This is a genomic window from Actinoplanes sp. 13, from assembly GCF_056134165.1.
Genome location: NZ_JBVYOQ010000017.1, coordinates 56,631 through 170,539 on the forward strand (window position 1 = coordinate 56,631; position 113,909 = coordinate 170,539).

The following is a 113,909-nucleotide window of genomic DNA, read 5'->3' on the forward strand; positions in this document are numbered from 1 at the left end:
ATCGCCGACCTGGTCGCCGCCTGCGTCAGGTCGAACCTCTCCAGCAGCTCGTCCGCCCGCCTGCGTGCCGCCCGCGCGCTCAGGTGGTGCAGGCGCCCGAACAGCACCAGGTTCTGCCGTCCACTGAGGATCTCGTCGACCGCGGCGTACTGCCCGGTCATCGCGATCCGGCTCCGCACCCCCGCCGGGTCACGGGCCACGTCCGCGCCGGCCACCTCCGCCCGGCCGGCGTCGAAACCGATCAGCGTGGCGAGCACCCGGACCGCGGTGGTCTTGCCCGCCCCGTTGGGCCCGAGCAGCCCGTAGACGACGCCGGCCGGCACCCGCAGCTGGAACTCGTCCAGGGCGGTGGTGCCGCCCCGGCCTGGATATCGCTTGTGCAGCCCTTCGGCCACGACCGCATAGGTAGTCATGACGGACACGCTCGCCGACCCCGCTGACCACCCACGCACCATCCGCTGACGAGCCCTGCACCACCCGGTTCTCTCCGGCGTCGGCAGTGCAGTGTGTGAAGTTGAGGTCCGGTTCGCACCCCAACTTCACACACAAGAACCAGCGCTGAGGGCTGGCCGGCCTCCCGCGGCCGGCGCTGAGTGCTGTGCCGAGGCGACCGCCGCGGGGAGGCCGGCCGGGTGGGGTTCGGCTGGGTGGGGTTCGGCCGGGTGGGGTTCGGCCGGGCGGGGTTGGGCTGGGTGGGGTCAGGACTGGAGGTAGGTGTAGGCCTCGCCGGCGCTGAGGGCGGCGCCCCGCGCGACCGCCGCCTCGTAGGCGTCCGGGCCGAGGCGGGCCCGGGCGGTGACCGCCACCTGGGCGGCCGGCTGGGAGCCGGTGGGGGAGGGCCGCAGCCGGAGGGCGGTCACGGTGCCGAGGAGGGTCGCGGCCCGGGCCGGGTCGTCGCCGGCCACGGCCAGCTCGGCGAGACGGTCGATCGCCTCGGCCATCACCTGGAAGCCGAGCATGCCGGAGCGCACCGTGAACACCTGGCGGTACCACCGGGCCGCCGCCACCGGATCACCCTGGGCGGAGGCGATCCGGCCGAGCGTGACCAGGATGGCCATCCGGGTGCCGTCCGCGCCGTACCACCCGGCCGGGCAGGCGTCCAACGCGGCCGTGCATTGCCGGGCGGCCGACTCCAGCTCGTCCCGGCGGAAGGCCACCGTGCCGAGGCCGAGCAGGGCGGCCGCCACCAGCTCGGGTGCGCCGCACGAACGCGCCACCTCGGCGGCCCGGATGAAGTCGTCGGTGGCGCCGTCCAGGTCCCCGCTGCTCATCCGGCCCTCACCGCGCCCGCGGAGCAGGTCGGCCACGTCGACGGCGGAGTTCAGCTCGGCGGCGAGCCGCAACGCCTCGTCGGCGGGCGCGATGGCAGCTGTCGGCTCGCCGCGCCAGATCGCCATCTCGGCGAGGCCGGAGAGGGCCAGCATGGCACCCCAGCGGTCACCGATCGCGCGGAACCCGGTCAGCGCCGAGACGAAGTCGGCCTCCGCCTCCTGCGGGGTGGCGCCGGCGAACAGCAGCATCCAGCCGGCGCCGACGCCGCCGAGCGCGTCGCTCCACGGGTCGCTGCCGAGACGGGCGCGCAACTGCCGGTTGAGGTCGACCACGTCGGCGGGTGGGGCGTCCGGCGGCCCGACCGCCATCGCCGAGAGGTAGAGCAGGAACGGCTGGGCGGGCGGGTCCCGGAGGGTGAGCATGTAGCGGGACCAGTGCTCCTCGGGGGACTTGCCGCCGCCCAGGGTCGTGTTGAGGACGCAGAGCGCGTACTCCTCGCGGTGGCCGGGCGGCGGTTCCGGCCCGGTCTCGCGCAGCACCTGCTGGGCGAGGGCGGTGGCCTCGGAGCGGACGCCCCGCAGCCACCAGTAGAAGGACAGCGCCGACACCAGCCGCAGCGCGGTGCCGGCATCACCGGCGGCCGAGGAGCGGCGCAGGGCGGCGTGCAGGTTGTCCCGGTCCGCGTCCAGCCGGTCCAGCCAGGTGAGTTGATCGGCGGTGCGCAGCAGCGGGTCGGCGCGGCGCGCCAGGTCCAGGAAGTACGCGGCGTGCGCGGCCCGGACCCGGTCCTGCTCGCCGGCCTCGGCCAGGCGGTCGGCGCAGAACGCCCGGATGGTCGCCAGCATCCGGTACCGGTCGCCGTCCCGCTCGATGAGCGACTTGCCGACCAGCCCGGCCACGATCTCCACGGTGTCGGGCGTCTCGGCGGCCGGAAATTCTCCGGCGGCTGAAGGGGGGCCGGCGGTCGGGACGGGTGCGGCGGCCGGGAGGGGTGTGGCGTTTCGGAGGGGTGCGGCCGGCGGGAGGAGTGCGGCGGGCGGGAGCGGCCCGGCGTTCGCGACCGCCTCGACGGCGTCGAGCGTGGCGCCGCCGGCGAAGACGGTGAAGCGGCGGGCCAGCACGCGTTCCGGTTCGGTGAGCAGGTCCCAGCTCCACGCGACCACCGCGTGCAGCGTGCGGTGCCGGGACTCGGCAGTGCGGCTGCCGCGGGACAGCAGCCGGAACCTGTCGTCCAGCCGGGCCGCCACCTCCTCGACGGTGAGCGCATGCAGGCGGGCGGCGGCCAGTTCCACGGCCAGCGGCAGACCGTCGAGCATCCGGCACACCCGGTGGACGGCCGCGGCGTTCGCCGGGTTCAGCCGGAAGCCGGGGGAGACGTCGGCGGCCCGCTCGGCGAAGAGCCGGACCGCGGCGAACGCCTCGAGGTCCTGGTGGGCCGCGGACGGCGGCGGCACCGGCAGGCCGGAGACCGGGCAGAGCGTCTCGCCGGTGATGCCGAGCGGCTCCCGGCTGGTGGCCAGGATCCGCAGCTGCGGCGCGGCGGCGAGCAGCCGCCCGGCCAGCGTGGCGGCCTGGTCGACGACGTGCTCGCAGTTGTCCAGGACGAGCAGGAGACGCCGGCCGGTCAGCGCGGCGACCAGCCGGTCGGTCACCGCGGGCGGCGGGGAGGCGGAGTGGCGGTCGGTGAGACCGGTATCGCGCAGGCCGAGTGCCGCCAGGACAGCCCGCGGCACGTCGTCGGCCCCGGACGAGACGGCGTCGGGGGATGAGGCCGCGTCGGGGAATGAGACGGCGTCGGGGGATGAGGTGGCGTCGGGGGATGAGACGGCGTCGGGGGATGAGGTGGCGTCGGACCCGGGAGAGGCGGGCGCGGAGACGCCCGGGGAGGCCGGCACCGAACCGGCCGTGGCCAGCGAGACGAAGCAGACGTCACCGTCGTGGCGGCCGCTGACCTCCGCCGCCAGCCGCGTCTTGCCCGCCCCGCCCGGCCCGTGCAGCGTGACCAGCCGGGCCGACCGCAGCGCCCGGTCCACCCGGGACAGCTCCTCGTCGCGCCCGACGAAACTGCTCAACGAGGTCGGCACCCCGATCCGGGACAGCTCCCGCGGCGCGGCGACCGAACCCCGCAGCACCGCGGTGTGCACCTCGGACAGGGCCGGTGAGGGGTCCGCCCCCAACTCTTCGGCGAAGGTCCGGCGCGCGTCCTCGTACGCCGACAAAGCCTCCGCGGCCCGGCCCGCCCCGGCCAGAGCGCGCATCAGCAGGGCTCGCGGCCGCTCCCGCAGCGGATGCGCGGCGACCAGCTCACGCAGCTCGGCGATCGCGTCGCCGGGCTGCCCGGCCAGCCGGGCCTCACCGAGGTCCTCCAGGGCCTCCAGCCGCAACGCGTCGAGGCGGGTCGCCTGGGCCGCCGCGAACGGCGCGTCCCGCACGTCGGCGAGCGGCTCGCCGCGCCACAGACCGGCCGCCTCCTCGAGGAGTCGCACGGCCCGGGCCGGGTCACCGGCCGCCAGGGCCCGGCGCCCGTCGGCGGCGAGCGCGGCGAACCGGTGGGCGTCCACGTCGTCCGGCGGGACCGCCAGCCGGTAGCCGGCCGGGCCCAGCTCCACCGGCAGCGCCTGGCGCAGCCGCGACACCTGGGACTGCAGCGCGTTCCCGGCGCCGGCCGGCGGCTGAGAGCCGTAGAGGCCGTCGATCAGCCGCTCGGCGCCGATCGGGCGGCCCGCGTCGAGCAGCAGCATCGCCAGCAGCGCGCGCAGCCGTGGACCGCCGACCGGGATCGGCCGTCCGTCGGGGTGCTCCGCCCGGAGCGGACCCAGGATGCCGAACCGCATGGCGACGATTGTGACGGTTGCCGTGCCACCCGGACACCCCGGGTCAGGCAGCGGCGGTGGACTCCGCCGGGATCTCCTCGGCGGACGCGACCTGGTTGCGGCCGGCGTTCTTCGCGGCGTAGAGCGCGCGGTCGGCGGCGAGCACCAGTTCGTCGGTGGAGCCGGCCGACGGCATGCCGGCGATGCCGACCGAGATGGTGACCCGGGACATCCTGGAGTCGGCGACCGCGATCGGGGCGGCGCTGATCCCGCGCCGGACCCGCTCGGCGACCTCCCGGGCCTGGACCGGACCGGTGCTCGGCAGCAGCACGGCGAACTCCTCGCCGCCGTAACGGGCCACCACGTCACCGGGCCGGATCAGCTCGCGCAGCCGGTGCGTCACCTCGACCAGGACCCGGTCGCCGCCGTTGTGCCCGTACGTGTCGTTGATGACCTTGAAGTGGTCGATGTCCAGCAGCAGCATGCTCAGCGGCTGGTGGTGCCGGCTGACCCGGGCGCCCTCGTTGCTGAGCGCCTCCTCGAAGTAGCGGCGGCTGCGCAGCCCGGTCAGCCCGTCGGTGATCGCGGCCAGGCGCTGGGCCCGGACCAGCCCGGTCATCCGGACCATGACCAGCAGGAAGAGGACGTTGCAGACGGCTGCGGCGGCGGTCGCGTGGGGCTCGCCGTCGCGGGCGTCGAGAATGATCAGCGCGGTGGGCGCGGTCATCGCGGCCAGCGCCAGCACGAGCAGCCGGCCGGTGGTGGCGTCCGGGGTGGCGGCGCTCGACGGGCTCGCCATCTGCGCCACACCGGGGTGCAGGACCGCCGCGGCCATCACGAAGCCGGAGATCATCCAGAACATGTCGAGGTAGTTCGCGGCCTGGTAGGTGCCGTTGAGCGACTGGATGCTGTAGATCGTGTCGGCGTAGAGCGTCAGCGTCAGGTAGAGGCCGATCATCCGCAGCGAGGTGGTGCGCGGTCCCGCGCCCAGCATCAGCCGCGCCCCGACCACGATCAGCATCAGGTCGCCGAGCGGGTAGGCGACCGACACGAATCGGGTCAGGCTGTCGCCGTCGACGCTCCAGGTGGGTGCGATGACGAACTCGTACACCAGGTAGCCCACACCGACCGCGACGATCGCCGCGTCGATGGCGCTCGCACCGTCCCAGCCGGGCGTCCGCCGCCGGATGATCAGCAGCAGGCCGAGGGCCATCAGCGGATAGGCCGCGAGGTAGAACAGGTCGGGCACCCCCGGATAGGGCACCTCGCCGTTGATCAGCGCTCCGAAGAAGAACAGCACGTCGCCGGCCACACCGGCGGCGGCGGAGCCGGCCAGCAGCAGCATGATCTTGCGGAGCGCCGGGGTGCGGCGTGCGACGATCAGCGCGCACACCGCGAACGCCGTGTTGGCGCTGCTGTAGAGGGCCACCTGCAACCCGGGGGAGACGCCGAGGCGGGCCAGCGCGTAGTACAGCCCGATCATGACCGGCGCGGCAGCGAGACTGATCTGCCAGGCCGCCGGTCGGCGGGCGGGCACGGTACTGGTGGCACTGCTCATGCCCGCAACACTGACGGCGCCGGGGTGCGGGACGGCTGCCGAACGGGTGCCGGACGGGTGCGTTCTGCCTTCAGTCGAGCTCGGTCAGCAGCTTGCGGAGGAAGTCCTGGGTGCGGCCCGGCGGCTCGGCCTCGATGAAGAGCCGGCCGATCGCCGCCGCGTAGTGGTCGACCTCCTCGCGGCGTTCCAGGTAGAGGCCGCTGGTGAGGTGCTCGATGTAGACCACGTCGGGCAGCTTGGCGTGCGGGAACCGCAGGATGCTGAAGGCGCCGCCGGCCGCCGCGTGGCCGCCCGAGTCGAACGGCATGACCTGGAGCCGGACGTGCGGGGACTCGCAGGCGACGAGCAGGGCCTCGATCTGTTCGCGCAGCACCTTGCGGCCGCCGATCGGGCGGCGCAGCACCGCCTCGTCGAGGACCGCCCAGAGGCGGGGCGCGTCCGGGCGCTGCAGCACCTGTTTGCGGGCCATCCGCAGGTCCGCCCGCCGGTCGATCTCGCCGGGCTTCGCGTTGTCATGGCCGAGCTTGATGACGGCTCGCGCGTACGCGTCGGTCTGCAGCAGGCCCGGCACGAACTGGATCTCGTAGGTGCGGATCAGCTCGGCGGCCTGTTCCAGGTCCAGGTAGTTCTGGAACCAGGTGTCGAGGACGTCACCGTACGCGTGCCACCAGCTGGGCTCGTTCGCCTCGCGGGCCATGGTGAGCACCCGGCGGTGCTCGGCGGGGTCCTCCACCCCGTACAGCTTCAGCAGGTCGGCGACGTCGCGCTCCTTGAAGCTGACCCGGCCGAGCTCCATCCGGCTGATCTTCGACTCGGACGCACGAATGGTGTAACCGGCCTGGTCACGGGTGAAGCCGGCGGCCCGGCGCAGGGCTCGCAGGTGCGCGCCGAGCTGCAGACGGCGGACTGTCGCCCCGCCGCTCTCGCTCTCCTGGGTCACCGGACCTCCCCGGTCGGGGATCGTGTCAGTCGCCGCGACCCGCTCGACAGAGGTCCTCTGTGGATCGACCGGGCGGGGTCGCCGTCAGCATACCCAGGGGTGAACCGGAACAGTCACCTACCCGAGCGATCTCGGTACGTTCAGTTGATCTGTTGAGTCGGGATCTCTTAGGGAACCCTTACGGTCGTCGCCGTTGTCTCTTAGGCATGCCAGGCAGCTTTGCGCCCATGACGACGACCGCTGTGCACCCCGACGCCGGGAAAGATCGACACCGTCGCCCCCGCGCGGCGCCGCGCTGGTGGGGCGGCGCCGGCGCTCTGGCGGCCGGGCTGAGCCTGGTGATCGTCACCGCGCTGTGGGTGGGCAACGGCGGGCCGCGGGACGTCGCCGCCGGCGGTTCCGAGGCGATCACCGCGATCGGCCGGCTCACCGGCCTGTACGCCTCCGACCTGCTGCTGCTCCAGGTGCTGCTGATGGCCCGGATCCCGCTGGTCGAGCGGGCGTTCGGGCAGGACCGGCTGGCGCGCTGGCACCGGTGGACCGGCTTCAGCTCGTTCTGGCTGATGGCCGGGCACGTCGTGACGATCACGGTGGGATACGCGGCGGGTACGACCGGCGTCCTCACCCGGTTCGCCGAGCTGGTCCTGACCTACCCGGGCATGCTGCTCGCCGCGGCCGGCGCGTCGTTGCTGCTGCTGGTCGTGGTGACCTCGGTCCGGGTGGCCCGGCGCAGGCTGCGGTACGAGTCCTGGCACCTGCTGCACCTGTACGCGTACCTCGGCGTCGGGCTGGCGCTGCCGCACCAGATCTGGACCGGCGAGGACTTCGCGGGCAGCGCGGCCGCCCGCGCCTACTGGTGGACGCTGTACGCGGCCGCGGCGGGTGCCGTCGTCGCGTACCGCCTGGGTCTGCCGATCCTGCGCAACCGGAGGCACCGCCTGGTGGTCGAGCGGGTGGTCCCGGAGGGGCCGGGTCTGACCTCGGTGCATCTGAGCGGGCGGCGGCTCGGCGAGCTGCGGGCCCGCGCCGGCCAGTTCTTCCTGTGGCGGTTCCTGGACGGCGCCGGCTGGACCCGCGCCCACCCGTTCTCGCTCTCCGCCGCCCCGGGCGACGACCTGCTGCGGATCACCGTGAAGAGCCGGGGCGACGGCAGCGCCCGCGTCGCCTCGGTGCGGCCGGGCACCCGGGTGCTGTTCGAGGGGCCGTTCGGCCGGCTCACGGGCGAGCACTATCGGGGCGGGCCGGTGGTGTTGCTGGCCTGCGGCATCGGCATCACCCCGCTGCTGTCCCTGCTGGGGGAACTCCCTTACGGCGACGGCGAGGCGACGCTGATCTACCGGGTGCGCCGCGAGGAGGACCTGGCGTTCCGCCCGGAGCTGGAACAGTTCGTGGCACGGCGAGGAGTCACCGTGGTGCCGGTGATCGGGCCCCGGCCGGACCGGCCGTCCTGGCTGAACCGGGAACTCGCCGCCGACAGCGACGCGGTGGTGCTGCGGCAGGTGGCGCCGCGCATCGCGGAAGCCCGGGTCTACATCTGCGGGCCGGCGGAATGGGCGGCGGCCGCACGGCGGGCCGCGGTTTCTGCGGGGGTACGGCCTGCGCACGTCCACACCGAACTCTTCGCCTGGTAGAAGGGGTTTCTCTGATGCGACGGATCACTCTGTGGATGGTCTCCACCGTGGCGGCGCTCGTGCTGCTGTTCAGTTACCGCACCAGCACCGGCCTCACCGCCGGCGCCCCGGCGACGACAGCCGCCGCCTCCCCGGCCGGTTCCGACACGTTCGCCGGCCGGACCGTGTCGACGCGCGAGGGCGACGTCCAGGTCGTCATCACGGTCGTGGACGGAAAGGTCACCGCCGTCTCGGTGCCGGTCCGGCCCGGTGGGAGCCCGCGGCACGAGGAGATCAGCGCCCGGGCCGTCCCGCAGTTGGTGCAGGCGACCCTGGAGGCGCAGAGCGCCGGCATCGACGCGGTGTCCGGCGCCACGTACACCAGCGACGGGTACCGGGAGTCCCTGCAATCAGCGCTCGACGCCGCCCAGCTGTCCTGACCGCCGGCCCCGCTGGCACCCTTGGTGGCATGCGGATCCTGGTGGTGGAGGACGACGCGGCGGTCCGTGACTCGCTTGCGCGCACCCTGCGGTTCGAGGGATATCAGGTCGACACTGCCGGTGACGGCCTGCAGGCCCTGGACGTGGTGCGCGCGGGCGAGCCGGACGCGCTGATCCTCGACGTCAGCATGCCGCGGCTGGACGGGCTGGAGACCTGCCGGCAGCTGCGGGCCGGCGGCCTGGTGCTGCCGGTGCTGATGTTGACCGCCCGCGACACCGTCGGTGACCGGGTCGCCGGGCTCGACGCGGGCGCCGACGACTATCTGGTCAAGCCGTTCGCCCTGCAGGAGTTGCTGGCCCGGGTGCGGGCACTGCTGCGGCGGTCGGCGCTGACCTTCGGCGGGGCCGACCCGCAGCCGGCGGGTGAGTGGCTGGTCTTCGCCGACGTCCGGATGAACCCGGCCACCCGGGAGGTGTGGCGGGGGGACCGGCCGCTGCGGCTGACCCGCACCGAGTTCACCATCCTCGAGGCGTTCCTGCGGCATCCCCGGCAGGTGCTGTCCCGGGCGCTGCTGTTCGACCAGGTCTGGGGGTACGACTTCGGCGAGCAGTCCAACAGCCTGCACGTCTACCTCGGCTACCTGCGGCGCAAGCTCGAGGCCGAGGGGGAGGCGCGGTTGCTGCACACTGTCCGTGGCGTCGGGTTCGTGTTGCGGGAGGAGCCGCTGTGATCCGCTGGTGGCACTCGCGCACCCTGCACGCCCGGCTGTCCCTGTTGGTCACCGGCGCGGTGGCGGCCGCCGTGCTGATCGTCTCGGCGGGCGCCTTCCTCAGCGTCCGGGAGATCCAGAAGAGCAAGGTGTCGGCCGAGCTGATGGCCGACGCGCGCACCATCGCGGCCGACCCGCAGCAGTGGCTCGCGACCCAGAACATCCGAGGCGACTACGAGCACACCGAGGGCGGCGACTACCCCGGCGAGATCGGTCCCTGCTGGCAGATCCTCGGCCCGGCCGGCCAGGTGATCGGCGGCAGCGCCACCCCGCTACCGGTCACCGCGGCCGCGGGGCGGATCGCCGCCGGCGGCGACGAGCAGGTGCAGGAGGTGGTCACCGTCGGGCCCGGCGACTACCTGATGCTCACGGTGCCGATCGACGGCGGCGGCGCCGTGCAGGTCGGCGTCGACCCGGATCCCGACGAACGGGTGCTCGCGATGTTCGCGCTGCTGCTGGCGTTCGGCTGCGCGGCCGGGGTCGCCGGGGCGGCGCTGCTCGGCCGCACGGTGTCCCGGGCCGGGCTGGCCCCGGTGGACCGCCTCACCGGCGCCGTCGAGGGCGTCGCCGTGACGATGGACCTGACCCGCCCGATCGAGGTCAGCGGCAACGACGAGATCGCCCGCCTCGGGCGTTCCGTGAACGCCATGCTCGCGGCCATCGACGCGTCCCGCCGCGCGCAGCGGGCGCTGGTCGAGGACGCCGGACACGAGATGCGAACACCCTTGACCAGCATCCGTACGAACGTCGAGCTCCTGCTGGAGGTCGAGCGCAAACCCGAGCTGGCGCACCGGCTGACCGCCGACGACCGGGCCCGGCTCCTCGCCGACCTGGACGCCCAGGTGCGCGAGCTGGCCACCCTGACCACCGAGCTGGTCGAGCTGTCCCGCGAGGAGGGCAGCCGCGAGGCCGCCGAACCGGTCGAGCTCACCGAGGTGGTGACCGCCGCCGTCGGCCGGGTCCGGATCCGCGCGCCGGGGCTGACCTTCGACACGTCGCTGGCGCCGGTCACCGTCCTGGGCCGTCCCGGCGAGCTGGAGCGCATGGTCGTCAACGTGCTGGACAACGCCGCGAAATGGAGCCCGCCCGGCGGGACGGTCACGACCCGGCTGGTCGCGGACGGCGCCGGGGCCTGCCGGCTGACCGTCACCGACGCGGGGCCCGGCATCGCGCCGGAGGACCTGCCGTACGTCTTCGACCGGTTCTACCGCGCGCCGGCGGCCCGTTCCATGCCCGGTTCGGGTCTCGGGCTGGCCATCGTCGCGCAGACTGCCGCCCAGCACGCGGGCACCGTGACGGCCGAGCCCGCCACCCCGCACGGCACGGTCCTCACCGTCACCCTCCCCGTCACCGCCCCCATCCCGGTGCGGTGACCGAGGGCGCGTGCGACTCAGGGGAACAGGATGATCAGGACCACCGCGACCAGCAAGGTGGCCGGCAGGAACCAGCGGGCGGCCGCGAGCAGCAACCACGGTGTGGTGAAGGGCTCCGACCCGGTTCGCGGGTCGATGATGCGATCAGCGAGGACGCGGCCCGCCGCGGCCGGGAACCATGCCACGGCCGGCAGGAGCAGCCCGGCGGTCAGCAGCGCCACCGCGGGCACGTGGGCGACCGGTCCGGACCACAGCACCGGCGGCACCGCGGGCACCAGGAACGCGGCCGTCACCACGATCCCCCACGCCCACCTGCGGCGGAACAGCGCCGGACGGAAGATCGTGGCAATGACCAGTGGGAACACGGCGGTGCCGGCAGCGATGCCGGCCAGCTGCCCACCCGTCACCTCGGCCGGTCCGCCGTGCGTCAGTCCGTCCACACCGTTGAGGAGCGCCATGACTCCGGCGAGGGTGGCGAACGCCTGAGCGGTGGGGATCAGATATCTCCGCGCCAGGTCACCGGGGCGCCGGACGGGTGCGTGGGCGTCGCTCAGTGACCGGGCGTAGGTGACGGGATCGCCGAACGCCTCCACCGGGGTCTGGCCGCTGTCGGCGCAGTGAGCGTCCACCTCGGCCAGCACCTCACCGATGCGGTTGCCGGGCACCTCGCGCAGCCGCAGTTCGGTGATGAGGGTGTCGTGCCACGGATCCATCAGATGGCGGGCGGAAATCATGACGTCTCCTGGGATGTGGTGAGCGTGCGCCTGGTCGCGTCCACGAACCGGTCCCAGTCCCGGGACCGGCCGACGAGTTCACGGTGACCCGCCGGTGTGAGCGCGAAGTACTTGCGGCTCGGGCCCGAGTCGCCGGCCTGCCACGTCGACGTCACGAGCCCGTCGTTCTCCAGCCGGGCCAGGAGCGGATAGAGGGTCCCGCCCTTGACCGTGCCGAGCCCGGCCTCGGCCAGCCGCTGACTGATGGCGTAGCCGTACGTCGGCCCTTCGGTCAGCACGCCCAGCACGCAGAGGGTGAGCACCCCTCGGAGCCATTCGGCGGGCCACTGGGTCTCGCTCACAACTAGATGGTAGGGCTACCTAGATTGCCACGCAACCTAGCCGCGATCCGGTTGTGCCGATGAGTGGTTCTCGATGTACTGAGAACAACCTGTCCTGATTAGCGGAGGCGCCCGATGACCGAGCTGACCCTGGCCGAGGCCGAGGAGATCCTGGCGGGCGCGTTGCGGCGTGGCGAGCGGCTGGGGACGGCCCTCAGCGTGGCCGTCGTCGACGCCGGCGGCCACCTGATCGCGGTGAAGCGGTCGGACGGCGCCGGCGCGCTCACCTCGAGCATCGCGATCGCGATCGCCTACAGTGCGGCGATCGAGGAGCGCCCGGCCAACGTGCTGCACGACTGGGCGCAGCGCAATCCGACCTTCTTCGCGACTCTGTCCGAGACGGCGGCGGTGAGCGCCGAGGGCGGGGCGACGATCAGGCGGGGCGGAAAGATCCTCGGTGGCCTCGGTGTCTCCGGCGGCACCCCGGTGCAGGATCAGCGGGCGTCCCGCGACGTGCTGGCGGACCTGGGGTACGAGCAGACCGGCGGGTGAGCCGGACGTCCCGTTCCGCCTCGGCCGAACGGAGCCTTCCGCACGTCCGGCGGCCCCGCGATGCCTCCTGCGGGGCCGTGCTGCGGTTCGATGTGAGGGTCGAACGAGCAGGGGGAGGCGACACGTGGCGGACGAGACCGTCGGGATCGTCGGTGCAGGCATCGTCGGGCTGGCCATCGGCCGGGAGATCACGCTGCGGCGCCCGGGCACCCGGGTCGTGGTGCTGGAGAAGGAAGCCGAGGTGGCGCTGCACCAGACGGGACACAACTCGGGGGTCGTGCACGCCGGAATCTACTATCCGCCGGGCAGCCTGAAGGCCGAGCTGTGCACCCGGGGCCGGCTGCTGCTGCGGCAGTTCTGCGCGGAGCGGGGCATCGTGTACGACGAATGCGGCAAACTCGTCGTGGCGGTGGGCAAGGACGAGTTGGGGCGGCTGGACCACCTGGAGAAGCGGGCCGTGGAGAACGGGGTGCCCGGCCTGCGCCGGGTCGACCCGGCCGGGATCCGCGACATCGAGCCGCACGCCGCGGGGCTGGCGGCGCTGCACTCGCCGGAGACGGCGATCACCGACTTCCCGGCGGTGGCGCGAGCGTTCGCGCAGGACATCATGGCGGCCGGCGGGGAGGTGCGCACGGGCTTCGCGGTGACCCGGGTCGAGCGGTCCGGCGGGCGGATCCGGGTGGTCGCGGGGGAGCGGGACGTGGTCGTGGACCGGCTGATCGTCTGCGCCGGGATCCACACCGACACGGTGGCGCGGCTGGCCGGGGACGTCGCCGAGCCGCGGATCATCCCGTTCCGGGGTGAGTACATGCGGGTGCGCCCGGAGAAGGCGGACCTGGTGCGCGGCATGATCTATCCGGTGCCGGACCCGCGGTACCCGTTCCTCGGCGTGCACTTCACCCGCCGGGTGAGCGGGGTGGTCGAGGTCGGGCCGAACGCTGTGCTCGCGACCGCCCGCGAGGGATACACGCGGACCACGGTCTCGCTGGCCGACCTGGCCGGTATGGCGGCCTGGCCGGGGACCTGGCAGATGGCCCGCAGGCACTGGCGTACCGGGGTCAAGGAGGTGCGCGGGTCGCTGTCCAGGCGGCGGTACATGGCGGAGGCCATGCGGTACGTGCCGGAGATCGGCGCGGACGATGTGGAACGGGCCGGGGCGGGGGTGCGGGCCCAGGCGCTGGACCGGGACGGCGCCCTGGTGGACGACTTCCGGATCCACCGGCTGGGGCCGGTGACCGCGGTCCGGAACGCGCCGTCACCGGCGGCCACGTCGTCGCTCGCGATCGCCCAGCACGTGGTGACCGAGATCTTCGCCTAGCGTGTGAAGTTGGGGCGCGTATCGCACCCGAACTTCACACGCTGCGGTTCTTTGTGTGTGAAGTTCGGGTGCGTATCGCACCCGAACTTCACACGCTGTGGCTTGCGCGGCGGCGGGCGGCCGGGACGACCAGGGGCGTGCCGCTCTCCGGGTCGTCGATCACCCGGCAGGGCAGCCCGAACACCTCCTCGACCAGCTCGGCGGTGAGCACGTCACCCGGGCGCCCGGACTTCGCGACCTTGCCGCCGCGCATCGCGATCAGGTGGGTGGCGTACCGGGCGGCGTGGTTGAGGTCGTGCAGCACGGCCACCAGGGTTCGGCCCCGCGTCTCGTGCAGCTCGGCGCAGAGGTCCAGCACCTCGATCTGGTGGGCGATGTCCAGATAGGTGGTCGGCTCGTCGAGCAGCAGCAGCGGCGTCTGCTGGGCCAGGGCCATGGCCAGCCACACCCGCTGGCGCTGACCGCCGGAGAGTTCGTCGACGTTGCGGTCGGCCAGGTCGGCCACGCCGGTGGACGCCATCGACTCGGTGACGATCCGTTCGTCGGCGGACGACCAGCGGCGGATCAGGCTCTGGTGCGGGTACCGGCCGCGGGCCACCAGCTCGGCCACGGTGATGCCGTCCGGGGCGGTGGACGACTGCGGCAGCAGGCCGAGCTGCTTGGCGACCGAGCGCGTGGGCAGCGAGTGCACGTCCTGGCCGTCCAGCAGCACCGTGCCGGCCTGCGGCTTGAGCAGCCGGGACAGGGCACGGAGCAGGGTGGACTTGCCGCAGGCGTTCGGGCCGATGATGACGGTGAACGAGCCGTCCGGGATGTCGACGCTCAGCTGTTCGGCGATGATCCGCTTGTCGTACGCGAGGGTCATGCCGGCGCCGCTCAGGCGGGGCTTGCCACCGGTCATGGTGCCTCCAGTCGCTTGTTCCATCAGATCCGGCCCGCCTTGCGTTCCGTGGTGAGCAGCCAGACGAGGTACGCCCCGCCGACGATGCCGGTGACGACGCCGACCGGCAGCGGCTTCGGGCCGTGCTGCGCGAGGTAGTCGGCGCCGACCAGCAGCAGCGCGCCCATCGCGAGCGACGGCACCAGGTTGGGGCCGGGCGCCCGGGTGAGGCGTTTGGCCAGGTGCGGCGCGATCAGCGCGACGAACGCGACCGGCCCGGCCGCGGCCGCGGCGCAGGAGACCAGCAGCGCGGCGGTGAACAGCGAGCCGGTGCGCAGGACATTGACGGGTACGCCCAGCGCAGCCGCCGAGTCGTCACCCATCTCCAGGATCCGCAGTCCCGGCCCGCAGGCGAGCAGCAGCACCGGAAGCGTGACGGCGAGGACCCCGAGCAGCGGCCCGGCCTGCTGCCAGTCCCGCCCGTCGAGGCTGCCGGTGAGCCAGAGCAGGGCCCGCGCGTTCTCCATCTGCACGCCCCGGGTGAGCAGATATCCGCTGATGCCGGTGAGTATCGCGGCCATCCCGATGCCGACCAGGATGAACCGGTAGCCGTGCAGGCCGTGCCGGCCACCGATGAGCTGGATCAGCAGCGCGGCGAGGAGACCGCCGGCCACCGCCGCCAGGGAGAGCTGCGTGCTGGTGCCGCCGAGGATCACCACGGCGAGGGCGGCGGTGCTCGCGCCGTTGGTGATGCCGAGCACGTCCGGGCTGCCGAGCGGGTTGCGCACCAGGGACTGGAAGACCGCGCCGCCGGCGGCCAGGGCGACACCCACCGACAAAGCGGTGACGGTACGCGGGAGGCGCAGCTCGTTGACGATGAAGTCCTGCGCGGCGGTGCCCTGCCCGAGAAGGGTGCCGACCACGTCGGCGGGTGCGATCGGGTATTCGCCGGTGCCGAGGCTCAGGACGCTGATGACCGCCGCGCCGAGCAGCGCCGCCACGCCGACGACGACCGCCCGGGGGCGGACGCCGACCCGGCTGCGGATGGTCCCTTCGATGGTGGTCATCTGGCAGCTCGCACGAGATAGAGGAAGAGGGGGCCGCCGAGCACCGCGGTGACGGTGCCGACCTGCAGCTCGCCGGGGCTGCCGAGGATCCGGCCGAGCACGTCGGCGCCGAGCAGGAGCACCGGGGCGAGCACCGCGGTGTAGGGCAGCATCCAGCGCAGGTCCGGGCCGGTGAACGGGCGGACCATGTGCGGGATGAGCAGTCCGATGAAGACGATCGGCCCGCAGGCGGCGGTGGCACCGCCGCAGAGCAGCGTGACCGCCACGATCACCGCGATCCGGATCATCGTGGGCCGGGCGCCGAGCGCGCGGGCCGCGTCGTCGCCGAGCGACAGCGCGTTCAGCGGGCGGGCCACCGCGAGGGCGACCAGCAGCCCGGCCGCGAAGAACGGCAGCAGCCGGGTCACGGTGGCGAAGTCCGCGCTGGCCAGTGAGCCGGCGGTCCAGAACCGCACCTTCTCGATCGCCTGCGAGTCGGAGAGCAGCGTGGCGCTCACATAGGAGTAGAGCGTGGCGTTGAGCGCCGCGCCGGCCAGCGCCAGGCGGGCGGGGGTGGCGGACCGGCCGCCGCCCACCGCGTACACCAGTGCGGTGACCACCGCGGCGCCCAGCAGGGCGAACCAGATGTAGCCGTAGAACGTGCCGATGCCGAGGAACACCGCGGCGCTGGCCACGCCGGCCGAGGCGCCGGCGTTGATGCCGAGCAGGCCGGGGTCGGCGAGCGGGTTGCGGGTCAGCGCCTGCATGATCGCGCCGGCCAGGCCGAGCGCCATGCCGACCATCAGGCCGAGCAGTGTCCGGGGCAGCCGCATGTCGTGGACGATCCGGTAGGACGGCGACGCCGGGTCCACCAGCCCCGCCCAGACCTCGGCCGGGGAGAGGAACCGGGCCCCGAAGCCGACGCTCACCACCAGCACCGCGGCCAGCACGACGACTGCGGCAAGCAGTCCGATGAGGCGCGTCGAGGAACGCCGAACCGGCGGCGCCGGCGGCGTCGCGGCGTTCACCCCCGGTCCCGTGAGGGTGTCAAAGGTGGACAGTTGCGGCTCCCGTCACGGTTCGGCTGGTGGTGTTGACGCGCGTTCGGTTCGTTAGGTTAGCCTAACCATCCACCCGGTCGAACGACTGGTCGTAACCCGAGGAAAGAATGACGATGAAGTACTCCAACCTTTCTCTGTCCCGCCGGGGCCTGCTGGCCGCCGGTGGCGCCGCCGGCCTCGGCGCGCTGCTCAGCGCGTGTGGTGGCAACACGGACAGCGGGTCGCCGGCCGGCAACTCCTCGGCGGCCGCCGCCGGTCCGTGGAGCTTCACCGACGATCAGCCCAAGGACCACAAGGCGGACAAGACGCCGGCGCGGCTGGTCGCCTTCACCGGCACCGCCGCCGCGCTGGCCGACCTCGGCCTGGGCGACCGGATCGTCGGGGTGTTCGGCGAGACCAAGAAGGCCGACGGCACCGCCGAGGACCAGGCCGGCGACCTCGACATCAGCAAGGTCGAGATCATCGGCAACGCGTGGGGCGAGTTCTCGGTGGAGAAGTACGCGGCGCTCAACCCCGAGCTGCTGGTCACCCACATGTTCGACCCGGGGGCGTACTGGTACATCCCGGACGAGAGCAAGGACAAGATCCTCGGGCTCGCGCCGACCGCCACCGTCACCGTCGGCCGGGTGCCCCTGCCCAAGCCGATCCAGCGGTACGCCGATCTGGCCGCCTCGCTCGGCGCCGACCTGAACGCGCCGAAGGTCACCGAGGCCAAGGCCCGGTTCGAGAAGGCCGCCGCCGACCTGTCCGCGGCCGCCAAGGCGAGCGGCGGCATCAAGGTCCTGGCCGGCTCCGGGTCGCCCGACATCTTCTATGTGTCGAACCCCAAGGTGTCGTCCGACATCATGTACTTCAAGGAGCTCGGCGTCGACATCATCGTCCCGGAGAAGACCGACGGCGGTGACTATTACGAGTCGCTGAGCTGGGAGAACGCCGACAAGTACCACGCCGACATCATCATCCTGGACGCGCGGTCCGGCACCCTGCAGCCGAAGGACCTGACCAGCAAGCCGGCCTGGAACGCGCTGCCCGCGGTCAAGGCCAACCAGATCTTCCCGTGGCAGGCCGTGCCGATCTACTCGTGGGCCGGTTCCGCCCCGCTGCTCGAGGCGATGACCGCCGCCATCACGAAGTCCAAGAAGCTCGCCTGACCCACGATGCCCGCTGCCGTGCTTCGGCAGCGGGCATCAGCACGTATCAGCGGGCGCGACCGGAGGTCGCGCCCGCTGCTGCTGCGGCGATCAGTGGGTGCGCGGGTCGGTGTCGTTGCTGCGGCTGCCTGCCTTGGCCAGGCCGCGGCTGATCATGTAGCCGATGGTCAGCAGGGTGATGTACCACCAGGCCTTGTCGGCGGCGAAATAGTCGGCGCCGTTGTTGGCCGAACCGTCGCCGACCGCGTTGGACGCGATGAGTACGCCGATCACCGCGAGCACGTAGACGATCAGCTCGGTGGTCTTGAAGGAGGGCTTGGTCTCCTCGCCGCGGACGCGGGCGGTCTTCACGGTGACGTTCTCGTGGTGGGCCGGGGTGCTGATAGCCATGACGATCTCCTCGGGGGTCCTCTTCAGCCGTTTGATCTGGTGCACAGTGGCTACCCGAGCCTCCGAGGCGACAATCAGCATTCTCACAGCTTGTGTCCGTACCGTTACCTTTAAGCCTGTTTATGAGTGATTCTCATGACCCGTCGGGCGAGGTCGCGATCGTCACGTTTGTTGCGAAACGGACATTCCATACCTTACGGTCTACGGCATGTCCAGTGATCGCCCGATCTTCGTCGTCGGCTGCCCCCGCTCCGGCACGACGATGCTCCAGCTGATGCTGCACGCCCACCCGCGGATCGCGCTGCCGCCGGAGAGCCGCTTCCTGCTGCCGGCGTACTTCCGGCGGCACGAGTTCGGCGACCTCAGCGAGTCGGCGCAGCGCCGCAACCTCGCGCTGTGGATCACCGGGACGGCGCACTTCGGCGACCTCGGCCTCAGCACCGAGGCCGTCGTCGAGGCGATCGTCGCGGCGCCGCCGACGCTCGGCTCGGCGCTCGGCACGGTCTTCAAGATGTACGCCGACCGGTTCGGCAAACCCCGGTGGGGGGACAAGCGTCCCGCGTACCTGCGCAACCTGCGCGTCCTGCTGCGGCTGTTCCCGGACGCCCAGATCATCAACATCGTCCGGGACGGCCGGGACTGCGTCGCGTCGCTGCGCGAGACGCCGTGGGCGCCGGCCGACCTCAGCGAGATGATCGACTATTGGGCGCGCTCGGCCGACGCCACCCTGCGGGCCGCCCGCGACTATCCGGCCGACGTCTATCACCAGGTGCGGTACGAGGACCTGGTCGCCGGCCCGGAGCCGCACCTGCGCGCGATCTGCCGGTTCCTCGGCGAGGACTACGACCCGGCGATGGCCCGCCCGTCCGAGGTGGCCCCGGTGGCGGTGCCCGAGTACAAGACCTGGCACGCGCTGACCCGCTCGGGCGTGACCACCGCGCGGGTGAGCAGCTGGCAGTCCCGGCTCAGCACGGAGGAGATCCGGCGGTGCGAGGCGGTCTTCGGCGACCGGCTCACCCGGTTCGGCTATCAGCTGTCCACGGTCGCCCGGCCCGGCCCGCGGGTGCGGGCGACGCGCACCTGGCTGACCGTGCGGGACCGGCTCGGCCCGGCCCGGGAGCGCGCCGAGGACGTCACCGTCCGGTTGCGCCCCCGTCGCCGTTCCCCGGTCCTGCCCTCCCGCCTCACCTGACCGCCCCCACCTCACACACTCAACGCTCACAACCGAGTGTGTGAAGTTGAGGTCCGATCCGAACCGCAACTTCACACACTGAAAGCCTGCCGGGTGTGTGAAGTTGGGGTTCGATTCGAACCGGAAGTTCACACGCTGAGCGTGTGGTGCTGGTCAGGCGGCGCCGGTGTAGGCGGCGTAGGTGTTGGCCGCCCGGGTCCGGGCCTCCTCCGGGTCGGTGCCCGAGGCGATGTCCGCGTCGGCCCACCCGTCGCTGCTGAGCTTCATGAAGAGCTTGCCGTCCTCGGAGGCGCTCCAGGCCATGATCGCGTCGTTGTCGCGCGGCCCGTCCGGGTCGGCGAGGTGCGTCGCCAGGCCCATCAGGCCCATGTCCCAGCCGATTCCGACCGCACCGGGCCCGAACTGGTTCCAGTGGTCGTCGACGTGCGCCACGTGTTCCAGCTCGAACCGGGTCCGGCCGGGACCCTCCTCGTGCAGCGTCACGGTGACCCAGCTGACCTGGCCGCCCATCTCCCACGTCACCGCGTAGGACCGGGGGCGGTCGCAGCTGGTGATCGTCCCGCCGGCGTTGCCCTCGAACTGGTATTTGCCGCCCTCGCGCAGCTCGCCGGAGATCGGCAGGAACCAGCGCTCGATCCGCTCGGCGGTGGTGACCACGTCCCACAGGTCCTCGAGGTCGGTGTCGTAGGCCTGGCTGATCGTCAGCACGCGCGCCTCACCGGCTTCCAGCGTCCGGGTGCCGAGCTCCCGCCGTACGCTGCTGATCTGCTCTTTGGTGTCGATCATGAGTCTCTCGCTCCTGATGAGGGGTCGGAATCGGTGGCGGCGGCCAGCCGCCGCATGCGCTTGCCCCGGGCCACCTCGGTCGCCATCGCGGCCAGGCGCGGCGCCCAGAACCGCCGGAACGGCTCCAGCCACTCGTCCACCTGCCGCAGCGCGGTGTCGTCGACCGCGTAGAGACGGCGGGCACCGTCCGGCCGCACGGTGGCGAACCCGTTGTCCCGCAGCACCTTGAGGTGCTGTGAGACGGCCGGCTGGGTGATGCCGAACTCCGCCCGGATGGTGGCGGTCACGGCGCCGGAGGACTGCTCACCGTCGGCGAGCAGCTCCAGGATCCGGCGCCGGACCGGATCGCCGAGGACATCGAACGCATGCACAGCGTCACCTTATCAGGAATAGCTTATATAAGTAGACCCTTAAAATAGGAGCGCCGGGGCCCACCCGTGGGTGGACCCCGGCGCGGGACGGGCGGCCCGGTCGTGGGAGGCCCGGGCCGCCCACCGGAGCCGCTCTGGCGGGAGCGGCACCGGAGGTTCGCCGGCCAGGCGAAGTGTGGGGACTTAGGGTGCGGAGCGAACCCGAACTCCCCACACTCATGCCGGTGTTACGAGGTGGGGAAGTTGTCCGCGGTGCGGATCCGCGACCGCATGAACGCGCCGGACTCGGTGAGCGAGCCGGTGCCGGTGAACGACCCGGCGTTGCAGGTGCCCGGCCGCAGCGCCGCGCTGCCCTCACCGGCGTCCGAGAACGTCCAGTTGGCGTAACCGATCTTCAGCCGGTCGAGGAGGTCGAGCCACGCGGTGCTGCTGGCCGTGTCGACCCCGCCGTCACCGGTGTAGGTGACCGTGCCGAACTCGGTGACGAACAACGGCAGCGAGGCGGCGGCCCGCTCCACCTCGGCGCGGTAGTTGTCCTTGTGCGACGCCGCGTAGAAGTGGAACGCGTACATGATGTTGGAGGCGTTCACCGGGTTGCTGACGATCTCTGCCGAGGTCGCCCCCTCGGAGACGCCCAGCGAGGACCAGCCGCGGGTGCCGACGATCACGACGGCGTCCGGGTCGTTCGCCCGGATCACCGGGATGACCTGCTCGGCGTAGCTCTTGATGCCGGCCCAGCTCACGCCGTTCGGCTCGTTGGTGATCTCGTAGATCACGTTCTTCTTGGCGGCGTTGCGCTGCGAGACCTGGTTGAAGAACGTCTTCGCCCGCTCCAGGTTGAAGTTCGGGTCGCCCGGGGTCAGCGTGTGGAAGTCGATCATCGCGTACATGCCGTTCGCCTCGGCCTTGTCGACCAGGGTGTTGACCTGCGAGGTGAAGCCGCTCGGGTTGGTCTCGTAGCCGCCCTCCTGGACGTACATCGAGATCCGGAAGAGGTCGGCGTTCCAGTCGGTGGCGAGCGCCCGCACCGACGCGTCGGTGTAGCAGTTCGGGAACCACTGCAGGCCGTGCGTGCTCATGCCGCGCAGCTGGATCGGCTTGCCGTACTGGTTGCAGAGCTTTGTCCCGCACACCCGCAGCTGCCCGTTGATCGCGACCGGCGTGGTGCCGGTGGGCGGTGGCGTGGAGGTGGACGGCGACGACGAGGGTGAGGCCGGCGTCGACGGGGACGGGCTCGGGTTCGTCGGGTTGCCCGTACCGGTGCAGGCCTTGCCGTTGACCAGGCACGAGGTGGGCCGTCCGGAGCCGTTGGCGATGAAGCCGAAGCTCGCCGACGCCCCGGCGGCGATGGTGGCGTTCCAGCCGGCCGGAGTGAACGTGTACGTGCTGCCGGACGCGCTCATCGTCGCGTTCCAGGCCTGGCCGATCGTGGTGCCGGCCGGCATGACCAGCTCGACCTTCCAGGTGCTCAGCGAGGCGGAGGTGTCGTTCTTGACCGCCACCTCGCCCTGGTAGCCGTTGCTCCAGGAGTTCTGCACCGTGAGGGTCGCGGTCTCGGCGCTGGCCGGCAACGCGAAGAAGGTCGCGGTCGATGCGGCTGCCACCGCGAGGGCCGCTACTAGGATGGTTTTCGCTCTGCGTCGCAAGAGATCACCTCGGGGGATGGACGCGGACGTCGCAGCTCTGCGGCGACGGGGAATTCCGCGCTGGGAGCGCTCCCAGGGGCTCCGACTCTAACCCTCGATCCGGGGTGTGTAAAACGGTGGGCTTATCCCGCCGCCTCCCTCTCCAGCGTCGTCTCGATGGCACAGCCTCACTGTGCGTACTCCTGGATCAAAAATATTAAGGTTCCAGCCTTGAAATCTTGAGAAAATCAATCTACAAATGAAGAACAGCTACAAGCAGAGGAGTCGACGGTGGACTGGCAGGAGTTGACGGACCTGACGCAGGGCCAGCCGTTCACGGTGGAGCGGGTCCGCCTCACCAGCAACGACGTGGCTATCGAGGGCCGGTTCGAGCCGCCGCAGCTGGCCCGGCTCAGCGTCGACGACCAGATCTTCGTGGCGGCCTTCGTCCGGGCGCACGGCTCCATCAAGGAGATGGAGCGGATCTTCGGGGTCAGCTACCCGACGATCAAGTCCCGGCTGAACCGGATCGCCGAGCGCCTGGACTTCGCCGAACACCTGGAGAGCCCCGGCCCCGGCGCCGGCGTCCTCGACCGCCTCCGGAACGGGGAGATCACCGTCGAGCAGGCGCTGGACGAGCTCAAGAGGTCCCGGTGATCCCGCAGCTCGTGAGTGTCCGCAGGCGCCACCGGTGGCTGCACGTCCCGGTCCTCCCGGTGGCGCTGCTGCTGTCACCGCTGCTGGTGCTCGTCCTGCTGGCCGGGCTGGTCGCCTGCCTCGTCTACGGGGTTCCCCCGGTCGGCGCGGTGCGCGGCACCGGGCGGGTGCTGTGCGCGCTGCCCGGCACCCGCCTCGACATGGAATTCGACGGCAACGCCGTGCAGATACACGTCAGATAGGAGCAGTCATGAACGAGCAGCGCCGGCAGATCCTGGAGATGCTGGCCGACGGCAGGATCACTGCCGAGGAGGCCGAACGCCTCATCGACGCCCTCGAGCGGGATCAGCCGCCGCCGGCGGCGGCGCGCTCGCGATCCCGGCCCAGATATCTACGGGTGGTGGCGAGTTATGAGGACGGCGGCACGGGTGACGGGCCGGGCCGGGTCAACATCCGGGTCCCGCTGCAGTTGCTGCGCGCCGGGGTCCGCCTGACCAGTCTCATCCCGGCCGAGGCACTCACCAAGGTCAACGAGCAGTTGAGCAACTCCGGGGTGCCGATCGACCTCACCCAGCTCCGGCCGCAGCAACTCGAGGAGCTGATCGAACACCTCGACGAGGTCGCCGTCGACATCGACGACCCCAGCGCCAAGGTGCAGGTGTTCTGTGAGTGACACGACGGCGATCCACGTCGGCGGCCTGCGCAAGTCCTATGCGGGCCGGCCGGTGCTCACCGGCGTCGACTTCGACGTGGCCCGGGGGAGCGTCTTCGCACTGCTCGGCTCCAACGGCGCCGGCAAGACCACCATCGTGCGGATCCTGGCCACGCTGCTCCGGGCGGACGACGGCGTCGCGACGGTGAACGGCTTCGACGTCGGGTCCCAGCCCGCCGAGGTGCGCGGGTCGATCAGCCTGACCGGTCAGTTCGCGGCGGTCGACGAGATCCTCACCGGCCGGGAGAACCTGATCATGATCGCGAAGCTGCGGCGGGTGAAGAGCCCCGGAGAGGTCGCCGGCGACCTGCTCCGGCGGTTCGCCCTGGCGGACGCGGGCGGGCGACCGGTGTCGACGTACTCGGGCGGCATGCGCCGCCGCCTGGACATCGCGATGAGCCTGATCGGTGACCCGCCGGTCGTCTTCCTCGACGAGCCGACCACCGGCCTCGACCCGGAAGGCCGCCTCGAGGTGTGGCGGGAGATCCGGAAACTCGCCGACGGCGGCACGACGGTCCTGCTCACCACCCAATATCTGGAGGAGGCCGAGAAGCTCGCCGACCGGATCGCGATCCTGCACCAGGGGACGATCATCGTCTCCGGCACCCTGGCCGAGCTGCGGACGCTGCTGCCCCCGGCCACCGTGGAGTACGTCGAACGGCAACCCACGCTGGAGGAGATCTTCCTGGAGATCGTCACGAAGGAGCAGCGATGAGCACGCACCCGCTCAGCGACACCGGGGTGATGCTCGGGCGCTCGCTGCGGCACATCACCCGCAGCCTGGACACCATCATCACCGTCACGATCATGCCGATCGCGTTCCTGCTGCTGTTCCGCTACGTCTTCGGCGGCGCCATCCGGACCGGCAGCGACAACTACGTCAACTACCTGATGCCGGGCATCCTGCTGATCGCCATCGCCAGCGGCATCTCCTACACCGCGTACCGGCTGTTCAACGACATGCGGGGCGGCATCTTCGAGCGGTTCCACTCGATGCCGATCGCCCGGTCGTCGATGCTGTGGGGGCACGTGCTGACCTCACTGGTCTCCAACGCCATCTCGATCGTCGTGATCTTCGTCGCCGGGCTCGTGATGGGTTTCCGCTCCTCGGCCGGGGTGCCGGCGTGGCTCGCCGTCGCCGGCATCCTCGGGCTCTTCACCCTCGCGCTGACCTGGGTCGCGGTGATTCCCGGGCTGACCGCGTCCACCCCGGACGGGGCGATGGTCTTCTCCTACCCGTTGATCTTCCTGCCGTTCATCAGCTCGGCGTTCGTCCCCACCGAGACGATGGCGGGGCCGGTGCGCGCGTTCGCCGAGAACCAGCCGGTGACCTCGATCGTGAACGCGATCCGGGCGCTGCTCGACCGGCAGCCGGTCGGCGACGACATCTGGATCGCCCTCGCCTGGTGCGCCGGCATCCTCGCCGCCGCCTACGCGGTCGCCATGGCGGCGTACCGGCGGAAGATCACCTGACCCCGGCGGAAGGGCCCCACCCGTGCGGTCGGGTGAGGCCCTTCGGCGTTGCCGGAATGCTGGGGACAAGTCCGGCTACCCGGGTAGTGGGCAGCCGGCCCCGCCACGTTGCCCGGTGTGACCCAGGTCTCAACTGCTGTCAGACCGGGACCGGCCGGGTGCGATCGGTCGCCAGTTTCACCGCGATGACCCCGAGGACCGTGCCCATCACGTAACGCTGCGCCCGCAGCCAGCCCGGCCGCCGCGCCAGGAACACCGCGATCGAACCGGCCGCGCACACGATCGCCAGGTTCACCACCATGCTGACCAGCAGCTGCACCCCGCCCAGCAGGAAACCCTGCGCCATCACATGACCTGCCGACGGCTCCACGAACTGGGGGATCAGCGACAGGTACATCACCGCCGCCTTGGGGTTCAGCAGGTTGGTGAGCAGTCCCATGGCGAACAGCCGGCCCGCCCGGTCCGGTTCCAGCGGTTGCGGCTGGAAGACCGACACGCCCCCGGGCCGCAGCGTCCGGAACGCCAGCCAGCCCAGATAGGCCGCACCGGCCAGCTTGATCGCCGTGTAGAGCTCGGGCACCGCGACGAAGACGACCGAGAGGCCCAGGTTGGTGGCGGTCAGATAGACCAGGAAGCCGAGCGCCACCCCGGCCAGCGACACGAGCCCGGCCCGGCGGCCCTGGGTGATGCTCCGCGAGACCAGATACATCATGTTCGGCCCCGGGGTGAGGACCATGCCGAGGGCGACGGCGGAGACGGCGAGGATCGACGAGACGGTGACCACGACGCCACCCTCTCCCGGGCGCCCGGGAGAGGGCGACGACCAATTCGAAGGTCGTGGCCGGGCTCAGGTCCGGCCGCGCCGGCCTCTTTTCACCCCATGGGGTACGGGCATCGGCGCCACCAGATGCTCCGGCCAGGTGAGGCGGACCGTGCCCTGCGCCTCCCATTCCCCGGCCAGCTCGGCCAGCGCGGCGACCGCCGCGTCGACCTGCTCGTCCGTCCACGGGCAGGCGCCCTCCTCCAGGGCACCGTAGGACTGGCGCACCCACGCGGTGGCCTGCGCGGCGTCGTCCTCCTCCACGGCCCGGTGCACCGCCGCGGCCATCAGCTCCGCCACGCCGAGGGTCCGCTTGTTCGCCTCCAGGAGCCGCTTGCTGCGCGCCGCCGCGTCGTGCCGGGGCTTGCCGCTCAGCACCTTCATGTTGTCGAAGACGCCGCCACCGGCGATCGACCCGAAGACGCCGCCCGCCATCTCCAGGGTGCGCTCGGTGACGAAGTGCGCCAGATCGTGGGGAACCCGATATTTGCGATCGAAGCCGGGCAGCTGAAGAACGACACCGTCACTGCGATGCACCGTGGCGACGGTCGACCCGGTGGTGCTGTGCGCGAACACGACCAGCATCTCGTCATACTGCCACCGGAAAGCGCCCACGTCACCGGGGAGCTTGCGCGGTGCGGGCTCCTCCACATAGAACAACGTGTCATGAGGGTGGCAACCCCGGCCGGCGGCCGGCCCCCGCACGTCGGCGAGCTGTTCACCGACCGGGAGAGCGAGTCACAGGCGTTCGCGACCGCGCTGGCGTGTTTCCGCCGGCTGCTCGACCAGGACGAGGACGCCGGGGTGGCCCGGCACAACGTCCTGACCTATTACGGCCTCGGCGGGATCGGGAAGACCGCCCTGTCCGAACGGCTGGAGGCGTGGGTCCGGCGTGACCTGCCGCTGGTCAACGGCTGGGGTCCACCGCCGGGCACCCGGGTCGACGCGACCGCCCGCATCGACCTGCACAGCTCGGCCGGGCAGATGGATCTGCCGGCCACCCTGCTCGCGCTGCGGGCCGGCGTGGCCGGGCTGCGCCGGCGGTGGCCGGTCTTCGACCTGGCCTTCGCCGCCTACTGGTCGGCGATCCGGCCGGGGGAGCCGCTGCCCACCTTCCGCGGTGGGGAGGACTACAACGAGACCGTCGCCCAGACCACCGGCGAGGTTCTCAAGGACATCGGCTCGGCGGTGGACGCCACCGGCGCCGGCACCGCGGTCGGGATCGGGCTCTGGGGCGTACGCAAACTGGTCGCCACCCTCCGCCGCCGGCGTGACCTGAGACTGGGCGTCGAGGCGTACCCGGACTTCGAGCTCTTCCTGCTGCGCTGCGCCGACGAGCCGAGTCCCACCGAGGCGCGGCCGGGCCTGGCCTGCGAGATCGCCGGGATCCTGGCGTGGGAGCTGTCCGGGATGACGCCGTGCCCGCTGCTGACCGTTTTCGTCGACACCACCGAACGGCTCGCCCTGGACCCGCGCCGGGTGTCCGAGAGCCACCTCAACCGGCTCGTCCACGACATGCCCAACGTGCTCTTCGTGCTGACCGGCCGGGACATGCTGAACTGGCACTCCACCCGCCGCACCGAACTCGAGCATCGGGGACCGTGGACCTGGCCCGGCCTGGTCCCGGGCTCGCCCGAGGAGCCCCGGCAACATCTGGTCGGCGGCCTCTCGCCGGCCGACGCGCTCGCGCTGGTCCGGCACGGGCGCCGGCTGCTGGACCTGCCGATGAGCGACGAGGTGGTGGACGAGCTGGTCCGCTCGTCGGCGGGTCTGCCGCAATATCTGGAGTTGGCCCGGCAGGTCGCCATCACGATCAAGAACGCCGGTGACGGCCGTACGGTGCAGGCCGCCGACGTGACCGGTTCGCTGGGGTCGCTGGTGATGCGGGTCCTCGACGACGTGCCGCCGGACGAGCAGCGAGCCGTCCGGGCCGCCTGCCTGTTCCGGGTCTTCGACACCACGCTGATGGCGGCGGCCGCCGATGTCGACCACGGGTGCGCCGAGCGGGCGGTCAACCGGCCGATGATCGACCGGCACGAGGGCGACCGGTTCCCGTACCGGATGCACGACGCCGTCCGTGAGGCGATCCGCAACGCCGATCATCAGGTGACCGGGGGATGGTCGGAACAGGACTGGGAGCTGGCGGCCACCCGCGGCGCGGCAACCGCCCGGGAACTGCACGACGCGGCCAAGGAGCGGGACGACATCCGCGGCGTGCTCGATGCCGTCGGCCTCGCGGTGGGCCTGGTCTGCGATCAGAACACCGATCTGGGCGACGCGCCGTCCGCCTCGTACGAGGACTGGCTGACCCGCGCGATCGTCTTCAGCCCGTCCGTGCAGGGTCTGCGGTCCCGGGTGCCGACGGCGAGCCGCACCGAGTACGGCCGCCTGGTGCTCACCTTCATCACCGCGAAGTCGGTGGAGACGCCGCTGGCCGAGCGCCTGGACATGCTCCGTGAGATCTACCGCTCGGACCATCCGCTGCGCTGGGTCGCCGGCCGGCACCTCGGCTACACGCTGCGCAACCTGGAGCGTTTCGACGAGGCGCTGGCGACGTTCGACGAGCTCTCCCGGGCCCGGCCGGTCGAGGTGAACCTCGGCCAGCGGGCGCACGTGCTCACCACCGCGCGGCGATTCGTGGAGGCCCGGGAAGCCGCGGCCGGCCGGGCCATCGAACCGATGATCAGCCGGATCGCCGCCTACGTGCACGGGCGCCCGGAGCGGTTCTTCAGCGAGATCGACGAGCGGCTGCGCCGGATGCGTGACGGCGGACGGCAGCGGGAGCACCTCGAGGATCTCGCTCTGCTGCTGGCCCGCCGGGTCTTCTTCCACGGTGACGCCGGTCCGGACGAGGTCGGCGAGCTGCTCGACGGGGCCGACCTCGCGGGGAACCTGCTGGCGATCCGCAGCGTCCTGCTGGCGCAGGTGCTGGCGCGCGGGACCGCGCAGGCCGAGACCGCGGCGGCCCTGGAGCGGCTGAAGACGCTGGAACGCGCGGCGAGCCCGGCGGGCACGATCAGTTATCGCTATGCGCTGGCCGAGTTCTGCGACGCCCTCGTCACCGGCGACCGTGATCGCCTGGTCCGGCTCCGGGACGAGGCGTCCGAGCTGGAGTTCCGGGTGCAGTCCTGGATTCCGGTGGAGTGCCTGTTCGCCACCGCCGGCCTGCCGCTTCGCCCGATGCCGACCCAGTGGCTGGAGCCGCCGGCGGTGGTGACCGGCCGATGGGCCGATCACCTGCGCACGTACCTGGCCCGGCACGGCGCCACTCTCGGCTGACCCGGTGGCGGCCGGGCGCCGCGGCGTGCTTGCATGTCCGGGCCCATGCCACTGTTCACAGGGGACAGCGATGACGAAGGCGCGCAAGCCGGCGAACACGATCGACTTCAAGACGGTCCGGCGGATCGTGGAGAGTGGAAGTCCGGACGACACCGCCATCCGCCACGTGGATCGGCTCATCTCGGCCGCGCTGATCGTCTCACCCTTGGTGCTGGGCCCGGTCGCGGCGATCCCGCTGCTCGCCCTCTTCGACATGAAGAGCGACATGGTCGCGCACATCCGCGACATCGCTCGCCGCCTCGCCGGACGGCAGGGCGACTTTCTCGACCGGAGCCGATCACTCGCCGCGGCGCACTGGCTGATCACCTACTCGGCCTACTTCGAAGCGGCGAACGCCCTGCTCGGCGTCCGGTTCGACAGCGACGAGGTACGCGTTGCGGCGCGTTCGCACTCGGTTCAGCGGGCCGGCCACTCGATGACCGTCGGCCCGGCGGAGAGCGCGGCCGCCGAGATGGACCCGGAGGTGCTCGACCATGCCGGCCTGCCGCCCGTCTCGCTCCCGCATCCGGCGTCCTCGTTCCGGACCGAGGCCGACGACCGGCTGCGGCTGTACCGCCAGATGACGTCGGCCCTGCAACTCGGGGTGGAGACGGTCACCGAGGGAGGCGAGCACGACTGGGACGAGCTGCCGGTGATCGCGGTCGAGTACTACCAGGCCCAATACCTGGAACTCATGCTGGAGCACCAGGACTTCTTCGGATATGCGCTGCTCTACGAGCAGGTGAAGACGCAGGAGATCGCCATCGCGGTCTCCGACGAGGTGCGGATCGCCCAGGAGGCACTGACCGGCGTCGACTACGGTCTCAGCCGGCTGTCGGAGGCCATCGCGGCGCTCGACCAGCGCGAACGGGCGGCGACCGAGGCCCGCAGAGTCGCGAAAAGCCTGCACCTCGCCCATCGGGACGAGGCCGGGAAACCGGTGTTCGCCGCCAGGCCGTCCACGGGTAGCGGACCGCAGCCGGTCTTCCCCTCCCGGACCGAGGCATTCGTCCCGCAGGCTTTCCAGTCCGTCGTCTACCACAGCGACGATCTGCGGCTCGAACATGAACAGACCTGGCAGGCCGCGCCGGTCCAGCAGAACCTGGGCGGCTTCCTGGTGCGTTACCTGGCCTCCGGATACAGCGCCGAAAGCCCGCTCGTGCTGCTCGGGCACCCCGGATCCGGCAAGTCGCTGCTGACCCGGGTGCTGGCCGCCGGGCTGATCCCGCCGGCCTTCACCACCGTGCGGATCGAGTTGCGGCACATCGACCCCGGCGACGACCTGCAGACGCAGATCGAGAGCCAGATCCGCAAGGACACCGGCCGCACCGTGAACTGGGCCGATTTCTCCGAGCAACTGATCGAGGAGCCGCCGCTGATCATTCTCGACGGCTACGACGAGCTGCTGCAGTCGACGGGCCAGGTGCACGCCGGATATCTCCGTAGGGTCCAGGAGTTCCAGGAACGCGAGCTCCGCCTCGAGCGCCCGGTGCGAGTGATCATCACCAGCCGGATCACGCTGGTGGACAAGGCATCCGTCCCGCTGCACTCCACGGTGGTGCGGCTGCACGACTTCGACGAGTCGCGGCGGGAGAAGTGGGCGGAGGTCTGGAACCGCGCCAACCAGCGGTACTTCGTCGAGGCCGGGGTGCGCGAGTTCGTCGTACCCACCTCCGAGAAGCTGCTCGACCTCGCCGGACAGCCGCTGTTGCTGCTGATGCTGGCGCTCTACGACTCGGCCGCCAACGAGCTGGCCTCGGAACAGATCGACCAGACCCTGCTCTACCACAACCTCCTGGCCCGCTTCATCCGCCGCGAGCGGGAGAAGGACAGGGACCAGCCGGCTGCCGGCGACGCCGTGGTCACGGAGGACATGCGCCGGCTCTCCGTGGTGGCGATCGGCATGTTCAACCGCGAGGCGGTCCAGGCGCAACGCCCTGACATCAATGCCGACCTGGCGTTCTTCAGAGCCGAACGGAAGGTGGTGCCGGGAACGGACGGCACTCAGCTCTCGCAGGCGGACCTGCTGCTCGGCAGCTTCTTCTTCGTGCACGAGTCCCAGGGCCGTACCGGTGATCGAGACGATGCGGACCAGGGGAGATCCTCGGCCTTCGAGTTCCTGCACAACACCTTCGGCGAGTTCCTGGCCGCCGAGTTCATCGTGACCGCCTTGATCAAGAACGCCGGCCTGGTCGCGCGTCTGAAGGATGACGAGGAGCTGACGGAGACCCTGGACGCGCACCTCGCCACGCCGAAGCCGCAGTGGTTCGCCACGTTCGCGTTCAGCGCTCTGCACACCCGCCCGGTGATCGTGGAGATGATCCGGGAGTGGCTGCCGCACCGTGCCGAACGCGCCGGGCTGACGATGGAGGCGGTGGCCGACGCCACCCGCCGGGTCGTCGACCGGCAGCTGGTCGACATCACCGTCCGCCGGCCCCCGGTCTGGTTCTTCGACGAGGTGGGCCAGGCCGGCTATCCGGGTCACTCGATGCTCGGCCACCTGGCGATCTACACGCTGAACCTCACCGTGATCGGCGCGTTGGCCAGTCCGAGGGGTTATGCGCCGCCCTCCCGCCCGGCGATGTCGAGGCCGCGGCCGTGGGACAGGCTGACCCATCTGTGGCGAAGCTGGTTCCCCCTGGAGAGCCTGCTCGGTGCGGCGGCCGTCCTCGAAGGCATCCGGGTCGGCACGGGACAGGGGATGCGTGCCCGGAACCAGTTCGTCACCCCGGTCGTGCGGTCACGCATGGAGGCGCTCGCCGTCGTGGCCGGCCTGCTGGGCGACGACCTGACGGAGGGTGCGTCCGCCCTGGCGGTGGCTGAACTGGACGGGTACACGTCCGCGGTGATCGATACCGCCGAGCGGGCCTTCCACAAGGCCGGCATCCGGAACTGGCGTCAGGTCGGGCGACTGAGGGAGAAGATCGAGGACGACTCACTGGGATCGAGTCTGGGTCGTCGCCCCGACCTGCGGCTTCCGATGCCAGGAGTGGATCTCCATGCCTGGGAGGTGCTGGAGGCCGAGGAACTGTCGGAGACGGCTGTCCTGGCAACGGGGCGAGGCATGCTGACAGACCGGGACCTGTTGAGTCTCACCCCTTATCAGGCCAAGAAGATCGTTGCTGTACGAGCCGGTGTCGACCTCAGATGGTTGGCGGAAGCTTCGTTCCTGGTGGGGCGTTCGGTGGGGCGGAATGGAGTTGCCTCGGCGCCGGTCATTCCGATTCTGTTGCGGCATGCACGACGGCAGGGTGGAGGCGAGGTGGAGATTCTGACGGAATCCCTGCTCGCCTGTCCTGCCCTGCCGGTGGAAGTCGCCGTCGAACTGGTCCTCCTCGCTTCCGGGAAGCCCTGGCAGGAGAGCGCGGATGGGCTGTTGGCGGCGTCATTGGACTCCTTCGACCGATTCCGGCGTGTGCCCGAGGAGGCGATGGTGGCTCTGTTGCTTGCCATGGCCGATGGCGAGCGGCTGACGAAGTCAGCTGACAAGATGCCGGAGCTGCTCCGCGTTCGCACGGTGAACGAGATGCGGCTGCGGCGAGTCTCGTTCGCCATGATGCTCGCCGCTGCGATCTTCTTGAAGCGGGAATCCGCCGGTTACCAGACGGCGCTTCGTCTGTTCCGGGGCGGGCGGCGTGGCGGCTCCGGACAGTTCGTGGCGCTCATGCGGGTCGCCCGCCTGAAGAATGACCTGGGCCTGATGGACATTCATCAGCGACAGGGGCTCGTCGCTCCTGGCGAAAGGCGGTCGCTGGTCAACCTTCGGCAGCTGCGGCTCGTGTTCGGCGTGGAGACGATGGACGGCCTTCGGGATCGCCTGACAATGAGGCAGATGGAGGACCTGGAGTGGCTGGTCGACCAGCTCAGTGTCGACGACCCGATCCTGGAGCGCTTCAGAGGTCGGCAGGATCTCGGCGAGCCGCCACCAGCAGGTGGGCGCTGACCGGCACCAACTCCGGCTCCGTGCTGTAGATCCGGGCCAGCTCCAGCGCCGCCGCGAACACCGTTTCGTCGCCGGACGCCTCGGCTGCCGTCCACGCCGGGCCCTCGACCCCGTGCACCACCACGTCGGCGAGGCCGGCCTCCGCGCACTCGTCGATCAGCTCCGGCACGCGGTGGAAGTAGGCGTGGGTGAAGCCGGTCCCCGGATCGTTGACACCGTCGGTGATGAGGCGCCGTGCCTCCGTCAGCATCCCGGCGTCCAGCCGTGCCGTGGCCGCGAAGTCCAGCGGCCCCGCGAACCGGGAGATGGCCGCGACCACGATCCGCCCGCCGGGCCGCGTCACCCGAACCGCCTCGCGCATCGCCCGCACCCGGTCGGCCCGCTCCAGCAGGTGATAGACCGGCCCCAGCAGCAGCGTGGCGTCGAAGCTGTCGTCCTGCGCCGGCAGCGACCGTGCGTCACCCAGCACGGCGTCCACCGGCGGCGTCCCGGCCCGGGCCTGCGCCACGTGCGCCGGCACGATGTCGACGAGCCGCACCGGATGCCCGGCCGCGACGAGTTCCCGGGCATAGGCGCCGGGTCCACCGCCCACGTCCAGGATGCGGGCCGGCGCCGGCGGCAGCAGCGAGCCCAGCAGCTCGCGGGTGCGGACGGCCTCCAGCCGGGACTGCGGGCGCCGGTCCAGGCGGCCCGCCTCGTCGTAGCGGCCGTAGTACGAGACGATCTCAGCGGTGGTGCGATCCATACCGGTGATCGTGGCGGCTGGGTAGCCGCCACGACCACCGATTAACGGGTCAGCGGACGGCGTGCGAGCCGCTCGACGCGCCCACCGCGGTCCGGGCCGCCGTGACTGCCGGGGCCGGCTCCGGGAACGACGCCCGGGTCCGCGCGAACTCGTAAACGCCGTGCGCCGCCGCGTCGCCCAGCTCGGACAGCGCCCGCTTCGACAGGTTGGTGATGTCGTCGCAGGCCTCGTGGTAGCACGGGTCGTACGGCTCGCCGGCCGTGCCGCCGTACTCCGCCGCCTGTTCGGCCGTCTTCACTCCCTCGGCGCCGCTGAACAGGCCGCCGGCCGGGATGCCGACCGCGATGAACGGGCCGTAGTCGGAGCGGCCGTTGAACTCGCTCGGGTCGCTGGCCAGCCCGCGCCGGTCGAAGTAATCGGTGAACACCTTCTCGATGTCGCCGGAGCCGGCCGGGCCGGCGACGCCGGTGTCCGAGCCGTCGCCGTCGTAGACGAACCGCACGTAGTTCGGCGAGCCGACCATGTCGAAGTTGAGGTTGGCGAAGATGGTCTCCCGCTGCGCCTCGTCGAGCTGGGCCACGTAGTGCTCCGAGCCGAGCAGCCCGGCCTCCTCGGCGCCCCAGAACGCGAACCGCAGCTGCTGCCGCGGCTTGATCTTCAGCCTGGCGATCTGCTCGGCGATCTCCAGGATGGTCGCCGTGCCGCTGCCGTTGTCGTTGATGCCGGGCCCGGCCGCGACCGAGTCCAGGTGGGCGCCGACGACGAGGACCCGGTCCGGGTCGCCGCCACGGCTGTCGGCGATGATGTTGCTGGTGGTGGCGCCGGGGCGGTTCTCGGTGCTGGTCTGCACCCGCACCGTCACGGTCCCGGCCTCGGCGGCGGCGTCGAGCGCGCTGCCGTCGGCGAAGCTGAGGCCGACCACCGGGACCGGCACCGGGCCGCCCAGGGTGCCGGTGAGCAGCTCGTCGCGGCCCGGCTGGCCCTCGTTGAAGATGATTACGGCGTCGTACCCGGCGGCCACCGCGTTCTGCGCCTTCACCGCGAAGTCGCAGCCACCGCGCTGGACCAGCGCGATCTGCGGCGCGGTCGCCGACGCCGGCGTGAAGTCGGCGGGCGCGCAGCCCGCGGCCGAGCTGGGCTCCGGGGTGGGCGGAAGCACGTTGTTCAGCGCCGGCACCACCTGGCCGGTCACGTCACCGGTCCCGGAGTAGTCGAAGGTGTGCGTCTCGTACGCCGCGCCGGCCGGGGACACCCGGGTCAGCTGGGCGGGCGCGAGCTCGCGGTAGAAGGTGAACTCGAACTTCTGCTCGGTGACCCGGTAACCGGCCCGGCGCAGCACGCTCGTCACGTACGCCGCGCTGGCGTCGTAGCCTGCGGTGCCGGAGGCGCGCGTGTCGCCGTTGCGGTCGGCGATGCGCTGGAAGGCGCGCAGGTGCTCGTGCACGCCCTGGACGGTGACCGCTTCACGCAGTCGCTTGCTGCTGTCGCTGCCGTGCCCGCCTGCGCCCGCCGGTTGTGGGGCGAGCGTCACGAGCAGCGTTGCTATGACGGGGATTGCCACTTTGCGCAACGGGAACTCCTCTGGGGTCGACGGCCGCGTGGCCGCCGCCGGGGACCCGGCGCGGACCCGCGGCATCGAGGGTGTTCAGCGGCCCGAGATTAACCGACTTGGATCGAAGCCGAAAGTGGACCGGCACTCCACGTGTTCCGCTGTGTCACTGTTGGTGTGTCCCGAAGGGCGGAGGAGAGCATGTCCGAGGCGAGTTTCGCACGGCCGCGCAGCGAGAACTTCGAGTACGCCGGAGCAACCGTCGAGATGGTGGAGGTGACCACGCTGCTGGCGGCGGCCCGGGTGAACCCGGTCGAACTGCTGCGCCGCGCCACCTGGCCGGCCCCGGTGCAGCGGGTCGAGCTCACCGTCGCCGGCGTCGACGGCCCGGCCGGCCCGGCGCACGTCTTCACCGCCCGGATCAGCTCCCGTGCCGAGGAGATGTCCCCCGAACGGATGCGCCGGATCGTGCTCGGCAACGATCCACTCGGCATCCTGCTGCAGAAACGCATCGCGCAGGGCGATCCGGTGGCGACCCGGATCGTGGACGGCGTGGGCACGGCCGCCGCGGCGGCGTACAAGAAACTGGGTCTCGACCGGCCCTCGGGCCCGGCGTCCGGCCGCGAACCCGGCGTCCTCGCCGACGCCGTCGTGGGCCTGCAGGCCTCGGTGACCTACGAGCAGGACGGCACGGTGGCGCGCCTGGAGGCCCGGATGCCGCGCGACGAGGTGGGCCCGGAGCACCTGCGTGCCTTCGTCACGCTGACCCTGCAGGCCGTGCTGGAGCTGACCGAGCCGGACGCGCTGCGCGGCCGGCGGGTGGTGATCAGCCGGGAGGCGCTGCCGAAGGTCGCGGTCACCACCGAGACGGTCACCCTGGACATGGTCGGCGGCCTGGCCGACGTGGTCGGCGAGCTGCGGCAGATCGCGATCTCCTTCCGGCATCCGGAGGCGATGGCGCGGTGGGGGGCGCGGCGGCCGCAGGGCATTCTGATGTACGGGCCACCCGGCACCGGCAAGACGATGCTCTCCCGGGCGCTGGCCAACGAGATCGGCGCCGACTTCCGGGAGATCCGCACGCCGGAGATCCTGGACAAGTGGCTCGGCGGCTCGGAGCGCAACATCAAGCAGATCTTCCGGGACGCCCGCCGGTACAGGGTGCCGACCCTGATGCTGTTCGACGAGTTCGACTCGATCGTCAGCTACGCCGGCGCCGGCGGCGACGCGGCGAGCCAGGCGCTCAACGCGGTCGCCGGCATCTTCAAGCAGGAGATGAACGACCTGATCGAGGTGAACCCGAACGTCCTGGTGGTGGCGACCACCAACTTCCCGGACCGGGTGGACGCGTCGCTGGTCCGATCCGGCCGCTTCGACATCAAGATCAGCGTGCCGAAGCCGGACGAGACGAGCCGCGCCGAGATCTTCCGCAAGATGATCCGCGGCCTGATCTCGGCGCACGAGGCGCCCGGCTTCCGGATGTTCGCCGACGACCTCGACCCGGCCGCCCTGGGCGTCGCCGCCACCGGCATGACCGGCGCCGACATCAAGGAGGTGCTGCGCCGGGTGCAGCTCACCAAGGCGATGCAGGAGGCCCGGTCCGGCCGCGCCGAGCCGATCACCCAACAGGAGCTGCTGGACGCGACCCGGACCCTGCGAGGCCGCGCAGGGAGCTGACACCAGCGTGTGAGGTCACGGCTCGATACGAGCCCTGACTTCACACACCCGGCCGTGGCCCGCCGAGGCCGGCAGCAGGTGCGGGCCGGCGTGCGGTTTCTGTGCGGGTCCGGCCCGGGCGGGTGCGGCCCTCACAGGTGCTTCGCAGGACGGCTATGGGGTAATTGGCCGCTATGCGGACGGATCTGGAGACCACCACGGAGGTACGGACGACGAGGGCGGCCGTGGCCATCCCGGTGCTGATGGTCCCGTTCGTGCTGCTGGCAGCCCTGGTCACCACCCGGTTCGCGCCGCTGCACGACTTCGACCGCGCGGTGACCGACCGGCTCAACGCCTTCGCGCTCGCCCACCCCGGCTGGGTCGACGCCTTGTCCTGGTGGAGCCTGATCTTCCACCCGACCACGTGGCGGGTGGCCGCGGCGGGGCTGGCGCTCTGGCTCCTGGTCCGGCGACGGGACCGGGCCCTCGCGCTGTGGGTGGTGGTGACGATGGCCGCGGGTGCGCTGCTGGGCGTACTCCTGAAACTGCTCTTCGGTCGCGACCGCCCCGACCTGCTCGATCCGGTGGCCCAGGCGCCGGGTTTCGCCTTCCCCTCCGGCCATGCGCTGACCAGCGCGCTCGGCGCGGCCGTCTTCCTGATGGTCCTGCTCCCGCCGGCCACCCGGCCGGCGACCCGTGCGGCGCTGTGGACTGCCGCCGTGGTGCTTCCGCTGGTCACCGCCTTCACCCGGGTGGGCCTGGGCGTGCACTGGACCAGCGACGTGGTGGCCGGCCTGCTCTTCGGCGTGGCGCTGGCCGTGCTGACCCGCCTCGCCTACGACCGCCGCCTCGCCCCGGCCCGATAGCGTCCCCGGCATGATCGAGATGCGGTTCACGAAGTGGGGCGGCAGGCGGCACTGGACCTATTCGCTGGAACCGCTCGGCGAGGACGAGCACGGGAAGTGGTTCGGCGGGCGCGAGGGCATCACCATGCGGCGCGGCCACGAGGAACCGGTCCGGCAGACGCACGACTTCCTCACCCTGGTGCCGGCCGACGGGTGCTGGATCGCCGCCTTCAACGCCGACACCGACGCGACCGACATCGCGGTCTACATCGACGTCACCACCCGGCCGGAGTGCGCCGGCGGGGTGATCCACGCGGTCGACCTGGACCTGGACGTGGTGCGCCTGTGGGACGGTTCGGTGCGGGTCCTCGACGAGGACGAGTTCGCCGAGCACCAGGTGCGGTACGGGTACCCGGCGGAGGTGATCGCGCAGGCCCGGGCGACCACCGGGGAGCTGGTCGCCCGGCTCAGCGCTTCCACCACCGACTTCGAGAAGGCGGCGCAGGCCCGGCTGCGGGACTACGTGGCGGCCGGGCCGGGCCGGCACTTCGGCTGAGCGCGTCGATCGCCCCGCGCGGTGTCCGCGACCACCGGGTCCGGATCGCTCGCCGCCGCCGCGAGGTCCCCGGTCATCGCGCCGGCCGCCTCACCCGCGGCGAGGACCGCCCCGGCCGCCGCGCGGCGCACCCGGGACTCGGGGTCGGCGAGCAGGCCGGGGACCACCGGAAGCAGGACCGCGGTAGCGGACCGGAAGATCGGGAACCGGCGGCCCAGCGCGTCCGCGATCTCGTTCAGCCGGGACCAGTCGATGTCGTCGATGCCGTTCAGCACGCGATGACAGCAGGCGATGCGAGCATGGACGCATGACGAAGCTGACTGGACAGGAGATCGCCGACCGGGCGCCGGCGGGCTGGGTCCATCTGCCGGGCGCGCTGCGCACCCGGCTGCGGACCGGGAGTTTCGCCGCCGGCCTGAAGCTGGTGAACGCGATCGGCGAGGCCGCCGAGGCCGTCGACCATCACCCCGACCTCGATCTGCGCTACACCTATCTGGACGTGTCGCTGTTCAGCCACGACGTCGGCGAGGTGACCGGGCGGGACCTGCGGCTGGCCGCGACGATCAGCGAGCTGGCCGCGCGAGCCGGCGTCACCGCCGAGTCGGCCGGGGTGGTGCGGCTGGAGCTGGGCCTGGACAGCCCGGCGCATTCGCGGGTGCTGCCGTTCTGGCAGGCGGTGCTCGGCGCCGAGCACCGCAGCAGCGAGTACGGCGACGAGCTGAACGACCCGGGCGGCCTGCTGCCGGCCGTCTGGTTCCAGGAGTCCGGCGACGAGGAACCGCGCCAGCGCTGGCACCCCGACCTGTGGGTCGACCCGTCCGAGGTGCAGCCCCGCATCGACGCCGCGGTCAAGGCCGGCGGCACCCTGCTCAGCGACGCGGAAGCGCCGAGTTTCTGGGTGCTGGCCGACCCGGAGGGCAACAAGATCTGCCTGTGCACGTGGCAGCAACGCGGCTGACGTGCGACGAGGCGGGGCGGCCCCGAGCCACCCCGCCCCGCCCCACCGATCAGGCCGCGACAGGAGCCTGCTCGGTGACCGGAGCCGCCGACCCGCCGGACAGGTGCCGTAGGTAGGCCGGCAGGGTGAGGAACTCCGGGCAGGTCCGCTCGGTGAGCAGCACCGCCAGCAGCGCCCGCGCCTGGCCGAAGCAGCGTGCCCCTTCCTCGTCCAGGGCGCCGGTCTCGCTGAGCACGTCGAGTTCCTCGCGCAGCATCCGGGTGACCAGCGCGGCCGTCACCGGCACGCCGTAGTCGGTGCGTGTGCCGGACGCGATCCACTGCCAGAGCTGCGCGCGGCAGATCTCGGCGGTGGCGGCGTCCTCCATCAGGCCGTTGAGCGCGACCGCGCCGCGCCCGCCCAGCCAGGCGGCGATGTACCGCAGTGCCACGCCGGCGTTGGTGCGCAACGCCACCTCGCTCACCGTGACCTCGCCGGCCCGCAGGTCGAGCAGGTCGGCCGCGGTGACCCGGACGTCGTCGCGCCGCCGCACGATCTGGTGCGGCTCGTCGCCGAGCCACTGGTCGAAGACCTCACGGCAGGTCTCGACCAGGCCGGGGTGCGCCACCCAGGAGCCGTCGAAGCCGTCGCCGACCTCGCGCCGCTTGTCCTGGCGGACCTGGTTGAGGGCCCGCTTGGCGGCGACCGGGTCGCGGCTGGGCACCACCGCGGCCATCCCGCCGATCGCGTGGGCGCCGCGCCGGTGGCAGGTCTTGACCAGCAGCTCGGTGTACGCCCGCATGAACGGCGCCGTCATGGTCACCTGGGATCGTTCGGGGAGCACCGCGTCCGGCCGGTTCTTGATCATGCTGAACAGGTAGTCCCAGCGGCCCGCGTTGAGACCGGCCGAGTGCTCGCGGAGTTCGTACAGGATCTCGTCCATCTCGAACGCCGCGTTGATCGTCTCGATCAGCACGGTGGCCCGGATCGTCCCGCGCGGGATGCCGAGGTGATCCTGCGCCCAGACGAAGACCTCGTTCCAGAGGCGGGCCTCCAGATGCGACTCCAGCTTCGGCAGGTAGAAGTACGGCCCGCTGTCCCGGTCGATCTGCTTCTGCCCGCAGTGGAACAGGTAGAGGCCGAAGTCGAACAGCGACGCGGAGACCGCCCGGCCGCCGATCCGCAGGTGGCACTCCGGCAGGTGCCAGCCACGCGGCCGCACCATGATCGTGGGAAGGTCGGAGCCGACCGCGTAGTGCCGGCCGTCCGCGGCGGTGAAGTCCAGCGTGCCGTCCAGCGCGTCGCGCAGGCTGGCCTGGCCGAGGACCACGTTCTCCCAGGTGGGTGACGTGGCGTCCTCGAAGTCGGCCATCCACACCTTCGCGCCGGAGTTGAGCGCGTTGATGGTCATCTTGCGCTCCGGCGGCCCGGTGATCTCGACCCGCCGGTCCCGCAGGTCCGGCGCGGCCGGGGCGACCCGCCACGACTCGTCCTCGCGGATGTGCCGGGTGGACGGCAAGAAGTCCAGGTCCGTGGTGCGGGTGGCCCGGCGGCGCCGGCGGCGCTCCAGCAGCTGCACCCGGCGGGCACCGAACTCGCGGTCCAGCGCCGCGATGAACTCGACGGCCTCGGGGGTGAGGATCCCGGCGTACCGGCCGGCCGTGGTGCCGGTGATGGTGATCTCTTCGGCGCCCATGTCAGAACTGCTCCGCCTCGGTGCTGCCCGACAGGGCGGTGGTGGACGACTCCGGGTTCAGCGCGGTGGAGACCGCGTCGAAGTAACCGGTGCCGACCTCGGCCTGGTGCTTGGTGGCGGTGTAGCCGTCGGCCTCGGCCGCGAACTCGGCTTCCTGCAGCTTCACGTAGGCGGTCATGCCGCTCTGGGCGTACCCCTTGGCCAGCTCGAACATCGAGTGGTTGAGGGCGTGGAAACCGGCCAGGGTGACGAACTGGAACTTGTAGCCCATCGCGCCCAGCTCCTTCTGGAAGCGGGCGATGTCGGCGTCGTCCAGGTTGCGCTTCCAGTTGAACGACGGCGAGCAGTTGTACGCGAGCATCTTGCCCGGGTGCTTGGCGTGCACCGCCTCGGCGAACCGCTTCGCGAACGCCAGGTCGGGCTTGCCGGTCTCCACCCAGAGCAGGTCGGCGTAGTCGGCGTAGGCGACACCGCGGGAGATCGCGGCGTCCTCGCCGGGCCGCACCCGGAAGAAGCCCTCGGCGGTGCGCTCCCCGGTCAGGAACGGCTGGTCGCGCTCGTCCACGTCGGTGGTGAGCAGGTCCGCCGCGAGCGCGTCGGTGCGGGCGATGACCAGCGTAGGGACGCCGGCCACATCGGCCGCGAGGCGGGCCGCGTTGAGCGTGCGGATGTGCTGCTGGGTCGGGATCAGCACCTTGCCGCCCAGGTGACCGCACTTCTTCTCGCTGGCCAGCTGGTCCTCCCAGTGCACGCCCGCGGCGCCGGCCGCGATCATGCCCTTCATCAGCTCGAACGCGTTCAGCGGCCCGCCGAAGCCGGCCTCCGCGTCGGCGACGATCGGGGCGAACCAGTCGCGCTCGCGCCGGCCGGCCGCGGTGTCGATCTGGTCGGCGCGGATCAGTGCGTTGTTGATCCGCCGCACCACCGCGGGCACCGAGTTCGCCGGGTAGAGCGACTGGTCCGGGTAGGTGTGCCCGGAGAGGTTCGCGTCCGCCGCGACCTGCCAGCCGGACAGGTAGATCGCCTTCAGCCCGGCGCGCACCATCTGGGTCGCCTGGCCGCCGCTCAGCGCGCCGAGCGCGTTGATGTAGTCCTCGGAGTTCAGCAGCTCCCAGAGCCGGGCCGCGCCCCGCTCGGCGAGCGTGTGCCGCTCCTGGAGGGTGCCCCGCAGCCGCACGACGTCCTGCGCGGTGTAGTCGCGCTTGATGCCCGTCCAGCGCGGGTCGCCGGCCCATTCCCGAGTGAGGTCCGCAGCGGTACCGCCCCTGGTTTCGGTCAGCTCAGTCATCGTATCCCTTCCCTGCCCTGTCGCTTCTTCCGTGTGGAAGAACTTCACTCTCACCGGTCACACCAGCCCCTCAGAAGGGCTTCCCGGGCAGAAGAAACGCAGAAATTCTGTTAGGTTGAAACACGTGACCGCTTCGCTTTCCACTCCTTCTGCTGCTGAGTCCGCTGTCGACCTCGTGACGCTCGGGCAGCGCCTGCGGCACCTGCGGCGCCTCAAGGGCATGACACTCGAGCAGCTCAGCGACGCGGTCGGCCGGGCGCCCTCGCAGCTGTCCCTGATCGAGAACGGCAAGCGGGAGCCCAAGCTCTCGGTGCTCCAGTCGATCGCCGGCGCGCTCGGCGTGCCCCTGCAGGATCTGCTCCGCCCGGAGGCGCCGAGCCGCCGCGCCGGCCTGGAGATCGACCTGGCGCACTATCAGCACGGCGCGCTCTACCAGTCGCTCGGCCTGCCGCCGGTGCGCGCCGGCCGCCGCCTGCCGGCCGACGCCCTGGAGTCCCTGATCGGCCTGCACCGCGAGATCAACCGGCTGCACACCGAGCAGAGCGCGACCCCCGAGGTGGCCCGCCGCGCCAACGCGCAGCTGCGCGCCGAGATGCGCCGGCGGGACAACTACTTCCCCGAGATCGAGCAGGCCGCGGCCCGGGTCCTCCAGTCGGTCCGGCACACCACCGGCCCACTGTCACAGCGCGGCATCCTGGACATCGCCGCCCAGATCGGCTTCACCCTGCACTACGTCAACGACCTGCCCAGCTCCACCCGGTCGGTGACGGACCTGAAGAACCGCCGGATCTACCTGCCCCAGGTGGCCAGCGGCAAGGGGCACGACCCGCGCGCGGTGGTCCTGCAGACCCTCGGGCACTTCGTCCTCGGGCACAACGACCCCGCCGACTACGGCGACTTCCTCCGCCAGCGGGTCGAGGTCAACTACTTCGCCGCCGCCCTGCTCATGCCGGAGAAGTTCGCCGTCGAGTTCCTCACCGAGGCGAAAGCCGACCGGGCCCTCGCCATCGACGACTTCCGCGACGCGTTCGGCGTCTCCTACGAGACGGCCGCCCACCGCTTCACCAACCTGGCCACCCACCACTTCGGCATCCCGGTGCACTTCGCCCGGGTGCACGAGTCCGGCATCGTCTACAAGGCCTACGAGAACGACAACGTCCGCTTCCCCGCCGACGTCACCGGCGCCATCGAGGGCCAGCCGGTCTGCCGCAGATGGGCCTCCCGCACCGTCTTCGAGGCCGACGACCCCTACTCGTCCTTCTACCAGTTCACCGACACCGTCGCCGGGACGTACTGGTGCACCGTCCACGTCGAGGCCACCAGCTCCGGACTCTTCTCCGTCACCGTCGGCACTCCGTACGAGCACGCACGCTGGTTCCGCGGCGGCGACGTCACCGGCCGCACCGTCTCGACCTGCCCCGACCCCGACTGCTGCCGCCGCCCGCCGGCCGACCTCGTCCAGCGCTGGGCGGGCAACGCCTGGCCCAGCGCCCGCGTCCACTCGCACCTGCTGGCCGCCCTGCCCCCGGGCACCTTCCCCGGCGTCGACAACCGCGACGTCTACGACTTCCTGGAGCGTCGCGCCTGACCCCTCATCTGCCGCGGCCTCGCGTCGTCCGCTTCCGCTTCTGCCTTTTTGGTACGCGCGGTGAACAGCTCGCGTGGCGTCCCCGCGAGCTGCCTGCCACTCACGGTTGTGCCGCGACCGCCGGGCTGACCTGCCGGGTCAAGCCGCAACCCCACCGCGCCGCCGGGTCCAACCGTGACGCCTGGTCCCACCGCGCCACCTGGTCCCACCGCGCGGCCTCACCCGACACGCCCGCCGCCGCACTGCGCCGCCGCACCGCGCCGCTGCACCTCATGCGCCCGCCGCACCGCGTCGCCGCACCTCGTTGCCGCACCGCGGCGCCTCACCACGTCGCGTCGCCGTCCGTTGCCGCCGCTCGGCCGTGCCGCTTGTGCTCGTCGCTGCTCTCCGCTGTCGGTTACGGCTTGCGCAGCAGGGGAGTGGCCTGGTCGGCGAGCAGCGTGCCCCAAACCTGGTAGGCGGCCGGCGCCGGATGGAAGCCGTCAACAGCGAAGAGCCCGGGCGGACCACCGTTGCCTCGGCGAAGTGGCTGAACCTGACTGGCCGCCGGCGTTCAGGCCAGCGCCTCCTCGAAAACCTCTCGTGACGCCCGGATGTAGGCGATGTCCCCGAGATAGAGCCGATCATGCCCCGCGGCGATGTGCCCCGCGAACGCCGCGTTCCCGTTCGCGGCCTCCGCGTGCATGTAGTCCACCAGCTCCTTCACCCGCGCCACCACCGTCTCGACCAGCACGCCGCGTGACGTCGCGGACAGCCCGTAGCTGTCGCAGAACAGCCGGAGCCGTGCGGCCTGTGACGTCACCGTCCCGAACCCGTCCGCGTTGTCCGGCGCCGACAGCGGCACCCACCGGTAGGCCGCGAACGCCACGTCCCACAGCCGTGGCCCGGGCCGCGCGTAGTCGAAGTCGATGATCCCGGTGACCCGGGAACCTTGAAGCACACAGTTGTGCGGCGCGTAGTCGCTGTGGCAGATCACCTCGACCGGGTCCAGCGCCGGCAGCTGCCATCCGTCGCGTGGGGCCGTCGGCGCATATCCGGCGACCGCGTCGTGGTATTCGCGCAGCAGCGAAGCCGCGCTGACGAGTGCCGCTTCCGAGGCGGCGGCCGGCGACGGCGGATAGGGGGACACCTCGCCCGGCAGGAATCCCAGCTCCTCGAAGCCGTCCGCGGCCGAGTGGAACCGGGGCGCCCCGGTGAAGCCCCGGGCCTGGAGGTGCCGGAGCAGGTCGTGCACCAGGGGCGACCAGGGGCCGGTCGGCCGCCGCACCCGGTCGCCGTGCCGTACGACCTGGTTGACGCCGCCGGCGAACACCTCGGAATCGGACATCCGGCGATCATAACGACATGCGGCGACGCCTATCGGGAACGGCATTTCCGGGCCTGGTTCGGAATGGCGGCGTCCATAAAGAATCCTTAACAGTATTTACTGTTAACAGACTTTAATTTACGTTGGTGAACACGTCGTCCCCTGCGGAATCCTCTGAGGAGTAAGTGCATGAGGCGTAAAGTCACCCTTCCCGCGCTGACCGTGGCAGCGGTCACCGGTTCTCTGTTCGTGGCCGTCTCCCCGGCGTCCGCGCACGGATACATCTCGTCCCCGCCCAGCCGTCAGGCCAACTGCGCGAGCGGCGCGGTCTCCGGCTGCGGCGACATCGTCTTCGAGCCCCAGAGCGTGGAGATGCCGAAGGGCTCCAAGCAGTGCAACGGAGGCGGCAGCCGTTTCACTGTGCTCAACGACAACAGCAAGAACTGGCCGGCCGCCTCGGTCGGGCAGAACGTCACCTTCAACTGGGTGCTCACCGCCCGGCACTCCACCGCCACGTGGGAGTACTTCATCGGCGACACGCTGCTGGCGTCCTTCAACGACGGTGGCGCGCAGCCCGGCCCGACCAAATCGCACGCGGTCAACATGAAGGGCTTCAGCGGCCGGCAGACGGTGCTCGCCCGGTGGAACATCTCGGACACCGTCAACGCGTTCTACGCCTGCGTGGACGTGAACATCGGCGGTGGCGGCGGCACCCCGACGCCCACGCCGACCACCCCGTCGCCGACCCCGACGACGCCGCGGCCGACCACCCCCACGCCGGCCCCGACCACGACCACGAACCCGGGCTCCGGCACGTGGGCGGCCGGCACGGCGTACAAGGTGGGCGACCGGGTGACCTACAACGGCCGGTCGTACCAGTGCCGGCAGGCGCACACCGCGCTGAACGGATGGGAGCCCCCGAACGTCGCGGCGCTGTGGACCGCTCTGTAAGAGGTGCGGGCGGCCCGGTTCGCCGGGCCGCCCTGGCCCTCGCCGCGGTGCTCGCGCTGGTCGCCGGCTGCGCGCAGCAGGCCGAGCAGCCGCCGCCGGCGTACAACGACACCGACGTGATGTTCCTGCAGATGGGCCTGGAGCAGATCACCGAGGGCGAGCAGATCGCCCAGCGCGCCGAGCGCAAGGCCACCGACCCGGAGCTGAAGGCCGTCGTGGCCGAGCTGCGCGGCCAGTGGCAGACCGAGAGCGGCACCATGCAGCGCTGGCTGCTCGGCTGGCAGCGCCCGCTCGAGGCGGACCCGTCGGCCGGCCTGCACGCGGGGCACGGCGACCTGCACTCGCTGCAACCCGACGACCTCACGGCGCTGGACACGGCGAAGGGCGCCGACTTCGACCGGACGGCCGTCGCGCTGCTTCTGGGCAACCTGCACAACAGCGTCGAGACCATGCGCATGGAAAGCGCCGGTGGGTCGTACCCCCCGGCAAGAAGCCTGGCCGACCAGATGGCCGCGTCGCGGCAGCAGCAGATCCAGCGACTGCTGGCGCTCGCCTCGAAACCCTGAGCGGCCGGCCTGGCGAGGGTCTACGGGCTGGTGGTCAGCGGTGTGGCCGGCAGCGCCGCGACCGTCTCGCCGAGGATGCGCATCAGGTCGTCGACCAGGGGGTTCGGGCGCCGCCGCCGGGCCGTCGCGACCCCGACGAACCGGCAGGGCCCGGGTGGCGCGAGCCGGACCGCGGTCAGCCCGGTGCTGTCCGCGGTGAGCGCCACCTCCGGGATCATGCTGATCCCGATGCCGGCCCGGACCAGTGACTGGGCGAACTGGTAGTCGGTGCCCCGGCAGGCGGTGCGGACCAGATATCCGGCCATCGCCGCGTAGTGGCCGAGCATCTCGCCGATCGACAGGCAGCCGTGCACCCAGCGCTCCTCCGCCAGCTCGGCCAGGGTTACCGAGGTGCGCCCGCCGAGCCGGTGCCCGGCCGGCAGCACGATCCACATCGGATCGTCGAGCAGGGGCGTCCAGATCAAGCCGGATCGGTCGCCGACGCGTACCGGCGGGGGACCGTCGAAGTGGTAGGCGAGTGCGAGGTCGGCGCCGCCGGAGCGGACCAGCGGCAGGCTGTCCTCCGGCTCGCTCTCGATCACGGTCAGCTCGACGCCGGGGTGCGCGGCGCTGAAGCGGGTCAGAGCCGGCGGCAGCAGTCGCTGGCCGCCGCTGGTGAACGTGGTGACGGTGAGCCGGTCGGTCTGTGCGGTGGCCAGTCGCGCGATCTCCCGTTCCGCGCAGAGCAGCTCGGCGGCGATCGCGTCGGCGGTCTCGGTGAGCACCCGCCCGGCCTCGGTCAGCTCCACGCCCCGGGTGCTGCGCCGCACCACCGTGGTGCCGACGGCCCGCTCCAGCGCGCTGATCTGCTGGGACACCGCCGAAGGAGTGAGCCGCAGCGCGGTGGCGGCCCGGTTGAAGCTGCCCTGCCGGGCGACCTCGATGAGCACCTGGAGGCGACGCGGATCGATCATCAGATTTCCTTAACACGACCTGAGCAAGTCACCACTACCGCTTACTACGGTACGACGGAAGGCTGAGCTTGTGAATCGTCTCGCCTGGCTCCTCTTCGTCGCCTGCTCCGTGCTCTGGGGCATCCCGTACTTCCTGATCAAGATCGCGATCGACGACCTGTCGCCGGTGCTCGTCGTCTTCGGGCGGGTCGCCATCGCGGCTGCCGTGCTGCTCCCCGTCGCCGCGATGCGGGGCACGCTCACGGCGCTGCGCGGCCGGATGCGGGTGGTCGCGCTGATCGCCGCGGTGCACATCGTCGGCCCGTTCCTGCTCATCACGTACGGCGAGCAGTACATCACCTCGTCGCTGACCGGCATCCTGATCGCGGTGGAGCCGGCCGTCATCGCGCTGCTCCTGCTGCGGGCCGAGCCGCTCACGCCGGGCCGGGTCGCCGGGCTGGCGGTCGGGTTCGCGGGTGTCGTGGTGCTGGTCGGCGTGGACGTCTCCGGTGACCTGTACGGGCTGCTCGGCGCCGGCATGGTGCTGCTCGCGGCGATCAGTTACGCGGTGGCGACGATCCTCGTGCAGCGCCGGGCCGCGGACATCCCGCCGGAGACCCTGACGCTGGGCACCACCGCGATCACCAGCCTGGTGCTGCTCCCGTTCGCGCTGACCGCCCTGCCCGCCGAGCCGGTCGCCCCGCAGGCGTGGACCGCGCTCGTCGTGCTCGGCGTCTTCTGCACCGCGGTGGCGCTGCTCGCGTTCTACCGGCTGATCGGCCTGGCCGGTTCGAACCGGGCGAGCCTGATCACCTACGTCAACCCGGTCGTCGCGGTGCTGCTCGGTGTGGTGCTGCTCAACGAGCCGATCGGCCCGGCCACGATCGCCGGGTTCGCGCTCGTGGCGACCGGCTGCTGGCTCGCCACCCGGCCCACCCGGGTCGCCGAGCGGGAGGCCGTCACCGCCTGATCCACAGAGGTCGGTCGCCGGCCGTATCTGTTCGGTCACGGTCCGAGCAAAGCGGCGGGCTTTTTCACTTTCTGGGTCAAGATTGCCAGAAAATTCACAGCCGTACGACAGCAGTTGCGTCTTGGCTGTACAGGGTCTTTGCGAAATCTTTTCCAAGTCTTCAAGATGCCTTCGAGGACCAGGGAAGGGGACAGATGACGACGCGGGGGCGGACAAACCTGATGGATCTTGTTTACGGTGATCGCCATGCCCAGTGACCGTCCGATCTTCGTCGTCGGCTGCCCACGCTCCGGCACGACGATGCTGCAGCTCATGCTGCACGCTCACCCGAGGATCGCGCTGCCACCGGAGACCCGGTTCCTGCTCGCGGGCTATCAGCAGCGGGCCGAGTTCGGCGACCTGAACGACGACGGCAACCGGCGGAAGCTGGCCGGGTTCATCGCCGACTCGTCGCAGTTCGACGATCTCGGGCTGGACCGGGACCAGGTGATCGAGGCGATCGTCGCCGGCCCGCCCACCCTCGGGTCGGCTTTCGGCATCGTCTTCCGGATGTACTCCGAGCGGTTCGGCAAGCCGCGCTGGGGCGACAAGCGGCCGCTCTACCTGCGGCACCTCGGCACGATCCTGAGGCTGTTCCCGGACGCGCAGATCATCAACATCATGCGGGACGGCCGGGACTGCGTGGCGTCGCTGAAGGAGACGCCGTGGAAGCCGGACGAGTTCGACACCCTGATCGAGTACTGGACGAAATCCGCCGACTCCTCGCTGGCCGCCGCGCGGTACTACCGCAAGGATCAGTACCACCAGGTGCGGTACGAGGACCTGGTCTCCGACCCGGAACCGCACCTGCGGGCCATCTGCGACTTCCTCACCGAGGAGTACGACCCGGCCATGAAGGCGCCGAACAAGCTGGCCTCGGTCGCCGTCCCGGAGTACAAGACCTGGCACACCCTCACCCACAAGGCGCCCACGTCCGAGCGCGTGGCGAGCTGGCGCAGCCGGCTCACCGACGACGAGGTGCGCCGGTGCGAGGAGGCGTTCGGCGACCGGCTGTCCCGGTTCGGGTACGAGCCCTCGATCCCGGTGCCGCGCGGCGCGCGGATCAAGGCGGACGCGACGTTCCTGGCCAAGGAGACGCTCGGCCCGGCCAAGAAGGCGGCGCTCGACCTCTGGACCCAGGTCCGCCACGGCGACCAGGAGCCGCCCGTCGCCGCCCGCCTGACCAGCCGCCAGGTCGCCACCTGAAACCAGCGTGTGTGAAGTTCGGGCTCGATCCTGACCCGAACTTCACACACCGGTCAGCTGATCAGGCGGCGTTCCCACGCCCACGCCGCGATCTCCACCCGGTTCCGGGTGTCCAGCTTCGCGTGGATGCTGCTCAGGTGGGTCTTCACGGTGCCGACCGAGATGAACAGTTTCTCGGCGATCTCCGCGTTGGTCTGCCCGCGCGCGGTCAGCAACACCACCTCGAGCTCCCGCGGCGACAGGCCGCCGTCGCCGGTGGCCTGGGCCGGCTGCGCCAGGTGCTGCAGCAGCCGCACCGTGATGGACGGGCTGATCAGCGCGTCCCCGGAGGCGGCCGCGCGGACCGCCTCGATCAGCAGCGCCGGCCCGGAGTCCTTGAGCAGGAAGCCGACCGCGCCGTTGCGCAGCGCCTGGTGCACGTACTCGTCGAGGTCGAACGTGGTCACCACGACCACCTTGACCGGGTCGGTGACGCCCGGGCCGGCGAGCAGCCGCAGCGCCTGCAGCCCGTCCATCTTCGGCATCCGGATGTCCATCAGCGCCACGTCCGGCTTCAGCCGCCGGGCCGCGGCGACCGCCTCGACGCCGTCGGCCGCCTCGCCGACCACCTCCATGTCCGGCTGCGCGCCGAGGATCATGCCGAAGCCGGTACGCACCATGGCCTGGTCGTCGGCGACTAGTACCCGGATCACGAAACTCTCCCGCTGTCGAAAGCCCTGTCGAAGGGCAGCGCCGCGTCGACGACCCACCCGCCGTCCACCCCCGGCCCGGCCGAGATCTGCCCGCCGACCGCACGGACCCGCTCGGTGAGACCCGCCAGACCGTAACCCGGGCGCTCCCGGGCCGCGGGCGGCCGGGGTGGTGGTCCGTCGTTCGACACCCGGACCAACAACAACGCCGGGGTACGACGGAGCCACACGTCCACCCCCGACGCCCCCGGTGCGTGCTGCCGGACGTTGGTCAGTGCCTCCATCACCACCCGGTACGCCGAGGTGGAGATCTCCACCGGCAGTCCGTCCGCCGCACCCTCCACGCGCAGCCGGGCCGGCGGGCCTCCCGCCGCGGTGAACTGCTCGACGAGCGCGGGCAGGTCCGGCACCCCGGCCACCGGGGCGAGCGGCGCGTCCGGGCTGGACGTGGGGTCGCGCAGCACGCCGACCATCCGCCGCATCGACGCCATCGTCTCGGCGCCCGCCTGCTCGATCTGCTCCAGGGCCAGCATCACCCGCCGCGGGTCCTGCTCGGCGATGAACTTGGCGCCCTGGGCCTGCACCACGATGCCGGTCACGTGGTGGGCGATGAAGTCGTGCAGATCGCGGGCGAACTCGGCGCGCTGCTCCGCGCGTACCGCGTCGAGGGCGCGCCGCCGGTTGGTCTCCATCGACCGCAGCGTGAAACCGACGCCGATGGCCGCCGACCCGCCGAGGGCCTGCACGAGGCAGAACGTCACATAGATGGTCTCGCTGCCGGTGCGCAGCGGCATCAGGCTCACCGCCGCGAGGGTGAGCACGACGGCGGCGACCGCCCAGCGGGCCGGGGCGTTGCGGGTCACCACGGCGAGCATGCCCAGCATCGCCGCCGACTCGGCCGCCCCCCACAACCCGCTGTAGGGATGATCGGCGAATTGCCCCAACGCGACCGTGACCAGCAGGGACGCCATCGAGACCAGGATCGCGCCGGCGGGCAGCAGCCGGCTGCCGGGCGGGCGCAGCGGGAGCCAGACCGCCGCCACCGCCATCGCCAGGACGACCTGGACCGCGACGAGCGGGCTCTCGAACATGCCGCCGGTCAGGTCGAGGACGCCGAGGACCGCCAGGACACCGAGCACGCCGAACTGGCCCACACGCATCAGTACACGATTCACCATCGTGACCCAGCGTAGGCGCAGGTCCGGCGGTCCCCATCGGCCGAAAGTAAGAGTCGCCCCGGCCGGGAGCCGGTCGCCGGGCCGATGTGCCGGTGGCGGGAAACGATCAGGATTCGTCTGTCCGTTTCCCAGGTTCCTCTCAACCTTCGAGGTGCTCGCACATGCAGACGCGTTTCTCACCCGTGTCGGACCAGGCCGCCCTGGCCGCGGTCGCGGCCGTCGACCTGGTGAAGGTGTACGGCACCGGCGGCACCGCGGTCCGCGCGCTCGACGGCGTGACCGTCGGCTTCGACCGCGGCCGGTTCACCGCGATCATGGGCCCGTCCGGTTCCGGCAAGTCCACCCTGATGCACTGCCTGGCCGGGCTGGACACCGCCACGTCCGGTCAGGTGCTGCTCGGCGGCACCGACCTGACCCGGCAGAACGACCGGGTGCTGACCAAGGCGCGCCGCGAGCGCATCGGCTTCGTCTTCCAGTCGTTCAACCTGCTCCCGCAGCTCACCGCGGCGGCCAACATCACGCTGCCGCTGGACCTGGCCGGCCGCAGGGCGGATCCCGAGCTGTACGACCGCCTGATCACCCGCCTCGGCCTGGCCGGGCGGCTCGGGCACCTGCCGAGCGAGCTCTCCGGCGGCCAGCAGCAGCGGGTCGCGCTGGCCCGGGCCCTGGTGTCGCGCCCCGAGGTGCTCTTCGCCGACGAGCCGACCGGCAACCTCGACTCCCGTTCCGGCGCCGAGGTGCTCGGCCTGCTGCGGGACTCGGCACGCGACCTGGGCCAGACGATCGTGATGGTCACCCACGATCCGGGCGCTGCCGCGTACGCCGACCGGGTGGTGATGCTCGCCGACGGCCGGCTGGCCGGCGAGATCCACAACCCGGACATCACCGCCGTCACCGACGCCCTGCAGAGCCTGGCGGCCGGCCGATGACCGGGCTGTTCCGCAACCCGGTCCTGCGTACCCAGCTGGCCGGGGTGGCCCGGCGCCCGGCCCGCATGCTGCTCACCGGCCTGGCCGTGCTGGTCGCGGCGTTCGTGGTCTATGCGACCGTGCTGGCCCAGCAGATCACGGAGCGCAGCGTGCTGAACGGGCTGAGCGGCACCCCGGAGGCGGTCGACCTGGTCGTGCGCAACGGGACCGTCACCACGAAGCAGCTCGCCGAGATCACCGCCTGGCCCGGGGTCGAGGAGGCCGCCGCACGCGTCGAGGGGAGCGGCGGGCTCGGCACGGACTACCTCGTGGTGCAGTCCGACCCCGGCAGCGGGCCGCTGAGCATCCTCGAGATGCGCGAGGGCCGTTTCCCGTCCGGGCCCGGCGAGATCGTGGTGACGCCGCGCACCGTCGAACGGCTCGGCCTGACCGTCGGCGCCACCGCCGACCTCGACATGGGTGAGGGCCGCCGCGTCGCCCTGAAGGTGGTCGGGCTCGCCGGCATCCGCGACGACTGGGGGTTCCTGGCGTACGCGCCGACGGCCACGGTCACCGCGCTGGCCGGCACCGATCTCCTGAACCAGATCGACCTGCGCCTGGCGCCCGGCGCCGACGCCGCGGCGCTGCAGGAGCGGCTGGTCTCCCTGACCAGCGGGCCGGAGCAGCCCGAGGTGGCCACCGGGGCCGACGTCCGGCTCACCGAGGCCCGCGCGGCCGCCGGTGAGGTGGACCAGGTCTTCGCCGTCGTCGGCATGTTCGTGGCGATCGCCGTGGTGGCCGCCGGACTGATCGCCGCCTCCACGTTCCGGATCGTCTTCGCGCAGCGGATGCGGCAGCTGGCCCTGCTCCGGGCGGTCGGCGCCGGGCGCGGCTCGCTGGTCCGGGCACTGGCCACCGAAGGCCTGCTGACCGGGCTGTTCGCGGGTGTCGTCGGCACGCTCGCCGCGCTCGCCGTCGGCCATCTCGTGCCGCCACTGGCCGGCGCGTTCGGCTGGAAGGTGGCCTCGCCCGGTTTCCCGGTCCTGCCCGCGGTGGCGACGGTCCTGCTGGCCGTGCTGATCACCGTCTTCGCCGTGCTGGCCCCGGCGATCTCCGCATCCCGGGTCGCACCGCTCGAAGCGCTGCGGGCCTCGGCGAGCACCGGCGCGCGGAAGGGGATCGGCCGGGTGCGCTGGGCCGCCGGCCTGGTCCTCGTGGCGCTCGCCGCCGCGGCCGCCGGGTTCGTGGCGGTCAACCTGCCCGGCCCCGACCCGGAGAACTACGACCCGATGCCGATGCTGCTCGGCGTGGTGGTCTCCGGCGGGTTCGCCTACGTCGCGCTGATCGCCCTCGGGCCGGCTCTGGTCCGGCCGGTGCTGGCGGTCGCCGGCTTCCCGCTGCGCCGGCTCGGACCGGTCGGGAAACTCGCCGTCGGCGGCGTCGGCGGCAGCACCCGCCGGGCCGCGGCCGTCTCGGTGGTGGTCGCGCTCGGCGTCACCCTGATCGCCGGCGTGCTCGTCGGCGGCGCCTCGATCCGGGTCCTCGCCGACCGCGAGCTGGCCGCCTCGTCGCCCGCCGACTACGAGCTGACCTCGGCCGAGGGCACGCCTCTGCCCGCCGGATTCGCCGGCCGGGCCGGGGACAGCGCGGATCTGACCCGGGTCACCCCGTACCGGCGGCTGGACGCGGTCACGGTCGCCGGGCTGGAGGACGTCGCGGTCACCGACCTGTCGCTGACGGCCCTTCCCCGGCTCGCCGACCTGGACCTCGCCTCCGGCTCGACCGCGGACCTGGGACCCGGCAAGGTGGTCCTGGCCCGGTACGTCGCCGACCTCGGCAACCTGGACGTGGGCGACACCATGACGGCCACCGCGGACGGCAAGCAGGCCCGCTTCACCGTCGGCGCGGTCCTGTCCGACATGGCGCCACTGCACACCGGGTTGCTCGTCGACCCGGCCGACCTCACCGCGCTCGGCGCGCCGGCCGCCCCGACCGGGCTGCTCGCGGACGCCGCCCGGCCCGGCGAGCAGGGCCGGACCGACGGGCTGCGCGCGCTGCGGGCGATCAGCGCGGGCCAGCCCGGGTTCGGCGTGACGGTCCTGGCCGACGAGCGGGACCAGATGAACAGCGCGCTGACCGTGCTGCTCGCCGTCGCGCTGGGACTGATCGGCCTGACCGTGCTGATCGCCGTGGTGGGTGTCGGCGCCACCACCGCGCTCTCGGTGGTCGAGCGGGCCCGGGAGTCCGGACTGCTGCGGGCCATCGGGATGTCGCGCGGCGGGCTGCGCTCGATGCTCACCGCGGAGTCCGCGCTCTACGGCGTGATCGGGGCGGCTCTCGGACTGCTGCTCGGAGTCCCGTACGCCTGGCTGGCACTGCAGGCCACCGGCGTGAACGCGCCGCTCACCGTGCCGGGGTGGCAGCTGGCCGCGGTGTTCGCGGCGCTGGTGGCGCTGACCGCGCTGGCCGGCGTGCTGCCCGCCCGGCGGGCCGCCCGGGTGAGCCCGGTGACCGCCCTCGGCACCGACTGACCGAGCGCGGCTGCGAACCCGAACCCCTGAGTGTGGTGATTTCGGGACCCGTGCGAACCCGAAGTCCCCACACGAGGTCTTGCACCCGGGTGCGTGGTGGTTTCGGGTGCGGTGCGAACCCGAGGTCCCCACACGGTCCGGCAACCGGCGGGCGGGCACGGGGCGGGACGGACATCGAGCGGACGGTCCGGTAGCGTTCACGCCCGCAAGATCTTCGATGTGACGGGGGAGCGGAATGCAGAGACGCTGGGCGATCGGCATCGGGACAGCGGTGGCCGTGCTCGCGGCCGGCGGCGGGGTCGCGGTGCTGACCTGGCCGTCCGGACCGGCGGAGACCGTGGCGCAGGACGAGCTGACCGTCCTGCCCCCGGACCCGGCCGCCGCGCCGCCCCGGGTCGAGACCGCGTTGCACACCGTCGACATCACCGGCTCCGGTGGCGCCGCCGACGTGCCGCAACGGCAGACCGAGCGGTTCAGCCTGCTCGGCGTCACCTGGCGCGACCCGGCCGACGCCCCCGAGGGCGCCGTCGAGGTGCGCACCCGCAGCGTCGCCACCGGCAAGTGGTCGGCCTGGCAGACGCTGTCGACCTCGGACGACAGCCCGGAGGGTGCCGAGGCTGCCGCCCGGCGCGGCGGCACCGACCCGCTCTGGGCCGGCCCGTCCGACGGCGTGGCCGCCCGGATCACCGGTCAGGGCGCGGGCCTGCCCGACGGCCTGCGGCTGGACCTGATCGACCCGGGTGCGGACACCGACCCGGTCGAGGAGACCGCCGGCGGCCCGACCGGCGGCACCGGCGGCGGCGCCACCGCGTCGCCCGCCACCTCGCCGTCGGCCTCCGGCCCGGCGGAGGCCGAGGCCGAGCCCAGCGACTCGGCGAGCCCGTCGGCGAGCGGCAGCCCCAGCCCGTCACCGTCGGCCAGTTCGTCGTCGTCGCCGCCCCCGGTCACGACCGCTCCCACCACCGCCGCGCCGACGACCGCGCCGGCCACCGCACCCACGACGGCGCCGACGACGACGCCGGCCACCAGCGCCCCGATGCCGACCTCGACGGTGCCGGTCAAGGCGCAGTTCCCGACGTACTACACCCGGTACTCGTGGGGTGCCGACGAGCGGATCGTCAAGTCGCTCTCGGTGGCCAAGGAGGTCAAGCTGGTCTGGGTGCACCACACCGCCACCAGCAACGACTACGACTGCTCGGAGTCGGCGGCGATCGTGCGCAGCATCCAGTCGTACGACGTGAAGAGCAAGAGCATGGCCGACATCGGCTACAACTACCTGCTGGACAAGTGCGGCCGGCTCTTCGAGGGCCGCAAGGGCGGCGTGGAGAACGCCGTCGTCGGCGCGCACGTCGCCGGCTTCAACACCGGTTACGCGGGCATCGCGGTGATCGGTGACTACCGGTACGCCAAGTCCAGCCCGGTCGTCGAGACGATGATCGCCCAGGTGGCGGCGGCCCGGCTCGGGAAGTACAACTACAACCCGACCAGCAGCGTGAAGATCACCGCAGGCTCCCCGAACGGCAAGTTCAAGCAGGGCCAGTCGGTCACCCTGCCCCGCGTCGCCGGGCACCGTGACGGCGACGCCACCATCTGCCCCGGCGACAACCTGTACACCCGGCTCGCCTCGATCCGGGCCGTCTCGCAGGAGATGGTCACCGGGATGACGCTGCGGTCGGTGACCGGCGGCGGCCAGGCGGCCGGCGCGTGGTACGTCAAGAACCGCGCCACCCTGGCCTGGTCAATGAGCACCGCTTCGGAGAAGGTCGCGAAGGTCGAGGTCCAGGTCGACAACAAGACGGTCGCCACGCTGCCCGGCACGGCCCGGACGGCCGCGGTGACCCTCGCCCCCGGCCGGCACAGCGTCGCGATCCGCGCGGTGCACACCTCCGGCAGCACGGCCCGCGTCACCGCGACGATCTGGGGTGACACGACCGCGCCGGCCTTCTCCGGGGGGCTCTCGGCCAACCTGCGCACCGGGACGGTCAGCACGACCGCGGTGCCGGTGACCTTCGGGTTCTCCGCCACCGACAACGCCAAGCTGGGCGGTTACACCATCACCCGGCCGCGGTCCGGCTCGGCGGCGGCGACGGCGAAGACCTGGACGACGACGGTACGACCGGGCGCCTCGACGTACACAGTCACCGCCAAGGACGTCGCCGGCAATGCCCGTACCGCCTCGGTGTCCCGTTCGGTGGTGTTGTCCGCCGAGTCAGCGGCCAAGAAGACCGGCAGCTGGACCAAGAAGTCCGGCGCCGGTCACCTGGGTGGCAAGGCGCTCTCGGCGAGCACCAAGAACCGCAAGCTGACCTGGAAGTTCACCGGCCGGTCCGCGGCCCTGCTGTTCAGCCGCACCGCGAAGTCCGGCAAGGTGGCCGTCTATCTGGACGGCAAGAAGGTCAGCACGGTCGATCTGCGGTCGTCGCGCACCCTGCACCGGCAGGCGGTCTGGACCCGGAACCTGGCGTACGGCAAGCACACGGTCGTCGTCGTGGTGCTCGGCACCTCGGGCCGCCCCACGGTGATCTCGGACGGTCTCGCCTACGTGAGGTAAGCACGTCACCCGGATCGGCGCGACGCCTCGCGCCGATCCGGGCCGACGTACTCCTCGGTCGCCGGCAGGGTGAACCAGAACGTCGCGCCGTGCCCGTCGGTGCTCTCCGCGACGATCTCGCCGCCGTGCCGTTCGACCGCCCGGTGCACCGTGGTCAGGCCGATCCCGGTGCCCGGGAACTCGCGGGCGTCGTGCAGCCGGGCGAACGGCCGGAACAGCTGGCCGGCCCGCTCGGGCGGGAAGCCGGCGCCGTTGTCGCGGACGTAATAACGGTCGCCCTCGTGGCCGATCTCGACCCGCGGCTGCTCGACCTTGCGGGTGAACTTCACCGCATTGTTGATCAGGTTCTCCAGGATCACCCGGACCAGGCCCTCGTCGGCGTCGGCGGTCATCCCCTCACCGACGACGTACTCCACCCGCCGGTCCGGCTCCCGGGCCGCCACGTCGGCGATCACCTGGCGGGCCGTCGCGGTCAGGTCGAACCGGGCCCGGCGCAGCTCGCCGCGGCTGGCCCGGGCCAGGATCAGCAGCGACTCCACCAGGTCCGCCATCCGCATCGCGGCGGCGTGCACCCGGGTCAGCCGGTGCCGGGTCATCTCGCCGATCGGCTCGCCGTCCTCCTCGTCCAGCATGTGCTCGGCGAAGCTGCTGATCACCTGGAGCGGTCCGCGCAGGTCGTGCGAGACCGATCCGGAGAACGCCTCCAGCTCCCGGTTGCGCCACTCCAGTTCCTCTACCAGGGCGGCCCGGGTCTCGGCCAGCTGGCGGGCGGCGCGCTCCTCGGCCGCGTTCAGCTCGCGGCGCATCAGCTCCTCGCGGATCCGGCGCGCCTCGTCGTGCGACTGCTTGCGGCGGATCTGGGCCCGCACGTGCACCAGCAGGCCCTCGGGGATGTCGATGCGGCGGACGTAGTCGTCCGCGCCGGCCGCCAGGCAGTCCAGCATGGCGTGCTCGTCACCGGTCACGATCACCGGCAGGTCGCCGATCTGGGGGATCTCCCGGATCCGCCGGCAGGCCGTGCGGGCGTGCTCCAGGTCGTCGTCGAAGCCGACCACGATGGTGTCCACCGTCTGCTCGGTGAGCAGCTCCAGCGCGTCGTCCACCGTGGCCGAGACCATGGTGTCGTAACCCTCGGGCCGCAGCGCCTCGGTCCAGGTCTTCTGGTCGGCCTGGTTGGTGCTGATGATCAGCACCTTGCCCGGCCCGTGCAGACTGCCGGTGACCTCGATCGGCAGTTGCTCGGCGCTCTGCCGCAGCACCGCGGCCAGCTTGGCGAGCACCAGCGCGAGGTCCTCCTGCTTGCGGACGAAGGCGTCCGCGCCCGCCTCGAGCATCTGCATCTCGGTGGCGTAGTCGTCGGCCGCGGTCATCAGGATGCACGGGGTGTCCCGCAGCGCCGCGTCGAGACGGATCCGGCGGATCACGGTGGCGCCGTCGATGCCGGGCATCACCCCGTCCACGATCACCGCCTGCGGCCGCTTGTCGGCGGCCGTCCGCAGGCCCTCCTCGCCGCTGGCCGCGGTCAGCACCGCGTACCCCTCCGGTTCGAGCAGCTCCCGCAGCTGTTCGCGGAAGGTCATGCTGTCGTCGATGACGAGCACGGCGGCACGGCCGGCCGGGCTGTCCCCGGGCTCCTTGAGCAGCTGCCGGGTCCGGGCCACCACGTAACCGGAGTCGTACGGCTTGCCCACGTACTCGTCGGCGCCGACGCGCAGGCCGGCCAGCCGGTCGGTCACCTCGCTCTCACTGGACAGCAGCATGGTGACCACCTCGGCGCGGCCGGGTGTGCGGCGCAGCTCGGTGAGCAGCTCCAGGCCGTCCGCGTCGGGCAGCAGCACGTCCAGCACGGCCGCGTCGAAGTCGGCGCCGGCGAACGCGGTGCGGGCCTCGGCGCCGGTGGCGCAGAGGATCGTGGCGAACCCGTCGTCGGAGAACGCCTCGTGCAGGTCCATCCGCACGGTGAGGCTGTCGTCCACGATCAGCACGGTCGGCGTCATCGGCGTGCTCCCGCGGGCTTCATGCCGGCCAGCCGCGCGGCGATCCGGTCCGGCGGCATCACGTGCATCGCCGCACCCAGCAGCGCCGCCTCGCGGGGCATGCCGTAGACGGTGCAGCTCGCCTCGTCCTGGGCGAAGGTGATCGCCCCGCGGCTGCGCATCTGCAGCAGGCCGGACGCGCCGTCCCGACCCATCCCGGTCAGCAGGCAGCCCGCCGCGGCCGGCCCGAACTCGGTCGCCACCGACTCGAAGAGCACGTCGACCGCCGGGCGGCAGGAGTGCCGCGGCGGGCCGTCGCTGAGCCGCAGCAGGTGGTCCTGGACGAAGAGGTGCCGGTCCGGGGGAGCGAGCAGCACCTGCCCCGCGGCCCGGCTGACCGGGGTGCCGTCGACGGCGTAGCGCACGTTGCGCCCGGTCTGGCCGGCCAGCCAGTCGGAGAACGCGACGGCGAACTGTTCGCTGGCCGCGATGTGCTGCACGCAGAGCACCGGCGTCCGGAAGCCGGCCGGCAGTTCCCGGAGCAGCTGGGTGAGCGCGGCCGGGCCGCCGGTCGAGGCGCCCACCGCCACCACGCTGAGCATGTCGCTGACCGGGGCGGTGACGGGAGGGTGCGGGCGGGTGAGCTCGGTGCGCCGGCCGTCCAGGCGGGCCCGCGGATGGGTGATCACCCGGATCCGGGCCACCATCCGCAGCGCGGTCCGCAGCCGCTGCGACCAGTCCCGGTCGGACTCGTCGCCGCGGGGCTTCTCCATCACGTCCACCGCGCCCGCGGCCAGGGCGTTGTAGGTGCTGAACAGCTCCTGCCGGTCGGCCGAGGACACCACCAGGATCGGCGTCGGATGCTCGGCCATGATCTGTTCGGTCGCGGCCAGGCCGCTGATCCCGGGCAGCATCATGTCCATGGTGATGACGTCGGGCCGCAGCCGGGCGGTCATCTCCACCGCCCGCTCGCCGTCGATCGCCTCACCGACCACCTCGAGCTGCGGGTCCGGGGCCAGCGCCTCACGCAGGTGGCCCCGCATGGTGGCGGAGTCCTCGACGATCAGCACCCGGGTCATGAGCGCACCACCAGCCGGCGGATGTGGTCCAGCAACTGCTCCTGGTCGAACTCGCCCTTGACCACGTACGCGGAGGCGCCGACCGCCCGCCCGCGGTCCCGGTCTGCGGGCCCGGACCGGGAGCTGACCAGGATGGCCGGCACGTCGGCCAGCTCCGGGTCCTTGCGGGTCCGCTCGACCAGGGTGAAACCGTCGATGCCGGGCATGTCGATGTCGGAGAGGATCAGTCCGTACCGGCGGGCGGACGCCATCTCCAGGGCCTCTTCGCCGGACGCCGCCAGGTCCACCTCGAACCCGGCCGACTCCAGGATGCTGCGTTCCAGCATCCGGGTGGTCAGCGAGTCGTCGACCACCAGGATCGGCAGCGGAGTGGCGGCCGGCCCGGCCGCGGCCCGGACGCCGGTGACCTCACCGCCGAGCACCTCGGCGGTGAGCCCGTCCGGATCCAGCACCAGCCGGGGGTTGCCGTCGGCGTCCACCGAGACGCTGCCGACCACCGGTGTGGCCGGCGCCAGATCCGGCACCGGGCGGGCGACCAGCGCGGCGGTGCCGGCGAGCCGGTCGACGCCGATCGCCACGGTGCCGGCGGGGCCGGTCACCACGACGGCGGCGCCCGCTCCGGCGGAGTCGGCGACCTGGCCATCGGTGCGGAGCATCTCTGCCAGCGGCTGGAACGGGAGGGCGCTTCCGTCGTACACCAGGCGCCCGGTAGCGGCCGCGGTGGCCGCCTCCCCGGCGCTGAGCCGCAGGCAGCCGCGGACCGCGTCCAGCGGCAGGGTGGCGACCGCGCCGCCCGCCTCCACCGTCAGCCCGGTCATGCTGAGCAGCGTGAGCGGCACGGTCAGCTCCACAGTGGTGCCCGCACCCGGCGTGGTGCGCACCGCCACCTCACCGTGCAACTGCTCGGCCACCTCGCGGACCGCGTCCATGCCGATGCCGCGCCCGGCCACCTCGGTCACCTCCGGCGAGGTGCTGATCCCGCCGTGCAGCACCAGGTCCAGCAACTTCTGCGGGTCGGGCGGGCCGGCGTTCGGCTCGAGCATTCCGCGGGCCTCGGCGGTCCGCCGCAGCGCCTCCAGGTCGAAGCCCCGCCCGTCGTCGGCGCAGCGGAAGACAGCGTGCCGCCCCCGGCGTTCCACCTCGATGGCCACCGTCCCCTGGGCCGGTTTCCGGGCCGCCAGCCGGTCCGCCTCGGGTTCGATGCCGTGCACCACCGCGTTGCGCACCACGTGCAGGAACGCGCCGCTCACCGGCCCGAGCAGGTGGGCGCCCATCCGGACGTCGGCGCCGTACGCCTCGAACCGGACCTGCCTGCCCTCGGCGTCGGCGGCGTCCCGCACCGCGCGCCGCAGCGCCGTGAAGATGTTGCCGGCCGTGACCAGCCGCAGGCCTTCCGCCTTGGCCCGGACGTCGTCGAGCTCGCGCTCGATCTGGTCGACCGCGTCGGTGAACCGGCGGCCGGCCGAGCCCAGCTCGCCGGCGAGTCGTTCCGCCGTGGCCCGGGTCGTGGCGGCGGACGCGGCCCGGCCCACCCGAAGCTGGTCGGCGAGGCTCTCCGCGTTGCGGCGCAGCCGCTCGATCGTCTCGCAGCCGCTGCGCAACGGCGCCATCCGGGCGTTCGCCTCGCCGATCGAGTCCAGCAGGTCGTCGAGGTCGGCGGAGGCGTGCCGCGCCGCGGTCACCCCCTCCGCGACGGCGGCCGGCTCGGGAGCCGGCGAGGCCTCCGGGGAGGGCGACGACGGGTCCGGGGGAGCGGCCGGTGTGGGCAGGGCCGGCGGCTGTTCCAGCACGGCCACCTGCGCGGCGATCTCGTCGTTGAGCCGCAGCAGCTCGCGCATCTCGTCGGTGGCCAGGGCGGCGTCGCCGGTCCGGTGCCCGACCAGGATCTCCTCGAACTGGTGCGCCCGGTCGGCGATCTCGATCTGCTTCACCACCCGGGCCGCGCCCTTGAGGGTGTGCGCGGCGCGCAGCAGCCGGCCCACCGGCTCCGGCCCCGGCCGCTGGTCCAGGTCGAGCACGCCCTCGCTGATCTGGTCGATCAGCTCCCGCGCCTCGACCCTGAAGTAGCGGAGCGGATCACGGCCCTCGGGCATCAGGGCCGTCCGTTGCCGACCAGCTCCAGCAGGTCGCCGGAGAGCGTGGAGAGGTGCGCGGCGGTCTGCTTGGTCTGTACGGCGCTGGCCTCGGTCTCCCGGGACACCCGGGCGGTGTCCGAGGCGGCCACGTTGACCTGCTCGACCGCCGTGGTCTGCTGCTTGGTGGAGAGCTCGATCTCCCGCGTCGCGTCGTTCGTGGTCGCGACCAGCTGCACGATCTCCCGGAACGAGTTGGTCGCGTCGTCGAACTGCCGGGCGCCGGCGTCGACCGCTTTCGCCCCGATCTCGGTGGCCATCACCGTGGTGTTGACGGCGCCCCGGACGTCGTCGATCAGCGCCCGGATCTCCTTGGCCGACGCCGCGGTGCGGTCCGCCAGCTTGCGGATCTCCTCGGCCACCACGGCGAACCGGCGGCCCCACTCGCCCGCGCCGCTGGCCTCGATGGTCGCGTTGATGGCCAGGATGTTGGTCTGCTCGGCCAGCTCCGACACCAGGTCCACGACCAGCCCGATCTGCTGCGACTTCTCGCCGAGGGCGAGCATGTGCTGCACGATCTGGTCGACCTGGGTGCGGATCGCGGCCATCGAGGCCCGGGTCTGGTCGATGTTGGCGTCCCCGGCGCGGGCCGCGGCCTCGGTCTCCTCGGCGATCTGCGAGACCCGTTGTGCGCTCTCCGCGATCTGCCGGGAGGTGATCAGCAGCTCGCTGATCGTCGTGGTGATCTCACTCATCGCGCTGGCCTGGTCCCGGCCGCCGTTGACCTGTTGCGCCGCGGCCGCCTCCAGCTGCGCCGACGAGCTCTGGATGTGCCCGACCGCGGCGCCCACCTCACGGCGCAGGTTCACGCTGAGCCGCCAGGCCACCAGGACCGCGCTGATCGTGGTGACCACGCCGAGCACAATGACCAGGGTGATCACCAGCAACGCGCGCTCGGAGGAGTTCTTCCGGGCCGCGTCGACGTCGCTCTGCACCTGGGTGATCAGCTTGTCCAGCACGGCTTCCAGCTGCAGCCGCAGCGGCTTGGCCAGCTGGTCGTTGAGCCGCGCCGCGTCGGCGGACGAGTTCACCTCCGCGCGCCGGGCCATCACCGTGGCGACCGCCTCGGCGTGCTTGCTCTCCGCCGACTCGACCTGATCGAGCAGGGTCGCCGTCCCGCCGGTCAGCGAGCCGCGCAGCACGTCGAGCTCGTTGCGGAACTGGACCCGGTCGTTCGCCGTGGCGTCGGCGTACTCCTGGGTGCCGTAGAGCAGGTACGCCCGGAAGTCGGCGAACCGGGTCTCCAGGATCCGGCCGATCCGCTCCGCCCGGGTCAGGTCCCGGGTGGCCGCCGTGATCGCCGCGTCCTTCGCGTCCACCACGACGAGCAGGCCGACCACCGCGGTGACCACGGACGACAGGGTGAGCGCGACGGTGAGGATCACTCCGGCCGCCAGTTTGCCGCCATAGGTACGTCCGGCCAGCATCAGTTCTCCTCGGTGGCGTACGGATGCCCGGCCAGGTGATGGACCAGGGCACGGGTGGCCGGCACGTCGATGATCGGCCGGTTGCCGTCCGGCAGGCGGACCATGCCGCGCAGGTAACCCCGCGATCCCGAGCCGTCGACCACGGCGGTCGCCGGGACCTGCAGGTGGTGATCGAGCTCGTGGAAGGCGAGCGCCAGCGGCGGCGTCCCCACGGTCAGCGCCAGCCAGCGGGGCCGCTGGACGATCGGGTGGCCCAGCAGGGCGGCCAGGTCGTAGACCGGCACCACGGCGCCGGCGAAACCGGCCACCCCGAGCAGCGCGCGCACGGTGGTCGGGAGCGGGGTGACCGGCCGGTCCGGGTGGACCGCGGAGGTCTGGCAGAGGCGCAGCGCGTACGGGCGGCCGCCGGCCCCGATAGCCAGCAGCTCGAGGCTGCCGGTGTCCAGGGTGCGGGCCGGCTCGGCGAACGACCGGTCGAAGTCGGCGCGCAGCCGGGCCACCCGGTCGGCGACCGACCGGGCGCTCACCGCCGCACCCCGCAGGCCTCCAGTTCGGAGCGGCACAGCGTGGTCAGCGCCAGCCGCCCGAACCCGCCGCCGAACAGTGTGATCCGCTCCTCGTCCTCCCGGGCCAGCAGCGTGAGCGCCGGCTCCAGATGTGCCGCCGCGCCGCGGGCGTCGCCCCGGCGGCGGGCGAGCAGACCCATCCGCAGCCGCGGCATCGCGAAGTCCGGGTCCAGGTACGCCGCCAGCCGGTACTGCCCGGCCGCCTGCTCCGCGCACTCCAGCTCGTGGCAGACACCCAGCAGGTGGTGCGCGTCCGGGTGCGGCCCGCCGGCGTCGATCAGCCGGTGTGCGGCGTCGCGCGCCTCGGCCAGCCGCCCCACCTGGGCCAGCAGCAGGCCCCGCATCAGCAGCTCCCGGCTGTCCGCCCGGTCCCGTCCGGCCAGCAGGTCCAGCGCCTCGGCGAACCGGTCGTCCCGCATCAGGCCGAGTGCCCGCTGCCGGATCTCGCTGCTGTCCGCCGCGTCCACCGGGGTGTGCCGGACCGCCGGCGTGCGCTGCGGCGCCGGCCGGGGCGGGGGAGCGGGCCGGGGCGGCGCCGCCGGTTGTGCCTCCCGCCGCTGGTAGTAGACCGTCCCCGCGTCGTGCCGCACGGCCAACCCGGACGGATCGCTGCCGAGCGAGTCGGTGTGCCCGAGGAACAGGCAGCCACCCTGCGCCAGCGCCCCGGTCATCCGTTCGACGAGCGCGGACGCGACATCCGGCGCCAGGTACATCAACAGGTTCCGGCAGAAGATCACGTCGTACCGTCCGGCGAGCCACAGCTGCGGGGCGTCCACCGCGACGTTGTGCTCGGCGAACCGGACGGTGGCCGCGACCGCGGGGTCCACCCGGAACACGTCGCCCTCGGGGCGGAACCATCGGCGGCGCGTCTCGGCCGGCGTCTCGCGCAGCGACCATTCCGGGTACGTCGCGGTGGCCGCCCGCTGCAGCATCCGCCGGTTCGCGTCCACGCCGAGCACGGACACGATCCAGTCCGGCGACGGGCGGGCCTGGCGCGCCGTGATCGCCAGCGAGTACGCCTCCTCGCCCGACGAGCACCCCACCGACAGCAGCCGCAGTGCCCGCTGTCCCGCGCGGGCGGAGATCCGCTGCGGCAGCACCCGGCTCCGCAGCACCCGGAACTGCTCGCTGTGCCGGAAGAAGTAGGTCTCGGTGATGCTCAGCGCCGCGGCCAGGTCCGCGGTCTCGGCCTCCCATCGCCGTCCGCCCAGCCGGTCGAGATAGGCCCGGACGCTCAGCCGGTGCGCCGCCGCCCGCTGCTCCAGCGCGGTCATGGTCTGTTCGGCGTCGGCGTCGGCGAACGCCCACCCCAGGCGCCGGTGCAACAGCTCCCGGAACCGGTTCAGCTCGTCCGCGCGGATCATGCCGCCACCTCGGCCGTCGCTCCGGCCGCCTCCCACACCTCGTCCGGCACCGCCCGGATGCTGCGCAACAGCAGCAGTGGGTCGGTGCCGACCGTGCCGACCGCCGCGATCAGCGCCCGGGACACCCCGGTGAACAGCGCCGACGGCCCGTCCGGCGGCGCGACGCGGACGTTCTGCACGCCCAGCACCGGACCGGTGGCGCAGGCGACCGGCCCCCGCCCCGCGCTCACCGACACGTACCGTGAGATCTCGCCGTCCACCCCTGTCACCAGCCGGGTCACGTCGATCACCGGCGCCGGCGCCCCGCGCAGGATGGTCAGACCGCGGACGTACGGCGGCGTCCCGGCCAGCGGCCGGGTGTCCAGCGGCCGCATGGTCTCCCGCACCTCGTCGAGGGGCAGCGCGCAGTAGAGCGCACCGGCCCGGAACACCAGCGCGAGGACCCCCGCCTCGAGCGCCGGAGCCGCCATTTCGCCGAGCGGGCCTCCCACGGGCTCAGGTTAGCCAGGATTTGTCCGTCATATGTGAGCTTCGCTCAACAACGTGACCAGGCATTTCACCCGCGGTTCGGCACCCGCGACAGCCTTTCATTCCCACCGCGGGGGTACGACCGGAGCACAGTCCCGCAGGGTCGGCCGGACCCGGTGCGCAGCCGCCCTCCGCGCGCCGGGCCCGGCCTGTCTAGGAAGGCGGCCGCACCGGGACGCCGGACCGGTCCACCTCGGGCCAGCCGGCCGGCATCGGGCCCTCCGGCTCCGGCGGGCGCTCGGCGGCCACAACCGGTTCGGTGGTCGCCGGCCACAGCCGCGGGCGCCGCCGGGCCGCCAGGTCCTCGGCCCAGCCGAACAGGACCACCGCGACCGCCGTCCCCGCGAAGGTGACGCCGAGCGTGACCGGCCCCTCCAGCTTTCCGAGGTCGTCCAGCCCGGTGCGTTCGAGGACCGGCCACACCGCTGCGATCGCCACCCCGTGCCACAGGTACACGGTGACCGCCCGGGCGTTGAGCAACGTGATCAGGCGGTGCAGCGCCGAGATCCGCTCCACCCGCTCCATCGGCGGCTGCCAGCGCAGCGCCAGCAGGACGAAGGCCAGCGAATACATGGCCTGCGCCTCGGAGGCCTCGTTCAGGTCCCACCCGGTGTCGGCGTGCCCCCGGTTCAGCCAGTACAGGCCCAGCCCGGCCAGCGCCACGAAGGCCGCCCCGACAGCCGCCGGGCTGAGACGGCGCAGCCGGCCGTCACGGTGGGCGAAGCCGGCCAGCCAGCACGCGCCGTACGTGGCGAGGTCCCAGAGCGCGGACTCGACGGCGGCGGGCATGCCGAAGTCGCCGCGCTCCAGGACGGCCATCAGCAGCAACGGCGCGGCCAGCAGCGGCCAGCCGATCCGCCGGAACAGCGGGAACACCAGCGGGGAGAGGACGACGAGCCACAGATAGGTGCGGACGTACCAGAGGGCATCCCAGACGAACGCCGCCTCGTCGCTGCCCGGCGGATCGCCCAGCGGCAACACCCAGAAGAGCAACGTGACCGGCCGGAACGGGTGCTCGCCGCCGGACTCGGCGGACCACCCGGTGGCGAGCATGGCCGGCACCGCGAGCAGCCCGAGCAACCACACCGGCGGAAGCAGGCGCCGCAGCCGGGAAGTGACCACCTGCCCGGCCGCACGCTTCTGCAGAGAGGCGGCGGTGAGCGAGCCGGCCACCGCGAACATCACGCCCATGGCCGGGAACACGATGGACAGCCACGGCCATCCGAAGTGGTGGTAGACGACGACCCGGACGAGGGCGGCGGCACGGAGCAGGTCCAGGTATCGGTTACGCACCGCGAAACCGTAGCGGCGGCCCCCCGGCTGCCGGGACCCGTCGCCCGGCCAGCAAGGTGGGCCTGAGCGGGTTACCCCGTCCGGGGGAAGTCGTGCGGTTCGCGGTGCGACTGTGCGACGCGTGTGCCTCGCCCCGAGCGGCGTCGAGGCAGCTCAGGCCGTACCCGCGAAAGGTCTTCACCAAAAGCGTTGCCGAACGCCGTGCCGGCGGCGAAGTGACCGGGCCGGGCCCACACCGTTGGTCAACTAGCGAGCGCCGCGGACAGGCCGGGGCGCATGGACTCGACGGGAAACACCGGGTATGCGGAAACCTCTGGTAGTGCTCTGCGCGGCTGCCGCGACGCTGGCCGCGGGCGGCATCGCCGCCAACGCGCTGGCACAGGAGCCGCCGGACACTCCGGACATGGCGGACTTCGAGATTTTCGAGGAGCCGGTGCTGCCCGGACTGGACGGTGACAACCTGCTCGGGCCGTTCCCCGATGTGGACGACGCGGGCGGCGAGCCGGGCGCGGACCCCCCGGCCCGGCGTCCCCGGCCGGGGATCAGCAGCTCCGACCCCGTCGATCCGGCGCTGATCGACCCGTCACCGTCCCCGTCGGTGTCGTCGCCCGCCCGTCCGGCCCGGCCTTCGGCGTCACCGTCGCCGAAGGACCAGGTGGACGTCGAGCGGCCCCGGCCGCGGGCCGACGAGCAGCGCGCGTTCCGGCAGGCGCCGGGCCTCGCGCGCCCGGCCGCCGACCCGCTGGCCGCCGCCCGCACCGCGGTGTCCCGGTCGTCGATCTCGGCCAGCCCGCACGCCCCGGTGCAGCAGCAGGTCCTCGCCCTGGTCAACCGCAACCGCCGCAGCCACGGCTGCGGCTCGCTGACGGTCGACCGGCGGCTGATCGAAGCGGCCAACCGGCACGCGTCCGATATGGCCCGGCGCGGGTATTTCGACCATGAGGACTCCCGCGGGGATCGGGCGGGGCATCGGGTGGCTGACGCGGGTTACAGCTGGAAGCGGTACGGGGAGAACATCGCCCGTGGCCAGGAGACGCCGTACGAGGTGGTGAACGACTGGATGAACAGCCCGGAGCATCGGGAGAACATCCTCGACTGCCGGCTCGACGAGATGGGGGTGGGGCTGGCCTTCGACCGGGATGACACGCCGTACTGGGTGCAGGACTTCGCGACTCCGCGCTGAATCCCGCGTAAAGAGAACAGGCCGCCCCCGCGTCATGCGGGAGCGGCCTGCCGGTCGTCGGCGGATCAGGTTCCGGGACGGCGCCCGATCACCTTCACGGTCATGCCGATCTTGCCGATGCTCCAGTACTTCTGGGCATCCTGCCGGAGCAGGTTGACGCAACCGTGCGAACCACGCCACTTGTCGTGGATGTAGGTGGTGGTCTCGTGGAAACCACGCCCGCCGATGAAGCGCTGCCAGTAGGGCAGCCACACCTCGTACGGGTCCGACCATTCCTTCTTGGTCCGCTTATTGATCTTGAAGGTGCCCGCCGGGGTCCGGTAACCCTTGTAGCCGGTCCGGGTGACCGTCGGCTTGACGTGCACCTTTCCGTTCTTCATCACCCACGTCGTCTGCAGCGTCAGGTTGACGCAGAAGGTGACGCCCTTCTTCTTCGCCTTGCAGGCCGCCGTCTTCGTCGACGCCAGCCGCTTGGCGACGTCGTAGGTCGTCGGGCCGGCGAGCCCCTTGGCCGGCTGGATGCCGAACCGCTTCTGGAACTTCACGATCGCGGTGCAGTCGGCGGCGGACTGCTTGCCGTCGACCGTGACCGCTCCGTATCCGCCCAGCTTCTTGAGGTAGCCCTCGACCTGCTTCTGGTACTTGCCGGTCGCGCACGACGCGGCAGCCGCCTTGGCGACCACCGTGGTGGCCACGGCTGCGGTCACCGGAGCGGTCCGCACTGCCGCACCGGCGCCCGCCGGTGTCAGCGCGATCGCGCCGAGACCGCCACCCACCAGCACCGCCATGACGGTGCCGGTGAGGCGGGCGGAAACCCGTCTCACTGCCAAATCACTTCCTCCCCAGGAGTGGTGTCCGCACATCGAAGCACAGCGGCCCCGGCCGTGACACGACCGGGAGCACGGTGACATGAATCCGGGATGTCAGCCCGCCCGGCCCGATTCCGGGATTCGCCGGGATCGCGGCATAGAGTGGCCTCTGTGTCTCGCACCCGTTCACGGACCGTGATCATCTCCGCTGGTCTCCTGGTGCTGTTCCCGATGACCGCGGCCTCCTGCGACGACGAGGACCCCGGCGTGCGTCTGGGCGCCGCCTCGGTGGGCGCCGTGGACGAGATCATCGAGGCGCCCGCGACCGTCGTGGCGCGGACCGCCGCGACGCTCACCGCCCCGGCCGCCGGCACCCTGACCGACCTGCTGGCCGAGCCCGGCGAGAAGGTCGCCGAGGGCGACGTGCTCGCCGTGATTCACTCGCCCGAGTTGGAACGCCGCCGGGACGCCGCCCGGGAGGCCCTCGACCAGGCACCCTCCGGCGGCGGACTGCCCGCGGGCGGCGTGTCCGGCTTCACCGAGGTGCGCCACCGCACCGACAAGCAGGCCGGCCAGGCGTTCGACCAGGCCCGGGAGGCCGCCGACCAGATCGCCGATCCGGAGGTGAAGAAGACGCTGCGACACCAGATCGACGCGGCCGAGCAGCAGTACGCGGCGGCATCGGCCGCCGCTGACACCGCGGTGCGGTCGGTGCAACGCGGCGTGGCGTCACTCGGCCGGGCGGTCGGCGCGATCTCCGCGGCGCAGCAGCTGCAGGCGAAGCAGGCGTACGACCTTGCCGACGCGGCCGTCGACGCCCTCACCCTCCGGGCGCCCGTGGCCGGTGTCGTCCAGTGGGGCGGCACCGCGCCGCCGGCCACCGCCTCCCTCGACCAGCTCTTGCAGGGCGGGGCGCCCGCCGCACAGGCGCCGGCGGCCGGAGTCGACACCGCGATCCCGGAGGGCGGTTACGTCGCGGCCGGCGCCCCGGTGGTCACGGTCGTGGACACCAGCCGGCTCGGCCTCTCCGCCGAGGTGGACGAGACCGACGTGCTGCTGGTGGAGCCCGGGGTGAAGGCCACCATGGAACTGGACGCCGCGCCGGGCGCCGTCTATCCGGCCACCGTGCGCGCCACCGACCTGCTGCCCACCACCTCGGCGCGCGGCGGCATCTCCTACCAGGTGCGGCTCGACCTGGGCGCCGGGTCGTACGGTGGCGACGGCGAGGCCGCACCCACCCCGCGCCCCGGGATGAGCGCGGTGCTCCGGCTGACCGTGCGGCAGGCCACCGACGCCGTGACCGTGCCCGCCTCCGCCGTGGTGACCGCCGACGGCCGGGAGACCGTGTGGGTGGTCCGCGACGGCCGCTACCAGGCCGCCGAGGTGACGCTCGGCGTGCAGGGCGAGGACACCGTGCAGGTGGTCTCCGGGGTGGCGGCCGGCGAACGGATCGTGGTCGCCGGCGCCGACCGGGTCACCGCGGGCGCCACCGTCGAGTGACCACCCCAGCGATCGTCGCCACCGACGTGTCCCGGACCTACGAGCTGGACGGTCTCTCCGTGCCGGCGCTGCGCGGCGTCTCGCTGACCGTGGCGGCGGGGGACTACGTCGCGCTGGTCGGCGCCTCCGGCTCCGGCAAGTCCACGCTGATGCACCTGCTCGGCGGCCTGGACCGGCCGACCGGCGGCACCCTGCTGATCGGCGGGCGCGACGTGGCGTCGCTGACCCCGAACGAGCTCGCGGAGCTGCGCAACACCACGATCGGATTCGTGTTCCAGTCGTTCCACCTGCTGACCCGGACCACCGCCCAGGACAACGTCGGCCTGCCGCTGGTCTACCGCGGCATCGGGCGGCGCGAACGGCGGGCCCGGGCCGCCGCGATGCTGGAACGGGTCGGGCTGGCGCACCGGATCACCCACCGACCCAACCAGATGTCCGGCGGCGAACAGCAGCGGGTGGCCATCGCCCGCGCCCTGGTCACCGGCCCGTCGGTGCTGCTGGCCGACGAGCCGACCGGCAACCTGGACTCGGTCACCGGGCAGTCGGTGCTGGCCCTGCTCGAATCGCTCAACGCCGACGGCGTGGCGGTCGTGCTGGTCACCCACGACCGGGAAGTGGCAGAACGCGCGCGCCGGCAGATCGTGATGCGGGACGGCCTGATCGTGTCGGCCTCATGAGGCTCGCGGAGGCCTGGCGCGTCGCCCTCGACGCGCTGCGCGCCAACCGGCTGCGCAGCATGCTGACCATGCTCGGGGTGGTGATCGGCGTGGCCGCGGTGGTCGCGCTGGTCGCCATCGGCACCGGCACCAAGGAGCAGATCGAACGCCAGGTCGAGGGCCTCGGCTCCAACCTGCTGATCGTGGTGCCCGGCCGGCTGACCGCGGGCGCCGCGCCCACCTCGTCACCGCTCACCCTCGACGACGTCGACGCGGTCACCCGGGTGGTCGGCGACCGGACCCGGGTCGCGGTCACGATCAGCTCCGGCGAGACCGTGCGGGCCGGGTCACGGTCCGGCTTCGCGAGCATGCAGGGCGTGCTGGAGACCACCCCGTCGGTCTTCGTGCGGCGGCTGGACCGCGGGACCTACCTCACGCGTACGGACGTGAGCACCGGACGCCGCGTCGCGGTCCTCGGCGCCGGGCTGGCCGGAACCCTGTTCGGCGACCGCGACCCGGTCGGGCGGCAGATCACCATCGGGGGCGTCCGGTTCCGGGTGATCGGCACGTTCGAGCCGCTCGGGCAGAGCCTCGGCGTGGACCGGGACGGCGAGGTGCACGTCCCGGTCACCGCGGCCCAGCGTCTGCTCGGCACCGAACGCATCGACGGCCTGGCCATCCGCGCCCCCGACCGGGAGGAGATCGACCGGCTCGCCGCGGACATCGTCGCCACCCTCGCCGAACGCCACCCGGACACCGACTTCAGCGCGGTCACCCAGGAGCAGATCCTCGGCGTGCTCGGCGACATCCTCGGCGTCCTCACCGGGGTCCTCGCCGCCATCGCCGGGATCAGCCTGCTGGTCGGCGGCGTCGGCGTCTCCAACATCATGCTGGTCTCGGTCCGGGAACGGACCAAGGAGATCGGCCTGCGCAAGGCCGTCGGCGCCCGGCCCCGCGACATCGGGGTGCAGTTCCTGCTGGAGGCGGTGCTCCTGACCACCACCGGGGGAGTGCTCGGCATGCTGCTCGGCGGCACGTCCGCGCTGCTCGTGGACCGGCTCAGCCCGGTGCCGGCCGCGCTCACCTGGTGGTCGATGGCTCTCGCGTTCGGCGTCTCCGCGGCGGTCGGCATCATCTTCGGCGTGGTGCCGGCACAGCGGGCAGGCCGGCTCGACCCGGTGGTCGCCCTGCGTACCGAATGACCGTCTCGTCCCCATAGGGCCACCCGCCGGGACGCCGCTCAACTGCCGCTGCCCCGGGCCGAAAGAAGGGAGAACGACCCCCGGAGGAGAGACGTGCCGTTTCAGATGCGCGACCCGCACGGCGCCGCCCGTGCCCTCGCCTACCTGAGCCTGGCCGCCGGGGCGTACAACATGGTGACCGGCGTCTTCATGAAGCTGGGGGCGCCGATCGAGGAGGTGCTCACCCTCGGCGTGGTCTCCTGCGCCTTCCTGCTCATCGCCGTCGTGTGCCTGCGCCGCCCGGCACGGCTGCCCCGGGCCTTCTGGCTGTCCGTGCCGTTCGTGTCGGTCGCCGTGATCGCCGGCCTGAACTACGGCACCGCCGACACCTCCACCGGCGTGCAGTTGTTCTACCTGTGGCCGCTGCTCTACAGCGCGTCCTACCTCAGCCGGGCGATGGTCGCCGCCACCGTCGCCGCGATCTCCGCCGGGACCGCCGCCACCGTCTTCACGTTCCTGGAGGCCGGGCAGGCCCTCAACGACTGGATCGCCGTCACCGTGGCCATGGCGATGACCGGGCTCGTCGTGTGCTCCCTCGTCGAACGCAACGCCCGGCTCCGCGACGTCCTCGAGGTCCAGGCCACCTCCGACGCACTGACCGGCGCCGCCAACCGGCGCGCCTTCGACGCCCGGCTCACCACCGCCGCCGCGGATGCCGTGCAGGGCGGCCGGCCCGTCGCCCTGGTGATGGTCGACGTCGACCACTTCAAGAAGATCAACGACACCTGGGGGCACGCCGTCGGCGACCGCGCGCTACGCGCCGTCGCCGACGCGCTGCGCGCCGCCGGCAACGGCGACCAGCTGGTGGCCCGGCTCGGCGGCGACGAGTTCGCGGTGCTGTTGCGCGCCGCCCCCTACGAAGCCATCCGGTACGCCGAGCACGCACGCGCCCTGGTCGCGGCGACCGCCGGCCTTCCCTCCGGCCCGCCCGACCTGAGCATCGGGGTGGCCGTCCTCCCGGACCACGCCGGCACCGGTGAGGAACTCCAGCGGGAGGCTGACGCCGCGCTCTACCGGGCGAAGGCCCTGGGGCGCGGTCGCAGCATGCTGGCCGGCGCCCCGATCGGCCGGCACAGCGCCCCCGCCATGAGCTGACCCGGCCGCCCGCTCACCGCCGGCTCCCTGTCCCGCCCACCCGCGGCGCGCCCACCGCGCCACCCCACGCGCCCATCGCGCCCACCGCGCCACCCCACGCGCCAGCCCGGTGCCCGCCGCGCCCGCCGCGCCGGCCGCTCGCTCACCGCGCCGCCTGCCCGCTTGCCGGCCCAACCATGTGTGTGAAGTTACGGTTCGAATCGAGCCGCAACTTCACACACTCGTCGGCTTGCCGCCGTCAGCGCGGGTGGACGATCGGCTGCTCCGCGGTCGCCTCGTCGAGGGCGCCGTTCGCCGCCTGCCCCGGCTGCGCCGCGTGTCCCGAATCGGCCTCGTCGGTGGCCCGCTCGCTCAGCAGACCGAGGATCTCCGCGGGCCTGCGCGGGTACGGCCCCCAGCCGTCCCGCAGCACGTGGATGTACACCGACTCCAAGCACACCCCGACCCGCTCGACCAGATCCGAGTCCGCCGGTGACCCCAGCCGGATGGCCCGCGCGAAGTGGTCGAGGGCCTCCATGTGCCGCCCCTGGTCGAAGCAGCTGCGCCCGGCGTTCTCGTGCACCACGCTGCGCACCGCCGCCGACACGTCCGCCTCCACCGCCCGCTGGAACAGCCGGTCGGCCTCCAGGTAGTCGCCGCGCAGCCGCAGCACGTGCGCCAACTCCGCCTGCGCGATCACCATCGACTGCAGATCCTGCGCCGACTCCGCGTGCGCCAGCGCCAGCCGGCTCGCCGCCGCAGCCATACCGAGCTCCCCGAGCAGGCGATAGACCTCCGCCCGTACGCTCAGCAGCCCCGCCTTGACGATGTTGTCCGCCTCGTCGGCGAGAGGGCCGTCCAGCCGCTCACCCAGTGCTCGTAGCGCGTCCCGGTCGTCCACGACCTCCCGCAGCGTGGCCCCGTCCAGCCGCCACCGGATCGCCGACAGTTCGGCCGCCGACAACGGCAGGTGAGGCGCCAGTTCCGGCCCTTGCTGCTCCGGCCCCCGCACTTCCGCTGCCGTGCCCGGCCCTGTTCCCGTGCCCGGCCCTGTTCCCGTGCCCGATCCAGCCTGCGGGTTCGATTCAGCCTGCGCGCCCGGCCCCGTTTCCGCGCCCGTTTCGGATTGCGCGTCCGAGCTCGGACCGCTTCCCGTGCCCGGACCAGCCACTGCTCCCGGCTCGCTCCCGGCGTCCGTTCCAGCCCCGGCTCCCGCGGCCGCCCCCGTCCCGGTTTCCGCCGCTGCGCGGTTCGTGTCAGCCGTCTCACCGTTCGCCGGTGGGACGTCCGCCGGATCCCGCGCCGCGTCGGCCGCAGCCGTCTCCGCAGCGACCTGAGCCGGAGTCTTGGCCGCGAACCAGCCGCGGCCGAGCGCCGTGTCCGAGTACCGCCGAGGCTCCTGATCCGGCCCCGAGAGCGACAGCTTCGCGATCGGCCGCAGGTTGTGCCAGGTCCCGTCCGCGTCCATGTACGGAGCGTCCTGCTCCGCACCCTCTCCAGCCGGCGAACCAGCCGCGGCGTCTTGAACCCGCTCGTCAGCCCCGTGCTGCGGCGAGCCGGACCGAGGCATCTCCCAGGGACTACGCCCGGCCTCACCCGGAACCCCGTCCCGTTGCCCGGGCTGCGCCGCAGCAGCGGGCTCGCCCGTCGTCCCAGGCCCACCAGGCTGCACCGGCCCGCTCCCGGAAACCGGCGCACCCGCCGGCACGGGCCCGGCTGCCGCGACCGGCGCACCCGCCGGCACGGGCCCGGCTGCCGCGACCGGCGCACCCGCCGAGACGGGCCCGGCAGCTGCGACCGGCGCACCCGCCGAGACGGGCCCGGCAGCTGCGACCGGCGCACCCGCCGAAACGGGCCCGGCTGCCGCGACCGGCGCACCCGGCGGCACGGACCCGGCAGCCGCCACCGGCACCACCGCCGGAGCAGGTCCACCCACCGCCGAAGCGGGCGAAGGCTGACCCGTCGCGTTCGGCCGCTGCCCGGGCGTCAAAATCGACCGGGCACCCGGGGCGGACGCAGGATGTGCCACACCCTCCGTGTGACGCGCCTGCTGCTGACCCGCGTTCGCCTCACCCGGGCGCGCACCGGGTGCCTCCGGGGCCGCGGGTCGTGCCGTACCCCCGTCGCCCGCCCCCGCATCACCGATGGTGGCCGGCCCACGCTGCTCCGGCAGCCCCATCGGAGTAGGCGCCGCCCAAGCGTTCTGCTGCCCCGCCACCGGCGGCTGACCGTGAGCCCCGCGGGCCCAGTGGCCTGCCGCCGCCCCCGGGCCGTCCACGTCGCGCTGTTCACTCGCGACGTGCCGCCCGATCCGCTCAGCCTCATCACGCCGCTGCGCGCCCGGCGACGCACCAGCAGGCCCGTTCTCCGCACCAGCAACCTGAGCCCGCGCTCCAGCAGGCTGGATCTGCGGCCCAGCAGGCTGACCCTGCGCTCCAGCAGGCTGCATCGGCGGCCCAGCAGGCTGGCCCTGCGCCCCAGTAGCCGGAACCGGAGTTCCAGCCGCCGGGGTCTGCGGCGCGACAGGCGTACCGCCCGCAGCCCTCTGATCAACGTCTTGCCGGTTGGCCGGCGGCCATGCGTTCTCCGGACGCGCCCCCGCGGCATCCGGAACAGGCCGAACCGGCGAACCGGTAGTCCAAGCAGGCGCCGGCCGCTCCACCACTCCAGCAGGCGGCGGCCAGGCCGCAGCCGGTACTCCGGGCGCCTCCTGCGGGGTTATCGGCCGAGCCGGCGACACCGGCCGCGCGCCGGCGGGCGGCTGCGCCTCGTCCGGAACCATCGCCCACGGCCCGTCCCCGTCGGGCAGGAACACGTGCGCCGTCCGCGGGGTCCGCCGCGAACGCTGCTGCGGAACCTCCGCCCCGGAACGCCCCGCGACACCGGGCTGCGGCATGCCCCCACGCGGAATCTCCCCGGACACAGCAGGTCCCGGCATCACCCGCCCCTGCTGCTCACCGCCGAACCGAACATGTCCTGATTCCGCGGGCCCGGGCACCGCGCCGTTCCCGAACGGGATCCGCCCGGATTCCGCCGGTCCGGGCGCCGGCCGCCCCGCTGCCTGCTGCGGCACGCTCTCGAACGGGATCCGCCCGGATTCCGCAGGCGCCGGCAACGGCCCGGCCTGCCGCGGCACGTCACCGAGCGGAATGGTCCCCGACACCGAAGGCGCGGGCATAGTAGGCCGCCCGGCCGAGTACTGCGGCCCACCGGCATGCTGCGTCCCACCGGTTTGCTGCGCCCCACCAGCCGGCGACTGCGGTCGCGCATCAGCCGGCGTGGGACCCTCCGCATATCCCGCCACCGGCGACTGCGGCCGCGCACCGTCCACCGCCGCATGACCGGCCACCGTCCGTGCCTGCGCCTCCGGCGAGCCAATACCGGGCTCCACCGGACGACCGTCGTGCGATACCAGGCGACCGTCGTGCGATACCGGGCGACCGTCCTGCGCCGTCGGGCGACCGGCCCGCGCGGCCTCAGCCGGCAGCTGCGGCGCACCCGGCCCGATCACCCGAGCCGGCGGAACCGGCGCCGGCGCCGCAACGACACGCGGCGTCACCGGCGGGTCAGCCTTGATCACGCGAGGCTGCGGCGGCGGACCAGACCGGCTGACAACCTTCGGGGGTACGGCCGGAGCAGCTCGCCGCACCACGCGAGGCCCGTTCTCGCCACCGGCCCCACTGTCCGGTCCCGCGCCCGGCGCCCCACCATCACGCCGCTGCTGCGCGTCAGCACCTTCACCCGGACCGTCCGAAGCCGTTCCGGGCTCCGCCCACTCACGCTCGTCAGCGGCAGCGGGTGCCACCTCTTCCGGAAGGGGCCGCACCGGGCGGTCGTCCGTCCCGGCCCCCGGCTGCCGGACGGCCTCCACCCCTGCCCGGCCGACGGCCTCCATCCCTGCCTGGCCGACGGCCTCCACCCCTGCCCGGCCGACGGCCTCCATCCCTGCCTGGCCGACGGCCTCCACCCCAGCCCGGCCGACGGCCTGCTCACCACGGGCGACCGGTTGGTGGTCCACACCGGCGCGACGGGTGGCGTCCTCGTCGGGGCGTTCGACGGGTAGGTCGACGCGGCGGCTCTCCTCGACGGCACGACCGCCGAGTGCACGCTCGTCCTCCCAGCCCTGGCCGGCCACTTCGCGGGCCACGCCGAGCTGCTCGCGAGCGATGTCCGGGCGTTCGCCGCGGGCCGGCCCACGAGGGTCGCGGACGGTCTCCGGGCGTTCGTCGCGGGCCGGCCCACGCGGATCACGGCCGATCTCCGGGCGTTCGTCGTGGACCGCGTGGCGGTCGTCGTCCCGGTACGGGTCGTAGGGGTCGGCGGGCACCTGCGCACGGCCGGTCACCGGACGGTCGTCGGGCCATCCGGGACCGCGGCGCACGTCCGTCTCGTCGCGGCGGGACCGGCGGCCACCCGGCGGCCGGATCGGGCCGAAATCGTCCTCGTCCCAGGCGGAGCCACGGCCCCGCGGGTCGCGCTCGTCCTCGTAGCGTGCCGGGCGTACCCCGTACCCACCGTTGTGGTCCGTCTCAGGCGAACCGCGGCGCGCGTCGCGGCCGTGGCGGCGGTCCTGGTCGGCGGTCCGCCGATCGCCGCGAGCCGGCTCCTCCCAGTATTCGTCCGAGCCCAGCTCGATGGTCCGGCCGCTCGGCGGCATCCGGCGGTCGTCGACCCAGTCGGGGTCGGTCCGCGGCTCACCCGGGCGCCGGATCGCACCGTCACGACGCAGATCGTCACCCTCGGGAGCCCGGCGCGAACCACCGGGCACGGGGTCACGCCGCGGTTCGCCGGGCAAGGGGTCACGCCGTGGTTCGCCGGGCGCAACCGCACGCCGTGGTTCGCCGGGCAAGGGGTCACGCCGCGGTTCGCCGGGCGCAACCGCACGCCGCGGGGCGCCCTCACGGGTGTCACGGCGTGGGTCGTCGGCGCGGGGTGCGCGGCGCGGGTCGTCGATGCGGCGGGCGGGGGCGGGGCCGCGGTCGTTCTCGTCGCGGCGGTCGTCGGCGCGGGTGCCGCCGGAGCGCCGGCCGCGGTCGTCGGCGAGGCGGTCGTCGTCCCAGACCTCGGCGCGCCGGGGTGCGTCCTCGCGGGCGCGGTGCTTGTCGTAGCGGTCCCCGGTCTCCTGACGTCCGGCGCCGCGCCGGGCGCCGCGGCGCAACTCCGGGCGGGCCGCCGGGTCGATGATCGGGAAGTCGGGTTTGTCGAAGTCGACGCCGAGCTCGGGGCGGTTGAAGTCGATGTCGTCGAACTCGTCGCCGGCCAGGTTCTCCACCGACGTGTCGATCGGGACGAAGTCGGGGTCGTCCAGCCAGCTCGGGCGTTGCGCGTCGAAGGCGGCGCGGGTGCGCGGGCGAGCACTTTCGTCGAGCTCGTCGCCGCTGCGGCGCCGGGTGGGGATCACCGGGTCGGGGGCGCTGCGGCGTTCGAAGTGCTTCTCCTGGACAACCGCGTGCTGCGGCATGAACGAGTACTCCGTGTACTCGTCCTCCCAGTACTCGTCGTCCTCGTAGCTCACGAGGCGGCCCCGAACCGGCTGGGGGTCGACCCGCTGCCCCGTCGCCGCATCCGTGCCACCATCCTCACCCCTGTCCCACCTCGCGCATCCGGTGCCCGCCCCTCGCGCCCCGATCGATCCCTGCCACGTGATGGATGTGGAAGGTTAATCACGGATTTGCGCGGTGCGCCACCGTCCTGCGGACCCCTGTGCTGGCGCCCGCGGACCACCCACGGGTGCCGACCGTGCCGGCGCCGCAGCCCGCCGGAGAAGGTCGATCGAGCGGGTATACGTCCGGTGGGGGCAACCGGTTCAATGCCGTAAGCAGTCACTATGCCGGGGATCCGACAGTACGCACGGAGGCGCGGCGAGGGTTCGCCCGATCAACGAGAATCGTTCTCCGCAGGTGACGGGATGGACGTCGACTTAAGAACGTTTTAAGGTTCTCTTCAGGCCAGCTAGAGACTTGCGGGTGACCCTCAAAAGGTGACGCCGGGCGTGTCGAAGGACACTCCCGGCATCCGCGGATCATGGGGCCGTCGTCTGTCACGTTTGGTGAGCGCCCGGTTCGAGGATCGGGCGCCCCGCCACGGTGACACTCGCGGCGGGCCCCGGATCCCCGGACCCACGGACTCCCCGGCACTCGCGGCCGCCGCCCCCCAGTCAAGCGGCCGCACGCGCCCGAGACGATCCGCGGGGGACGACGCCCCCGAAGTTCCTTCGCGGACGGCAGTTTGTGGCGCGGGAGCCGGGACGAGAGACGGCGGCGGGAAGCTATTCCCGCCGCCGTTTCGTCTCTCCAGCTCCACCCACGCTGGGGATCATGTGTGGGTGCCGGCTGGGCGCGGCGGGCCGGTGGTGAGGCTTGTTCGCGGGCTGGGGATCATGTGTGGGTGCCGGCTGGGCGCGGCGGGCCGGTGGTGAGGCTTGTTCGCGGGCTGCGGATCATGTGTGGGTGCCGGCTGGGCGCGGCGAGCCGGCGGTGAGGCTTGTTCGCGGGCTGCGGATCAGGTGTGGTTGCCACCTGGTCAGAGGCGGCCGTCGCGGGTGAAGTGGCCGATGCGGCGGGGGAGTGCCAGGCCCTCGGCGGCCAGGGCGGTGAGCAGCGCGGACAGCTCGGTGCGGGTCAGGGTGGCGGCGGCGGCCGGGTCGGGGTGGGGTACGTCCAGGGCGATGGCCGCCTCGATGGCCCGGGAACCGATGGCGGCCTCGACGGCCCAGACGCGGTGGGCGCAGAGGGCCGAGTGCGCGGAGACGGTCAGGTCACCGTGCAGGCGTAACAGGCGGCGCAGGTCGGCGGCGAGCTTTTCGATCGGAGGGCCGTAGGGCTGCTGCGGCGGCCGGCGCCAGTCGTGGTCGCGGAGCGCGGCCCAGCAGCGTGGCAGCAGGCCGGCGGCGACGGCCAGGGACGCCGGCACGGTGAGGACGAGCAGGATGCGGAGTGTCACGGCGCGCTCCTCGTCGAGGGAGAGCGGGGCTGTGTCTCCGACCTTCCGCCGACGCCTGCCGGACGTCAACACACTTTTGTGCGACTCGCACGCATGGGGAAAGCGCCTCACTCCAACGGGAAAGCCAGGAAAGGGGCACGGGAAACGCGGGAGCTTGCGGTGGGACAGCGGTGCCGGGGGCGGGACAGCGGTGCCGGGGCGGGACAGTGGTGCCGGGGCAGGACAGTGGTGCAGGGGCAGGACAGCGGTGCGGGGAGCGTCTCAGTGCATGCGGGCGGGACCGCCGAGCGGGAGGGAACGCTTCAGCCCGGCGGCCGCGCTGCGGCCGGGAGGGTGCGGGCGGGTCGCGGTGTGGCCCCGGGGCTCCGCATGGCTCGTACGATCAGCAGGTCTTGCCGTTGCGATCTCTCGCCTTGAGGCGGACCGTGGGCAGTTCCGGCGCCGGGAGCGGGTCGGCGGCGCAACCGGCGACGGCGCTGAAGCGCGCTCCGCCGGGGCCGGCCATCCACGCCGCCCGCGCCTCGACGATGTCCTCATGGCTGCGGCCGACGAAGTTCCACCACATGACCAGGGGTTCGGCGAAGGGTTCGCCGCCGACGAGGAAGAGGCGGGCCGGCCCGGTGGTCTCGACGGTGACCGAGGCGCGGCCGTCGCCGAGGTAGAGGAGCTCGCCGGGCGGCAGCGGGGTGCCGCCGACGGTCGCCGAGCCGGTCATCACCAGCAGACCGTGCTCGAAGCGGGGGTCCAGGTCCAGGACGTAGCGCACGGTCCCCGTGGCGACCAGTTCCGCGCCGACCAGCGGTGTGTGGACGGTGGCGGGGGAGACCAGATCGCCGAGCCGGCCGGCGACGACGGTGACCGTGAGGGTGCCGTCGGAGAAGGCGGGCAGGGTCGCGTGGTGCTCGAAGGCGGCCGGCCCGTGCCGTGCGGCGTCCGGCAGCGCGAGCCAGAGTTGCAGGCCGTGCATGCTGTCCGGGTGGTCCGGCGGGGTGAACTCGGAGTGCGCGATCCCGTGGCCGGAGGTCATCAGGTTGAGCTGCCCGGGGGCGATCAGCTGGTGGCTGCCCAGGCTGTCGCGGTGCTCGATGACGCCGTCGACGAGCCAGGTCACCGTCTGCAGGCCGGTGTGCGGGTGCGGCGGGACCTGCATGCCGGGGCGGCCGCTGACGTCGTCGGGGCCGAAGTGGTCGACGAAGCACCAGGCGCCGATCATCCGGCGTTCCCGGTGCGGGAGCAGGCGGCGCACCGTGGTCCAGCGGCCGAGCGGCACGTCGTGGCCGGGCAGCAGCACGCTGTCCGGGCCGGCTTGCACCACATCGCTCATAGAGGTCGAGCTTATGGCAGCAGCGTCGCCGAGCCCAGGACCCGGGTGATCGAGACCTCGATGACGACGCGGGCCGGGTTGGGGCGCGGGACGCGATAGCGGGCGGCGTAACGCTTCTCTGCGTCGGCCACCGGCGACGGCTCGTCGCGGACCACGGCGAGGCCTTCGACGGTGCTCCAGCGGCGGCCGTCGACCTGGCAGATCGCCACCCGCTGCTGGCCGCGGCGGATGTGCCGGACGTGCGCCGACGAGGCGGACGAGATGACCCGGGCCAGGCCGGCCGGCACGTCGAGGGTGGCGCCGACCGCGACCACGTGCGGCGAGCCGTCGGCGCGCAGCGTGGTGAGCGTGCACAGGTGCCGCTCGGTCCAGAACTCCTGGAGGGCCGCTGAGTCCAGCGGGACGACGCCGCTCATGCCGTCTCCGCCGGGAGTGCGCCGCGGCGGACCGCTCGGACCAGGGCGGCGTGGTCTCTCTCCACCTGGTCCGCGTACACCCGGGCGAAGCGGCACAGCGACTCGTCGAGCTTGTCGCCGCTGCCCACGTATCCGGCGATCACCGACGCCCCGCTGGTCCGGGCGTGGGACTTGGCCAGCAGGTACCCGCAGATGCCGGCGTAGTCGGCGAGTGCCCCGGCGTCGATGTCCTCGACAAGGATGGCCCCTTTCATGTCGCGGAACTGCCGCACGTAGAACTGGTGTTCGCCGTACGTCGTCCAGCCGAGCAGCGGGTCGCTGACCGTCTGGAGCGCCTGCTGATATTCCACCACCCGCTGCCCCTGGTGCCGGTGCCAGGCGCGGGCGCCGTGCTGGTGCCGCGCCACCACCGAGCGGCGGGCCTGCTTGAGCTGCAGGAACAGCACGTCGTCGCTGGTGCTGCCCTCGCACAGGGCGACGTACGCCCGCAGCCCCACCGACCCGACGCCGACCACCTTGTGCGCGATGTCGACGATCCGGTACCCGCCGAGGATCCGGGCCCAGTGCGGTTTCAGCGTGTTGAGATAGCCGTCCAGCGCCTCGGCCAGCCCGGCGCGTTCCTCCGGTGGGAGCCGGGTGATCAGCGGCGGCTCCTCGACCAGGCGGGCGGTGCCGTCCTGCCGCTCGGTGAACCGGGGCAGAGCGCGGTCGCTGGTGCGCCGCCGGGCCCGGCGGGCGGCGCGTTCGATCTCGTCGCGGAAGCTCGCCCGGCTGGTCGACGAGCGCATCCCCGCCACGTCGAGCTGGTCGAAGGCCCGGGCCAGCAGCGGCTTCTCGGCGAGCTTGGTGATCTGCAGCCGGTACTCCTCGACGCAGCGCCGCACCGCGGTCGCGCAGGCGCTCTCCCGGAAGTGGCTCTGCCGTCCGGCGACGTGCACGCTCACCACCAGGCGGCGCAGGTCCCACTCCCACGGGCCGGTGTGCGCCTCGTCGAAGTCGTTGAGGTCGAAGACCAGCTCCCGTTCCGGGGAGGCGTAGAAACCGAAGTTGCCCAGGTGGGCGTCTCCGCAGATGACCGGGCTGATGCCGGTGGACGGCAGGGCGGAGAAGTCGTCGGCCATCACGCCGGCCGAGCCGCGCAGGAACGCGTACGGCGAAGCGATCATGCGGCCGACCCGGACCGGGATGAGGTATTCGAGGCGGCCGGCGTGCGAGGCCGTCACCTGGCTGACCGGGTCGGCGCGGTGGTCGGGGGCGCGCCAGTGCGCCATGTCGGATCGGGGGGACCGGTCGCGCAGCGATCGACCGATCTCGTAACGTTGCGCCCGGGGCGCCGCGGCACGGCGCAGCGAGGTGAAGCCCTCGTCATCTACGCTGCCGGACACCAGGTGGGGTGACACTTCCATCGGTGCCGAGCGTACGTGTTCGCCGGTAAGGGCCGTACAGGGCTTCGGCAATGCCGGGTGTTATCGATAACATTCCGGAAACAGCGCAGAGGAACGGACCGGACGAGGTGCGCAAGTTGGACAAGGTTACCCGTAGCCCGGCGATGACGGATGTCGCCAGGCTGGCCGGTGTTTCGCACCAGACGGTCTCGCGTGTGCTCAACGATCATCCCAACGTCAAGGAACAGACCCGGATCCGGGTCCGTGCCGCGATCGCCGAGCTGAACTACCGGCCCAACCGCGCGGCCCGCGCGCTGGTGACCGGCCGCTCGCAGCTGATCGGCGTGGTGGCCCGCAACAGCACTTTGTACGGCCCGGCCTCGATGCTCACCGAGTTCGAGCAGGCGGCCGCGGACGCCGGCTTCGCGGTGAGCGTCGGCAGTGTCCGGGAGCTGGACCGCTCGTCGATCGCCTCGGTGGTCGACCGGCATCTGGATCAGCGGGTGGCCGGGCTCGTGGTGATCGCGACAACGGCCTCGGCGACCGAGGCGCTCGCGGAGATTCCCGGCGATCTTCCGGTGGTCTTCATCGACGGCGACCCGGCGAGCGGCCGGCCGGTGGTGACCGTGGACCAGGTGGCCGGGGCGCGGGCGGCGACCCAGCATCTGCTCGACGCCGGGCACCGCACGGTCTGGCACGTCTCCGGCCCGACCGACTGGTTCGACTCGGCCGGCCGCATCCAGGGCTGGCGGCAGACCCTGGAGGAGTCGGGGCGTGAGGTGCCGCCGCTGCTCTCCGCCGACTGGTCCGCGGCGGAGGGTTACCGCGCCGGTCAGATGCTCGCCCGGATGCCCGAGGTGACGGCGATCTTCACCGCCAACGACCACCTCGCGCTGGGCATTTTGCGAGCTTTGTACGAGCGGGACCGCCGCGTGCCGCATGATGTGAGTGTCGTCGGGTTCGACGATGTGCCCGAAGCGGCGTACTTCATCCCGCCTCTGACCACCGTCCGGCAGGCGTTCGGTGACGTGGCCAGGGCGGCGTTGTCCCTGCTGCTGGGTCAGATGCGGGAGGACGCGGGCGCGGCCGACCACATCGTGGTGCCACCGCAGCTGATTGTCCGGGGCAGCGTCGGCCGCCCTGCCTAGATGTGGTTTCTCGTGGGGTTTAGTGTTCACTCATGAGTGAACGGGTGCACCGGCGCGACTCATGACGCGGCGGGACCGTATTAAGCGGTCGTTACCGCGTTGTTGCCGACCGCCGTTGACAGGGCAATTGTTAGCGATAACACTCCGTTGTGTGGCTACGGCCGTGCCCGCGGCCCAACGGAGGTACCCGTCATGATCGGCGCACGTAAGATCAAAGCGGCGAATGGCGCATATCCGGACGTCCGCGCTGTGGCCGCCTGATCTCCACGAACAAAGGAACGACCCATGACACCGCAGATCTGGTTCCTCACCGGAAGCCAGCATCTCTACGGCCCGGAGACTCTGGAGCAGGTCGCCGCGCAGTCCGCCGAGATCCGGCGGACCCTGGCCGCGCAGGGACTGCCCGCCGAGATCGTCGGCAAGCCGGTCCTGACCGACGCGGTCGCGATCAAGCGCGTGATGCTCGAGGCGAACGCCGACGACGACTGCATCGGCATCGTCGCCTGGATGCACACGTTCTCGCCGGCGAAGATGTGGATCGGCGGCCTGGACGCGCTGCGCAAGCCGTTGTTGCACCTGCACACCCAGCACAACCGCTCGCTGCCGTGGGAGTCCATCGACATGGACTTCATGAACCTCAACCAGGCCGCGCACGGCGACCGTGAGTTCGGGTTCGTCCAGGCGCGCCTCGGGGTGCCGCGCAAGGTCGTCGCGGGGCACGCCTCCGACCCGCGCGTGGCGGGCCGCGTCGACGCGTGGGCGCGGGCGGCGATCGGCCTGCAGCACCTGCGCGGGCTGCGGCTGGCCCGCTTCGGCGACAACATGCGCGACGTCGCGGTGACCGAGGGCGACAAGGTCGAGGCGGAGTTGCGCTTCGGGGTCTCGGTCAACACGTACGGCGTCAACGACCTGGTGGCCGTGGTCGATCAGGTCCCGGACGCCGAGATCGACAAGCTGATCGGCGAATACCGCGACGTCTACGACGTGTCGGCTGAGCTGGACCAGCGTGCCGACTCGCTGCGGTACGCCGCGCGGATCGAGGCGGGACTCCGGCAGTTCCTGACCGAGGGCGACTTCGGCGCCTTCACCACGAACTTCGAGGACCTCGGCGGACTGCGCCAGCTCCCCGGCCTCGCCGTGCAGCGGCTGATGGCCGACGGTTACGGCTTCGGCGGCGAGGGCGACTGGAAGACCTCGATGCTGGTCTCCACCGTCAAGGCGATGGGCGCCGGAACCGGACGCGGCACCTCATTCATGGAGGATTACACCTACCACTTCGGTCCGGGTGAGCCTAAGATCCTCGGCGCGCACATGCTCGAGGTCTGCCCCTCGATCGCGTCGGCCCGCCCGCGGGCCGAGATCCACCCGCTGGGCATCGGCGGTCGTGAGGACCCGGTCCGTCTGGTCTTCGACGCCGCGTCCGGCCCCGCTGTGGTCCTCGGGATGGCGGACATGGGCGACCGGTTCCGTCTCGTGGCCAACGAGATCGAGGTGATCCCGCCGGACCAGCCGCTGCCGAACCTTCCGGTCGCCCGCGCGGTGTGGAAGCCGGCGCCCTCGCTCTCCACCTCGGCGGAGTGCTGGATCACCGCCGGCGGCCCGCACCACACGGTGCTGACGCAGGCTGTCGGCGCGGAGACGTTGCGCGATTTCGCCGAGATGGCGCAGACCGAGCTGCTAATGATCGATAACCGCACCACCCCGGCCGATTTCGCCGACCGGGTCCGCTGGAACCAGGCGTACCACCGCCTGGCCCGGTCTCTGTAACACCGCTCTCGAAGAGGAGAAAGATTGTGAAATACCCCCGCCTCGCAGCGGTATTCGCCGCCGCCACGATGGTTGCCACGATGGGCGCCTGCGGCTCGTCCGAGAAGACGACCGACCAGGAGGCCGCCGGCGGCGACAACGCCGGCGCGCTGATCGGCATCACCATGCCGACCCGTTCCTCGGAGCGGTGGATCTCGGACGGCGACAACCTCAAGTCGCAGCTCGAGGGCCTGGGCTACAAGGTCGACCTGCAGTACGCGGAGAACGACATCCCGACCCAGACCCAGCAGCTGGACAACCAGATCACCAAGGGCGCGAAGCTGCTGATCATCGCGTCGATCGACGGCACCGCGATCACCACCCAGCTGGAGAACGCCGCCGCCAACAAGATCCCGGTCATCTCGTACGACCGCCTGATCCGCAACAGCCCGAACGTGGACTACTACGCCACCTTCGACAACTTCAAGGTCGGCGTGCAGCAGGCCACCTCGCTGCTGACCGGTCTGAAGGTGCTCAACGCCGACGGCTCCGAGGGCACCGAGAAGGGCCCGCTGAACATCGAGCTGTTCGCCGGCTCGCCGGACGACAACAACGCGACCTTCTTCTTCAACGGCGCGATGAGCGTCCTGCAGCCGCACATCGACAAGGGCACGATCGTCGTCAAGAGCGGTCAGAAGGACTTCAAGACGGTCGCCACGCTGCGCTGGGAGCCGGCCACCGCGCAGAAGCGCATGGAGAACCTCCTGACCTCCACCTACAAGGGTGACGTCAAGGTCAACGGCGTCCTCTCGCCGTACGACGGCCTCTCGATCGGCATCCTCTCCGCTCTCAAGTCGAGCGGTTACGGCACCGGCTCGAACCCGTACCCGATCGTCACCGGCCAGGACGCCGAGCTCGCGTCGGTGAAGTCGATCATCGCGGGGGAGCAGTACTCCACCATCTACAAGGACACCCGCCAGCTGGCGAAGACCACCGGTGAGATGGCGGACGCGGTCCTCAAGGGCGGCACCCCGACCACCAACAACACCAAGGACTACGACAACGGCAACAAGGTCGTTCCGTCCATGCTGCTGGAGTCGGTCATCGTCGACAAGAGCAACTACCAGAAGGAGCTCGTCGACGGCGGTTACTACACGGCCGACCAGCTGAAGTGATCCGACAGCCGCGCCCCGCCCGACCCCAGCGGGCGGGGCGTGGCCGCCGGACCGGCCCAATAGGAGGGTCTGCATGACCGACACGATCCTGCGGATGAGCGGCATCACCAAGACGTTCCCGGGCGTCAAGGCGCTGCAGGACGTCAACCTGGAAGTCCGCCGCGGAGAGATCCACTCGATCTGCGGCGAGAACGGGGCCGGCAAGTCGACCCTGATGAAGGTGCTGTCCGGCGTGTACCCGCACGGAACGTACGACGGTGAGATCGAGTTCGAGGGCGCGCCCTGCAACTTCAGCGGCATCCGCGACAGCGAGCACCGTGGCATCGTCATCATCCACCAGGAACTGGCGCTCGCGCACAACCTTTCCATCGCGGAGAACATTTTTCTCGGCAACGAGCAGTCCAAGCGCGGCCTGATCGACTGGAACAAGACCAACCACGCGGCTGACGCGCTGCTGCGGCGGGTCGGCCTGTCGGAGAGCTCGGTGACGCCGGTCATCGAGCTCGGCGTCGGCAAGCAGCAGCTGGTGGAGATCGCCAAGGCGCTCTCCAAGGAGGTGAAGCTGCTGATCCTCGACGAGCCCACCGCGGCGCTGAACGACGAGGACTCGGCCCACCTGCTCGGCCTGCTGAGCGGCCTGCGCGACGAGGGCATCACCTGCGTGATCATCTCGCACAAGCTGAACGAGGTCATGAGCATCTCGGACCGGGTCACCATCCTGCGGGACGGCAAGACCATCTGGACCGAGGAGACCGCCGGGCTCACCGAAAACAAGATCATTTCGGGGATGGTCGGCCGCGACCTCGAGCACCGCTACCCGGAACACACGCCGACGATCGGCGAGGAGGCGCTGCGGATCGAGGACTGGACCGTCTACAGCCCCTCGCAGACCGACCGGGCCCTGGTCCGCAACGTCACCATGTCGCTGCGCCGGGGCGAGATCGTGGGCCTCGCCGGCCTGATGGGCGCCGGCCGCACCGAACTCGCGATGAGCGTCTTCGGCCGGTCGTACGGGGTGAACATCACCGGGCGCCTGATCAAGGACGGTCGGCCCATCCAGGCCCGATCCGTGCGCGAGGCGATCAACCACGGCATCGCGTACGCCACCGAGGACCGCAAGCGGTACGGCCTCAACCTGATCGAGGACATCAAGCGCAACGTGTCCGCGGCCGGGCTCGGCAAGCTCGCCAAGGGCGGCTGGGTCGACGGCAACGAGGAGCACAAGGTCGCCGACGAGTTCCGCGCCAGCATGAACATCAAGGCGCCGAGCGTGGAGGCGATCACCGGCAAGCTGTCCGGCGGCAACCAGCAGAAGGTCGTACTGTCGAAGTGGATCTTCACTGACCCGGACGTGCTGATCCTCGACGAGCCGACCCGGGGCATCGACGTCGGCGCCAAGTACGAGATCTACACGATCATCAACCGCCTGGCCGACGAGGGCAAGGCGATCCTGGTCATCTCGTCCGAGCTGCCCGAACTGCTCGGCATCTGCGACCGCATCTACACGCTGTCGGCCGGCCGGATCACCGGCGAGGTGCAGCGCGCCGACGCGACGCAGGAAAGCCTGATGACTCTCATGACGAAGGAAGAACAGGAGGTAGCGCCGTGACGGTCGCACCCACCAACGCGGATCTGAGCGTGGGCGGCACGGGGCCGTCCGCGCCGAAGCCCGGCAAGGCCGGTTTCACCATGGGCTTCAACCTGAGGCAGAGCGGCATCTACATCGCGTTCGCGCTGATCATCCTGCTGTTCACCATCCTGACCGGTGGCGACCTGCTCCAGCCGCAGAACATCAGCAACATCATCGTGCAGAACTCGTACATCCTGGTTCTGGCGATCGGCATGATCCTGATCATCATCGCCGGGCACATCGACCTCTCGGTCGGCTCGGTGGTGGCCGCCTGCGGCGCGTTCTCCGCGGTCATGATGGTCAACTGGGATCTGCCCTGGCCGATCGCGGTGGTCGCGACGCTGCTGTTCGGTGCGCTGATCGGCGCCTGGCAGGGTTACTGGGTCGCCTACTTCGGCATCCCCGCCTTCATCGTCACGCTGGCCGGCATGCTGCTGTTCCGGGCGATCACCCTGATGATCCTGGGCAACCAGGGCATCGGCCCGTTCCCGGAGGAGGTCCGCACGCTGGCGAACGGGTTCACGAACGGCTTCCTCGGGAACGTCGGCCTCGGCCCGCTCGGCGGCGCCGACCTGTTCAGCATCATCGTCGGCCTGCTCGTCGTGGTCGGCATGGCGTTCGTGCAGTGGCGCGCCCGCACCGCCCGGGTGAAGTACCACCAGGCCGTCGACCCGATGTGGCTGTTCGTGCTGAAGATCGCCGTCCCGGCCGTCCTGGTGATGTACGTGATCATCCAGCTGGCCCGGTTCCGCAACCTGCCGTGGGTGCTCATCCTGCTCGCGCTGCTGGTGGTCGGCTACACCGTGGTCACCAACCGCGCCGTCTTCGGCCGCCAGATCTACGCCGTCGGCGGCAACCTGCAGGCCGCCACGCTGTCCGGCGTCAAGGTCAAGTCGGTCGTCTTCTGGCTGTTCGTGAACATGGGCGTGCTCGCCGCGCTCGCCGGCATCATCTTCGCCGGCCGCCTCAACCAGGCCAACCCGACCGCCGGCAACGCGTTCGAGCTGGACGCCATCGCCGCCGCGTTCATCGGCGGCGCCGCCGTCCAGGGCGGCGTCGGCAAGGTCGTCGGCGCCATCACCGGCGGCCTGATCATGGGCGTCATCAACAACGGCATGAGCCTGATCGGCGCCCAGAGCGAAGAGGTCATGCTTGTCAAGGGCGCGGTCCTGCTCGCCGCGGTCGCCTTCGACGTCTGGTCGAAGCGCCGCACGGCCACCGCACGCTGACACCACGACACGGCACGGAGCCGGCTGCGTCTTCCGCAGCCGGCTCCGTTCTTTCCTTGCTGGTACGACCTGGGCAACACACCCGCTCAGTACCGGAACTGACCGACCAGGCCGTGCAGTGTCGTGCTCATCCGGGCGATCTCCGCCACTGCTTGTTCCGACGAGACGATCGCTGTCGAAGTCTCGGACACCGCCTTGGACACCGTGGACAGGCTTTGGGAGACCTCACGGCTGCTGGAGGATGCCTCCGTGACGTTGCGGGACATCTCCGACGTGGTCGCCGTCTGCTCCTCGACCGCTGAGGCGATGGTGGTCTGATAGTCGTTGACCCGGGCGACTATCTCGGTGACCCGGCTGATCGCCTCCCGGGTGGCGGAAGCACTGAGCTGGATGTCCTGGACACGCTTGCTGATGTCCTCGGTCGCCCGGGCGGTCTCCTGGGCGAGATCCTTGACCTCACTGGCCACCACGGCGAACCCCTTGCCGGACTCGCCGGCGCGAGCCGCCTCGATGGTGGCGTTCAGCGCGAGCAGGTTGGTCTGCTCGGCGATCGCGGTGATCAGATTGACGACGTTGGTGATCTCCGCCGACGACTGGCCGAGGGCCGTGACGGTGCGGCTGGCGTCGTCGGCGACGCGCACCGCCTCAGCCCCGGCCTGACTCGCGTCGGACGTGCTCGTGGCGATCTCCCGGATCGAAGCGCCCATCTCCTCGGCGCCCGCGGCAACGGTGGTCAAAGCGTGGCTCATGGCCTCTGTCGAGCTGGCGACCCCACTGACCTCCCGTGACGTCTGCTCGGCGGAGCCGGCGATACGGCCGGTTCCGCCGGCCAGCCGCTCACTCGCCGCGGCGAGTGCGTTCGCCTGGTCGCCGATCTGGGCGATGATGCCGGCGAGCTTCGTGACGAACCGGTTGAACGCCGCACCGAGAGGGCCGAACTCGTCGCGCCGGGACTCGTCGACCCGATGGGTCAGATCGCCCTCACCATCGGCGATCTCCGACAGCCTGGTGGTCAGACCGGACAGCGGCCGGAGGATGCTGCGGGCCAGCAACCACGCCAGGAGCGCCACCATCAGCGCGGCCAGCAGGACACCGGCGATCACCGCGGCTCTCGACGTGTCGGCGGTCCGCGCCGTCGACGCGGCTCGCACGGAGAGCAGACCGGATTCCTCTCGGGCCATGTCGGACAGCACGGCACGGATCTGATCCATGACCGCCTTACCCTTGTCGGTCAGCACCACATCACGCGCCGGGCCGAACCCCTCGGTGCGGCGCAGTTCGATCGTCTCGGTGAGCTCGTCGAACTTGGCCTGGACCAAGGGCCGCAACTCCGCGATCCGCCGTTGCTGAGCCGCGTTGTCGGCAGTCAGGCCCGCGACATCGTCGATCAGCCCGGTCACGGATTCGGAAGCCGCGGAGTACGGCGCGAGGTAGGACTCCTCGCCGGTGATCAGGTAGCCGCGCTGGCCGGTCTCGGCGTCCTTGAGCACGCCGGTGATCTGCTCCAGTCCCTGCAGCACCTGGTAGGTGTGGACCACCTGGCCGCTGTTCGTCTCCAGTTTGCTGGTGTTGCGGTACGCCAGTGCCCCGACGATGCCCAGCACCACCAGCGGAACGGTGAACGCGCCGACCAGCCGGGTGGTGACGCGATGCATCACGCTCATAACGACAGGCCTTCCTCTCGCCGGGCAGACGGCACCGCCGCAGCCGGGGACAACGGGCTCGTCGGCCGGATGCCTCGCCGCAGCCCGAGACTCTGAACGTAGCCAGAAGGGCGGTGTCGCCGCCGACGTTCCGCCTCCTCCAGCGATTTCTGTGACAGGTGGTCAAGGAGGACACGGTCGCCGGGTATGGTCCGCAGCCATGGGCGCGATCAAGCCGTGGCATCTGTTCGTCTGTCTCATCGTCGTACTCCTGATCGCCGGAGTGTCGGTCGCCGTCGCCAGAACCGGCCGGCGGAAATAGGCGACTCGAGCCGATGAAGCTGCCCCTCGACCAGGTGCTGTCGTGGCGGATGCGGCGGCAGTTCCTCGACCGTCCGCCCGGCCTCACCGCCGAGACCGTCGTCGGGCGGCTGTGCGGCGTGCAGGCCCAGGTCGCCTCCGCCGCCGAGCTTGCTGTCGCCGTGCGTCATCCCACACCCGTGGCGGGTGCCGCCGGCGAGGCTCTGGAGCGCCGGACGCTGATCAAGGTGTGGGCGATGCGCGGCACGCTGCACCTGCTCACCGCCGGTGACGCGGCCGCCTGCCTGAGTCTGATGGCCGCCGCGCGTACCTGGGAGAAGCCCTCCTGGCAGAAGACTTTCGCCACCACCGCGCAGATCGCCGCGCTCGCCGGCGCCGTCCGGGAGATCCTGCCCGGCCGGGTCCTGACCCGGGAGCAGCTGACCGCGGAGATCGTGGCGAGCACGCGCGACGATTCGCTGGCCGAGCTGCTCGGCTCCGGGTGGGGCGCGGTCCTCAAGCCGCTGGCGTGGCAGGGCCTTCTGTGTCACGGGCCGGGTGACGGGAACCGGGTGACGTTCACCAGTCCCGGGACGTGGGCCGAGGGCTGGACGGGCCTGCCGGAACCGGACGAGGCGGCCCGGCGGGTCATCCCCGCGTACCTCGGCGCCTTCGGTCCGGCCACGATGGAGTCGTTCGACCAGTGGCTGATCCGTGGCGCGTCCCGGAAGGCTTCCGTGCGGAAGTGGTTCGGTGATCTGACCCGGTCGGGCGTCCTCACCGAGGTGACGGTCGACGGGCGGGCGGCGTACGCCCGGACGACCGACGTGGCGGACATCGCGGCCGCCGAACCGTTGCCCCAGGCGCGTCTGCTCCCGGCGTTCGACCAGTTCGTCCTCGGTCCCGGCACCAGGGACGAGCACGTGGTCGCTCCGGAGCGCCGCGCGCTGATCAGCAGGGCGGCCGGCTGGATCTCACCCGTCGTGGTCGCCGGTGGCCGGGTGGCCGGCACCTGGGAGCCGGCGGGCGACGGCATCGCGGTCGCCCTGTTCGCCGAGGCGGGGCGGGTGCCCGAGAACGAGCTGGCCGCCGAGTGCGTACGCATCGCGCAGGTCACCGGCGGCCGCCCGGACCTGGTGGTGACAACCGTCTGACGCCGGGTGTGACCGAAACCGGTGTCCACCCAGTCCTCCTCAGCAGAGGACGTTCCGCCGGACACCGAGGAGAACCCCACCGTGGACACCATGCGCGACCACTTCGACCGGGCGGTCGGCGACGACCCCGGCGCCGATCCCACCGCGATGGCGCACGCCGCCATCGCCCACGGCGGGCAGCTCCGGCGCCGGCGGGCGCAGACGGCGATGGCCGGTGTGGCGGTCGGCGTGGTGATCATGCTGGGGGTGGCAGCCGGCGTCGATCTGACCTCCGGACCGCGGGGTGATCAGGAGGGTGCCGTGACGATTCAAGCGGCGATGATGCCGGTGGCCGCGCCGTCCTGCTCGGAGAAGCCGGTGGAGAGCGACGCCACCGACCTGATGGTCTTCCTGAGGCTCGACGCGTCGGAGAAGCAGCGGTCGGCGCTGCGCTCGGTGTTCTCCGACGACGCCAGGGTGAGCAGCATGCAGTTCGAGACCCGCGCCGAGGCCTTTGAGCGCTTCCGGACCCGGTGGGCCGATTCTCCCGACTTCCTCGCGGCGGTCGATGCGAACAGTTTCCCCGAGGCGTTCCGGTTGCGCCTGGTCGATCCCGCCCGGTTCACGGCTCTGCGCGCCGAGTACGCGGCGTTGCCCGGCGTCCAGCAGATCCTCGGCCGGGCGTGCCCCGCCGACGCCCCGGTCGGCGGCACCCTGTGACCGACACCGTGACCCCGGCCCGTTCGGCCGGCACCTCCCCGAAGCCGGCGCCGGCCGGCTGGGGCGCGGCCCGCCGGCGGGCGAAGGCGGCCCGCGACGAGGAGTTCACCGCCTTCGTGGAGTCCGCCGCCACCCGGCTGCGCCGCACCGCCTACCTGATGTGCCGGGACTGGCATCTCGCGCAGGATCTGACCCAGCACACCTTCGCCAAGATGTACGCGGCGTGGCACCGCATCCGCACCACCGCGAACCTGGACGCCTACAGCCGGCGCATGCTGATGAACCTGGTGTTCGACCAGCATCGGCGGCGCAGCGGCTCCGAGGTGGTGCTGGCCGAGCTGCCGGACCGCCCGGACGGGTCCGCGGCGGGCACCCCGGAGCTGCGCCTCGCCCTGGTCGACGCGCTGGCCCGGCTGACCGTCGAGGACCGGGCGGTGCTGGTGCTGCGGCACGCCGAGGACCACAGCGTGGACACGGTGGCCTCGATCCTCGGTGTCTCCGCCTCGGTGGTGAAGATGCGCAACGCCCGCGCGCTGGCCCGTCTGCGCGCCCTGCTGGGCGACGATTTCCCGCAGCCCTAGCGGGCCGCGACCAAGCCGAACGACGACGGTTCGACGCCGGGGAAGACCCCGGACAGCGACCCGATCCCGCAGCGCTTCTGCAGCACCTCGGCGATCACCGACCGATAGTCGGTGGTCGCCGCCAGGTCGCCGGCGAGCAGGTCGTCCGGTGCCAGGCCGGGCCAGTCGGCATAGAACCGGCCGCCCCGCACACCGCCGCCGAGCAGCAGCATCGCGTTGCCGTGCCCGTGGTCGCAGCCGTGCGAGCCGTTCTCCGCCACCCGGCGGCCGAACTCGCTGATCGTCACCACCGTCACGTTCTTCATCGCCGTGGGGCCGAGATCGGTCACGAACGCGTTGAGCGCCTGGGCCAGATCGGTCAGGTTGTCGTGCATGCGCTGCCCGGCCACCGCGGTGCCGAGGCCCTCGTGCATGTCCCAGTCGCCGCAGTCGACAGCCGCGGTGACCAGCCCGGCCTTGGCCTTGATCAGCCGGGCCACGTCGCGGAGCGCCGCGCCCAGCTCGGTGTCCGGATAGCCGGTGCCGGCGGCCGGGACGGCGGCCCGGGCCTGCGCGGACGCGGCGAGCGCCCGGTCGGCGGCCAGCGCCGGCGCCGCGAGATGGGCCGGGGCGTCGGCGTACATGGCGCGCAGCGCGGCGGCCATCGGGCGCTTGCCGTCGCCGGCCAGGGTGACGTCGTCCAGGGCGGTCATCGAGACGTCGACGGCCGGCCCGGCCAGCAGGCGGGCGGGCATCGCCCGGCCGACCGAGACACCGGCGAGCGGCCCGGTGGCGCCGGTCAGCCCGAGCATCCGGTCCAGCCAGCCGCTGCGGATCGAGGTGCCGGGCGCGGCGTTCTCCATCGCCTCCATGGCGGCGAAGTGCGACCGGGTCGGGTTCTGCTGGCCGACCGCGTGCACCGCGGCGAGCTGCCCGGACCTCCAGTGCGGCAGCAGCGGCGCGAGCGCCGGGTGCAGGCCGAACTTCTCGTCACCGGCGATCACCTTGGCCTTCGGCACGGCGATCGACGGGCGCGCCCGGTAGTAGTCCTGGTCGCCGATCGGGGCGACGGCCGACAGCCCGTCGAACCCGCCGCGCAGGGAGACCACGACCAGGGTGTCGCCGGTGTAGTCGGCGCCGGCGGCGTAGGCCAGCTTGGTGCTCAGGGTGGCGCCGGCCAGTCCGGCGCAGGTTCCGGCCAGCAGGGTCCGGCGGCTGACAAGCGTCATGATCACCTCAGCTGGAACGAGGGCGAATCGAGGACGAGTGCGATCAGATACGGCGCGGCGCCGGCGAGCGACTTGTCCTTCGCGGTCAGAGGACTGGTCGGCAGCTTGTCCGCGACACTGAGCACGGCGGCGGTGTGCCTGGCCGGCAGCTTGGCGCCGACGAGCCGGACGGCGAGCGCGTCGACGAGCGCGCCGTACGTCGCCGGCAGCACCGGGACCAGCGACTTCAGCAGGTCGGCGGGGCGGGTGAGCTGCTTGGGGTACCACCCGGCCGCCAGGTTCAGATGCAGGTTGCAGCGCAGCAGGAAGGCCGACGGTGACGCCCAGGCGGTCGCCACGTCCGGGAAACCGTTCGGCGCGCTCCAGCGGAACGGGGCGTTGCCCGCGTCGACCATCGCGTTGTAGAGCGCGTCCAGCGACTTCACGCCGGCGGCGTCGGGCTGCAGGCCCAGCGCACGGATGACGGCGATCATGTCCTCGAACGGCGTGCGGGTCTTCCGGCCGGCCGAGGCGGCGAACTCCGGCGACGTGAACAGCGCCCGGAGCACCGGCACGATCGCGGTGTCGTTGTCCAGGTAGACCTTGGCCAGCTTGGTCACCAGCGACTGCGGCGCCTCGTCGGCGACGAAACGCACACACAGCTTGGTGGCGATCCGGGTCGCGGTGGCGGGGTGGCGCGCCAGGTGGTCGAGGAACGCGAGGGCGCCGGCCTCGCCGCCCGTGGCGTGCTGGAAGCCGAGGACGGAGACGGCGCCCTTGGCGTGCTTCGAGGCGTCGTACACGTAATCGCCGGACTTGCCCACGGTCATGCCGGTGAGCAGGCGGGCGGCGGCCAGCACGTCGGCCTCGGTGTAGACCATGCCGACGGTGTGCAGCTCCATCAGCTCCCGGGCGTAGTTCTCGTTCGGGTGCGCCTTGGTCGACGAGCGCTGGTCCAGGTAGGTGAGCATGGCCGGGTGGCGGGCGCTGGCCCTGAGCATGTCGGCGAACTTCCCGTACGCGTGCTTGCGGATCACCCGCACGTCGTAGTCGGCGCGGGTGTCCCAGACCCCGCTGGACGGGGCGGCGATGTGCAGGTGGTTGGCGAAGAACGCGACAGTGGATTCGAACAGCTGCCGGTTCGACCAGGCGGCGCGGGCGATCGCGGCGCGGCCGAGCTGCCCGAACGCCTCGTAGGAGTGCTTGGCCAGCTTGGCCCGCACGGTCGCGCCGTCGGCGCCGGCCAGCGGCAGGCGGGCCAGCACCTTGTCGCAGACCGCGTCGTCGATCTTCGACGGCGCGAGCTGCCGGTCCAGCCAGCCGGCGGCGCCCAGCTTGCGCGCCTCGGCGAGCGACGCCGGGGTGGGGCCGAACGTGGCGCGGCGGATCAGGTGGAAGACGGCGTCCTCCGGCGCGGCGGCGGCGGCGGGCGCGGAGACGGACAGGCCCGTCGCGGTGAGGGCGGCAGTGGCAACAGAACCGGCGATCACGGTGCGGCGAGTCGTCGTCATGCCTCACGGTTCGACGCGAAAGCCGAACCTCCGCGTCGCTGCAACCGTGACTAACGATCCCGCAATCCGCTCGCACCCGTGACCGGGACGGTCACTCCCACCTATCCTCAAGACCGTGGATCAGGCAGAAACCGTACGCACCCCGTCCTCCTGGGTCGTGGTCGGCCTCGACAACGGCGGCACCTGCAACAACGCTACCGTCCTCGACGCGACCGGGCAGTTCCTCGTCAGCAATCTCGTGGAGAACCCGAGCCGCGTGCTCGACGGCCCGGAGTCGGCCGTCGCCTCGCTCGCCGCCGCGTTCCACGACATCCTCGAACTGACCAGCACACCGGTGTCCCTGGTCCGCGCGGTCGGGCTGGACACGCCCGGCCCGGCCAGCGCGCACGGCGTGATCTCCTCCAAGGGCGCGACGAACTTCAATCAGATCTCCTGGCACGGCTTCGACATCCGCGGTGCCCTGGAGGCCGAGCTCGGCCTGCCGGTGGTCTACAACAACGACGCCAACGCGGCCGCCCTCTACGCGCACCACCGCCACTTCGGCAACGCCGCGCCGCTGAAGTCCTCGGTCTCGGCGATCGTCGGCACCGGTCTCGGCGGTGGCGTGGTGGAGATGGGCAAGGTGGTCCGCGGCTGCGCCGGGATGGCCGGCGAGCTGGGGCACGTGCAGATCCCGCTGCACGGTGTCCTCGAGGAGGGCCAGCCGGTCCCCCGCTGCAACTGCGGTTTCGAGGGCGACGTGGAGTCCATCGCGTCGCTCACCGGCATCAAGAACAACCTCCTGCCGTACTGGCTGACCCGCTTCCCGTCGCACCCGCTCGCCGGCGAACCGGTCGGGTCGGCGGCCAAGAAACTACGCGGCCTCGGCGAGAAGGACGACGAGCTGGCCATCGCGATCTTCACCCAGCAGGCGCGGGCGATCGGCAAGCTGTTCACGATCGCCGCCAACTTCACCGACCCGGACGCGTACTTCCTGGGCGGGGGAGTGGTCGAGGCGGCGCCGCACTTCCGGCAGTGGTTCCTCAACACCGTCCGGGAGAGCACCCAGCTGCGCGACGAGCAGGCCCGGGCGGCCACCTTCGCCCTGGTGCCGGACCTGGACATGGCCGGGGCGCGGGGTGCGGCAGTGGCGGCTCTGGACGCGGTCACCGCCAAGAAACCCTGAAGATCTTTTTGGGATCGTACGGGCGATGCCGGGTCCCGGGGCCACACCGCGGCCCGGGTGCCCGCTCCCGCCCGGCGGCGCGGCCGCCGGGCGGAGCTGCCGGGTCAGTCTTCCTTGAGCGCCGTGGCGACGTCCGGGAACATCGGCAGGTAATCGCTGAGCCCGAGCGTCTCGAAAAGGCGTCTCAGGAAGCGCGACGGCGCGGCCAGGCGCACCCAGCCACCCCGCTCGGTGGCCCGGCCGTGCGCGGTGACCAGCACGCCGACCCCCATCGAGTCACAGAAGTCGAGGCCGGAGACGTCCACCACGACACGCGGCGAGGAACGCTCGACCAGGCGGCCGATGTTGGCCTTGAGTGCGGGCGCGGTGTCGATGTCGAGAGATCCGCGCAGGACGAGGACGGCTGTGTTCGGTGGATGGTGGGCGACCGAGACCTGCATAGGCGTGTTTCTTTCCAGGGGGCTGGGCGGGCTTGTCATCAACCCTAAGCGAGCCCGGCCAACCCTGCAGTAGTCGTGAGATCAGGTCACTTTCCGGTCCGGGCCGCAGTGGCGTTGCACCACCGCGGCCGTGCCGGGGGAGCGGCGTCAGCCGGCGTTGCGCCACTTGCGGCCGTGCCGGCCGATCAGCCGGTCGGCGTCGGTCGGGCCCCAGGACGCCGCCTCGTACGTCGGGATCGGCGAATTGTCCCGGTCCCAGTGTTCGATGATCGGGTCCACGATCCGCCAGCACTGCTCCACCTCGTCGCTGCGGATGAACAGCGACGCGTCGCCGATCAGCGCGTCGAGGAGCAACCGCTCGTACGCCTCCGGCGACTCCTCGGCGAACGTGCCGTCGTACGAGAATTCCATGCTGGCCGTCCGCACCCGGAACGAGTGACCCGGCACCTTGGCGCCGAAGCGCAGCGAGATGCCCTCGTTGGGCTGGATCCGCAGGATCAGCGCGTCGGCGTCCAGGCCGGTCAGCTGGTCGGTCGGGATCGGCAGGTGCGGCGGCCGCTGGAACTGCAGCGCCACCTCGGTGAGGCGGGCCGGCAGCCGCTTGCCGGTGCGCACGTAGAACGGCACCCCCGCCCACCGCCAGTTGTCCACGTTCAGCCGCATCGCCGCGTACGTCTCGGTCCGCGACAGCGGGTCGACGCCGACCTCCTCGCGGTAACCGGCCATCAGCTCGTCGCGGGTGCCGCCCCGGGTGTACTGACCGCGCACCGCCGCGTCGGCGATGTCCCGGTCGGTGGGCAGCCGGATCGCCTGGAGAAGCTTCACCTTCTCGTTGCGCAGACCCTCGGCGCCGAACGAGGCGGGCGGCTCCATCAGCGCGAGCGCGAGCACCTGGAGCACGTGGTTCTGCACGATGTCGCGCATCGCGCCGGCGTTCTCGTAGAAGCCGCCCCGGGTGCCGACGCCGAGCGTCTCGGCCACCGTGATCTGCACGTGATCGACCCAGGAACGGTCCCAGATCGGCTGGAAGATCGAGTTGGCGAAGCGCAGGGCCAGGACGTTCTGCACGGTGTCCTTGCCCAGGTAGTGGTCGATCCGGAAGACCTGCGGCTCGTCGAACGCGCCGTGCACGACGGCGTCCAGCTCGCGTGCCGTGGCCAGGTCCCGCCCGTACGGCTTCTCGATGACCAGCCGGGAGAAGGAGCCCTCCCGCGCGACGTTGAGGCCCGCGCCGGCCAGCCCGTTGATCACCGGCTCGAACGCGCCCGCCGGGGTGGAGAGATAGAACAGCCGGTTGCCGGACGTGCCGCGCTGGGCGTCCAGCTCGTCGAGGGTCTCGGCGAGCCGCTTGTAGGTCTCCGGGTCGTCGTAACCGCCGGCGACGTACCGCACGCCGCCCTGCAGCTGGCGCTTCTCGGCGAGACTGCGGTTGCCCAGGGCGCTGTCCGCGAACTGCTCGTCGCTCATCGGCGTCCGTGCGACACCCACCAGCGCGAACTGGTCCGGCAGCCGGTTGTGCCGGGCCAGGCTCTCGACCGCCGGCAGCAGCTTGCGCCGGGTCAGGTCACCGGAGGCGCCGAAGATCACCAGCGTGGCTGGCGGGGCGCTGCGCTCCTGGATGAGCTGAGGTGCGTGGTCCATCTTCTGCGTGTCCTCCGACCGGATCGATGCCGTCCGTCTGAACCTTACGCAGCGCGGGCCCTCGAGGGTTCATCACGTGGTGGCGAACACGGGCGGGCGTACGCGAAAAAAGTGGCAAAATGGGCGCAAAGGTCTGGCAACCGAGGGGGACCACGTGAAGTACCGGCTCGTGACCCGTAGCGACTTCGACGGTCTCGTGTGTGCCGTGCTGCTGCGCCACCTGGACATGATCGACGCCGACACGATCCTGTTCGTGCACCCGAAGGACGTCCAGGACGGCGTCGTCGACATCACCGACCGCGACATCCTGACCAACCTGCCGTACGACGCCCGGGCCCACCTCGTCTTCGACCACCACCACTCGGAGACGCTGCGCAACGCCGGCGACCGCGACAACCACATCATCGTGGGTGACGCGCCGTCCGCGGCCCGGGTGATCTACGAGCACTTCGGCGGCAAGCAGCGCTTCCCGCAGGTCTCCGACGACCTGATGCGCGCCGTGGACCAGGCCGACTCGGCGGACTACTCGTTGACCGACATCCTCAGCCCGACCGGCTGGACGCTGCTCAACTTCCTGATGGACAGCCGCACCGGACTGGGCCGGTTCCGCAACTTCCGGATCTCCAACTACCAGCTGATGATGCAGCTGATCGACGCCTGCATCGAGCTCCAGGACGTGCACGACATCCTGGCCCTGCCGGACGTCGCCGAACGCTCCCAGCTGTACCACGAGTGCTCGACCCGGTTCGTGGAGCAGCTGCACCGGGTCTGCCGGCTCGACGGTGACGTGGTCGTCGTGGACCTGCGCGACGAGGAGGTCATCGAGGCCGGCAACCGGTTCATGGTCTACGCGCTGTTCCCCGAGGCCCGCGTCTCGGTGCACATCATCTGGGGCCGGCAGAAGCTGAACACCGTCTTCGCCTGCGGCAAGTCGATCCTGGACCGCACCTCACCGGTGGACATCGGCGAGGTGATGCTGCGCTACGGCGGGGGCGGGCACCTCGCGGCCGGCACCTGCCAGGTCCCGCACGACGAGACCGAGCGGGTCGAACACGAGATCATCGACGCCCTGCGAACCGAACGCGTAGTCCCCGTCTGACGCGTGTGAAGTTCGGGTGCGATACGCACCCCAACTTCACACCCAAGCTCGCGTGCCTGCCTGCCCGCCTGCCTGGTGCCTTCTTGCGTGTGAAGTTCGGGTGCGTATCGCGCCTCAACTTCACACACTGGTTTGTGCGATGAGTGCGTGCGGACGGGGAGTTGCCTCCCCGTCCGCACGACGCGCGGATCATGGGCCTTGCCCGGGGCCCCACCCGCCGGTCGTGGCCGAGCGCCCCACGCGCCTTGCCACGACGTCCTCACGCCCACCCGCGTGAGGTTTCCCCGCAGGACCCGGCCTGCTCGGGAGTCTGTACGTCAGCCCTTGTAGGCCCATTTGCTGTGGTCGCCGCCGGTGCCGGCGGTGACCGGCTCCTTCTCGGACTCGGCGGTGTCCTCCTCGGGAGCGTCGTCCGGCTCCGTCTCCTCGGCGCGGTGCCGGTTGCGCAGCAGCACCCAGCCGGCGCCGAGCAGCGCCAGCGCCGCGACCACCCAGCCGGACATCGCCGCGAGCGACGGCCCGGCCTGCGCGTCCTCCGCGAGCTCGCGGAACGCGGCCTGCTCGGCGGGGCTGAGCTCACCGCCGGCCGTGGTGGTCCCGCCATGATGCCCGCCGGCCGGAGCGCCGTTCGACGGGGTCAGCGTGACCGTCGCCGTCTCCGGCGCGGCGGAGGTGCCGTCCGCGTACTTCACGTCGATGGTGAACCGCATCGAACTGAGCAACGGCATCGGCCCGGCCGCGATGGGCAGTTCCGCGGCCTGGCCCGGCGCGAGCGCTTTGCCCACGGACAGCCAGGTGATGGCGCTCGGCACCTTGGTGACCGGCGACGAGCCGTGGATCGGCTGGATCGGGGTGTTCAGGTCCCGCCACTCGATCTTGGGGGCCCAGTCGTCCACCGACAGCGGATAGACCTCGGGGATCGGGGCGTCCGCCGGGATCCGCAGGGTCACCTCCTTGACCGCCGCGGTGCCCTCGTTGGGCACGCGGAAGTACAGATTCTCTCCGCTGCCCTGCGCGGCGCTCGCCGGATTCACCGTCACGTCCGCCGCGGCCGGGCCGGCCGTGGGAAGCACGACGGCAGCGGTCACAGCGGCCAGCACGCCCGCGCGGCGGGCCATCCCCAGATGCCTCACGACATGTAGTTCGGATCACGGGTCCCGAAGGTTCAACGAGTCGCAGAAGTTTTCCGATCCAGGAATGATGTGCGCATGCGCGACGTGCCGATCGACGGCGACATGATCCGGCTGGGCCAGTTCCTCAAGCTCGCCGACCTCATCGAGACCGGGGGAGAGGGCAAGATCCTCATCGCCTCGGGAGACGTGACGGTCAACGGCGAGGTGGACACCCGCCGCGGCCGTCAGCTGCACCCCGGCGACGTGGTGCAGGTGCTCGGCCGCAGCGCCCGCGTAGTGCCGTGACCCCGCACGCGTCGCGCGCGGTGGTGCGCGTCTTGCCGTAACACCTTCGACGGGAAAGTCCGGACACGTCGGAACCGGGGGAGCGGCCCGGTCGTCGTACCCATCATGACCCGAACTCGCGGCCTCCTGACCGCCGCCGCAGCAGCCATCCCCATTCTTCTCGGCGCCTGCGCCCAGCCCGGCACCGGCCTCGACGCGGGAGCCGCCGGCAGTACCAGCAGCAGTCCGGTGACCGGGCGCGGCTCGACCGGCTACGGCTCGGACGCGGTCATCCGTGTCGAATATCGCGGTGGCTTCGTCCCGCCCGACTATCTGGTGGGCCGTCTGCCGATCGTCTCGGTCTACGCCGACGGCCGCGTGATCACCGACGGTCCGGTGCCGCTGATCGCGCCCGGCCCGGCGCTGCCCAACCTCCAGCTGCAGCAGATCGCGCCGGCCGTCGTCGAGGAGCTGACCGCCGAGGCCCTGGCGGCGGGCGTGAGCAACGGCGCCGACCTGGGTTCGCCCGGCGTGGCCGACGCGCCCAGCACCCGGATCACCGTGGTCACCGACGGCGGCACGCAGATCGTCGAGGCGGTCGCGCTGCGCGAGGCGCAGGCCGACGACCCGCTGCTGACCACCCGGCAGAAGGACGCCCGCAAGAAGCTGGCGGCGTTCGTCGAGCGGCTCACCTCGCTGCCGACCACCGACGGCCTGCCCGCGCCCACGGCGTACCGTCCGGACGAGGTCGCCGCGCTCGCCACCCCGTGGACCGACCCCGGCGACGGCCTGGCGGGCAAGCCCACCCCGTGGCCCGGCCCCGCGCTGCCCGGCGAGGTGCTGAACCCGAACGTCGACACCCGGTGCGTAGCGGTGAGCGGCGAGCAGAAGGACGCCGTCTGGGCCGCCGCCGAGAAGGCCAACCAGCAGACGCCGTGGGTGTCCGGCGGCAAGCAGTACCGGGTGATGTTCCGCCCGCTGCTGCCCGACGAGTCCGGCTGCGCCGCCCTGCGGAGCGCCGGATGACCCCGTTCGACGACCCGTTCGAGTTCGACCCGGACTCCGGCGGCGCGGCCGGCGGTGGCGAACAGCCCGTTCCGGTGCGCCCGTTCTGCCGGGCCCGCCTCACCGGCGCGCGCGCCCGCACCCGCTACCGCGGCGACCCGCCGCGCTGAACCGGCCGGCGCCGCGGGGACGTCCGCGGCGCCGGCCCCCACCACACCCGCCCTCAGCGCCACAAGCAGTGTGTGAAGTTCGGCCCGTATATGAGCCGCAACTTCACACGCACCTTGTCCGCCGGCCGCACGTTCGCACCCGCCTCCTGGCCAGCCGGGAGCCGTGTGTGAAGTTCGGCCCGCAACTTCACACGCGGGTCACCAGACGTCGCCGTCGCGCCAGTCGCAGATCAGCTCGCCGGCAGTCCGCAGCCGCGGCCCGCCGGGCACCTCGCGGACGAAGGTGCTGTCGTCGTCCTCTTCGGTCCGGGTCACCCCGGAGGGCACCAGCACCGCCGTCGGCCCCTGCCACGGCGTCCATCCGCGCGCCAGATAGAGGGCGCGCCCGGCCCCCGACGCCGACAGCGCACCCAGGTGGAAGCCGCCGTCGATGACCCGTTCCGCCGCGGCCATCACCGCCGCGCCCAGCCCGCGCCGCTGCCGGTCCGGGTGCACCGCGACTGCCTCCACGTACCCGCAGCGCAGTGACCGGCCCTCGTGCAGGAACCGGCGCTGCACCACCGCCGCGTGCGCGACCGGCGCCGTACCCTCGTCGATCAGGAAGTGCAGCCCGCCCAGCGCGTGATCCCAGTCCTCGTCGCCGAAATCACCGTCGAACGCTTCGTCCATCAGATTCCGCAGCGTGACCCGCTCGGCCGGCGTCAGGTCCGCGGTCACCACCATGCGCACAGTGCTCACACCGCATGCTAAGAGGCCGCCCGTCGCGCCGGGCAGGCGCCGGGACGCGGAGGGCCTGTCCCAGTCGGCGCGCCCGGAAATGCGGACGGCCCGCCCCGGGTCGGGACGGGCCGTCGAGTGGCAGGTCAGTGCACCGGCCGTCAGTGCACCTGGAGCAGGTCCACCACGAAGATCAGGGTCTCGTTGGGCTTGATGGCGCCGGCCGCGCCGCGCGCGCCGTAACCCAGGTGCGGCGGGATGACGAGACGGCGGCGGCCGCCCACCTTCATGCCGGCCACGCCCTGGTCCCAGCCGGCGATGACCTGCTGGCCGCCGACCCGGAAACCGAACGCCTCGCCCCGGTTGTAGGAGGCGTCGAACTCCTTGCCCGTGGACTGGGCGACACCCACGTAGTGGACGCTGACGTAGTCGCCGGACTTCGCCTCCTGGCCGTCGCCCTCGACGATGTCCTCGATCAGCAGTTCGCTGGCGGGGGCGTCGGGGATCGGACCGACATCGGGCTTGTTCATGAATCCTCCATAGTTCTTACCGGACCCGGCCATGCAATCACAGCTGCGTGGCCGCTGAACGCTCGGTGCCGCAAGTACGTACCCACGGGTGGCCGGGGGACTCCCGGTGACGCCGTGCCGTACCCGGGAGATCCGATGTTCGTCCGCCGCCTCGCCGTCCTGGGCCTGCTCGCCGTCGCCGCCGTGCCCGCGCTGCCCACCCCGGCCCTCGCCCACGGCGCCCCGGTGACGCCGATCAGCCGGTCCGCGGCCTGTGCCGGCAACGGCACCGAACGCGGGACGGCCGTCTGCAAGGCCGCGCTGCGGGCCACCGGCGGGTTTCTCGGCGCGTACGACAACGTGCGCCTGGCGGATGTGGACGGCAACGACCGGTCCCGGGTGCCGGACGGGCAGCTGTGCAGCGCCGGACTGGAGGCGTACCGGGGGCTCGACCTCCCCCGTGACGACTTCCCGGCGACGAAGGTGCGGTCCGGGCAGCGCCTGTCCGTGTCGTACCGCGGCACCATCCCGCACGAGGGGGTGTTCCGCATCTATCTCACCCGTCCGGGTTGGTCCCCGGCGGAGAAGCTCGGCTGGGACGACCTCGGGGCGAAACCGATCGCCGAGATCGTCGACCCGCCGTTGCGCGATGGCGCGTACCGGATGAAGGTGAATCTGCCCCGGCGGAGCGGGCGGCAACTGCTCTATGTGGTGTGGCAGACCAGCAGCACGCCGGACACCTACTACTCCTGCTCCGACCTCGTCTTCCCGGCGGCCGAGGCCAGGAAGCCGGCACCCGCGGCGACCACGAGGGCTGCGACGGTGACCACGAAGCCGGCCCCGGCGACCACCAAGGCTGCGACAGCGACCACCGAGCCGGTCGCGGCGCCCTCGGAAGAGCCGGCCGGCACGCCTGAGCCCGCGGAGACCACCGCCGGCGCAGTGCTCACCTCAGCTCAGGATCCGGCCGTGGACGGAACGGTCACTTTCGGGCACTGGCTCATTGTGGGAGCGCTCACAACGATTGCCCTGGTCATCGCCGCGACGGGCGTTCAGCGGCTGCGCCGGCGCCGCGGGCAGTGAGCCGATTCCGAAAAATCCGTTGAACCACGCGAGTGTGGATCTCGTACTGACGGGCGTCGACGATGCACCGCCTGTCCGGCCCCCAACAGACGACGAAAGGCCAAGCATGAGTCGTGTTCGTTACCGTGCCCAGGGACGTCAGTGGCTGTCCCGCCGCAAGGTGCTCGCCCTCGCCGCGACCGGTGTCGGCGTGTCCGCGGTCTCGGTGGCCGGGCTGAGCCTCGCCGGTGAAGGCACCGAGGCTGCCGGCGACGGGTCCCCGCTCGTCGTCTCCATCCGCGACGCCGCGAAGGGCACGATCGACGTCTTCTCCGGCGACAAGCTGAAGACGATCACCGACAAGAAGCTCGTCGCGAGCCTGATCAAGGCCGCCGGCCGCTGACCTCGTAGGAGAACACGACAATGTCCTCACATCGCGAAGCGCCGGAGATCAGCAAAGATCCGGTCGCGGACAGTTCCGACCTGTACGCGTTCGTCAGCCCCGACGACCCGGACACGGTCACCCTGATCGCCAACTACGTGCCGTTGCAGCTGCCGGCGAGCGGCCCGAACTTCTTCGAGTTCGGCGACGACGTGCTGTACGAGATCCACGTCGACGCCAACGGTGACGCCCGCCCCGACGTCACCTACCAGTTCCGGTTCCGCACCGAGCTGCGCAACGACCGGACGTTCCTCTACAACACCGGCCCGATCGAGTCGCTGGACAGCGAGAACTGGAACCGTCGCCAGTTCTACTCGGTGACCAGGGTCGACGGCTCCGGCAAGAGCACCGTCCTGGCCAAGAACCTGCCCTGCCCGCCGTGCAACGTCGGCCCGCTCTCGATCCCCGACTACGAGAAGCTGGCGGCCGACGCCGTACACAAGCTGAAGACCGGCGAGAAGGTCTTCGCCGGCCAGCGCGCCGACGCCTTCTTCGTGGACCTGGGATCGATCTTCGACCTGGGTACGCTCCGCCCGTTCCAGGACAAGCACCTGGTCGGCCAGAACCTGTTCAACTACGCCGGCAAGGCGGTCAACGCGACCGACAAGACCAACGTGCACAGCATCGCCATCCAGGTGCCGGTGCACATGGTGCGCCGCGACGGCAAGAAGCGGGTGCGCGGGCGCGACCCCGGCGCGGTCATCGGCGTGTGGACGTCGGCGAGCCGCCGCCAGGTCGAGGTCCGCAACGGCGACGGCAAGGCCGGCGACGTGGTGGTCGGCCCGCCGGTGCAGGTCTCCCGGCTCGGCAACCCGCTGTTCAACGAGGTCATCGTGCCGATGGCGCAGAAGGACCGGTGGAACAGCCTGCCGCCGAGCGAGGACAAGCGGTTCGCCGAGTTCGTCGCCACGCCGGAGCTGGGCGCACTGCTGCCGGCGCTCTACCCCGGGCTGTTCGACAACCTGGCCGCGCTCAACGAGACCGAGGAGCCGCGCGCCGACCTGCTGGCGATCCTGCTCACCGGCATCCCGGACGGGCTGATCGACGGCTTCCAGAACAACACCGGTGAGCTGCAGGCGGACATGCTGCGGCTCAACACGGCGATCCCGCCGGCCGAGAAGGAGAACAAGTTCGGCGTGGTCGGCGGCGACGTGGCCGGGTTCCCGAACGGCCGGCGCATCGCCGACGACGTGGTCTCCATCTCGCTGCGGGCCATCGCCGGGGCCACCGTGCCGCTGGTGAACGCCGACTTCGAGCCGGACGCGGCGGCGGCGCTGGTCGAGCAGGGGCTCAGCATCAAGGACTCCAGCCGCAAGCTGCTGAAGAAGTTCCCGTACCTCGGCACCCCGTTCGACGGCTTCGGGAACCCGTCGTGACCCACGCGCACAGCCACGGTCACGGCCACCCCCATCACCACCACACGCTGGCGCCGTCCGGTCAGGGCACCGTGATGCTCAACATCGGCGGCGGGATCGGCGCGCTGATCATCCACACTGATGGCCAGTGGCACGGCCACGAGATCGAGGTCAGCCCGGCCGGGGCGCCCGAGCATCGTACGCATGCCGCGGTTCGTGCCCGTTATGTCCGTGGTGGGGTCACCTTCAGTGTGGTCCTCGACGCGCTCCCGGCGGGCCGTTACCTGCTCTGGCAGGACGGCGCCGAGCCGTTGGCCGAGGTGGACGTGCGTGGCGGCGCGGTCACCGAGTTCACCTGGCCGGTCGACGCGATTCCCGGACGGGGTCTCGTTTCGGTCTAGTGTGAGGCCATGGCAGGCGGCCAGAACCGCGCTCCGGTCACGCCGGGCGCGGACATCCCGGTCCACGTCGGACTGCGCACCACCGACGTGGAGGAGGCGCGGGCCTTCTGCCGCAAGCTCTATTACGGGCCCCTGCGGATCGAGCCGGTCGGTGACCCTCGGCAGTTCCAGTTCTCCGCCGACGTGGTGCTGCTCGGCCCGATCACGCTGGGCGAGGTGGGGTACGGCACCGACATCCGCGTCACCATCGGTGCCCTGGAGACGGCGTACCACGTGCTCGTCCCCCTCACCGGCATGCTGAAGTCCCGGCACCGCGGCGCGGTCGTGCTCGCCGACCCGACCCGCGCCGCGGTGTACCGGCCCAGCGGCGACATCGAACTGGACTGGCCCGGCAGCTGCCGCCTGCTCAGCGTCAAGGTGGAACGCGGCGCCCTGGAACGCGAGCTGGACGCCGCCCTCGACCAGCGGGTCGTCTCCCCGCTCCCGCTCGGCGCCAGCTTCGACCTGGTCGACGGCCCGGGCCGCACCTGGGCCGCCCTGGTCCGTCTCCTGCTCACCGAGCTCCGCGGCCCCGACGGGCTGGCCAGCCGCCCCCGGATGGCCGCCCGCTGGCGTGACATGGTGGTCAGCGGGCTGGCCCTGACCGTCGAACACCCCTACGGCGAGGAGCCCGCCGGACTGCAGGGCCCGCACCGCCCGCGCACCGTGAAACGCGCCCTCGACGTCATGCACGCCGAGCCTTGGCGCCCCTACACCGTCGGCGATCTTGCCCAGATCGCGGGCGTCGGCGTCCGCGTCCTTCAGGAGTCCTTCCGCCAGCACGTGGGCATGCCGCCGCTCACCTATCTGCGGCGGCTCCGCCTCGACGGCGTGCATGCCGAACTCGCCCGCTCGGATTCCGGGCAGGTCAGCGTCAGCGAGGTCGCCTACCGGTGGGGCTTCACCCACCTTGGCCGGTTCGCCGGTGCCTATCGTCAGCGCTTCGGGGAGTCTCCTTCGCAGACTCTCCGCTCCGGCCCGGACTGACCCCGCCGTCACCTCGCACCGGCCGCTGTCCCGCCTGGCGCCGTGCGCTGTCAGACCTCGCGCGGCCCGCTGATCCGCCTCGCGGCCCGCTGTTCCGCCTCGCGGCCCGCTGATCCGCCTCGCGCGGAATGCTGTTCCGCGCCGCGTCGGTCGCGTGCGTGGGTTTCGGACCGCCGCGCGCTCGCCTGGCGTTCACGCATGATTCTTGGGCTGGGAAGCTGCGCCGTTGCCGGCTGGGCGGGGCGGGCCGGCGTCCACGCATGATCCGCAGCCTCGGACTTGGAGGCATGCCCGATCGACGCCTCCACCTGATGGCAGCGCCGAGATTATGCGGGGGTGAGGCGGGCGGCGGCGCTGGCGCGGCAGATCGTGGTGTCGAGGCCTTTGGCGTCGAGGAAGGTGATGACCGACTCGAGGACGCGGCGTTCGATCAGGCGCTGGTGTTTGGCGATGTCGGGGTAGTGAGCCGGATCGGTCACCGGCACGGGGATCTCGCGCACCGAGACGCGCGCGCCGTGGTCGAGGCCGAGCCGGAGTTTGCGGTCGGGTTCGGCCCGGGTGAAGGCCTGACGGTCCGGGAAGAAGGTTTCGGCGACCGCGCGGACCAGGTTGAGCGGCGCGCGGGAGGTGTAGGCGGGGAAGCCGGTGGCGGCGTGGCGGAGGGCGCGTACCCAGGCGTGCGGGCCGGCGCCGTCAGGGAGGTCGACGATGCGGTAGGCCTCCGGGCAGGGCGTCAGCGCGGTGGTGGTGACCTCGAGATAGAGCGCGCCGCCCTGGACGGAGGCGTGGATGTGGACGGTGGTGACGACCTCGCCGCCCCAGGAGGGCACCTGGCAGGCGAGGTGGTGGCGGGCGGGCGCGGTGGGGCGGCGGATGATGTCGGCGACCATGCCGGGCGGGGTGATCGGGTCGAGGTGGCCCACCTCGGTGCCGGCCAGGTGGACCCGGTCGGTGACGGTCATGCCGGCGATGGTCTCCTCGGTGACGGTTCCGGGGCCGCCGACCAACGCCCCGAGATGCCATTGCAGGTGAGCGACCAGCTCTGCGGCGTCGAAGGAGGAGGCGTCGAAGGAGGAGGAGGCGTCGAAGGAGGAAGAAGAGGCCGGGGGTGCGGCGGCGGACGACGGGGAGCCGCCGAGCGGCTGGGCGAAACCCCAGCTGTCCACGACGCGGCCGGCGCCGACGAACGGCTGATATCCGGCGTAGACCACCGTGTTCCCGTACTGCAGCAGCTCGATGTCGCGCAGCCGCTGGTTCTGCGCCGGCGCGGCGGGGGTGCGGCCGGGGCGGAAGCGTTCCAGCTGGGCCTGCCGCCACAGGGTCCAGGTGGCCGCGCAGGTGAGCAGCCCGGCCACGATCAGCAGCCCACCGAGGTCGACGGGCGGCGACCCGAAGGCGGCAGCCGCGTCGGCCCGGACAGTGGCCGGCCCGAAAAAGGCGGCCGACCCGAAAAGGGCGACAGCGACCGCGAGGACCAGGGCGCGTGTCGTCCGGACGACAACGGCGTGCACCAGCACCGCGAGCACGACCGCGTAGAGCAACGCCCGCGGCGCAACGCAGAGTGACCCCAGCAGGATTGCCGTGACGGCCGCGTCGCGGACCAGCGACGCGTTGCGTGACCGCAGGCAGTGCGCGAGGACAGGGGTGAGCGAGAACCCGAGGGACAGGGCCACGGCCCGGCCCGGCCGATGGTAGACCTCACTCAGCGCAACGTCACGGAACGCCTCGTCGAGGTAGGCGCCCGCGCACAGGTGCCGGGTGGCGGTCGTCGGATCGTCCGGGAAGGGCGGCGCGGTGAACATGCGGATCCGCCTATCGTCGCAGCTGACGGCGCCAAGCCTAGGAAAAGGCAGTGGCGATCGTCAATGCGCCCATCGGGTGACCCACCCCGGACGGCTTACAGCTCGATCCGCTGGCCCTTGCCGATCACGACCACACCGTTGTCGCTGACCGTGTAGAGCTTGCGGTCCCGGTCCAGGTCGACGCCGATCTGCGCGCCCTCCGGGATGATCACGTTCTTGTCGATGATGGCGTTGCGGATCACCGCGCGGCGGCCGACCGAGACGCCCTCCATGATGACCGCGCCGTCGACGTGGGCCCACGAGTTCACCCGCACGTTCGGGGAGATCACCGAGCGTTCGACGAGGGCGCCGGACACGACCACGCCGGGGGAGATCATCGAGTCGAGGGCGCGGCCCTGACGGTCGTCGTAGCCGTGCACGAACTTGGCCGGCGGCCAGGAGCCGTAGTTGGTGAAGATCGGCCAGTCGTGGTTGTAGAGGTTGAAGATCGGCAGGGTGGCGATCAGGTCCATGTGGGCCTCGTAGAACGAGTCCAGTGTCCCCACGTCGCGCCAGTATCCCCGGTCGCGGTCGGTGCTGCCGGGCACGTCGTTGTCGCGGAAGTCGTAGACGTTCGCCTCGCCGCGCTCGACGAGCATCGGGATGATGTTGCCGCCCATGTCGTGCTTGCTGTCCGGGTTCTGCGCGTCGGCGCTGACCGCCTCGCAGAGCGCCCGGGTGGTGAAGACGTAGTTGCCCATCGACGCGTAGACCTCGTCCGGCGCGTCGGCCAGGCCGACGGCGTCGCGGGGCTTCTCGCGGAAGGCCTGGATCTTCTTGCCGTCCGGGCCGACCTCGATCACGCCGAACTGGTCGGCCAGCGACAGCGGCTGGCGGATGCCGGCCACGGTCACCGCGGCGCCCGAGGCGATGTGGTCCTGGACCATCTGTTTCGGGTCCATCCGGTAGATGTGGTCGGCGCCGAAGACGAT

98 protein-coding genes (2 of these 98 cut by a window edge) are annotated in these 113,909 nt (G+C 72.0%); 50 read left to right on the plus strand and 48 right to left on the minus strand.

From position 1 onward, the window contains the following. The 4 genes from AC0NH5_RS28020 to AC0NH5_RS28035 form a co-directional block, all read right to left on the minus strand. Positions 1–413, minus strand: the beginning of a protein-coding gene (locus AC0NH5_RS28020; protein WP_474409469.1) for an ATP-binding cassette domain-containing protein. 565 nt of this gene lie to the left of the window's left edge; 413 of the gene's 978 nt are visible here — the first part of the coding sequence; it begins with the start codon at positions 411–413; its stop codon lies off the left edge, out of view. A 285-nt stretch (positions 414–698) separates the two neighbouring features. Next, complete coding sequence (locus AC0NH5_RS28025; RefSeq protein WP_474409471.1) at positions 699–4,106, minus strand: ATP-binding protein; 3,408 nt, start codon at positions 4,104–4,106, stop codon at positions 699–701. Between the two features lie 43 nt (positions 4,107–4,149). Continuing rightward, positions 4,150–5,643, minus strand: coding sequence for a GGDEF domain-containing protein (locus AC0NH5_RS28030; RefSeq protein WP_474409473.1), 1,494 nt, complete (start codon positions 5,641–5,643; stop codon positions 4,150–4,152). A gap of 70 nt (positions 5,644–5,713) precedes the next feature. Beyond that, positions 5,714–6,583, minus strand: coding sequence for a helix-turn-helix domain-containing protein (locus tag AC0NH5_RS28035; RefSeq protein ID WP_474409474.1), 870 nt, complete (start codon positions 6,581–6,583; stop codon positions 5,714–5,716). A 227-nt stretch (positions 6,584–6,810) separates the two neighbouring features. On the opposite strand from AC0NH5_RS28035, the gene AC0NH5_RS28040 reads away from it, so the two are divergent. From AC0NH5_RS28040 to AC0NH5_RS28055, 4 genes are read left to right on the plus strand one after another with little or no spacing between them, the layout of a single operon-like run. After that, entirely contained in the window at positions 6,811–8,214 is a 1,404-nt protein-coding gene (locus tag AC0NH5_RS28040) for a ferredoxin reductase family protein (RefSeq protein ID WP_474409476.1), read from the plus strand. A 14-nt stretch (positions 8,215–8,228) separates the two neighbouring features. Next, positions 8,229–8,633 carry an FMN-binding protein gene (locus tag AC0NH5_RS28045; protein WP_474409477.1) on the plus strand — a complete coding sequence of 135 codons (405 nt, stop codon included), beginning with the start codon at positions 8,229–8,231 and terminating at the stop codon, positions 8,631–8,633. 29 nt (positions 8,634–8,662) lie between these two features. Next, positions 8,663–9,364, plus strand: a complete 702-nt coding sequence (locus tag AC0NH5_RS28050; RefSeq protein ID WP_474409478.1) for a response regulator transcription factor — start codon at positions 8,663–8,665, stop codon at positions 9,362–9,364. Further along, on the plus strand, positions 9,361–10,776 hold the full coding sequence (locus AC0NH5_RS28055) for a HAMP domain-containing sensor histidine kinase (RefSeq protein WP_474409480.1): 1,416 nt from the start codon (positions 9,361–9,363) through the stop codon (positions 10,774–10,776). The genes AC0NH5_RS28050 and AC0NH5_RS28055 overlap by 4 nt, the downstream gene beginning before the upstream one ends. Positions 10,777–10,793: 17 nt before the next feature. Here AC0NH5_RS28055 and AC0NH5_RS28060 read toward each other — a convergent pair whose 3' ends face one another. After that, entirely contained in the window at positions 10,794–11,510 is a 717-nt protein-coding gene (locus AC0NH5_RS28060) for a hypothetical protein (protein WP_474409482.1), read from the minus strand. Next, entirely contained in the window at positions 11,507–11,851 is a 345-nt protein-coding gene (locus AC0NH5_RS28065) for a PadR family transcriptional regulator (RefSeq protein WP_474409485.1), read from the minus strand. Before AC0NH5_RS28065 ends, AC0NH5_RS28060 begins: the two co-directional genes overlap by 4 nt. A 114-nt stretch (positions 11,852–11,965) precedes the next feature. Between AC0NH5_RS28065 and AC0NH5_RS28070 the strand changes: the two genes are divergently transcribed. Continuing rightward, positions 11,966–12,382 (plus strand): GlcG/HbpS family heme-binding protein, encoded by a 417-nt coding sequence (locus AC0NH5_RS28070; RefSeq protein WP_474409488.1) that lies wholly within the window; start codon positions 11,966–11,968, stop codon positions 12,380–12,382. A gap of 124 nt (positions 12,383–12,506) precedes the next feature. After that, the gene (gene lhgO / locus AC0NH5_RS28075; protein WP_474409491.1) at positions 12,507–13,700 is read left to right on the plus strand and encodes an L-2-hydroxyglutarate oxidase; all 1,194 of its coding nucleotides are present in this window, start codon (positions 12,507–12,509) and stop codon (positions 13,698–13,700) included. A gap of 88 nt (positions 13,701–13,788) precedes the next feature. Here lhgO and AC0NH5_RS28080 read toward each other — a convergent pair whose 3' ends face one another. Genes AC0NH5_RS28080 through AC0NH5_RS28090 form a run of 3 tightly spaced genes read right to left on the minus strand, consistent with a single transcriptional unit; the run spans position 13,789 to position 16,576 of the window. Then, positions 13,789–14,601 carry an ABC transporter ATP-binding protein gene (locus AC0NH5_RS28080; protein ID WP_474409493.1) on the minus strand — a complete coding sequence of 271 codons (813 nt, stop codon included), beginning with the start codon at positions 14,599–14,601 and terminating at the stop codon, positions 13,789–13,791. A gap of 23 nt (positions 14,602–14,624) precedes the next feature. Then, positions 14,625–15,647 carry a FecCD family ABC transporter permease gene (locus AC0NH5_RS28085; RefSeq protein ID WP_474409495.1) on the minus strand — a complete coding sequence of 341 codons (1,023 nt, stop codon included), beginning with the start codon at positions 15,645–15,647 and terminating at the stop codon, positions 14,625–14,627. Continuing rightward, complete coding sequence (locus AC0NH5_RS28090) at positions 15,644–16,576, minus strand: FecCD family ABC transporter permease (protein ID WP_474409682.1); 933 nt, start codon at positions 16,574–16,576, stop codon at positions 15,644–15,646. The genes AC0NH5_RS28085 and AC0NH5_RS28090 overlap by 4 nt, the downstream gene beginning before the upstream one ends. A gap of 218 nt (positions 16,577–16,794) precedes the next feature. Here AC0NH5_RS28090 and AC0NH5_RS28095 point away from each other — a divergent pair, with 218 nt between their 5' ends. Continuing rightward, positions 16,795–17,838 (plus strand): ABC transporter substrate-binding protein, encoded by a 1,044-nt coding sequence (locus AC0NH5_RS28095; RefSeq protein ID WP_474409497.1) that lies wholly within the window; start codon positions 16,795–16,797, stop codon positions 17,836–17,838. Between the two features lie 90 nt (positions 17,839–17,928). Here AC0NH5_RS28095 and AC0NH5_RS28100 read toward each other — a convergent pair whose 3' ends face one another. Beyond that, entirely contained in the window at positions 17,929–18,228 is a 300-nt protein-coding gene (locus AC0NH5_RS28100; protein ID WP_474409500.1) for a hypothetical protein, read from the minus strand. Positions 18,229–18,436: 208 nt separating this feature from the next. On the opposite strand from AC0NH5_RS28100, the gene AC0NH5_RS28105 reads away from it, so the two are divergent. Continuing rightward, positions 18,437–19,420, plus strand: a complete 984-nt coding sequence (locus AC0NH5_RS28105) for a sulfotransferase family protein (protein WP_474409502.1) — start codon at positions 18,437–18,439, stop codon at positions 19,418–19,420. 153 nt (positions 19,421–19,573) lie between these two features. Here AC0NH5_RS28105 and AC0NH5_RS28110 read toward each other — a convergent pair whose 3' ends face one another. The 3 genes from AC0NH5_RS28110 to AC0NH5_RS28120 all read right to left on the minus strand — a co-directional run bounded on the left by AC0NH5_RS28110 (position 19,574) and on the right by AC0NH5_RS28120 (position 22,223). After that, positions 19,574–20,206, minus strand: a complete 633-nt coding sequence (locus AC0NH5_RS28110; RefSeq protein WP_474409504.1) for an SRPBCC family protein — start codon at positions 20,204–20,206, stop codon at positions 19,574–19,576. Next, positions 20,203–20,577 (minus strand): ArsR/SmtB family transcription factor, encoded by a 375-nt coding sequence (locus AC0NH5_RS28115; protein ID WP_474409507.1) that lies wholly within the window; start codon positions 20,575–20,577, stop codon positions 20,203–20,205. The genes AC0NH5_RS28110 and AC0NH5_RS28115 overlap by 4 nt, the downstream gene beginning before the upstream one ends. 227 nt (positions 20,578–20,804) lie before the next feature. After that, the gene (locus AC0NH5_RS28120; protein ID WP_474409508.1) at positions 20,805–22,223 is read right to left on the minus strand and encodes a cellulase family glycosylhydrolase; all 1,419 of its coding nucleotides are present in this window, start codon (positions 22,221–22,223) and stop codon (positions 20,805–20,807) included. Positions 22,224–22,493: 270 nt separating this feature from the next. Here AC0NH5_RS28120 and AC0NH5_RS28125 point away from each other — a divergent pair, with 270 nt between their 5' ends. The 5 genes from AC0NH5_RS28125 to AC0NH5_RS28145 are packed head-to-tail and all read left to right on the plus strand — an operon-like array spanning position 22,494 to position 25,044. Then, entirely contained in the window at positions 22,494–22,859 is a 366-nt protein-coding gene (locus AC0NH5_RS28125; protein ID WP_474409510.1) for a DUF2089 domain-containing protein, read from the plus strand. Continuing rightward, positions 22,856–23,101 (plus strand): hypothetical protein, encoded by a 246-nt coding sequence (locus AC0NH5_RS28130; RefSeq protein ID WP_474409512.1) that lies wholly within the window; start codon positions 22,856–22,858, stop codon positions 23,099–23,101. The genes AC0NH5_RS28125 and AC0NH5_RS28130 overlap by 4 nt, the downstream gene beginning before the upstream one ends. 8 nt (positions 23,102–23,109) lie before the next feature. Next, positions 23,110–23,532 (plus strand): SHOCT-like domain-containing protein, encoded by a 423-nt coding sequence (locus AC0NH5_RS28135; protein ID WP_474409514.1) that lies wholly within the window; start codon positions 23,110–23,112, stop codon positions 23,530–23,532. Further along, a complete protein-coding gene (locus tag AC0NH5_RS28140; RefSeq protein WP_474409517.1) occupies positions 23,525–24,286 on the plus strand; it encodes an ABC transporter ATP-binding protein in 762 nt (253 codons plus the stop codon). The genes AC0NH5_RS28135 and AC0NH5_RS28140 overlap by 8 nt, the downstream gene beginning before the upstream one ends. Beyond that, complete coding sequence (locus AC0NH5_RS28145) at positions 24,283–25,044, plus strand: ABC transporter permease (RefSeq protein WP_474409519.1); 762 nt, start codon at positions 24,283–24,285, stop codon at positions 25,042–25,044. The genes AC0NH5_RS28140 and AC0NH5_RS28145 overlap by 4 nt, the downstream gene beginning before the upstream one ends. 139 nt (positions 25,045–25,183) lie before the next feature. Here the strand turns inward: AC0NH5_RS28145 and AC0NH5_RS28150 are convergent, their stop codons facing one another. Continuing rightward, on the minus strand, positions 25,184–25,828 hold the full coding sequence (locus AC0NH5_RS28150; protein ID WP_474409522.1) for a LysE family translocator: 645 nt from the start codon (positions 25,826–25,828) through the stop codon (positions 25,184–25,186). A 63-nt stretch (positions 25,829–25,891) separates the two neighbouring features. After that, on the minus strand, positions 25,892–26,515 hold the full coding sequence (locus tag AC0NH5_RS28155; protein WP_474409524.1) for a hypothetical protein: 624 nt from the start codon (positions 26,513–26,515) through the stop codon (positions 25,892–25,894). 15 nt (positions 26,516–26,530) lie between these two features. Here AC0NH5_RS28155 and AC0NH5_RS28160 point away from each other — a divergent pair, with 15 nt between their 5' ends. Together AC0NH5_RS28160 and AC0NH5_RS28165 are read left to right on the plus strand one after the other, a co-directional pair. Then, positions 26,531–29,143: a hypothetical protein gene (locus tag AC0NH5_RS28160; protein WP_474409527.1), complete on the plus strand. Its 2,613-nt coding sequence runs from the start codon at positions 26,531–26,533 to the stop codon at positions 29,141–29,143. A gap of 70 nt (positions 29,144–29,213) precedes the next feature. Then, positions 29,214–33,125 carry an NACHT domain-containing protein gene (locus AC0NH5_RS28165; RefSeq protein WP_474409528.1) on the plus strand — a complete coding sequence of 1,304 codons (3,912 nt, stop codon included), beginning with the start codon at positions 29,214–29,216 and terminating at the stop codon, positions 33,123–33,125. On the opposite strand, the gene AC0NH5_RS28170 is transcribed toward AC0NH5_RS28165, so the two are convergent. Together AC0NH5_RS28170 and AC0NH5_RS28175 are read right to left on the minus strand one after the other, a co-directional pair. Continuing rightward, positions 33,076–33,870, minus strand: a complete 795-nt coding sequence (locus AC0NH5_RS28170; protein ID WP_474409531.1) for a class I SAM-dependent methyltransferase — start codon at positions 33,868–33,870, stop codon at positions 33,076–33,078. The genes AC0NH5_RS28165 and AC0NH5_RS28170 overlap by 50 nt on opposite strands. A 49-nt stretch (positions 33,871–33,919) precedes the next feature. Next, positions 33,920–35,431: a M28 family metallopeptidase gene (locus AC0NH5_RS28175; protein ID WP_474409683.1), complete on the minus strand. Its 1,512-nt coding sequence runs from the start codon at positions 35,429–35,431 to the stop codon at positions 33,920–33,922. A gap of 189 nt (positions 35,432–35,620) precedes the next feature. On the opposite strand from AC0NH5_RS28175, the gene AC0NH5_RS28180 reads away from it, so the two are divergent. From AC0NH5_RS28180 to AC0NH5_RS28190, 3 genes are all read left to right on the plus strand, one after another. Further along, positions 35,621–37,093 (plus strand): ATP-binding protein, encoded by a 1,473-nt coding sequence (locus AC0NH5_RS28180; protein ID WP_474409534.1) that lies wholly within the window; start codon positions 35,621–35,623, stop codon positions 37,091–37,093. 173 nt (positions 37,094–37,266) lie between these two features. Beyond that, a complete protein-coding gene (locus tag AC0NH5_RS28185) occupies positions 37,267–37,938 on the plus strand; it encodes a phosphatase PAP2 family protein (RefSeq protein WP_474409536.1) in 672 nt (223 codons plus the stop codon). Positions 37,939–37,948: 10 nt separating this feature from the next. Then, positions 37,949–38,473 (plus strand): DUF402 domain-containing protein, encoded by a 525-nt coding sequence (locus tag AC0NH5_RS28190; RefSeq protein ID WP_474409539.1) that lies wholly within the window; start codon positions 37,949–37,951, stop codon positions 38,471–38,473. Here the strand turns inward: AC0NH5_RS28190 and AC0NH5_RS28195 are convergent. After that, the gene (locus AC0NH5_RS28195) at positions 38,437–38,748 is read right to left on the minus strand and encodes a hypothetical protein (protein WP_474409542.1); all 312 of its coding nucleotides are present in this window, start codon (positions 38,746–38,748) and stop codon (positions 38,437–38,439) included. The two genes, AC0NH5_RS28190 and AC0NH5_RS28195, sit on opposite strands and share 37 nt — an antisense overlap. A gap of 32 nt (positions 38,749–38,780) precedes the next feature. Between AC0NH5_RS28195 and AC0NH5_RS28200 the strand changes: the two genes are divergently transcribed. Beyond that, entirely contained in the window at positions 38,781–39,431 is a 651-nt protein-coding gene (locus tag AC0NH5_RS28200; protein ID WP_474409545.1) for a VOC family protein, read from the plus strand. Between the two features lie 49 nt (positions 39,432–39,480). Here AC0NH5_RS28200 and aceB read toward each other — a convergent pair whose 3' ends face one another. Continuing rightward, complete coding sequence (aceB, locus tag AC0NH5_RS28205; protein WP_474409546.1) at positions 39,481–41,106, minus strand: malate synthase A; 1,626 nt, start codon at positions 41,104–41,106, stop codon at positions 39,481–39,483. 1 nt (position 41,107) lies between these two features. Beyond that, positions 41,108–42,394 (minus strand): isocitrate lyase, encoded by a 1,287-nt coding sequence (aceA, locus tag AC0NH5_RS28210; protein WP_474409548.1) that lies wholly within the window; start codon positions 42,392–42,394, stop codon positions 41,108–41,110. Positions 42,395–42,518: 124 nt separating this feature from the next. Between aceA and AC0NH5_RS28215 the strand changes: the two genes are divergently transcribed. Then, positions 42,519–43,982 carry a helix-turn-helix domain-containing protein gene (locus tag AC0NH5_RS28215; protein ID WP_474409550.1) on the plus strand — a complete coding sequence of 488 codons (1,464 nt, stop codon included), beginning with the start codon at positions 42,519–42,521 and terminating at the stop codon, positions 43,980–43,982. Between the two features lie 553 nt (positions 43,983–44,535). Here AC0NH5_RS28215 and AC0NH5_RS28220 read toward each other — a convergent pair. Further along, positions 44,536–45,309 (minus strand): phosphotransferase, encoded by a 774-nt coding sequence (locus AC0NH5_RS28220; protein ID WP_474409552.1) that lies wholly within the window; start codon positions 45,307–45,309, stop codon positions 44,536–44,538. Positions 45,310–45,477: 168 nt separating this feature from the next. Between AC0NH5_RS28220 and AC0NH5_RS28225 the strand changes: the two genes are divergently transcribed. After that, positions 45,478–46,239, plus strand: a complete 762-nt coding sequence (locus AC0NH5_RS28225) for a lytic polysaccharide monooxygenase (RefSeq protein ID WP_474409555.1) — start codon at positions 45,478–45,480, stop codon at positions 46,237–46,239. Further along, positions 46,224–46,805 carry a DUF305 domain-containing protein gene (locus AC0NH5_RS28230; RefSeq protein ID WP_474409557.1) on the plus strand — a complete coding sequence of 194 codons (582 nt, stop codon included), beginning with the start codon at positions 46,224–46,226 and terminating at the stop codon, positions 46,803–46,805. The genes AC0NH5_RS28225 and AC0NH5_RS28230 overlap by 16 nt, the downstream gene beginning before the upstream one ends. Positions 46,806–46,825: 20 nt before the next feature. Here AC0NH5_RS28230 and AC0NH5_RS28235 read toward each other — a convergent pair whose 3' ends face one another. Continuing rightward, entirely contained in the window at positions 46,826–47,758 is a 933-nt protein-coding gene (locus AC0NH5_RS28235) for a LysR family transcriptional regulator (protein WP_474409560.1), read from the minus strand. Between the two features lie 70 nt (positions 47,759–47,828). Between AC0NH5_RS28235 and AC0NH5_RS28240 the strand changes: the two genes are divergently transcribed. Both AC0NH5_RS28240 and AC0NH5_RS28245 read left to right on the plus strand, forming a co-directional pair. Beyond that, on the plus strand, positions 47,829–48,707 hold the full coding sequence (locus AC0NH5_RS28240; RefSeq protein WP_474409562.1) for a DMT family transporter: 879 nt from the start codon (positions 47,829–47,831) through the stop codon (positions 48,705–48,707). A 246-nt stretch (positions 48,708–48,953) separates the two neighbouring features. Further along, the gene (locus AC0NH5_RS28245; RefSeq protein ID WP_474409565.1) at positions 48,954–49,952 is read left to right on the plus strand and encodes a sulfotransferase family protein; all 999 of its coding nucleotides are present in this window, start codon (positions 48,954–48,956) and stop codon (positions 49,950–49,952) included. Between the two features lie 53 nt (positions 49,953–50,005). Here the strand turns inward: AC0NH5_RS28245 and AC0NH5_RS28250 are convergent, their stop codons facing one another. Continuing rightward, positions 50,006–50,644 (minus strand): response regulator, encoded by a 639-nt coding sequence (locus AC0NH5_RS28250; protein WP_474409568.1) that lies wholly within the window; start codon positions 50,642–50,644, stop codon positions 50,006–50,008. Beyond that, positions 50,641–51,819 (minus strand): sensor histidine kinase, encoded by a 1,179-nt coding sequence (locus AC0NH5_RS28255; RefSeq protein ID WP_474409570.1) that lies wholly within the window; start codon positions 51,817–51,819, stop codon positions 50,641–50,643. Before AC0NH5_RS28255 ends, AC0NH5_RS28250 begins: the two co-directional genes overlap by 4 nt. A 161-nt stretch (positions 51,820–51,980) precedes the next feature. Between AC0NH5_RS28255 and AC0NH5_RS28260 the strand changes: the two genes are divergently transcribed. The 3 genes from AC0NH5_RS28260 (at position 51,981) to AC0NH5_RS28270 (ending at position 57,809) form a co-directional block, all read left to right on the plus strand. Further along, complete coding sequence (locus AC0NH5_RS28260) at positions 51,981–52,748, plus strand: ABC transporter ATP-binding protein (RefSeq protein ID WP_474409572.1); 768 nt, start codon at positions 51,981–51,983, stop codon at positions 52,746–52,748. Beyond that, positions 52,745–55,258 carry an FtsX-like permease family protein gene (locus tag AC0NH5_RS28265; protein ID WP_474409574.1) on the plus strand — a complete coding sequence of 838 codons (2,514 nt, stop codon included), beginning with the start codon at positions 52,745–52,747 and terminating at the stop codon, positions 55,256–55,258. The genes AC0NH5_RS28260 and AC0NH5_RS28265 overlap by 4 nt, the downstream gene beginning before the upstream one ends. Before the next feature lie 235 nt (positions 55,259–55,493). Continuing rightward, positions 55,494–57,809 carry an N-acetylmuramoyl-L-alanine amidase gene (locus AC0NH5_RS28270; RefSeq protein ID WP_474409576.1) on the plus strand — a complete coding sequence of 772 codons (2,316 nt, stop codon included), beginning with the start codon at positions 55,494–55,496 and terminating at the stop codon, positions 57,807–57,809. A gap of 5 nt (positions 57,810–57,814) precedes the next feature. Here the strand turns inward: AC0NH5_RS28270 and AC0NH5_RS28275 are convergent, their stop codons facing one another. From AC0NH5_RS28275 to AC0NH5_RS28310, 8 genes are all read right to left on the minus strand, one after another. Further along, on the minus strand, positions 57,815–59,806 hold the full coding sequence (locus AC0NH5_RS28275) for a response regulator (protein WP_474409578.1): 1,992 nt from the start codon (positions 59,804–59,806) through the stop codon (positions 57,815–57,817). Continuing rightward, positions 59,803–60,864, minus strand: coding sequence for a chemotaxis-specific protein-glutamate methyltransferase CheB (gene cheB / locus AC0NH5_RS28280; protein ID WP_474409580.1), 1,062 nt, complete (start codon positions 60,862–60,864; stop codon positions 59,803–59,805). The genes AC0NH5_RS28275 and cheB overlap by 4 nt, the downstream gene beginning before the upstream one ends. Further along, entirely contained in the window at positions 60,861–62,957 is a 2,097-nt protein-coding gene (locus AC0NH5_RS28285; protein WP_474409582.1) for a hybrid sensor histidine kinase/response regulator, read from the minus strand. The genes cheB and AC0NH5_RS28285 overlap by 4 nt, the downstream gene beginning before the upstream one ends. Continuing rightward, positions 62,957–64,423, minus strand: coding sequence for a methyl-accepting chemotaxis protein (locus AC0NH5_RS28290; protein WP_474409585.1), 1,467 nt, complete (start codon positions 64,421–64,423; stop codon positions 62,957–62,959). Before AC0NH5_RS28290 ends, AC0NH5_RS28285 begins: the two co-directional genes overlap by 1 nt. Further along, complete coding sequence (locus tag AC0NH5_RS28295; RefSeq protein ID WP_474409587.1) at positions 64,423–64,950, minus strand: chemotaxis protein CheW; 528 nt, start codon at positions 64,948–64,950, stop codon at positions 64,423–64,425. Before AC0NH5_RS28295 ends, AC0NH5_RS28290 begins: the two co-directional genes overlap by 1 nt. Beyond that, entirely contained in the window at positions 64,947–66,353 is a 1,407-nt protein-coding gene (locus tag AC0NH5_RS28300; protein WP_474409589.1) for a CheR family methyltransferase, read from the minus strand. The genes AC0NH5_RS28295 and AC0NH5_RS28300 overlap by 4 nt, the downstream gene beginning before the upstream one ends. Beyond that, positions 66,350–66,844 (minus strand): chemotaxis protein CheW, encoded by a 495-nt coding sequence (locus AC0NH5_RS28305; RefSeq protein ID WP_474409591.1) that lies wholly within the window; start codon positions 66,842–66,844, stop codon positions 66,350–66,352. Before AC0NH5_RS28305 ends, AC0NH5_RS28300 begins: the two co-directional genes overlap by 4 nt. Before the next feature lie 190 nt (positions 66,845–67,034). Further along, positions 67,035–68,174, minus strand: coding sequence for an acyltransferase family protein (locus AC0NH5_RS28310; protein ID WP_474409593.1), 1,140 nt, complete (start codon positions 68,172–68,174; stop codon positions 67,035–67,037). 301 nt (positions 68,175–68,475) lie between these two features. On the opposite strand from AC0NH5_RS28310, the gene AC0NH5_RS28315 reads away from it, so the two are divergent. Next, positions 68,476–69,357, plus strand: a complete 882-nt coding sequence (locus AC0NH5_RS28315) for a CAP domain-containing protein (protein WP_474409596.1) — start codon at positions 68,476–68,478, stop codon at positions 69,355–69,357. 65 nt (positions 69,358–69,422) lie between these two features. Here the strand turns inward: AC0NH5_RS28315 and AC0NH5_RS28320 are convergent, their stop codons facing one another. Continuing rightward, positions 69,423–70,145, minus strand: coding sequence for a L,D-transpeptidase family protein (locus tag AC0NH5_RS28320; protein ID WP_474409684.1), 723 nt, complete (start codon positions 70,143–70,145; stop codon positions 69,423–69,425). A gap of 132 nt (positions 70,146–70,277) precedes the next feature. Between AC0NH5_RS28320 and AC0NH5_RS28325 the strand changes: the two genes are divergently transcribed. From AC0NH5_RS28325 to AC0NH5_RS28340, 4 genes are all read left to right on the plus strand, one after another. Continuing rightward, positions 70,278–71,666 (plus strand): efflux RND transporter periplasmic adaptor subunit, encoded by a 1,389-nt coding sequence (locus AC0NH5_RS28325; protein ID WP_474409598.1) that lies wholly within the window; start codon positions 70,278–70,280, stop codon positions 71,664–71,666. Beyond that, positions 71,663–72,343 (plus strand): ABC transporter ATP-binding protein, encoded by a 681-nt coding sequence (locus tag AC0NH5_RS28330; protein WP_474409601.1) that lies wholly within the window; start codon positions 71,663–71,665, stop codon positions 72,341–72,343. The genes AC0NH5_RS28325 and AC0NH5_RS28330 overlap by 4 nt, the downstream gene beginning before the upstream one ends. Continuing rightward, the gene (locus AC0NH5_RS28335; RefSeq protein WP_474409604.1) at positions 72,340–73,524 is read left to right on the plus strand and encodes an ABC transporter permease; all 1,185 of its coding nucleotides are present in this window, start codon (positions 72,340–72,342) and stop codon (positions 73,522–73,524) included. The genes AC0NH5_RS28330 and AC0NH5_RS28335 overlap by 4 nt, the downstream gene beginning before the upstream one ends. A 93-nt stretch (positions 73,525–73,617) precedes the next feature. Beyond that, positions 73,618–74,658, plus strand: a complete 1,041-nt coding sequence (locus tag AC0NH5_RS28340) for a GGDEF domain-containing protein (RefSeq protein ID WP_474409607.1) — start codon at positions 73,618–73,620, stop codon at positions 74,656–74,658. A gap of 238 nt (positions 74,659–74,896) precedes the next feature. Here AC0NH5_RS28340 and AC0NH5_RS28345 read toward each other — a convergent pair whose 3' ends face one another. From AC0NH5_RS28345 to AC0NH5_RS28365, 5 genes are all read right to left on the minus strand, one after another. Next, on the minus strand, positions 74,897–80,152 hold the full coding sequence (locus AC0NH5_RS28345; RefSeq protein ID WP_474409609.1) for a hypothetical protein: 5,256 nt from the start codon (positions 80,150–80,152) through the stop codon (positions 74,897–74,899). A gap of 1,007 nt (positions 80,153–81,159) precedes the next feature. Next, entirely contained in the window at positions 81,160–81,579 is a 420-nt protein-coding gene (locus tag AC0NH5_RS28350) for a hypothetical protein (protein WP_474409612.1), read from the minus strand. A 382-nt stretch (positions 81,580–81,961) separates the two neighbouring features. Then, a complete protein-coding gene (locus AC0NH5_RS28355) occupies positions 81,962–82,903 on the minus strand; it encodes a pirin family protein (RefSeq protein WP_474409615.1) in 942 nt (313 codons plus the stop codon). Positions 82,904–82,914: 11 nt separating this feature from the next. After that, positions 82,915–83,319 carry a pyridoxamine 5'-phosphate oxidase family protein gene (locus AC0NH5_RS28360; protein ID WP_474409618.1) on the minus strand — a complete coding sequence of 135 codons (405 nt, stop codon included), beginning with the start codon at positions 83,317–83,319 and terminating at the stop codon, positions 82,915–82,917. Further along, positions 83,316–84,725 carry a DUF2252 domain-containing protein gene (locus tag AC0NH5_RS28365; RefSeq protein WP_474409621.1) on the minus strand — a complete coding sequence of 470 codons (1,410 nt, stop codon included), beginning with the start codon at positions 84,723–84,725 and terminating at the stop codon, positions 83,316–83,318. The genes AC0NH5_RS28360 and AC0NH5_RS28365 overlap by 4 nt, the downstream gene beginning before the upstream one ends. 143 nt (positions 84,726–84,868) lie before the next feature. Here AC0NH5_RS28365 and AC0NH5_RS28370 point away from each other — a divergent pair, with 143 nt between their 5' ends. The 5 genes from AC0NH5_RS28370 to mmsB all read left to right on the plus strand — a co-directional run bounded on the left by AC0NH5_RS28370 (position 84,869) and on the right by mmsB (position 91,632). After that, positions 84,869–85,852, plus strand: a complete 984-nt coding sequence (locus AC0NH5_RS28370; protein WP_474409685.1) for a LacI family DNA-binding transcriptional regulator — start codon at positions 84,869–84,871, stop codon at positions 85,850–85,852. Between the two features lie 285 nt (positions 85,853–86,137). Further along, positions 86,138–87,619: an L-arabinose isomerase gene (gene araA / locus AC0NH5_RS28375; protein ID WP_474409623.1), complete on the plus strand. Its 1,482-nt coding sequence runs from the start codon at positions 86,138–86,140 to the stop codon at positions 87,617–87,619. Positions 87,620–87,645: 26 nt separating this feature from the next. After that, positions 87,646–88,773 (plus strand): multiple monosaccharide ABC transporter substrate-binding protein, encoded by a 1,128-nt coding sequence (gene chvE, locus AC0NH5_RS28380; RefSeq protein WP_474409626.1) that lies wholly within the window; start codon positions 87,646–87,648, stop codon positions 88,771–88,773. 73 nt (positions 88,774–88,846) lie between these two features. Then, complete coding sequence (gene mmsA, locus AC0NH5_RS28385; RefSeq protein ID WP_474409628.1) at positions 88,847–90,382, plus strand: multiple monosaccharide ABC transporter ATP-binding protein; 1,536 nt, start codon at positions 88,847–88,849, stop codon at positions 90,380–90,382. Further along, a complete protein-coding gene (mmsB, locus tag AC0NH5_RS28390) occupies positions 90,379–91,632 on the plus strand; it encodes a multiple monosaccharide ABC transporter permease (RefSeq protein ID WP_474409630.1) in 1,254 nt (417 codons plus the stop codon). Before mmsA ends, mmsB begins: the two co-directional genes overlap by 4 nt. Before the next feature lie 86 nt (positions 91,633–91,718). On the opposite strand, the gene AC0NH5_RS28395 is transcribed toward mmsB, so the two are convergent. Beyond that, entirely contained in the window at positions 91,719–93,296 is a 1,578-nt protein-coding gene (locus tag AC0NH5_RS28395) for a methyl-accepting chemotaxis protein (RefSeq protein WP_474409633.1), read from the minus strand. Between the two features lie 314 nt (positions 93,297–93,610). Between AC0NH5_RS28395 and AC0NH5_RS28400 the strand changes: the two genes are divergently transcribed. Genes AC0NH5_RS28400 through AC0NH5_RS28410 form a run of 3 tightly spaced genes read left to right on the plus strand, consistent with a single transcriptional unit; the run spans position 93,611 to position 96,009 of the window. After that, on the plus strand, positions 93,611–94,729 hold the full coding sequence (locus AC0NH5_RS28400; protein WP_474409635.1) for a winged helix DNA-binding domain-containing protein: 1,119 nt from the start codon (positions 93,611–93,613) through the stop codon (positions 94,727–94,729). Positions 94,730–94,750: 21 nt separating this feature from the next. After that, on the plus strand, positions 94,751–95,428 hold the full coding sequence (locus AC0NH5_RS28405) for a permease-like cell division protein FtsX (protein WP_474409636.1): 678 nt from the start codon (positions 94,751–94,753) through the stop codon (positions 95,426–95,428). After that, a complete protein-coding gene (locus tag AC0NH5_RS28410) occupies positions 95,425–96,009 on the plus strand; it encodes a SigE family RNA polymerase sigma factor (RefSeq protein WP_474409638.1) in 585 nt (194 codons plus the stop codon). Before AC0NH5_RS28405 ends, AC0NH5_RS28410 begins: the two co-directional genes overlap by 4 nt. Here AC0NH5_RS28410 and AC0NH5_RS28415 read toward each other — a convergent pair. Continuing rightward, positions 96,006–97,217, minus strand: a complete 1,212-nt coding sequence (locus AC0NH5_RS28415; protein ID WP_474409640.1) for a DUF1501 domain-containing protein — start codon at positions 97,215–97,217, stop codon at positions 96,006–96,008. The genes AC0NH5_RS28410 and AC0NH5_RS28415 overlap by 4 nt on opposite strands. Before the next feature lie 2 nt (positions 97,218–97,219). Continuing rightward, the gene (locus tag AC0NH5_RS28420) at positions 97,220–98,707 is read right to left on the minus strand and encodes a DUF1800 domain-containing protein (protein ID WP_474409641.1); all 1,488 of its coding nucleotides are present in this window, start codon (positions 98,705–98,707) and stop codon (positions 97,220–97,222) included. Positions 98,708–98,822: 115 nt separating this feature from the next. Between AC0NH5_RS28420 and AC0NH5_RS28425 the strand changes: the two genes are divergently transcribed. Further along, positions 98,823–99,872, plus strand: coding sequence for an ROK family protein (locus AC0NH5_RS28425; protein WP_474409643.1), 1,050 nt, complete (start codon positions 98,823–98,825; stop codon positions 99,870–99,872). A gap of 104 nt (positions 99,873–99,976) precedes the next feature. On the opposite strand, the gene AC0NH5_RS28430 is transcribed toward AC0NH5_RS28425, so the two are convergent. Together AC0NH5_RS28430 and zwf are read right to left on the minus strand one after the other, a co-directional pair. After that, positions 99,977–100,312: an STAS domain-containing protein gene (locus AC0NH5_RS28430; RefSeq protein ID WP_474409644.1), complete on the minus strand. Its 336-nt coding sequence runs from the start codon at positions 100,310–100,312 to the stop codon at positions 99,977–99,979. Positions 100,313–100,459: 147 nt separating this feature from the next. After that, entirely contained in the window at positions 100,460–101,953 is a 1,494-nt protein-coding gene (zwf, locus tag AC0NH5_RS28435) for a glucose-6-phosphate dehydrogenase (RefSeq protein WP_474409646.1), read from the minus strand. A gap of 154 nt (positions 101,954–102,107) precedes the next feature. Here zwf and AC0NH5_RS28440 point away from each other — a divergent pair, with 154 nt between their 5' ends. Further along, positions 102,108–103,052: an exopolyphosphatase gene (locus AC0NH5_RS28440; RefSeq protein ID WP_474409648.1), complete on the plus strand. Its 945-nt coding sequence runs from the start codon at positions 102,108–102,110 to the stop codon at positions 103,050–103,052. Between the two features lie 317 nt (positions 103,053–103,369). Here the strand turns inward: AC0NH5_RS28440 and AC0NH5_RS28445 are convergent, their stop codons facing one another. After that, entirely contained in the window at positions 103,370–104,185 is an 816-nt protein-coding gene (locus AC0NH5_RS28445) for a DUF1775 domain-containing protein (RefSeq protein ID WP_474409649.1), read from the minus strand. Positions 104,186–104,260: 75 nt separating this feature from the next. On the opposite strand from AC0NH5_RS28445, the gene AC0NH5_RS28450 reads away from it, so the two are divergent. From AC0NH5_RS28450 to AC0NH5_RS28460, 3 genes are all read left to right on the plus strand, one after another. Beyond that, positions 104,261–104,470: an RNA-binding S4 domain-containing protein gene (locus AC0NH5_RS28450; protein ID WP_474409650.1), complete on the plus strand. Its 210-nt coding sequence runs from the start codon at positions 104,261–104,263 to the stop codon at positions 104,468–104,470. A 105-nt stretch (positions 104,471–104,575) separates the two neighbouring features. Continuing rightward, positions 104,576–105,475 (plus strand): hypothetical protein, encoded by a 900-nt coding sequence (locus AC0NH5_RS28455; RefSeq protein ID WP_474409652.1) that lies wholly within the window; start codon positions 104,576–104,578, stop codon positions 105,473–105,475. Continuing rightward, the gene (locus AC0NH5_RS28460; RefSeq protein WP_474409654.1) at positions 105,472–105,624 is read left to right on the plus strand and encodes a hypothetical protein; all 153 of its coding nucleotides are present in this window, start codon (positions 105,472–105,474) and stop codon (positions 105,622–105,624) included. The genes AC0NH5_RS28455 and AC0NH5_RS28460 overlap by 4 nt, the downstream gene beginning before the upstream one ends. Before the next feature lie 198 nt (positions 105,625–105,822). Here the strand turns inward: AC0NH5_RS28460 and AC0NH5_RS28465 are convergent, their stop codons facing one another. Then, positions 105,823–106,347, minus strand: coding sequence for a GNAT family N-acetyltransferase (locus tag AC0NH5_RS28465; protein ID WP_474409686.1), 525 nt, complete (start codon positions 106,345–106,347; stop codon positions 105,823–105,825). Between the two features lie 155 nt (positions 106,348–106,502). Beyond that, positions 106,503–106,871, minus strand: a complete 369-nt coding sequence (locus tag AC0NH5_RS28470; RefSeq protein ID WP_474409655.1) for an FKBP-type peptidyl-prolyl cis-trans isomerase — start codon at positions 106,869–106,871, stop codon at positions 106,503–106,505. Positions 106,872–107,006: 135 nt separating this feature from the next. Between AC0NH5_RS28470 and AC0NH5_RS28475 the strand changes: the two genes are divergently transcribed. The 5 genes from AC0NH5_RS28475 to AC0NH5_RS28495 all read left to right on the plus strand — a co-directional run bounded on the left by AC0NH5_RS28475 (position 107,007) and on the right by AC0NH5_RS28495 (position 111,136). Then, positions 107,007–107,933 carry a lytic polysaccharide monooxygenase auxiliary activity family 9 protein gene (locus AC0NH5_RS28475; protein ID WP_474409657.1) on the plus strand — a complete coding sequence of 309 codons (927 nt, stop codon included), beginning with the start codon at positions 107,007–107,009 and terminating at the stop codon, positions 107,931–107,933. A 106-nt stretch (positions 107,934–108,039) separates the two neighbouring features. Next, positions 108,040–108,315, plus strand: a complete 276-nt coding sequence (locus AC0NH5_RS28480) for a hypothetical protein (RefSeq protein ID WP_474409659.1) — start codon at positions 108,040–108,042, stop codon at positions 108,313–108,315. 20 nt (positions 108,316–108,335) lie between these two features. After that, the gene (locus AC0NH5_RS28485; protein ID WP_474409660.1) at positions 108,336–109,730 is read left to right on the plus strand and encodes a DUF4331 domain-containing protein; all 1,395 of its coding nucleotides are present in this window, start codon (positions 108,336–108,338) and stop codon (positions 109,728–109,730) included. Next, on the plus strand, positions 109,727–110,110 hold the full coding sequence (locus AC0NH5_RS28490) for a phospholipase (protein WP_474409661.1): 384 nt from the start codon (positions 109,727–109,729) through the stop codon (positions 110,108–110,110). Before AC0NH5_RS28485 ends, AC0NH5_RS28490 begins: the two co-directional genes overlap by 4 nt. Before the next feature lie 9 nt (positions 110,111–110,119). Next, positions 110,120–111,136, plus strand: coding sequence for an AraC family transcriptional regulator (locus tag AC0NH5_RS28495; protein ID WP_474409663.1), 1,017 nt, complete (start codon positions 110,120–110,122; stop codon positions 111,134–111,136). Between the two features lie 326 nt (positions 111,137–111,462). On the opposite strand, the gene AC0NH5_RS28500 is transcribed toward AC0NH5_RS28495, so the two are convergent. Then, positions 111,463–112,938, minus strand: coding sequence for a hypothetical protein (locus AC0NH5_RS28500; protein WP_474409664.1), 1,476 nt, complete (start codon positions 112,936–112,938; stop codon positions 111,463–111,465). Positions 112,939–113,033: 95 nt separating this feature from the next. Continuing rightward, on the minus strand, positions 113,034–113,909 hold the 3' portion of the coding sequence (glgC, locus tag AC0NH5_RS28505; RefSeq protein ID WP_474409666.1) for a glucose-1-phosphate adenylyltransferase. Its footprint extends 357 nt past the window's final position; 876 of the gene's 1,233 nt are visible here — the last part of the coding sequence; its start codon lies beyond the right edge, outside the window; the stop codon is at positions 113,034–113,036.

What these genes read in the sequence shown, in the direction of transcription:
- AC0NH5_RS28025 (WP_474409471.1), bottom strand. Translation starts at nt 4,106, where the DNA reads ATGCGGTTCGGCATCCTGGGTCCGCTCCGGGCGGAGCACCCCGACGGA.
- AC0NH5_RS28030 (WP_474409473.1), bottom strand. Translation starts at nt 5,643, where the DNA reads ATGAGCAGTGCCACCAGTACCGTGCCCGCCCGCCGACCGGCGGCCTGG.
- AC0NH5_RS28040 (WP_474409476.1), top strand. Translation starts at nt 6,811, where the DNA reads ATGACGACGACCGCTGTGCACCCCGACGCCGGGAAAGATCGACACCGT.
- AC0NH5_RS28045 (WP_474409477.1), top strand. Translation starts at nt 8,229, where the DNA reads ATGCGACGGATCACTCTGTGGATGGTCTCCACCGTGGCGGCGCTCGTG.
- AC0NH5_RS28050 (WP_474409478.1), top strand. Translation starts at nt 8,663, where the DNA reads ATGCGGATCCTGGTGGTGGAGGACGACGCGGCGGTCCGTGACTCGCTT.
- AC0NH5_RS28060 (WP_474409482.1), bottom strand. Translation starts at nt 11,510, where the DNA reads ATGATTTCCGCCCGCCATCTGATGGATCCGTGGCACGACACCCTCATC.
- AC0NH5_RS28070 (WP_474409488.1), top strand. Translation starts at nt 11,966, where the DNA reads ATGACCGAGCTGACCCTGGCCGAGGCCGAGGAGATCCTGGCGGGCGCG.
- AC0NH5_RS28080 (WP_474409493.1), bottom strand. Translation starts at nt 14,601, where the DNA reads ATGACCGGTGGCAAGCCCCGCCTGAGCGGCGCCGGCATGACCCTCGCG.
- AC0NH5_RS28085 (WP_474409495.1), bottom strand. Translation starts at nt 15,647, where the DNA reads ATGACCACCATCGAAGGGACCATCCGCAGCCGGGTCGGCGTCCGCCCC.
- AC0NH5_RS28095 (WP_474409497.1), top strand. Translation starts at nt 16,795, where the DNA reads ATGACGATGAAGTACTCCAACCTTTCTCTGTCCCGCCGGGGCCTGCTG.
- AC0NH5_RS28100 (WP_474409500.1), bottom strand. Translation starts at nt 18,228, where the DNA reads ATGGCTATCAGCACCCCGGCCCACCACGAGAACGTCACCGTGAAGACC.
- AC0NH5_RS28105 (WP_474409502.1), top strand. Translation starts at nt 18,437, where the DNA reads ATGTCCAGTGATCGCCCGATCTTCGTCGTCGGCTGCCCCCGCTCCGGC.
- AC0NH5_RS28110 (WP_474409504.1), bottom strand. Translation starts at nt 20,206, where the DNA reads ATGATCGACACCAAAGAGCAGATCAGCAGCGTACGGCGGGAGCTCGGC.
- AC0NH5_RS28135 (WP_474409514.1), top strand. Translation starts at nt 23,110, where the DNA reads ATGAACGAGCAGCGCCGGCAGATCCTGGAGATGCTGGCCGACGGCAGG.
- AC0NH5_RS28145 (WP_474409519.1), top strand. Translation starts at nt 24,283, where the DNA reads ATGAGCACGCACCCGCTCAGCGACACCGGGGTGATGCTCGGGCGCTCG.
- AC0NH5_RS28160 (WP_474409527.1), top strand. Translation starts at nt 26,531, where the DNA reads ATGAGGGTGGCAACCCCGGCCGGCGGCCGGCCCCCGCACGTCGGCGAG.
- AC0NH5_RS28165 (WP_474409528.1), top strand. Translation starts at nt 29,214, where the DNA reads ATGACGAAGGCGCGCAAGCCGGCGAACACGATCGACTTCAAGACGGTC.
- AC0NH5_RS28170 (WP_474409531.1), bottom strand. Translation starts at nt 33,870, where the DNA reads ATGGATCGCACCACCGCTGAGATCGTCTCGTACTACGGCCGCTACGAC.
- AC0NH5_RS28180 (WP_474409534.1), top strand. Translation starts at nt 35,621, where the DNA reads ATGTCCGAGGCGAGTTTCGCACGGCCGCGCAGCGAGAACTTCGAGTAC.
- AC0NH5_RS28185 (WP_474409536.1), top strand. Translation starts at nt 37,267, where the DNA reads ATGCGGACGGATCTGGAGACCACCACGGAGGTACGGACGACGAGGGCG.
- AC0NH5_RS28190 (WP_474409539.1), top strand. Translation starts at nt 37,949, where the DNA reads ATGATCGAGATGCGGTTCACGAAGTGGGGCGGCAGGCGGCACTGGACC.
- AC0NH5_RS28200 (WP_474409545.1), top strand. Translation starts at nt 38,781, where the DNA reads ATGACGAAGCTGACTGGACAGGAGATCGCCGACCGGGCGCCGGCGGGC.
- aceB (WP_474409546.1), bottom strand. Translation starts at nt 41,106, where the DNA reads ATGGGCGCCGAAGAGATCACCATCACCGGCACCACGGCCGGCCGGTAC.
- aceA (WP_474409548.1), bottom strand. Translation starts at nt 42,394, where the DNA reads ATGACTGAGCTGACCGAAACCAGGGGCGGTACCGCTGCGGACCTCACT.
- AC0NH5_RS28220 (WP_474409552.1), bottom strand. Translation starts at nt 45,309, where the DNA reads ATGTCCGATTCCGAGGTGTTCGCCGGCGGCGTCAACCAGGTCGTACGG.
- AC0NH5_RS28225 (WP_474409555.1), top strand. Translation starts at nt 45,478, where the DNA reads ATGAGGCGTAAAGTCACCCTTCCCGCGCTGACCGTGGCAGCGGTCACC.
- AC0NH5_RS28235 (WP_474409560.1), bottom strand. Translation starts at nt 47,758, where the DNA reads ATGATCGATCCGCGTCGCCTCCAGGTGCTCATCGAGGTCGCCCGGCAG.
- AC0NH5_RS28245 (WP_474409565.1), top strand. Translation starts at nt 48,954, where the DNA reads ATGCCCAGTGACCGTCCGATCTTCGTCGTCGGCTGCCCACGCTCCGGC.
- AC0NH5_RS28255 (WP_474409570.1), bottom strand. Translation starts at nt 51,819, where the DNA reads ATGGTGAATCGTGTACTGATGCGTGTGGGCCAGTTCGGCGTGCTCGGT.
- AC0NH5_RS28260 (WP_474409572.1), top strand. Translation starts at nt 51,981, where the DNA reads ATGCAGACGCGTTTCTCACCCGTGTCGGACCAGGCCGCCCTGGCCGCG.
- AC0NH5_RS28265 (WP_474409574.1), top strand. Translation starts at nt 52,745, where the DNA reads ATGACCGGGCTGTTCCGCAACCCGGTCCTGCGTACCCAGCTGGCCGGG.
- AC0NH5_RS28270 (WP_474409576.1), top strand. Translation starts at nt 55,494, where the DNA reads ATGCAGAGACGCTGGGCGATCGGCATCGGGACAGCGGTGGCCGTGCTC.
- AC0NH5_RS28275 (WP_474409578.1), bottom strand. Translation starts at nt 59,806, where the DNA reads ATGACGCCGACCGTGCTGATCGTGGACGACAGCCTCACCGTGCGGATG.
- cheB (WP_474409580.1), bottom strand. Translation starts at nt 60,864, where the DNA reads ATGACCCGGGTGCTGATCGTCGAGGACTCCGCCACCATGCGGGGCCAC.
- AC0NH5_RS28285 (WP_474409582.1), bottom strand. Translation starts at nt 62,957, where the DNA reads ATGCCCGAGGGCCGTGATCCGCTCCGCTACTTCAGGGTCGAGGCGCGG.
- AC0NH5_RS28290 (WP_474409585.1), bottom strand. Translation starts at nt 64,423, where the DNA reads ATGCTGGCCGGACGTACCTATGGCGGCAAACTGGCGGCCGGAGTGATC.
- AC0NH5_RS28300 (WP_474409589.1), bottom strand. Translation starts at nt 66,353, where the DNA reads ATGATCCGCGCGGACGAGCTGAACCGGTTCCGGGAGCTGTTGCACCGG.
- AC0NH5_RS28315 (WP_474409596.1), top strand. Translation starts at nt 68,476, where the DNA reads ATGCGGAAACCTCTGGTAGTGCTCTGCGCGGCTGCCGCGACGCTGGCC.
- AC0NH5_RS28320 (WP_474409684.1), bottom strand. Translation starts at nt 70,145, where the DNA reads ATGGCGGTGCTGGTGGGTGGCGGTCTCGGCGCGATCGCGCTGACACCG.
- AC0NH5_RS28325 (WP_474409598.1), top strand. Translation starts at nt 70,278, where the DNA reads ATGTCAGCCCGCCCGGCCCGATTCCGGGATTCGCCGGGATCGCGGCAT.
- AC0NH5_RS28335 (WP_474409604.1), top strand. Translation starts at nt 72,340, where the DNA reads ATGAGGCTCGCGGAGGCCTGGCGCGTCGCCCTCGACGCGCTGCGCGCC.
- AC0NH5_RS28355 (WP_474409615.1), bottom strand. Translation starts at nt 82,903, where the DNA reads ATGAGCGATGTGGTGCAAGCCGGCCCGGACAGCGTGCTGCTGCCCGGC.
- AC0NH5_RS28360 (WP_474409618.1), bottom strand. Translation starts at nt 83,319, where the DNA reads ATGAGCGGCGTCGTCCCGCTGGACTCAGCGGCCCTCCAGGAGTTCTGG.
- AC0NH5_RS28365 (WP_474409621.1), bottom strand. Translation starts at nt 84,725, where the DNA reads ATGGAAGTGTCACCCCACCTGGTGTCCGGCAGCGTAGATGACGAGGGC.
- AC0NH5_RS28370 (WP_474409685.1), top strand. Translation starts at nt 84,869, where the DNA reads ATGACGGATGTCGCCAGGCTGGCCGGTGTTTCGCACCAGACGGTCTCG.
- araA (WP_474409623.1), top strand. Translation starts at nt 86,138, where the DNA reads ATGACACCGCAGATCTGGTTCCTCACCGGAAGCCAGCATCTCTACGGC.
- mmsA (WP_474409628.1), top strand. Translation starts at nt 88,847, where the DNA reads ATGACCGACACGATCCTGCGGATGAGCGGCATCACCAAGACGTTCCCG.
- AC0NH5_RS28395 (WP_474409633.1), bottom strand. Translation starts at nt 93,296, where the DNA reads ATGAGCGTGATGCATCGCGTCACCACCCGGCTGGTCGGCGCGTTCACC.
- AC0NH5_RS28400 (WP_474409635.1), top strand. Translation starts at nt 93,611, where the DNA reads ATGAAGCTGCCCCTCGACCAGGTGCTGTCGTGGCGGATGCGGCGGCAG.
- AC0NH5_RS28415 (WP_474409640.1), bottom strand. Translation starts at nt 97,217, where the DNA reads ATGACGCTTGTCAGCCGCCGGACCCTGCTGGCCGGAACCTGCGCCGGA.
- AC0NH5_RS28420 (WP_474409641.1), bottom strand. Translation starts at nt 98,707, where the DNA reads ATGACGACGACTCGCCGCACCGTGATCGCCGGTTCTGTTGCCACTGCC.
- AC0NH5_RS28430 (WP_474409644.1), bottom strand. Translation starts at nt 100,312, where the DNA reads ATGCAGGTCTCGGTCGCCCACCATCCACCGAACACAGCCGTCCTCGTC.
- zwf (WP_474409646.1), bottom strand. Translation starts at nt 101,953, where the DNA reads ATGGACCACGCACCTCAGCTCATCCAGGAGCGCAGCGCCCCGCCAGCC.
- AC0NH5_RS28450 (WP_474409650.1), top strand. Translation starts at nt 104,261, where the DNA reads ATGCGCGACGTGCCGATCGACGGCGACATGATCCGGCTGGGCCAGTTC.
- AC0NH5_RS28455 (WP_474409652.1), top strand. Translation starts at nt 104,576, where the DNA reads ATGACCCGAACTCGCGGCCTCCTGACCGCCGCCGCAGCAGCCATCCCC.
- AC0NH5_RS28460 (WP_474409654.1), top strand. Translation starts at nt 105,472, where the DNA reads ATGACCCCGTTCGACGACCCGTTCGAGTTCGACCCGGACTCCGGCGGC.
- AC0NH5_RS28465 (WP_474409686.1), bottom strand. Translation starts at nt 106,347, where the DNA reads ATGGTGGTGACCGCGGACCTGACGCCGGCCGAGCGGGTCACGCTGCGG.
- AC0NH5_RS28470 (WP_474409655.1), bottom strand. Translation starts at nt 106,871, where the DNA reads ATGAACAAGCCCGATGTCGGTCCGATCCCCGACGCCCCCGCCAGCGAA.
- AC0NH5_RS28475 (WP_474409657.1), top strand. Translation starts at nt 107,007, where the DNA reads ATGTTCGTCCGCCGCCTCGCCGTCCTGGGCCTGCTCGCCGTCGCCGCC.
- AC0NH5_RS28480 (WP_474409659.1), top strand. Translation starts at nt 108,040, where the DNA reads ATGAGTCGTGTTCGTTACCGTGCCCAGGGACGTCAGTGGCTGTCCCGC.
- AC0NH5_RS28485 (WP_474409660.1), top strand. Translation starts at nt 108,336, where the DNA reads ATGTCCTCACATCGCGAAGCGCCGGAGATCAGCAAAGATCCGGTCGCG.
- AC0NH5_RS28495 (WP_474409663.1), top strand. Translation starts at nt 110,120, where the DNA reads ATGGCAGGCGGCCAGAACCGCGCTCCGGTCACGCCGGGCGCGGACATC.
- AC0NH5_RS28500 (WP_474409664.1), bottom strand. Translation starts at nt 112,938, where the DNA reads ATGTTCACCGCGCCGCCCTTCCCGGACGATCCGACGACCGCCACCCGG.